The following is a 115343-nucleotide window of genomic DNA, read 5'->3' on the forward strand; positions in this document are numbered from 1 at the left end:
CGCCAAGCCATGACGGCCCGCACGTGTTGGCATCACGCAGTCAAACATATCAATCCCGCGTGCAACCGATTTCAGAATGTCATCCGGCGTACCAACACCCATCAGATAGCGCGGCTTTTCTGAAGGCAGAATCGGGCAAACCACTTCGAGCATATCAAGCATGACGTTCTGCGGTTCACCAACGGCCAGACCACCAACGGAATAGCCCTTGAGATCCATGGCTTTGAGTGCTTCAGCAGAGCGTTCACGCAGGCGCGCATTGTCACCGCCCTGCACAATACCAAACATCGCCTTGCCTGCTTGTGTGCCGAAGGCCACTTTGCAGCGCTCGGCCCAACGCAGCGACAATTCCATCGCCCGTTCGGTGTTCTGTTCGGGCGATGGCAAAGCCACGCATTCATCAAGCTGCATCTGAATATCGCTATCGAGCAGACCCTGAATTTCTATGGAGCGCTCCGGCGTCATTTCATATGGCTTGCCGTCGATGTGCGACCGGAAAGTAACACCATTCTCGTTCAGCTTGCGCAGCTGAGCGAGAGACATCACCTGAAAGCCACCGGAATCTGTCAGGATGGGGCCTTTCCAGCCACCAAACTCATGCAGACCACCAAGACGCGCCACGCGTTCAGCGCCCGGACGCAGCATCAGGTGATAGGTATTGCCGAGGATGATGTCAGCGCCCAACTCCTTCACCTGATCCATATACATGGCTTTAACGGTTCCGGCCGTACCAACCGGCATGAAGGCGGGCGTCCGCACCACGCCGCGTGGCATGGAGATTTCGCCCCGACGGGCTGCGCCATCACGCGCAAGCACTTTGAATTCAAAATTTTCGCTGGTCATGCCGTGTCTCTAATATCTCAAGCTCGTTCAAGCAAGCTTGCATCACCATAGGAATAGAAGCGGTAGTCTGTCTCGATCGCGCGCTTATATGCTTCCTGCATCGTGTCGAAACCACTGAATGCGGAAACCAGCATGAAAAGCGTCGAACGCGGCAGGTGGAAATTAGTCATCAGCAGATCGACAGCCCGGAACTTATAGCCCGGTGTGATGAAAATGTCGGTAGCACCTGACCATGGCTGAACCGTGCCATCTTCGTCCGCCGCACTTTCGATCAAACGCAGTGACGTCGTGCCGACGCATATCACACGCCCGCCACGGGCATGAACTGCATTGAGCGCATTCGCCGTTTCCTGCGAAACATACCCGATTTCGGCATGCATCTTGTGGTCGGTCGTATCGTCAGCTTTTACTGGCAGAAATGTTCCAGCGCCGACATGAAGCGTTACGAAATGCTCTTCAATGCCCCGGTCGCGAATTGTCTTAAGCAGATCAGGTGTAAAATGCAGCCCGGCGGTAGGAGCCGCAACAGCACCCTCCTCACGCGCATAAACGGTCTGATAATCGCTGCGATCACGATCATCTTCAGCACGCTTGGATGCAATATATGGTGGCAGCGGAATATGACCCACCGCAGCAATGGCTTCATCGAGAGCAGCACTTGCGAGGTCAAACACCAGCAGAACTTCGCCGGCATCGCCTTTCTCGGCAACGGTTGCATCGAGTGTGCCGAGAAAACAGCTCGCACCGGAATGACCAAAACGGATGCGATCGCCTTCCTTCACGCGCTTGGCCGGACGCAGGAAAGCCTTCCAGCGATCAGGACCGGTACGCATGTGAAGGGTCGCACTCACCTGCGAAATATTGCCATCGCGCTCGCGCATGCCTTCAAGCTGCGCTGGAATGACTTTTGTATCGTTGAATACCAGCGCGTCGCCTAGCTGAAGCAGATCAGGCAATTCAAATACCTGTCGATCCTCGAATGGCTGGCCGGGACGAACACGCAATAATCTGGCGTGGTCACGCGGCTCTGCCGGGCGTAGCGCAATGCGCTCATCCGGCAAGTCAAAATCGAAAAGATCAACACGCATCATAAACCTCGTGAAAGCATTTCCGCTTCTGGGAATGCATCAAAGAAAGGCGGCCCCGGCAAAACCGGAGCCGCAATATCTCGTGTAAATTACAAGATCAGATATCGGAAGCGATACGTGCGGTTACGATCTTGTCTGGATCAGTAACTGGTTCGCCGCGCTTGATCGTGTCGACATTGTCCATGCCTTCGATAACCTGGCCCCAAGCAGTGTACTGGCGGTCGAGCCAAGGAGCATCGGTGAAGCAGATGAAGAACTGCGAGTTGGCCGAGTTCGGGCTCTGCGAGCGCGCCATCGAAGCCGTACCGCGCTTGTGCTGAGTGTTCGAGAATTCTGCCTTCAGGTCAGGCTTCTCGGAACCGCCCATGCCAGCGCGCGAGCCATTGAAATGTGCCCCACCCGTCTTGCCGAATTTCACGTCGCCGGTCTGGGCCATGAAACCATCAATCACGCGGTGGAATACAACGCCATCATAAGCGCCTTCGCGTGCCAGTTCCTTGATACGCTCTACATGTCCAGGAGCGAGATCAGGGTAGAGTTCGAGAACAACATTGCCCTTGGTGGTTTCGAGAACGAGTGTGTTTTCCGGGTCTTTATAAGCCATCGGGCCTCTCCTATTGAGCACATCCCATAAGTGTTGAATGATTTTTGCGACAGGGATGCGCATTGAATTTAAAACTGGAAGATGTCGATCTGATAAATCGGATCAAACCGCATTCCAAACTTACTTCTTATCGGCCTCAATCGTGGCCTTGATGATTTTGTCAGGGTTTTCGACCGAGCCATTGTCGGATTCATTACCCTTTTTGATCTTATCGACAGCATCCATGCCACTGACAACCTTGCCAACAACTGTGTACTGACCGTTCAGGAATGAACCTTCATTGAACATGATAAAGAACTGAGAATTGGCCGAGTTCGGGTCCTGGCTGCGTGCCATACCAACCGTACCGCGCACGAAAGGTTCCTTGGAGAATTCAGCCGGAATGTTCGAAAGCTCAGAACCACCGGTGCCAACACGCGAAGCATTGAAGCCCTTGTCCATATTGCCAAACTTCACATCGCCCGTCTGCGCCATGAAGCCGGGGATGACACGGTGAAAGGCAACGCCGTTATATGCACCTTCACGCACGAGCTTCTTGATCTGATCAACATGTTTCGGCGCGAGATCGGGACGTAACTCGATGGTTACATCGCCGCCCTTGGTATTCAGAAGCAGAGTGTTTTCAGCGTCAGCTGCCGACGCGAACTGCGCCGTTCCCATTGAGAGCGCCACAAAGGCAGCAGCGGCAAGCGTCGAACGAATAAATGGCATGATCGGAAAACTCCCTGCGATCAGGATTTGAATTTGGCTTCGAGCGCAGCGGCAACGGCTGCGGGAGCGAAAGGACGAATATCACCGCCCATAGAGGCAATCTGACGAACCAATGTGGCGGTAATGGTGCGCACAGCTGGATCAGCAGGCAGAAAAACAGTCTGAAGTTCTGGCGCCATAGTACCGTTCATGCCAGCCATCTGCATCTCATAGTCGAGATCGGTGCCGTCACGTAACCCACGGACCATGAGCTGCGCGCCGTGTTTGCGCGCCGCATCAATCACCAGATTGTCAAAAGAAATCACCGATAGCCGAGCGGCATCCTTGCCTAAAATGGCATGCGCACTGGCATCAATCAGTTCAACGCGTTCTTCAAAACTGAACAACGGTTTTTTGCCCGGATGAACACCAATGGCAACAATAACCGTGTCTGCAAGGCGCAGCGCACCTTTCAGTACATCAATATGGCCATTGGTCACCGGATCGAAGGAGCCAGCATAAATCGCGATTGTCATTTCTTCCAGCTAGCCTTTTCTCGTCAGATTTTCAACAACAACCACAATTGGAAAGAAATCAGAAACCAAGAAAACAGATGAATGCGATATGAACAACGATTTCACGACAAGTTCACAACCGATTTACCAAGATAGGCGCAAGTTTGGTGCAACCTTTTCGCTTCTCAAGCGTATCTATAACGAAAGGATACCGCGATGATGATATTTCTTCTGGCATTATCCATGATGGTAGCGATGGCTGCATCGGCGATTGTATTGCTTCTGGAAGAGAACGAAGCAAAGCGCCAACGCGTGCGTCCGACGGCGTTCAGCCTCAGCACCATGCGTAAATTGAGTTCGCGTTAATCTGTAGACCGAGAGCTTCTGAAGATCGCCAATATCCTCCAGTCTTGGCATCTGAAAGTCTTGGCATCTGAAAAAGGCCGATGGTAATTCCATCGGCCTTTTCATTTTGCTTCCATGATCGCCCGATACTCAAAGCAAGAGTGTCGTATGTCCTTACGGACGCACAAAGGACGCTCTAATTCATTGTATCTACGTATCGGCTCTAAAATCAAAATCGCTTTCAGGGCCGATACGCCAGGCATCTCATTTATTCCTCAGCAGGTGCCGCAGGCGCTTCACCTTCAGGGGCAGAATCACCGGCTTCAACAATGCCGTTCTCTTCATCGCTCTCCGTTTCCGAAATGCGTTCGACCGAGACAACTTTTTCGCCATCAGCCGTATTGAAGATCGTGACACCCTTGGTCGAACGTCCAGCAATACGAATACCGCCAACCGGGACACGGATGAGCTGACCGCCGTCAGAAACAAGAAGAATCTGGTCGCTTGCTTCTACCGGGAACAGCGCAACGAGCTTACCGATCTCATCGGCTTTCGAGGTATCAGTTGCCCGGATACCCTTGCCTCCACGCCCCGAAACACGGAACTCATAAGACGAAGAACGCTTGCCGTAACCATATTCACTGACCGTGAGAACAGTTTCTTCGCGCGCCTTCAGTTCCTGATAAAGCTCCTCGTTGAGTTCAGCTTCAACCGCAACTTCTTCACCGACGACAACGATATCATCCGCATCGTCAGCACCCTGCGCACGACGCTCTGCAATAGAGCGCTTAAGATATGCAGCGCGCTGCGAAGCATCAGCATCCACGTGATGCAGGATCGCCATCGAGATGACCTTGTCCCCATCAGCCAGATTGATACCGCGAACGCCAATCGAATTACGACCAGCAAACACGCGAACATCCGTCACAGGGAAGCGAATGCACTGGCCACCAGCACAAGTCAGCAGAACATCATCGAATTCGGTACATGTATCGACCGAAAGGATTTCATCACCGTCTTCTTCCAGCTTCATCGCGATCTTACCGTTACGGTTGACCTGAACGAAGTCAGAAAGCTTGTTACGACGAACCGTACCGCGCGTCGTCGAGAACATGACGTCGAGGTTTGCCCAGGACTCTTCATCCTCTGGCAACGGCATGATCGTTGTGATGCGTTCACCCTGCTGCAATGGCAGCATATTGATGAGTGCCTTACCGCGCGATTGTGGATTACCAACTGGCAGACGCCAGACTTTTTCCTTGTAGACAATACCGCGCGAGGAGAAGAACAGCACAGGCGTATGCGTATTGGCGACGAACAGACGAGTTACGAAATCCTCGTCCTTCGTTGCCATACCGGACCGGCCCTTGCCGCCACGACGCTGCGCACGATAGGTCGCGAGAGGCACACGCTTGATATAACCAGCATGGCTAACCGTCACGACCATATCTTCACGGGCGATGAGGTCTTCATCATCCATTTCCGCGCCACCGAGACCGAACTCGGTGCGGCGTGGTGTGGCGAACTCGTCACGAACGGCAAGCATCTCTTCCTTGACGATCGTCATAACGCGAATGCGCGAACCGAGAATATCAAGATAATCGCGGATTTCTTCGCCGATCTTGTTCAGCTCGTCCGCAACTTCATCACGTCCAAGAGCTGTCAGGCGCTGCAAACGCAGATCAAGAATAGCACGTGCCTGCTCTTCCGAGAGGTTATAAGTGCTGTCTTCGTTGATCCTATGACGCGGATCATCAATGAGACGGATCAATGGCGCCACATCAGCCGCAGGCCAACGACGCTCCATCAACTGCTCACGTGCCGTCGCCGGATCCGGCGCACGACGAATGAGAGCAATGATCTCATCAATATTGGCGACCGCAATAGCCAGACCAACCAAGACATGCGCACGATCACGCGCCTTATTGAGCAGGAATTTCGTGCGGCGTGTTACCACTTCCTCACGGAATGCAACGAATGCACGCAGCATGTCGAGCAGCGTAAGCTGTTCCGGCTTGCCGCCATTCAGCGCAACCATGTTGCAGCCGAAAGAGGTCTGCAGAGGTGTATACCTATAAAGCTGGTTCAGCACGACATCAGCAACGGCGTCGCGCTTCAATTCGACCACAACGCGATAGCCGTCGCGATCGGATTCATCACGCAGATCGGAAATGCCCTCAATACGCTTATCGCGCACCAATTCGGCCATTTTCTCGATCATCGAAGCCTTGTTCACCTGATAGGGAACTTCGGTAATGATGATGGATTCGCGATCACCGCGCATAGGCTCAATCGCCACAAGACCGCGCATAATGACCGAGCCACGGCCCGTGCTATAGGCTGAATTGATGCCAGCGCGTCCAAGGATGATACCACCGGTCGGGAAATCCGGACCCGGAATAATCTCCATGATTTCTTCCAGCTCAATTGCCGGATTTTCGATAAGCGCTATGCAACCGTCAATGACTTCGCCAAGATTATGCGGAGGAATATTGGTCGCCATACCGACCGCAATACCGCCAGAACCATTGACAAGAAGGTTCGGGAAGCGTGCTGGCAGAACCATAGGTTCCCGCTCGCGGCCATCATAGTTGTCCTGGAAATCAACCGTATCCTTGTCGATGTCCGACAGAAGGGATTCAGTGACCTTTTCCAGACGACATTCGGTGTAACGCATTGCCGCTGGCGGATCGCCATCGATGGAACCGAAATTGCCCTGTCCATCCACAAGTGGATCACGCAGAGAGAAGTCCTGCGCCATACGCACGAGGGCGTCATAAATAGAAGCGTCACCATGCGGATGGTATTTACCCATCACTTCACCGATCACACCTGCCGATTTACGGTAGGGGCGATTGTAAGCGAGGTTCATCTCGTTCATGGCATGGAGAATACGACGGTGCACGGGCTTAAGACCATCGCGCACGTCAGGCAGAGCACGGCTCACGATAACGCTCATCGCGTAATCGAGATAGGAGCGCTGCATCTCCTCAATAATGGAAATCGGTTCGATACCTGTAGGGCCGCTCGGGCCGCCATTCATATCTTCGGAACCGGGTGGAGGTGTTTGATCTGACACTATTCAGATATCTTTCTCAACAGAATCGATAAAGTCACTTTATAAAGTAAAACAGCACAAAACGCCAATTTCACCGCCATTTCAACCGGCTTATTTCCTTTATCGAATCAATAACTTAAAAGATATTCACATAAAGATCGCGCAATGATGTTGCCGCCAGGAGCGCTTTCCGTCGACCAGGCACCTCTCATCAGCTACAATCTGTTTTACAATTGAAGCAAAGAATACCAACAAAAAGGGCGAGTTTAGCATGGGGTTCTACGATACGGTTTTCAGCGCCTTCGTCACCCTTCTCGTCACAATCGATCCACCGGGCCTGGCGCCACTATTTTTGGCACTTACACCGGGGATGGACCGCAGCCATCGCGGTCAGGTTGCTCTGCGCGCATCCATCATCGGTTTCATTGTCATGGCGCTGTTTGCAATAGCTGGCGCACAGATTTTAGGGATGTTCGGCATCAGCATCGGTGCTTTTCGCGTCGCGGGTGGCTTGTTGCTTTTCTGGATCGCTTTCGAAATGATTTTTGAGAAACGGACCGAGCGTAAGGAAAAGAGTGCCGAGGTGGCCATCACCAAGGACCATATCCGCAATATCGCCGCCTTCCCGCTCGCCATTCCATTGATCGCCGGTCCGGGTGCTATTTCAGCAATCGTACTGACATCGGACTCCTTCGATGGCATCGGCCCACGAGCCGCCCTCCTTGGTGTCATAGCTGTTTGCTTGTTGATTACCTATTTCGTGCTGCTGCTCGCAGAACGCGTCGACCGGTTTCTTGGCGAAACCGGTCGTTCTATCCTGACCCGACTGCTCGGTGTTATCCTAGCAGCACTTGCAGTTCAGTTCGTCGCAGACGGCGTGAAGTCTTTAATCAACGGCTAAGCAGATTTCATTGCTTTCTTGCCGATCATCGCATGGCGAAGCTTGGATGAGAACCAATCGATAACGGCAACCGCCACAAGGATCATCAGGATCAGGAATGAAACGTCCTGAAGATTGAGAACCTTGATCTGTTCAGCAAGATGCGCACCAATACCGCCTGCCCCAACAATGCCGATGATCGTCGCGGAACGGGTGTTGGATTCGAAGAAGTAAAGCACCTGACTGCCCATGAGCGGTAAAACCTGCGGTAATATGCCGAAGCGATAGCCATGCAGTCTGTTGCCGCCTGAAGACACAACGCCTTCCACCGGCTTCTTGTCAGCCCCTTCGATAGATTCCGAGAACAATTTGCCGAATGCACCGAAATCCGAACAGGCAATCGCGAGAATGCCGGCAAATGGTCCAAGGCCCACAACCGATACCCAGATCAATGCCCATATCAGGGTATCAACGCCACGAATGGTGTCGAGAAAGCGGCGAATACCAAAGTGCAGAAAGATATTCGGAATGATGTTCTTGGCGGCCAGAAAACCGAATGGAAAGGCGAGGATCGCGGCTAGCAAGGTACCAAGATAGGCGATCGCCAATGTTTCCATCATAGACCACAGATAGAGACTGAACCGCCCACCGGACGACGGCGGCATCATCATCAGTGCGAAATCACCAAGACGACCAAGCCCGTTAAGAATACGCAACAGCGAAAAATCGAGCCAGTAGAAAGCGAACCAGACCGAAGCAATCACAGCGACGGTAAAAATCGCCAGATTGCGCCATGCACGCGCATTTCCAAAAAGTTCGGCATGTTCCGACCTGAGTTCTTTTTCATGCGCGTGCGCTTCGCGGGAGAGACTTTGTGCTACATCTGTCATCGTTTAATCTCCCATTTAACCTATACGGCCAAGAAGCGTGTGGCGAACCCGCTGCGTGATGAGATCGATGACAACAATAGTCACGATAATCAGAAGCAGGATGGCACTCACGTCGCTGTAGTAGAATTGGCGGATCGATGTGAGCAATTCCTGTCCGATACCACCCGCCCCGACAAAGCCCATGACTGACGCGCCGCGGACATTGATCTCGAAGCGCAGCAATCCGTAGGATGCAAAATTCGCAGCCACCTGTGGCAGCACAGCAAATCGAATGACCTGCAGGCCAGACCCGCCGGCAGCACGGATACCCTCGACAGGCCGCATGTCTATATTCTCGACGACTTCCGAGAACAGTTTACCAAGTGCGCCGGTGGTATGAAGCATGAGCGCAAGTACACCGGCCATCGGCCCAAGACCGAAGGCGATGACGAACAAGAGCGCGAAGACGATTTCAGGAACAGTACGCAGCAACTCAAGTCCACGACGAACGATAAATCTCACAGTCGAGTTTGGCGCCATATTCGATGAGGCTGCAAAGGAAGCTGCAAAAGCAACGACAGCCCCGATCAAAGTAGCCAGATAGGCAATCAACAGCGTCTCAAACAGCATTTTGAGCCAGCCGCCGAGATTCCAGTACCAGGCGGCCATATCGCCCCAGAAATTGGCAATGGTGATACTTGGCAGAATGCGCCCGAGATAACTTGTAAAGCGAAAGAGATTTTCGGCCAGTGTGCCCGGCCGAACATCGGCGACGACGGAGGCAGCAATGGCGATAACAACAAGCGCGAGGAGCAGCGCAATACCGTAGAGACGCCGTTTGCCGACTTCCCTGCGATAATCGGCAAGCAGGCCTTTTGCACCATTGCCGTCGAGTGAGGATACCGTCATGCGATCTTTCCTATAAAAATGCCCGGAACCATGAGGTTCCGGGCATTTAAATCGTTCCAGGGATTAAGACTTGCGGGCCTTGTCGTTGAACTTGAGCATCTCGATGATTGGCTCATATTCCTTGGCTTCGGTCGCAACAAAATCCTGATCCTTGCCATCGGAAAGGGCGTCAAAGCCGGCCTTGTCCTTCTTTGGCATATCGAGGAAAGCCTGCTTGATGTCGGTCTTGAGCTGGTCTGGCAGCGTGCTGAGGACAGCAAATGGTCCTTCAGGAAGGAAGTCCGACTTGAAGATGACGCGGAAATCATCCTTGGTCATCAGCTTGCCGTTTGCATCCTTGAGAACGCCACGGCTGATCATGCGGGTCAGGTTGGAATCGTCTTCCGAATTCCAGGAATTGGCAGCAGCATCAGCGGTGCCCTGAGCAAGTGCCAGAACTGCATTTTCATGGCTGCCTGCAAAGAAGTTCTTACCAAAGAACGAATCGACGCTATAGCCGTCACGATTCAGGAAGAAGCGCGGTGCATTGTTGCCCGATGTCGAGTTTGGATCAACCAGAGCGATCGCCTTGCCTTTGAGGTCGTCCATCTTCTGGTACGGGCTGTCAGCGCGGACATAAACGACCGAATAATAGCCGTTGACGCCGGTATCATGACGCTGGTTGACGAGCGGAGTGGTTTCAACGCCAGTCATGACGGCACGCGCATAAGAAGCCGGGCCATAGAAAGCGATCTGGATGTTACCAGCGCGCTGACCTTCGATAACCGCAGCATAGTCGTTTGCAACGCGAAGGGTTACCTTGGTGCCAAGTTCCTTGCCGAGATAAGCAGCCAGAGGCGCATAACGGTCAGAAGTGGTCGAAGCGTTTTCAGCTGGGATCACGCCCAGAACGATTTCCGGATAGTCCTTGCTCCAGTCAGCAGCCTGAGCAGTGGAAGCCATCATCGGCAAAGTCAGCGTAGCGGTAAGCGCAGCAGCCGCCAGAAAGTTTCTACGGTTAAGCATAGGTATCTCCTGTTAATCCCTGATTTTGGAGCGTAATTTTTCCGGCGTTTAGGCGGAAAGTTGGCGCAGAACGGCTTCAGCCGACTGCGGAACTGGCATTGGCATTGGCTCGGTTGCATCATCCGTATCGATGACGTCATCGGCTTCCATGCCATAAAGGTCTCGTGATGCCATATCGGTAAGCATTGATGGTGTTCCTCGGAACACAATCTTGCCGGCAGACATCCCGACGAGACGGTCGCAATAGCTGCGTGCGATATCGAGTGAGTGCAGATTGCAGAGAACAGTAATTCCATATTCGCGATTGATGCGACGCAGTGCATCCATGACGCTGCGCGTATTGCGCGGGTCAAGCGAAGCAATTGGCTCGTCAGCGAGAATAATACGTGGCTGCTGAACAAGTGCGCGGGCAATAGCTACACGCTGTTGTTGGCCACCGGAAAGCTCATCGGCGCGGTGGGCGGCCAGATGGGCAATGTCGAATTGCTGCAAAGCGGAAAGAGCAATAAGTCGCTCCTCATCGCTCCAGATACGCAGAAGCGACTTAGGAGTAGAAACATAATTCAAACGCCCCATCAGGACGTTCGTCAAAACATCAAGCCGATCAACCAGATTGAAGTGCTGGAAAATCATCGCACATTGAGCACGCCATGCGCGCAGCCCAGAGCCTTTAAGCCCCGTGACGTCACGACCATCCCAGTGAATAGTTCCCTCTGAAGGCTCGACAAGGCGATTGATCATACGCAGCAGCGTTGACTTACCCGCACCTGAACGCCCGATAATTCCCACAAACGTGCCAGGCTCGATCTCGAGGTCAACACCCGAAACCGCCACTTTATCATTATAGTGGCGTGTTACGTTTTTTAGTTGAAGCATGAATTCATCTCCATTCATGCTCACTATCGATCCATTCAATGACACTGCAATGAACGGACAATGACGTTTGTGTAAACGTACACACCACTATAGGATTTTAAGTTAAGCGATTGTTTTAACGCTCATTTCCTGCAAGTGCTTTAGGAACGCTTCTGTGGATGCTGCGACTTCGCCCGAATTGTCTATTATGACAACATCATCAGCACCGTCATCAAAGCTCACTTCACGCGCAAGTCGCAGAGCAATTTCTTCTCTACTTTCACGACCGCGCGATGCGAGCCGTTCTGCGAGTACCTCCGGCCGGGCTGAAATGATGACCACCGAACGCTCAGCATAAAGCCTGCGAATATCACCGAGCACACGACGCGAGACGTTGGCAATCACAACAGTTCCGTCTGCGATTTCATTATCGAGCGATTTCGGCAATCCATAGCTCAGCCCATGCGCCTGCCAGTGCAAGGCAAAAGCACCCTCACCTGCAGCCTTCGCAAAAGCCGCTTCATCAAGGCTATCATGATCTTCCGTACCCGGCATTTGCGGACGCGTGATAATGCGGCGCACAAAATGGAACCGCGTGTCGTTCGCGAGAGCCACACGTGCCGCATCCATGATCGTGTCTTTGCCGGCCCCACTGGGGCCGACAACAGCAACGAAACATCCACCCGGCTTATTATCTGCCTGCATCACAACACACGCTCACCTTCACGCCAGACTGTGCGAACGACAGGGATAGCACCCCTGGTGCGGGTGCGAACCAGATCGGCACGCTTGCCGATAGCGATCTCGCCGCGATCATCCATTGCCATAGCGTCGGCTGGATTTTTGGTCACAAGACGAATGGCAGAGGTCAATGCAACCGGACGTTCGCCCGATGCGAGAGCAAATGCCGACTGGATAAGGCTGAACGGGATATAATCTGACGACAAAATATCGAGACTACCATTATCGACCAGATCACGAGCAGCGATATTCCCGGAATGCGAGCCGCCGCGCACGATGTTCGGCGCACCCATCAGGATCGACAATCCTGCACCTTTGGAAGCATTGGCTGCTTCCATCGTGGTGGGAAATTCGGCAATCCGCACGCCATGATCAAGCGATTCATCGACATGATTACTTGTCGCATCGTCATGGCTCGCCAACACAATCCCGCGAAGGGCCGACAAATCGGCTATCGCGCGGCGATGTTTTGCAGAATAGGCGTCTGAATCCGCCATGCGCTTTTCACAATGCACCCGGAACTCCTCATCCGTGAGCTTCATCTTACGCATGTAATAGGTGCGATAAGTCTCAAGATCAACGAATTGCCGTTGTCCCGGCGCATGATCCATCAGCGAAGCAAGCTTGACCCGGTCGTCATTTTCAAAAAGCGCAAAGCTTTCAAGGCAATCCGCCGATGAAACTTCACAACGCAGATGCAGGAAATGATCAGCGCGCAGCCTGTTTTCGCGCACACCGCTTTCAATAGCATCTGCAAGCATACGCATATCCTTGCCGGCAAAATCGCGATCATAGTCAGAGCCAACACGCATGGCGTCGAACACAGTCGTTATACCGGACGCCGCGACCTGCGCGTCATGGGCCTGAACTGCAGCATCCACGTTCCAGCGAACTTTCGGGCGTGGTGCGTAATGGCTTTCGAGCTGGTCAGTGTGCAGTTCGATCAGACCCGGAATGACATAATCGCCATCCATGTCATCACCACCATTGGTGTTGCCCTGATCTATCGCTGCAATTTTGCCGTCGCGGATCAGGATCGAACCGCTGACAATCTCGTCAGCGAGCACAATGCGCGCATTTTTCAGAACGATTTCGTTAGCCATTGGATAGCTCTTTCATAACCGCGTTTGTATTAGCGGCCGTTTCATATTTCGAGAGGAAAGCTTCGATTTCGAGCGCGCGAAAATCGTCGAGCGCGTCACGCAAGCGGTCATGGCTCCAGTCCCACCAGGCCAGCAGGTCCAGACGATTGCCGGTAGCTGCATCGAAACGCTCACGGATAAGACGTGCGGGCACTCCGCCGACAATTGTATAGGGTGCCACGTCCCTGCTCACGACCGCTCCGGCTCCAACAACCGCACCATTGCCAACCGTCACGCCCGGCAGAATGGTCGAACCGTGGCCAAGCCATGTATCGTGACCGATCTGCACGGCATTGCCGCGTCGCCACTCGAAAAACTCGGTTTCATCTTTTTCGCCCGGCCAGTAATCACCAGCACGATAGGTAAAATGATGCAGTGTCGGACGCCAGGTCGGATGGTTGGTCGCATTGATGCGCACATGACTGGCAATATTCGAGAATTTGCCGATTTCCGCGCACCAGATTTCACAGTCGATACCGAGATAGGAATAGTCATCAAGCACAGTTTCCGAAACCCGGCTGCGCGCGCCAACCTCAGTGTATCGGCCAAGTTTACTGCCGTTCACTTCAGCGGTTTCGTGAACCAAAGGTTCGACCGAGAGTTTGGTCATGCCGCAGCCCTCGGAGAAAAAGTGGTGACATCGATGATCCGGTCCGCAACCTGTTCACGCACATCTTCATCATGGAAGATGCCAAGCATTGCGACTCCCTGAGCCTTCTTGGCCTTTATAAGATCAACAACGACTGCACGGTTCTTGGCATCAAGTGAAGCTGTCGGTTCATCAAGCAGCAACACCGGATGGTCTGTGATGAAGCCGCGCGCAATGTTCACACGCTGCTGCTCGCCACCTGAGAATGTGGCAGGAGGCAGCGCCCAGAGCCGTTCTGGCAGGTTGAGCTGAGCCAGCAATTCGCTGGCTCGATTGCGGGCGACCTCGCGGTCCACATTACGAGCCACTAACGGCTCTGCGACAACATCTATCGCCGCCACACGCGGCAGCGTACGCAAAAACTGGCTGACATAGCCAATTGTATCGCGCCGCACCGCGAGAACTTCACGCGGATCGGCTGTCGCCAGATCCACCATGCGATCTTCGTGACGAATGAGGATCGAGCCTGCATTCACCGCGTAATTGCCATAGACCATCTTGAGAATGGAGCTTTTACCGGCACCGGAGGGACCGCCAAGCACAGCACATTCGCCAGATTCGAGCCTGAAATCCACACCGCTCACGACCGGCAATTGAATGCCGGCCTGCAAATGCATCGTGAATGTCTTCGCCAGACCTGAGACGGTCAACGGGGAGGATGTTTTAACTTCGGACATTTCTCACCTCAAACATGAAGCTTCGCTAATTTACGAACAACATGCTGCAAACATCTGTTTTAATTTACTAAACCTGAAGAATGGACGACACCAAAAGCTGCGTGTATGGCGCTTGCGGGTCATCCAGAACGCGGTCAGTAAGGCCCTGCTCAACAATATGGCCGTCTTTCATGACCATGATGCGATGGGAAAGAAGACGCGCCACTGCAAGATCGTGGGTAACGATAACAACCGAAAGGCCGAGATCACTCACCAGACCACGCAGCAGATCGAGCAGACGCGCCTGGACAGACACATCAAGACCGCCGGTTGGTTCATCCATGAAGACAAGACGCGGTGCTGTCACCAGATTGCGTGCAATCTGCAGACGCTGACGCATACCACCAGAGAATGCGCGAGGTTGGTCATCTATACGATCAGAAGCAATTTCAACGCGTCCCAGCCACTCGGTCGCCGTGTTGCGAATATTGCCGTAATGACGCTCGCCGACAGCCATCAGCCGCTCGCCAACATTGGCGCCTGCCGAAACAGTCATACGCAGACCATCGGACGGATTCTGATGCACAAAGCCCCAATCGGTACGCATCAGGAAACGGCGTTCTGCTTCGCCGATCTTGTAAAGATCGCGGAATTCACCATCGCGCATCCGATATTCCACGCTGCCCGTTGTCGGTTCCAGACGTGTAGCCAGACAATTAAGCAGCGTTGTCTTGCCGGAGCCGGATTCACCGACGATGGCCAGCACTTCGCCCGGCCAGAGCGAGAAATCAATATCAGCGCAACCACGACGGCTGCCATAAAACTTGGAAAGATTGCTGACTTTCAGCAGAGGTTCGACGCTCATTTCTTTGTTCATTTCAGGGCTCCCTTGGCTGCGGCCTCATTGTTCGCTGCCAGATGACCAAAATGGCCGTTCGCCTGACGATCTTCGCAAAAATCGGTATCGGAGCAGACAAACATCGAGCCGCCGCGATCATCCAGCACGACTTCGTCGAGATAGACGCCACGTGCACCACACAATGCGCAAGGCTCCTTGAATTTCTGCACTTCGAATGGATGATCCTCAAAATCTAGGCTCACAACATCCGTATAGGGCGGAACGGCATAGATGCGTTTTTCGCGTCCAGCGCCGAAAAGCTGCAATGCTGGCGACATATGCATCTTCGGATTGTCGAACTTTGGCGTCGGAGACGGCGCCATAACATAGCGTCCCTCAATCATCACCGGATAATCATAGGTCTTGGCAATGTGGCCATGACGCGCGATATCCTCATAAAGCTTCACATGCATGAGGCCATATTCGGCAAGCGCGTGCATCTTGCGCGTTTCGGTTTCGCGCGGTTCTAGGAAACGCAGCGGTTCCGGGATCGGCACCTGATAGACAATCACCTGCCCCTCAGTCATCGGATATTCCGGAATGCGGTGACGGGTCTGGATGATCGTCGCCTCACCCGTATGGGTGGTCACAGCAACATCCGCAGTCTTCTGGAAGAATGCACGGATGGAGACGGCATTGGTCGTATCGTCCGCACCCTGATCGATGACCTTCAGCACATCATTCTTGCCAAGGATTGCGGCAGTAACCTGCACACCACCTGTACCCCAGCCATAAGGCATCGGCATTTCACGGCTGGCAAACGGCACCTGATAGCCGGGAATGGCGATAGCTTTCAGGATAGCGCGGCGGATCATACGTTTGGTCTGCTCGTCCAGATAGGCGAAATTGTAATTGGCCAAATCACTCATTCTGCGGCCTCCTTGCCTTCGGCAACATCAGCTGCTGCCTCTTTCGTCTGGGTTTGCGTTTCTTCAAACTCTGCACGCATCCGGCGGATGAGTTCGAGCTCAGCCTGAAAATCCACGTAATGGGGCAGTTTCAAATGCTCTACAAAGCCGGTCGACTGCACGTTATCGGAATGGGAAATGACGAATTCTTCGTCCTGTGCTGGTGCTGTCACGTCTGCATCGAACTCACGGACACGAAGCGCACGATCGCACAGTGACATCGACATCGCTTTGCGTTCGCTCTGGCCGAACACCAATCCGTAGCCACGCGTAAACTGTGGTGCCTGCTTGGATGAGCCTTTGAACTGGCTCACCATCTGGCATTCCGTCAGTTGAACGCGGCCAAGTGAAATAGCGAAACCCAGTTCCGGCACATCAAACTCGACTTCAACCTCACCGATGCGAATTTCACCGACGAACGGATGCGTGTTGCCGTAACCACGCTGGGTGGAATAACCGAGTGCCAGCAGGAAGCCTTCATCGCCGCGTGCCAAAGCCTGCAAGCGAAGATCGCGCGGCATCGGAAAGGTCCACGGCTCACGTGTGAGGTCGCCCGGCTCATGACCTTCAGGCATTGCGCCGTCTTCCTCGATCATGCCGTTAACGCCAAGAATGTCGGTAACGCGTGGCGTTTCCTCTGGTGCTGTTGCACGCATTTCTGGCTCTGGAACGCTGACGTCCCCAGCAAGTGCAGGATCAAGCAAACGGTGCGTATAATCGAAGGTCGGTCCCAAAAGCTGCCCGCCGGGCAGGTCTTTATAGGTTGCCGAAATTCGGCGTTCGATCAGCATATTCGCCGTTTCCAGTGGAAGCGAATAGCCAAAACGCGGCAATGTCGTCCGGTAGGCGCGCACCAGAAAGATCGCTTCAATCAGATCGCCCCGCGACTGACGCACGGCAAGTGCCGCAAGTTCACGATCATAAAGCGAGCCTTCAGCCATCACACGATCAACGGCGAGACCAAGCTGTTCGACAATCTGATCAAGGCGAAGTGCCGGAACAGAACGGTCACCGCGACGACGATCATCAAGCAGACGGTGCGCATTGCGGATAGCGGTTTCGCCACCTTTTACAGCAACATACATGGTTCAGCTCTCCAAACTTGCTACACGGGTTGTGCGGGGAAGTGCTGCAACTGCACCTTCGCAGACGAGCACCAGATCGACGCCCAATGGAAACTGCGCTCCATTTTCGCGCCATTGTGCGATGAAATCCTGCGGCAGCCCATCAACATGCAGCACAGCTTCGCCATTGATGCCCGGGCCTTTGAGGTTGAAGCCCTGCCCGCTCGTCAGCGAAGAAACAGCCAGAACTACCGTCGTCGAACGGTCCGGAAATTCCGCATTGCCCTGTGCAAATGACGAAAGGACCGGCAACGACCGAACATTCGCCACAAGGGCGAATTGCGCTTTCGACTGATGATCAATGATGGGAGCGCCTGTGTGAAAAGTAAGCCAGGCAGTGGCATCCTGGTTGGCAGCGATTTCATTATCAACCCAGACGCTGGTGTCGTGATCGAGCAATGTTGCAGCAATGACACCAAGTTCCGGCGTAAGCGGCTTTGACGGCATAGCAGCATGAGCCAACGCATAAATGCGGCCGGGATTTGTCATAGCGTGCATCACCGCATGAAACGCCGTTTGCGCCTCATTGACCGGATCAGCCATACCGCCTTCAAATGCAGAAGAAGAGTGGAGCATCAGTTATCTCCCCGAACCATAGTGAAGAAATCAACCTTGGTGGCAGCGGCCTCGGCGCGCAGCTTCGTATCCGCATTATCGATACGCCTGCGCAGCACGGTCAGAACCTGACTTTCGACAGCATCGCGCTTATCTTCATCGAGCCACAGTGCATCGAACAGGGCGGCGAGCTTGGCCTTTTCCTGATCGCGGCCGAGTGCATAAGAATGACCGACTGAGCCATCGGACAGACGAACAGTCGCTCTCGTGACAGTCGTTTCACCCACATTGAACGGCGCACCGCCGCCGCCAATGCGACCACGCAGCATAACCAGTCCGGTTTCAGGACCACGCAGAACCTCAAATTCTGGTTTGTCCTGCCAATTCTGCCAGAATGATTTCAACTCTTCGCTGTTGGCGCGCGCCAGAATTGCCAAGCTGGCCTGACGTGCAATCTGCGTCGCATCCGGCGCCATTCTGTTTCCAGTCGTGGAGCCCGCTCCACTTTCACCCGTGCTATGCCGCGTCGTCTGCATGAGCTGATCCGCCCTACCCTAATCTTGTTGACTTCATCGCTTTAATTGTCTATTTATCTAGACAACTATACAATAACATCATTCATATACCCTGCCAATGACAGGACGATGACAAAGCATGGCAAAGACGAAACGAATTGAACGAAACAGCGGCGTAGCCATCTGGCGACAGATCACAGACGAGATACGCGGCGACATCATGGCCGGGAAACTTGCATCAGGTGCACGGATGCCCGCGGAGATGGAACTGGCAGATCGATTTGGTGTCAATCGCCATACAGTGCGCAGCGCAATTGCTGCTCTGACGCAGGAAGGGGTGCTACGCGCTGAACAAGGACGCGGTACTTTTGTGGCCAATGCGAAACGGCTTACCTATCAGATCGGGCGCCGCACACGCATTTCACAAGCGCTTGCCCCCCAAGTCAGCGAGACCAAAGGCATCCTGCTCAGTTCGCATGTGGAAACAGCGACTGCTGACATAACGCAAGCGCTGGAAATAGATATCGGCTCAGAAGCGCTGAGACTTGAAACCATGCACAGTGCGGATGGCCATCCGATTTCAATCGCGACACACTGGGTGGATGCAAAAGCTTTTCCGACTTTCACCGAAGATTATACCGCCAGTGGCTCGATAACGGCTGCATTCAAAGCGGCCGGCGTCAGCGATTATTTCAGAAAATCAACGATAGTATCGGCACGCCATGCCGACCCGGACGACCTTAAACACCTCAAACTCTCTCCCGGTGCCATTGTTCTGACAGCGCGCGCTATCAATATCGACACCGAGGGACATCCAATTCAGTATTCTTTAACGCGATTTTCGGCAGATCGGATGGAGTTTGTGATCGAAAGTGATCCACTTGAATAGTATTTAAAACAATATCTTATCTTACAAACCTAATTATTCAATCCAACTAAAAAAGCGGGCGCTCATGGCGCCCGCTTTTTCATCAAAATGGAATTTCATCGTCCAGATCGCGGGAGAAACCACCGCCACCGCCGCCACCCTGATTGGATGGACCGGACGAACCGAAATCACCGCCCCCACCGGAATAATCCGACACCTGGTTGCGATTATTGCCACCGCCGCCGCCAGCGAATGAACGACCCTGATCGCCACCTTCACCACGGCTATCGAGCATCTGAAGTTCACCACGGAACTTCTGCAACACGATTTCGGTGCTGTAACGGTCATTGCCGTTCTGATCCTGCCACTTACGTGTCTGGAGCGCACCTTCGATATAAACCTTGGAGCCCTTCTTCAGATATTGCTCAGCCACTTTGGCGAGGTTCTCATTGAAGATGACAACGCTGTGCCATTCAGTGCGATCCTTGCGCTCGCCACTCTGACGATCGCGCCAGCTTTCCGAGGTCGCAATGCGCAGATTAGCAATCTGATCACCAGAATTGAGGCGACGAATTTCTGGATCAGCACCAAGATTGCCGACCAGAATGACTTTGTTGACGCTACCAGCCATCGAAAACTTACTCCGGATCTCTCGCATACACACGTTGAGCCGGCTTTTGCCCTGCAAAACGGTGCTTGTTCCTAAAGAAATAGCCAACCACCTACATTATAAGTGTATCGACCTGAAATTCAGGTGCCACCTTACAGCAGCAGCTTCTGCCGCGCTCATATCAGCGCCGCTAATTCAACCAATGTCCACAGAAGTTATGTTCTTGTTTTGTTCAAATTGCAAGCTTCCGCGTTAAATTCGACGCATTTTTCACACACCAGAGGTCCAAATAGCTAATCCCCTAAGAACGCGGCATGGAAAAGCCCTGCCGCTCACTGTTTCTTTGGCGCGCAGGGCTTAGGGGTGAGCAAAGCTCTTATATCGACAGTACTTCGCCGATAAATAAAATCGGAAATCTGAGGTACGAGACCGGATTACCGCGCATTTTTCAAAATTTCTGCAATTACCTGTTTCGATCAAAAACGCGTCATTCCTTGCAAATGAAACAGCTTTGACCGCAAGCAATTGTGCTTTCATCAATGTGAAAGCTATGCAACGTTGTCAGGTGGACTCATGCTCCCTTACCTCCCGGTTACGTTTGCTCAACTGGTGGGACCTCTTGCCGATATCGTTTCATCCCTTTCCGATATCTCTCCGCATCCAGCGAGTAAGGACAGTCTGCTCCTGTCAGGAGTGACAGTCAACGCTCTTGCGTTCACATTTCGTATCGCCTATCAGAAGGCTGGTTGTTCGATCTTTGTTCTGGTGCTAAATGTGCAAATGACGATTGACCAGCCCCCTTCTTCTTGAAGGGGTTCATCCCCATATTGTGGAGCGGCGCGACGTAAATTCTTTCGGCGCCAAAAGACTCCATGACATGACGAAACAGGCAGGACGCGGAATGAGCGATCAGAAATTCATTTCCATACGTGGTGCGCGTGAACACAATCTGAAAAATGTCGATCTTGATCTGCCACGCGACAAGCTGATCGTGATGACGGGCCTTTCGGGCTCAGGTAAATCTTCACTCGCATTTGATACGATTTATGCGGAAGGCCAGCGGCGTTATGTCGAAAGCCTTTCAGCTTATGCACGTCAGTTTCTGGAAATGATGCAGAAGCCGGATGTTGATCAGATCGACGGTCTGTCTCCCGCCATTTCTATCGAGCAAAAGACCACGAGCCGCAATCCGCGCTCCACTGTCGGCACAGTCACAGAAATCTATGACTATATGCGCCTTCTGTTTGCGCGCGTTGGCATTCCTTATTCGCCTGCGACCGGCCTGCCTATTGAGAGCCAGACCGTCAGCCAGATGGTTGATCGTGTCCTGATGCTGGAAGAAGGCACCCGACTTTTCATTCTGGCCCCCATCGTGCGTGGCCGTAAGGGCGAATATAAGAAGGAACTGGCGGAGCTTCAAAAGAAGGGTTTCCAACGCGTCAAGGTCGACGGTACATTTTATGAAATCGCTGACGTTCCAGCGCTCGATAAGAAATACAAGCACGATATTGATGTGGTTGTAGACCGCGTTGTCGTCCGCTCTGACCTTTCGACCCGCCTCGCCGACAGTCTCGAAACCTGTCTCAAACTGGCAGAAGGTCTGGCGATTGCAGAATTTGCGGACAAGCCATTGCTGGCCGAAGATACATCGGCAGGCGGCGGTGCGAATAAATCTGCAAACGAAACGCACGAACGCGTTATGTTTTCGGAAAAATTCGCTTGCCCGGTCTCAGGTTTCACTATTCCTGAAATCGAGCCGCGTCTTTTCTCGTTCAACAATCCCTTTGGGGCCTGCCCGACATGTGATGGACTGGGCACGCAACAGGCGATTGATCCGAATCTGATCATTCCCGATGAATCCGTCCCTCTGAAAGACGGTGCAGTTGCGCCATGGGCACGTTCTTCGTCGCCATATTACAATCAGACACTTGAAGCGCTTGGCAAAGCCTATGGATTCAAGGTCAGTGCTCGTTGGGCAGATCTGCCCGATGAAGCACAGAACGCCATCCTTCACGGTACCAAGGGACGCGAAATTACCTTCAACTACGATGATGGCTTGCGCTCCTATCAGACTACCAAGGCTTTTGAAGGCGTCATTCCCAATCTGGAACGCCGCTGGAAAGAAACTGATTCGGCATGGTCGCGTGAGGAAATCGAACGTTTCATGTCCTCAACGCCCTGCCCGGCATGCCGCGGCTATCGTTTGAAGCCAGAAGCACTGGCCGTAAAGATCGGCATGAAGCACATTGGTGAAATCACCAGCATGTCGATCCGCAACGCAGATCAATGGTTCCGTGATGTTGATGGTACATTCAACGATAAACAGCGTGAAATCGCTGCGCGCATTCTTAAAGAAATCCGCGAACGTCTGGAATTCCTCAACGACGTTGGCCTTGATTATCTGACGCTTGCACGTAACTCGGGCACACTGTCAGGTGGTGAAAGCCAGCGTATCCGCCTGGCTTCACAAATTGGTTCGGGCCTTACCGGCGTATTGTATGTTCTTGATGAGCCGTCCATCGGCTTGCATCAGCGCGACAATGCTCGTCTTCTCGACACGCTGCGACATCTGCGCGACCTCGGCAATACCGTTATCGTGGTCGAGCATGACGAAGACGCCATCCTGACAGCAGACTATGTGGTTGATATCGGTCCGGCAGCCGGCGTTCATGGCGGTAAGATCATCGCTCAGGGTTCGCCCGACGATGTCATGTCCAACGCAGACTCGCTTACTGGCAAATATTTGTCGGGCGCACTCGAGGTTGCAGTTCCCGCAGAACGCCGCGAAATTTCCAAGGCTAAGCGGATCAAGGTCGTCGGTGCACGCGGCAACAACCTGAAAAATGTCTCAGCAGATATTCCGCTTAGAACATTTACGGCGGTCACTGGTGTGTCGGGCGGCGGCAAGTCTACCTTCCTGATCGAAACTTTGTTCAAGGCTGCATCGCGCCGCATTATGGGTTCGCGTGAACATCCTGCCGAACATGATCGTATTGAGGGCCTCGAATTCCTGGATAAGGTCATCGATATCGACCAGTCGCCTATTGGCCGCACGCCGCGCTCCAATCCCGCCACCTATACGGGCGCATTCACGCCGATGCGTGACTGGTTTGCCGGACTGCCAGAGGCAAAGGCACGCGGCTATCAGCCAGGCCGCTTCTCGTTTAACGTGAAGGGCGGACGCTGCGAAGCCTGTCAGGGCGATGGTGTCATCAAAATCGAGATGCACTTCCTGCCCGACGTCTATGTCACTTGTGACGTCTGCCATGGCAAGCGCTACAATCGTGAAACGCTTGAAGTGCACTTCAAGGGGAAATCGATTGCAGACGTGCTCGATATGACGGTTGAAGAAGGTGCTGAGTTCTTCTCCGCTGTTCCTGCGGTTCGGGACAAGCTCGAAACACTCGTCAAGGTTGGCCTCGGCTATATCAAGGTTGGCCAACAGGCAACGACACTTTCCGGCGGTGAGGCACAGCGTGTGAAACTTGCCAAGGAACTGTCACGCCGCGCGACTGGGCGCACGCTCTACATTCTTGATGAACCAACCACCGGCCTGCACTTCCACGACGTCGCAAAGCTTCTGGAAGTGCTGCATGAGCTGGTCGAACAGGGCAATACGGTCGTCGTCATCGAGCACAATCTCGAAGTCATCAAGACTGCTGACTGGGTGATCGATCTTGGTCCGGAGGGTGGCGATGGTGGTGGCGAAATCGTCGCCGTGGGTCGCCCAGAGGACATCGCGAAAGTGAAGCGCTCCTATACCGGGCAGTTCCTCAAAGATCTGCTGGAACGCCGTCCCAGGCGCAAGGCTGAAGCTGCCGAATAAGTATAAAGAGCCGGGTGCCAGAGCGCATCCCGAAAAGTGTGAAACGGTTTTCGGACAAGATGCGCGTTAAGGTAAACATCCAGAGCGATGATCTGATTTAATCAGATCTTTGCTCTGGATTCCGGCTCTTATTAGTCGACAAAGCCTACAATCGGGCCGTATCCACCATGCCATGAGATGTCATTTCTTCCCATGGCAGGGTTGTAGATCCCCGCACCACCGCCGCCATCAAGAAACAACGCATTGGGGCATTTCAATTCGTCTCGAAACAGCGTGGCGAAATCATAGAAGTTCACTGCATCTTCGCTGATGGCAAAGCGGATGGAATCATCGCTGCAAACACCAAGCCCACTTCTGCGAGTCCGGTCGGTCGATCCTTTGATCAGAATCGGATTGAGTTTGTTCTGGATGACCAGCATAGGCCCTGATTGTGTGGCAAAACGCGCCTGCGGCCTGCGCTTCAGGAACCTGTCGGTTGTAACAATACCGGCTTTGTCATCTCCGAAATAGAAAATGCCATTGGGCTTTTTGTAAAAGTTTGGAATTGGGCCAGAGGCGCGCGTGGGCGCTTTGGTGTCGGGGGAAACCAGTTCTTGCCCATGCTCGACATAAAGCCCCATAGGCGTGAAATCGACCTGATACATCCCGGCATTCAAGGCAAACGACAATGTCTTGCCTTCCTGCGCTACCGCATCCGCCGCTTTCGAGAAGTTGCGATATGGCTCGCCATCTGCGCCCTTCCAGAACAGACGCAAGTTTTCCATCTGCTTCACAGTGCAGATAATAAACTTCGTATCCTGAAAGACTTGCGGTTCACATGATTGCGCTTGAGTCGACTGCGTGCCCAAAAACAAGCTTGCTAAAGCGAGAGCTGGAAATGCCATGCTCAATTTATGAAATCTGACCACAAATCCTCCCATCGCTTCTGGCGACAAGCATATTCTATCAATACGCCAGAAATGAAAAAAGCCCGGGTAAACCGGGCCTTCTCGCAAAACTGTTCGCGATCACGTCGCGTCAGTTTATAGGATTAGCCGTTAACGGCGTCCTTCAGGCCCTTGCCAGCCGAAAACTTCGGCACATTGCGGGCCGGAATGGCAACTTCCATGCCAGTCGACGGGTTACGACCAGTCGAGGCTGCGCGATGCGAAACGGAGAAAACGCCGAAGCCTGGCAGGCGAACTTCTTCACCAGCCTTGAGTGCACCGGTGACAGCTGCGAGTACAGCGTCAACAGCAGTTCCTGCGTCGGCCTTTGTCAAACCGCCCTTTTCCGCTACAGCGGCGACCAATTCGTTCTTGTTCATAGGCATTTCCTTTCTTTATCTACCGGAGCGAATAACGCGACCGGATTGCGTGCAGTTTATTCAAATCGGTTGACAAACCAAGCCTGTCAACATGAAAAAACCCCGGAAAACCGGGGTTAAACACAGAAATGCCGGGCTTTAAGCCCGGCACTGTTATCTTATTAGCCTACAACAAGGATCAATGTGCTGTCGAAACGCCTGCTTCATCGTCTGCCGGAGCAGCTGCAACAGGAGTCGCAGGCTCTGTCCATTCGATTGGTTCCGGCTTGCGAAGGAGCGCATGTTCAAGAACTTCACCGACGCGCGACACAGGAACTATCTCAAGATTGTTCTTCACATTATCCGGAATGTCCGCCAGATCCTTGGCGTTTTCTTCAGGAATCAGAACCTTCTTGATGCCGCCACGCAATGCAGCAAGCAGCTTTTCCTTGAGACCCCCGATTGGCAACACACGGCCACGAAGGGTGACTTCACCCGTCATTGCAATGTCCTTGCGAACCGGAATTCCGGTCAGTACAGAGACAATTGCTGTAACCATGGCGATACCAGCCGACGGACCATCCTTTGGCGTCGCACCTTCCGGAACGTGCACGTGGATGTCACGCTTGTCGAACAGCGGAGGCTCGATGCCGAAATCTACCGCACGCGAACGGACATAAGATGCCGCTGCAGAGATCGATTCCTTCATCACGTCACGAAGGTTACCCGTGACTGTCATGCGGCCCTTACCCGGCATCATGACGCCTTCAATGGTCAACAACTCGCCGCCAACCTCGGTCCATGCGAGACCTGTGACAACACCGACCTGATCTTCACCGTCGATCTGACCGAAGCGGAACCGCTCGACACCGAGATAATCGGAGAGGTTCTTGTCAGTGACCTTCACCGACTTCTTCTTCGTCTTCAGAATCTCGGTCACAGCCTTACGGGCCAGAGTCATCATCTCACGTTCAAGGCTACGCACACCGGCTTCACGTGTGTAAAGACGGATAACATTGCGCAGCGCATCGTCCGTGACCGAAAACTCCTTCGGCTGCAAAGCGTGATCCTTGATAGCCTTTGGCAGCAGATGCCGCTTGGCGATCTCGAGCTTTTCATCCTCGGTGTAACCAGCAATACGGATGACTTCCATACGATCCAGAAGAGGACCAGGAATGTTCAGCGTATTAGCCGTTGTCACAAACATCACGTTCGACAGATCATATTCAACCTCAAGATAATGATCCATGAAGGTTGAGTTCTGTTCCGGATCCAGCACCTCGAGCATTGCCGATGACGGATCGCCGCGGAAGTCCTGGCCCATCTTGTCGACTTCATCGAGCAGGAAAAGCGGGTTGGACTTCTTTGCCTTCTTCATCGACTGGATGACCTTACCAGGCATCGAGCCGATATAAGTGCGGCGGTGACCACGAATTTCAGCTTCGTCACGCACGCCGCCGAGCGACATACGGACGTATTCACGACCGGTAGCCTTAGCAATCGAGCGAGCAAGCGAGGTCTTACCAACGCCGGGAGGCCCAACGAGGCAAAGGATCGGACCCTTGATTTTGGTCGAGCGAGCCTGCACTGCAAGATACTCAACAATGCGCTCCTTGACCTTATCAAGGCCGAAATGATCATCGCCAAGCACTGTTTCAGCGAAGTTCAGGTCTTGCTTGATCTTCGACTTTTTACCCCATGGAATGGATAGCAGCCAGTCGAGATAGTTGCGCACAACTGTTGCTTCAGCGGACATCGGGCTCATGCTGCGTAGCTTCTTCAGCTCAGCCTGTGCCTTTTCGCGGGCTTCCTTTGAGAACTTGGTCTTGTTGATGCGTTCTTCGAGCTCAGCCGCTTCATCACGACCATCTTCGCCATCACCAAGCTCCTTCTGGATCGCCTTCATCTGTTCGTTGAGGTAATATTCGCGCTGCGTCTTTTCCATCTGGCGCTTGACGCGGCCACGGATGCGCTTCTCAACCTGAAGAACCGATATCTCGGCCTCCATGAACGAAAGTGCTTTCTCCAGGCGCTCACGCACCGAAAGAATCGACAGCATTTCCTGTTTTTCAGGAATTTTGATCGCAAGATGCGAAGCAACCGTATCGGCAAGCTTGGAATAATCGTCGATCTGGCTGGCAGCGCCAACCACTTCAGGCGAAATCTTCTTGTTCAGCTTGACGTAGTTTTCAAAGTCAGAAACCACTGAACGAGACAATGCCTCAACTTCAACGGCGTCTTCTTCGGGCTCTGGGAGAGCTACGGCATAGGCTTCGTGATAATCTTCACGATCCGTAAATTTGGAAACCTTGGCGCGTGCAGTGCCTTCGACAAGAACCTTGACGGTACCGTCTGGCAGCTTGAGAAGCTGCAGCACATTGGCAATGGTGCCTATTTCATAAATCGCGTCTGGTGCCGGATCGTCGTCAGCCGCATTCTTCTGCGTTGCCAGCAGAATCTGTTTGTCCACGCCCATCACTTCTTCAAGGGCACGGATCGACTTTTCACGTCCAACAAACAGCGGGACGATCATATGGGGGAAGACTACGATATCGCGCAAAGGCAAAACGGCATACAGCCCGTCTTCACCACCTGCGCCAGAACCACCCAAAGGCGTCTTCTGTTCAATACCAGTCATTGTTCAGTCCTTTCTCAGGTCATTCGACCCGATTGCCACAAGCTGTGTCCCCTTTCACTACGAGGCAGTCCACAACCAGTGCGTCGGTCCATAATTGGAGTGTCGAACTCCTAAATTCAAGCTGCTTTCAAGGCAGCATTCATAGAATCGTCATCTATCCTGCGCCGTCACAGAAATTTGTACAATAACAAGCTCCCGTTGTACCCAGCATCAGCCAAGAGATAGACAAGAAAAAGGCCGCTTGCGCGGCCTTTTGCAAAAAATCAGGCAATAAGTCAGGCCGACGCATTGCCCTTTTCTTCCTGTCGCTCAGCGTAGATGTAGAGCGGACGTGCACTGCCATCCACCACATCACCGGAAATGACCACTTCCTGCACGCCTTCCAGCGTCGGCAACTCGAACATTGTGTCGAGCAGAATCTTTTCCATAATCGAGCGAAGACCACGTGCACCCGTCTTGCGTTCCACAGCCTTGTTGGCGATGGCGCGCAGCGCGTCTTCGTGGAAGCTCAGTTCGACATTTTCCATGTCGAACAGGCGCTGATACTGCTTTACCAGTGCGTTCTTTGGCTCAGTCAGGATCTGTACCAGTGCGTCAACATCAAGATCTTCGAGTGTTGCAATCACTGGCAGACGACCAACGAATTCCGGAATAAGACCGAATTTCAGAAGATCTTCTGGTTCCAGTTCCCTGAACACATCACCAATACGACGATCTTCCGCCGACTTGACGTTTGCACTGAAGCCAATCGATGTCTTTTCACCGCGAGCAGAGATGATCTTGTCAAGACCGGCAAAAGCACCACCGCAGATGAACAGAATGTTCGTCGTATCCACCTGCAGGAATTCCTGCTGCGGATGCTTGCGGCCACCCTGCGGAGGCACAGAAGCGACAGTGCCTTCCATGATCTTCAGAAGCGCCTGCTGAACACCTTCACCCGACACGTCACGCGTGATCGAAGGATTGTCCGACTTGCGGCTGATCTTGTCGACTTCGTCGATATAAACGATGCCGCGCTGTGCGCGTTCAACATTGTAATCGGCAGACTGAAGCAGCTTCAGAATGATGTTTTCGACGTCTTCGCCAACATAACCCGCTTCAGTAAGCGTTGTTGCATCGGCCATGGTGAACGGCACATCGATAATGCGAGCGAGTGTCTGGGCAAGATAGGTTTTGCCGCAACCTGTCGGACCGACCAACAGGATGTTGGACTTCGCAAGTTCGATATCGCTGCTCTTCGACTGATGTGCGAGACGCTTGTAGTGATTGTGCACGGCAACCGAGAGAACGCGCTTTGCATCCTTCTGGCCGATGACATAATCGTCAAGAACGTCCATAATTTCCTGCGGCGTAGGCACACCTTCGCGCGACTTCACCATCGAGGTTTTGTTTTCCTCGCGGATGATATCCATGCAAAGTTCGACGCACTCGTCGCAGATAAATACGGTCGGGCCTGCAATCAGCTTACGCACCTCATGCTGGCTTTTGCCACAGAACGAGCAATAAAGCGTATTCTTTGAATCGCCGCCGCTGTTGCTGACTTTGCTCATTGCAGTTTCCTTTCAATAAACCGAAGTGAACAACAACCTCATCGCGTGTTCATTTCGATCGTTTTTTCCGGTTCGGATCCATTTGGGGAAGCCAAACACACTTCCTCAACGGTCCATCAGCAGCTTCAACGCGCTGCTTCTAGTCTCGGGATTCCAGTCACCGCAGGCTTCCCGACCGAAGAAGCCTAGTGGTGACTTTTGCAGAACCTAAAGCGGGTAACAATTGAAAAATCAGGTTCCCCGACGAGATTCCGCATAATCTGAACAATTTTAGCGCCCGGAACCCCAACAGATACTTAACGCGGCGCGTTAACCATCACGTACGACCAAGAAATAAGCCGCTTTTGTGGCAAAGGGCGCTAAAAATCAGGGAAGCCGGGCAAACCGGCTTCTGTTCACTTCGATTCTTCAACCCCAGTTTCGCGTGATTCGACCACTTTATCGATCAAACCAAACTCAAGAGCTTCCTGCGCAGTCATGAAATGATCACGATCAAGTGTGCGCTCAATCGTCTCGTAATCACGGCCGGTGTGCTTGACATAAATTTCGTTGAGACGACGCTTCATCTTGATGATGTCCTGCGCATGGCGTTCAATGTCGGACGCCTGCCCCTGGAAACCACCTGATGGCTGATGCACCATGATACGAGCATTTGGCAGCGCGAAACGCTGGCCAGTAGCACCGGCGGTCAGCAACAGTGAACCCATCGAAGCAGCCTGCCCCATGCAAAGCGTGGAAACGGGCGGCTTGATGAATTGCATCGTGTCATAGATCGCCATGCCGGAGGTAACAACGCCACCGGGCGAATTGATGTACATGCTGATCTCTTTCTTCGGATTTTCCGATTCAAGAAAGAGAAGCTGCGCACAAACCAGCATCGACATACCGTCTTCAACCGGACCATTGACGAAGATAATGCGCTCTTTGAGCAAACGCGAGAAGATATCATAGGCCCGCTCGCCACGGTTGGTCTGCTCAACCACCATCGGCACGAGGTTCATGACGGTTTCAATAGGATCTCTCATTATGGGCCTCTGAGTATGTATGGCGTGTATGATGAATCGTATGGTTTCCCCATACATAGGGCTTTGCAACCCTGTTCTGCAAGATGCCGATCAATCCAGGTCGGAATCATCGATGACAGGCTTAATGCCACGTTTCTCATCCAGCATTTTACGCGAAGTCTCAGTCAGACGAGCACGAATACGAACCGAGCCATCCTCAAGATCTTTACGCTTCACATCACTGCCGTGCTGATAAATCCAGTCGAGAATATGCATCTCAAAAGGCGATAACACGACATCAACCGAACCCAGCGCCCCTGCAATGCGGGTCTCTATAAGCGACAACAACCTGTCAACGCCTTCGCCTGTCCATGCAGACAGCGGAATCGGGCGACCTTCATCACTGCCGGCAGCAGCAAGACGAGATGCGGCCTCGCGGCCCGCCTCATCCAGATTATCGATCTTGTTCCATATCTGGATCACACGTTTGTGGTCATGCGGTTCGACACCAAGACCTGCGAGAATACTCTCGACATCCTCTGCCTGCGCAGCATTATCCGGATCGGAAATATCGCGCACATGCAGAATCAGGTCGGCCTCGACAACCTCTTCAAGGGTCGCACGAAACGCCGCGACCAGATGGTGTGGAAGGTTCGAGATGAAGCCCACAGTATCGGACAGGATGACCGTTTCGCCATGCGGAAGGCGGATACGACGAAGCGTCGGATCAAGCGTCGCAAACAACATATCTTCTGCCAAGACATTGGCACCAGTCATGCGGTTAAACAATGTCGACTTGCCCGCATTGGTGTAACCGACAAGTGCCACAACCGGATGCGGTACCTTACGGCGCTTCTGGCGATGCAGCATACGCGTGCGGACCACAGTCTCAAGCTCACGCTTGATGCGCAGTATCTTGTCCTGCAACATACGCCTGTCGGCTTCGATCTGTGTTTCACCCGGTCCACCGAGGAAGCCGCCACCACCGCGCTGACGCTCAAGGTGGGTCCAGCTTCTGACAAGACGGCCCTTCTGATAGTTCAGGTGCGCAAGTTCAACCTGCAACGCACCTTCCTTGGTGCGTGCTCTTTCGCCAAAAATTTCGAGAATGAGGCCCGTACGGTCAATGACCTTGACGTTCCACTCTTTCTCGAGATTGCGTTGCTGTACAGGGGTCAGAGAATGATCGACAATGACCAGTCCAATGGACTTGTCTTCGAGGATTTCCGCAATAGCCTCTACCTTACCGGTACCCAGAAGAGTTGCGGGACGCGGCGTGTTTACCACTACATTTTCGGCATGCGCAATTTCGAGATTGATCGCACGCGCAAGACCGACGGCTTCCTCCAGCCGCGCTTCGTTAGAGCGCTGGAACTTCGGTCTTTCACCTTCTTCACTTGCAGTGCTTGTATTGTGCCGTTCTGGCAATATAGGAACGATAACCGCTGCTCTGGTGGGCTCTGGTTCAGACAGACCAAATCCCTTATTTTCATCCGCAGACGATACGTTCTTATCTTTAAATTTCGACAAATAAATTTACTCCGGGATACGGAAACGAACTACCTTATGCAGATAGGTCTTCGCACAAGCGGTTTCAAACATCAGAGCGCCGTGCGTCCCGACGGGCACACAAAATTCGCTCTAACAGTTTAAGTTTACTGAATAATTCTATCCTGAATCGATCCCGATTTAAGAAATTATGCAGTCGACGCCCCGGCTAATCAAATCACAATCCGAAAGCCATTTCTGACCGGATTAGAATCGAAAAAACTGAAGCGAAGTGACAGCTTTGCGAAATCACCACGCTCCAGTGAAAAACTGGCCAGTTAGACTGGTAAGCGTCAGACTTCCTCACCCTCGAACATCTGCACAGGCTGACTTGGCATGATGGTCGAAATTGCATGCTTATAAACAAGCTGCGAATGGCCATCGCGACGCAGCAATACGCAGAAATTGTCGAAAGATGTCACGATACCCGTGAGTTTCACACCATTGATAAGGAAGATGGTCAGTGAAATTTTCTGCTTGCGTACAGAATTGAGAAAAAGGTCTTGAAGATTTTGCGATCGTTCAGCCATTGTTTTTATTCCTTTAATCGATCAGCAGTCAGTTCGTCAAATGTCAGACGAACACGCGCACACACATAAATCAAGCTCCCGGATCGTGCAAAGCCGGGCACTGATCGCAATTGCTGTGGAAAGACAACTGCTTCGCTCTTTAGCTTCGGTTAACAGGATGGGAATCTTTGCGCAACCGGCAATTTCAAATGCGCGCAGCCAATTCTTTCAGGTCCCACAAATCTGCCTATATTTTCAATGAGCTGAAAGAAAAAGCACACAGGCAGGTTTATTAAGCTGCAGCAAAAGCATCTTGGAATGACGCATCCAGCAATGGCTTCACGCGGTCGATCGCCCACATATAAAAGCTTCCAGGCTGCAGAGAAACCACTTCCTTGTGCTTCTTGTGGATATGAAAGCCAATAAAGTCGGGATGATTTATTGGTTCCAGACCATAAACCGGATCATAGATGCGGGTCGCTTCCTTCCCGACCCAATAATAGAAGTTTTCCTGCGGCGCTGCATTTTTGAAAATGCCGTACTTGCGAGCCAAACGCGAAATGCCATCATTGCCAAAAATCGTGATGCCGATAGCAGCGGGCGTAATCTCTTTGCCGGTCATTCGATAGTAAAGTGGACGCAGCTTACCGCGTCTTAGCCCAAGCCAGCGCGGCAATGGATAGCTCGCTGCAACATAGGCTTCAAATTCGCGAATAATGGGATGGTCGTGTGGCAGATAAAGCGCCGACACGCCAACGCGAAAGCGATTCTCGCGTGCCAGATACGGCTTTGACGGATCAGGGTGAAATTGTTTAAGCAGATAGACGTCTGTATCGAGCCAGACGCCCTGCTGGTGCTTCATAAGCATTATGCGGAAGATATCGCTGAACTGGACAATGGTCGTCCGATTGCGAAAGTTCGGATATCCCGGATCGAGCCGTTTAAAAGCTAGTTCAGATAATATCTCACTGGCATCATGCAATTCAACTCCCTGCGGTACGTTTTCGATCGGCGCGTAAGAAAACAATTTTACGCGCTGGCCCGTCATGACCATGGAAGCCAGACAGATTTGATCAACTTCACGTAGCCTCGGTCCGTACCAGAAAGTGCAGATATCCATCAATGACACCGGGGAGAAAGAATGTTGGTGTCATATACTTAGAATACTGTAAATTAGATACAAAAAACTGCTAGCTCAAAAGAACTCAAGACTCACACGGAACATTTGTTCCACATGCTTGATCGCATCGGCGGTTGCGAAAATGACCACACGATCTCTCGGTTTGATCCGAACATTACCATTTGGCTGAATGACTTGCCCATCACGATAAATCGCGCCGATTCTTAAGCCTTCCGGCAAATCGAGATCACGCAGAGGCGCTCCAACCAGCGATGATGTTTCAAGAGCTTCCGCCTCAATGATTTCCGCCATGTCGCGATAAACACTATAAACCGCGCGAATACGACCACGTCGCACATGCTGCAATATCTTGGAGACTGTCACGGCTTTGGGATTAATATAAGCGTCGATGCCCACCATATGGGTGAAATCTTGATAAGCCACCGTATTGATCAGCGCCATGTTCGCCTTGCAGCCAAGACGCTTCGCCATGATGCTCGACAGAATGTTGACCTGATCCTGATTGGTCAGCGCCACAAAGAGATCAGCATCTTCGATATCAGCTTCCTGTAGCAGTGCCTGATCGAGCGCACTGCCATGCAGAACCATTGTTCTGTTCAGCTGATCAGCAATCGCAAAAGCACGCTCATGCTCGCTTTCGATCATCTTGATCCGCGTTTGCCATTTGCGCTCTTCGATCGCCTTGGCGACATAAAGGCCGATATTGCCACCACCAGCAATGACAATGCGGTGCGCTTCAGGTTTCTCGTGACCGAACAATGAAAGTGTTCTGCGAACCTGTTCGCGGGCTGTTACCACATAGGCCAGATCACCAGCATGGAGCTGATCGGTCGAGCGTGGAATAAACAGGCTGCCATTGCGTACAACGCCCACGACAGTTGCCGCGAGATCGGGAAACAGGTCTGACAGCTGTTTAAGCGGCGTATTGATGACCGGACATTCTTCAAGACACTCAATCGCCAGGCCGATGATTTTATCGTCTGCAAATCTTAGAACGTCAGTGGCGCCCTGCAAGGCAATGCGCCGCAAAACGACTTCACCAACTTCAAGTTCAGGTGAAATAATCACATCGATGGGCAGGTTTTCACGCAGGAAAAGATCCTGATACTCAGCCTTGAGATAAGACTGCGCTCGAATACGAGCAATCTTGGTCGGCACATTGAAAACCGAGTGTGCTACCTGACAGGCCACCATATTGACCTCATCAGACAGCGTGACCGCAATGATCATATCGGCTTCGTTGGCACCTGCGGCAGCCAGCACATCGGGCTGCGAGCCGTGGCCCACAAATCCGCGCACATCCAGCGTATCGCGAACAATCTCGATATGTCGTGCAGACGTATCGATAACAGATACGTCATTTTCTTCCGCAGCGAGCCGTTCAGCTATTCCATAGCCTACCTGCCCTGCTCCGCATACGATTACCCGCATATCGTCCCGCCTGCTCTAACCTTGTTTGTCAGCTATACGCCGTCACTAAACGCCGAGTGATTTCAGTTTGCGATGCAAAGCCGAACGTTCCATACCGACAAATTCAGCAGTACGCGAGATATTGCCACCAAAACGGTTGATCTGCGCAATCAGATATTCCTTCTCGAAACGCTCACGCGCCTCACGCAAAGGCAATGCCATGATGTGCTGATCAGATTCAGTCGGTGCACGCGGCAGCGTGTCGCCAATTTCTGCTGGCAGAAGATCGGCTGTTACCGGTGCTTCCGGATCATCTCCGCGCGCCAGAATCATCACGCGTTCCACATTGTTGCGCAGCTGACGAATATTGCCGGGCCAACTATGGGACTGCAAAACCGCCATAGCATCAGAACCGATCTTGCGCGGCTTGATACCAGCCTGTTCGGCAATCTGCGTCATGAAGTAGTCGACCAGCGCTGGAATATCTTCACGCCGCGCCGCAAGGGCTGGCACATGGACCGGCACCACCGAAAGACGATGGAATAAATCTTCGCGGAACGTCCCTTCGGCAATCATACCTTCAAGGTTCTGTGCGGTTGAAGAGATGATACGAACGTCCACCTTCACACGCTTTGTTCCACCCACACGCTCAAATTGCTGGTCCACGAGCACGCGCAAAATCTTGTTCTGCGTCTCACGTGGCATATCTGCGACTTCATCGAGATAGAGAATGCCGCCATGCGCTTCTTCAAGCGCTCCAACCTTACGCTCGCCGCCATCCATTTCCGTGCCGAACAGTTCTATTTCCATACGTTCTGGCGTGATAGTGGCAGCATTGACCGTCACAAACGGTCCATTGGAACGGGTTGATTGCGCATGAATGGCGCGCGCGGCCAACTCCTTACCTGCGCCCGAAGGACCAGTGATCATGATACGGCTGTTGGTTGGCGCAACACGCTCGATTGTCTGACGAAGCTGATTGATCGCCAGCGAAGCGCCAATCAAATCCATATTGTCGCCACTGCGTTTACGAAGATTGGAAACTTCGCGCTTGAGCTTGGATGTTTCCAAAGCGCGTTCTGCAACCAGAATAAGCCGGTCGGCTTTGAACGGCTTCTCAATGAAATCATATGCTCCGCGACGAATCGCAGACACAGCCGTTTCGATGTTGCCGTGACCGGAAATCATAACAACTGGCAGTTCCGGATGTTGCTTCTTGATCTCGTCGAGCAATGCAAGCCCATCAAGACGGCTGCCCTGCAACCAGATATCAAGAAAAACCAGACGCGGCACACGATCGTCAATGGCTGCGAGTGCACTGTCAGCATCGAAAGCGGTGCGGGTTTCATAACCTTCGTCGCTCAGAATACCTGCAACGAGTTCACGAATGTCCGCTTCATCGTCGACTACAAGAATATCGGCTGCCATATCAATTCACCTGTCCAATTATCTTGTTTCCTTGATTTTCCTCTTCCTTACCGGCTTCACCGGCAGAAACCTCAGGAAAGATCATACGTATCATTGCACCACGTCCTCCGTGGAAGTCCGCTGGTGCATCATGCAGTTCCAAATGTCCGCCATGCTCTTCGACAATCTTGCGAACGATAGCGAGACCCAGCCCCGTGCCCTTTTCACGTGTCGTCATATAGGGCTCAAGCAGCTTCTGACGATCGTCGCCCGGCAGTCCCTTGCCGTTATCAATAACGTCGACGATGAGCTGCCCATCGAGTTTTTGCGAGCGAACCAGAATGTATCCATCTCCACGCTCTTCCTTGGAAACAGCATCAATCGCCTCGCTGGCATTCTTGATGACATTGCCAAAGGCCTGGCCAAGCAACCGGCTGTCGAACGAGCCTATCAGCTTCTCCGAACCGTATTCATGATTGAAATGAATGTCCTGTCGGCTGACTTCAATCAGGAAGGATGCTTCACGAAGCGCCTCACGCAAGTCCATTGCGCGCATTTCCGGCTTCGGCATACGAGCAAAAGCTGAGAACTCATCAACCATACGACCAATGTCGCCGACCTGCCGGATAATCGTTTCCGTACATTGATCGAAAACTTCACGATCTTCAGTAATCACCTTGCCATAGCGACGGCGAATACGTTCTGCTGAAAGCTGGATCGGGGTCAGCGGGTTCTTGATTTCATGTGCAATGCGTCGTGCAACATCTGCCCATGCAGAAGAACGCTGAGCCTGCACAAGATCGGTAATGTCATCGACAGTCACGACATAGGAATAATCGTCAGACTCGGCATCTTCGACGGTCACCTGCACATTGAAGTTACGGGCGGCACCCCCACGCGTCATGCTGACTTGTTCGCGATGCACTGTGCGTCCTGTCGTGCGTGCGACCTCGAAGGCCTGCCCGACTTCCGGCGCAATACTGCTGAGGCTCTTCCCGATAGCATCCTGCGAACTCACCCCGAACATATGTTCAGCGGAGCGATTGAGGATCGAAATAGAACCATCTGACTCAATACTGATAACGCCAGCAGTAACACCTGAAAGCACAGCTTCCGAGAATCGGCGCCGCTCATCGATCTGATCTTTTGCAGAAAGAAGTTCGTTACGCTGGCTCTTCAGCTCTGCGACCATGTTGTTGAATGTGCCCGAAAGTGCACCAACGTCACCGTCTGATGAACGAACCGGTACCAAAATGTCCAGATTACCCGCAGCCACATCGTCAGCTGCACCAATCAACAAGCGGATTGGACGAACAAGACGGTCAGCAACTGCAATACCAGTCCATATAGCCGATAGAAGAACAATCAGCGTCAAACCAAAATAGAGCAGCGCGAAAGCGATCTGGGTCGGAATTCGGTTGGCGTCCATCTCCTGATAGCGTTGCGTGTTCGCTTCCATCAGGCGCATGGCTTCCAGAATCTGCTGATCGACGGCACGCACCGTGTAGAGATAGAGATCCGGTATCTCTCGCATCTTTATGACAGCGCCAACGAAATTACTGTTGCCGGGCGGAATGATAACCGGCTTGCCATCAACAGCCGTCTTCAACGCATCTTCAGTTGGCGGTGGAAGGCGCGTCTCGACGCCGGTTTCGCTTTTTACGACGACATCGCCGCCTTCGCGCACCAGAAAAGCGCCTAGCAAACCGCGCCCGCCGGCCTGGAGCGTCATATAGCGGATGAAGCCGCCCCGATCGAGGCTATAAAGCGTGCGCTGGGCATCAAGCTCCTGCAACATCGAGAACGACGTGCTCTGCAGATTGAGCGCAGTTTCGCGAATATATGCAGTCGTCAGACTTTGCGACGAACTCACAATGTCGCGTGTGTTGGTATCAAACCAGCGATCAAGCCCGAGATTGAGCGTCACCGATGCAACGATTGCCACCACGATCGCAGGAACAGCAGCGATCAGCGAAAACAAAGCCACGATACGGACGTGAAGGCGTGAAGCCGCCTTCCCGGATCTGCGCGCTGTGACAATGCGGTAAATCTCGCGACAAATCAGCAATATAAGGAAGACGATCAAGGCCACATTGACGATAACCAGAGCCAGCGTCACATTGCGATCAGGTGTAATGGGCGTGATGCCAATAAGAATGGCAAAAGAAATCGACGCCGTTATCAGCGCCGAAACAACGGTGATAATACCGGGCAACGCAAGAAGCCTGCGTCCCTCACCCGCACGTGATGATCGCTCTTCCCCGTCCATATCCGTCGTCAGATTCGCTGTGTTCATGTTAACCATGTTACCCAATAGCGTTGCATCTATGCAACGCATTGTGGCGAAAATGCAACGATTGTTTACAGCTAAAATAAGACTTGTCGAAAGGGGGAGCAGATTTCAGGGCCGTTTCGGCGCGTATTGATGGTTTAGCCTTGTTTAGCGCCGCGATAGATGTTGACGCCAAGTTCTCTGATCTTCTTGCGCAAAGTGTTGCGGTTCAACCCAAGAATCTCAGCCGCTTTGATCTGATTGCCGCGCGTAGCCGTGAGACAAGCAAGGATAAGCGGGTATTCCAGTTCCGCCAGAACACGGTGGTACAAGCCAGGTGGTGGCAAATCAGAGCCAAAAGACGCGAAATAACGCTGCATATTGTGCTCAACCACCTGTGAGATGGTGATGTTTTCAATATCGCCCGACGTATTAGCTGGCACGTCAGGCTTTGAAAGCTCCGACTTCAGTTCAGCTTCGATAATCTCCGGAGAAATTTCTTCCTGCGGATAAAGTGCTGACAATCTACGTACAAGATTTTCAAGCTCACGCACGTTGCCTGGCCATTGGTAGCGACGCATCATGTCGAAACCGGCAGCGGTAATGCGTTTCTCCGGTAGCCCCTCTTCAGCAGCTCTCTTGAAGAAATGACGCACAAGATCAGGCACATCCTCGCTACGCTCACGCAGTGGTGGCAGGCGCAGAGGCACAACATTCAACCGGTAATAGAGATCTTCACGGAAAAGCCCCTGTGCGATGAGCTGGCGCAAATCCTTGTTGGTTGCAGCCACGATGCGCACATCAGTTTTGATGGGCGTGCGACCACCGACGGTCATGTATTCGCCCTGTTGCAGCACGCGTAACAAGCGTGTCTGCGCTTCCATCGGCATGTCACCGATTTCATCGAGAAAGAGGGTGCCGCCATTGGCCTGCTCAAAACGTCCGCTTGAACGATTTTGCGCGCCGGTAAAGGCTCCCTTTTCATGACCGAACAACTCGGACTCGATCAGATCACGCGGGATCGCAGCCATATTGATTGCGACAAACGGCCCTTTGCGACGGCGACCATACTCATGAAGTGCGCGCGCAACCAGCTCCTTACCGGTGCCCGACTCACCCGTGACCATCATGGTCAGATCGGTCTGCATCATACGGGCAAGCACACGGTAGATTTCCTGCATCGCAGGCGAACGGCCGACCAGCGGCATGTTTTCAGCCTGCTCATCAGGCATCGAAGCCGCAGGCTTATGCTTGGGCTCAGATAACGCACGACCGACAATATTGATAAGTTCTGTCAGATCGAAAGGCTTTGGCAAATATTCATAGGCACCCGCTTCCGAAGCACGGATCGCAGTCATGAATGTATTCTGCGCGCTCATCACAACAATAGGCAGATCAGGGCGCATTTTCTTGATGCGCGGCAGCAGATCAAACGCATTTTCATCCGGCATATTGACGTCTGTAATAACCAGATCACCATCGCCAGCAGCAACCCAACGCCAGAGCGATGCTGCATTGGAGGTCACCCGAACATCAAAACCTGCACGGGACAGCGCCTGATTAAGCACCGTACGAATTGCAGCATCGTCATCTGCAACGAGAATCGTACCTGTCGGACGTCCGGCAATCATGCGTTATCTCCTGTCTTTGCAGACACCTTCGGGCTCTTTGAACCCATGTTATCGGCTGAACTTTTCCATGCAGGCATCAGAATGCGGAAGGTCGTGCGGGATGGATGACTGTCGCACTCGATGATACCGCCATGATCACCAATAATCTTGGCAACGAGCGCCAGCCCAAGCCCCGAACCATTGGTCTTTGTGGTCACGAATGGATCAAACAGATGTGGCAACATATCTTCGGGCACGCCCGGGCCATTATCATGCACACAGAATTCAAGCGGCAAAGCCACGCGGTCACTTGCGCCTGGAACCTGCAAGCGAATGCCTGGTCGATAGGCCGTTGAAAGCGTAATTTCAGCACCTTCGCGATTACCGAGAGCTTCTGCCGCGTTCTTCACCAGATTGAGGAACACCTGAACCAGCTGATCCCGATTGGCAAAAACAGGTGGCAACGAAGGATCGTATTCTTCGACAAAACGGATATGTCGAGCGAACCCATTCCGTGCGATTGCCTTCACATGGTCGAGCACCGAGTAAATATTTACTGCACTGCGCTCAATTGGACGTTCATCAGAAAACACTTCCATGCGATCGACGAGTTTAACAATACGGTCGGTTTCATCGGTAATGAGCCGCGCAAGTGCGCGATCTTCATCCGTTACCACCTGTTCAAGCAATTGTGCCGCACCACGAATACCTGAAAGCGGATTTTTGATTTCATGCGCCAACATGGAAGCAAGTCCCGTTACAGAACGTGCAGCGCCACGATGCGTCATCTGGCGATCGATCTTCTCCGCCATGGTCTTTTCCTTAAACAGAATAACCACAGCGCCCGGCGTCTCGATCACAGGTGCCACGTAAAGATCAACAATGCGCTCAGCTCCCAGCTTGGGAGACGAGATATCGACGCGATATTCATTAACAGGCACCTGACTGGTACGAACCTGATCAACCAGAGCCAGCAAGGGGCTTCCAAACGGAAGAAAAGATTCGAGCCGGTTGCGCGCCAGAATGGAAGAACCGGAGCGGAAAAACTGCTCTGCATCCATATTCGCGTAGACAATGTGATTGTCGGTACTCACCATGATGACGGGCTGGTTGATCGCATCCAATATTATGCCCGGGATGCCACCCGTTTCGGCTCTTCCAACCATCATGCGACCTTTCGAATAGCGTCTGAGTGATTTCCATCACGCAGAAAAAGACGACCCAGCGCCGCGACAACCGCTTCAGGTTCGATGAGCGTCATGATTTCAGCCTTATCTGACGGCGAGAATGCTTCACCAGCATGGCGATCCAGATACCACCCGAGATGCTTTCTCGCATGGCGGATGCCAGTTTTGCTGCCATAATGGTCAAGCATATCTTCGTAATGCCTTATAATATAAGAAAGAACGTCTTTTTGAGAACGCGGTGCGAAATCACCGCCTGCGATCAAACCGGCCAGCCAAGGTTGGCCATAAGAAGCGCGACCAACCATCACTGCGTCAGCACCCGAACGGCGCAACAGCTCTTCAGCATCGGCGCGTGAAGACACGTCTCCGTTGGCAACCAATGGGATTTTTATCACGTCGCGTACAGCATGAATGGCATCCCAATCGGCAGTGCCTTCATAGAACTGACACCGTGTGCGACCATGAACCGTCACCATCGCAATGCCCGCATCTTCAGCACGCTTTGCCAATTCAGGCGCGTTGATGCTGTTCTCGTCCCAACCGAGACGCATTTTCAATGTAACGGGCACCTTGACGGCGTTAACTGTCGCCTCGACCAATGTTATAGCATGGTCAAGATCGCGCATCAGCGCGGAACCGGAATAACCGCCAGTCACCTTCTTGGCGGGACAGCCCATATTGATATCGATGATATCCGCGCCCTCACCCTCGGCGATCTTGGCGGCTTCGCCCATCCAGTGACCTTCACGCCCCGCGAGCTGCACAACATGCGTACCAAGCCCTTCACCGGACAGGCGCAGCATACTTTCCTTATGTCGATTGCAGAGTTCAGCGCTCGCAACCATCTCAGACACGACCATTCCAGCGCCAGCCTCAGCAGCACGTTTGCGAAATGGAAGATCGGAAACACCGGACATCGGCGCGAGAAACACGCGGTTTTGAAGTACCACGCCACGTATGTTCAGAGGTTGTGTGAGGAGAGTCACCAATAAATGCCCATTTGATGTGCATGATGCAATTAGCACACACTTTAATCATTCAATGCATTGAACGCAAGGAAAAGCGCATGCTCGTGATGATAAATGCATTGCCGTCTGGCAATTATTTGCGCAAGGCATTATTCGGCTTGCAGACGATTGTTTGAATAGATGAATCTTTTGGCAAAGGCGACCAACATTTCACGGGCAGCAGCAGTCATCGTAGCCGCGGGGCGTGGCGAACGAGCAGGACAAAGCACCGAAGGGCCGAAACAATATCGGCAGATCGGCGGCGAAGCTGTGCTCGCGCGTACACTACGGGCTTTTGCGCAATGCCCTGAGATTGATCAGATTGTCGTGGTTATTCACGCGGACGACACAACACTTTATACCACTGCTATTGCAGATCACGGCTCGAATATTCGCGTCGTAACCGGTGGTCCGACGCGGCAAGAATCCACACGGCTCGGTCTGCTGGCGCTCAACGAAGACGCTCCGCACTATGTGCTCATTCATGATGGCGTGCGCCCATTCATTGAGCAGGATCTTCTTACGCGGATATTCGACAATCTGACGCCAGAAGAAGGTGTGCTGCCTGCGCTTGCGGTATCCGACACATTGAAGCAATCTGCGAGTGATGGAACCGTCAAAACGACCATTCCGCGTGCTGGTCTTTTCGCAGCACAAACGCCGCAGGCATTTCCCTTCGCGCCGATCCTCGACGCGCATGAGAAAGCATTCATCAGCGGCCGCTCAGATTTTACCGACGATGCATCCATCGCGGAATCCTATGGGCTTTCAGTACGTATCATTGAAGGTTCCGCTGATAATACGAAATTAACATGGGCCAAAGACATCGAAATGGCCGACAAACGCTTGAGGCATGGCATGACTTCATTTCCAGATATCCGCACCGGCAATGGCTATGACGTTCACAGCTTTGAACCCGGCGATCATGTCACGCTCTGCGGCGTTGCTATTCCGCACAACAAGAAGCTTAACGGCCACTCTGATGCAGATGTAGCGCTGCATGCCTTAACCGATGCATTGCTGGCGACGCGTGGCGCAGGTGATATCGGCACACATTTCCCGCCTTCCGATCCGCAATGGAAAGGTGCCGCATCCCATATTTTCGTTGAACATGCGGTGAAAATCGTCCGCGAAGCAGGTGGACGCATTGCCAATGCGGATGTGACGATCATTGCCGAAGAACCCAAGATTGGGCCGCACCGTCCTGCCATGACAGAAGCCATGGCAAATATGCTTGGAATTTCACACGACCGTATTTCAGTCAAAGCCACCACCAACGAGAAAATGGGCTTCGTTGGCCGTGGCGAAGGTATCGCTGCTATTGTGACGGCAACAGTGATCTATCCGGGTGAGGTTCCGGCCCATGAGGTTCCGGCCCATGAGGTTCCTGAATGACACTGGTTGCAGAAACTCAGGCCATCGGCGTTCTCAATGCATGCCGCAAGCACGGCATCATGATTGCGACAGCAGAATCCTGCACAGGCGGACTTATTGCGGGCGCACTGACAGACATTGCCGGTTCGTCTGATGTGGTGGATCGGGGTTTCGTCACCTATTCCAATGAAGCCAAGAACGAAATGATCGGCGTTCCCATGGAACTGATCAATCGTGTCGGCGCTGTTTCAGAGGAAGTGGCCATTGCCATGGCTGAAGGCGCCCTCGCCCATTCGCGCGCAGGCATCAGTATCGCTGTCACAGGTATTGCCGGTCCCGGCGGTGGATCAGCTGAAAAGCCTGTCGGCCTTGTGCACATTGCAAGCGCCCGCAAAGGCCATGCAACTCTTCACAGAGAATGCCGCTTTGGTGAGAAATCACGCGAAGATATTCGCCACGAAACCGTGCTTGCTGCACTGGCTCTGGTTCTTGAAGCGCTTAATTCTTAAGCCCATAAATCTGATCAGCACGCTTCTCGAAGGCTTCCGAGAATTTGCGGAAAGCGAGATCAAACATCGATCCCATCAAAAGCCCAAGCGTGCGGCTCTTGAATTCATAATCGATGAAAAACTCGACATCACATTCAGAGCCATCGCCGACCGGCTTGAACGTCCAGCGATTATCGAGATAACGGAATGGGCCATCGACATATTTCACGTCGATGACATTCTCTTCCGGCTTTAAAAACACCTGACTGGTGAAAGTCTCGCGGATCAGCTTATAGCCCACCGTCATATCAGCAATGAGAAACGTTTTACCGTCTTTCACCTTGCGCGATCGGATCGACAAAGCTTCACACATGGGCAAAAACTGCGGATATTTTTCAACATCCGAAACCAGGGCAAACATCTGGTCTGCCCTGTGGTGAACGCGTCTGACATTCGTAAACTGCGGCATGCGATATTAAGCCTGTGCTGCGACCTGCGCTTCACGTGCAGCCTTTAGCTTCGCAAAATCATCGCCAGCATGGTGCGATGAGCGTGTCAGCGGGCTGGACGCAACAAGCAGGAAGCCCTTGGTACGACCAATCGTCTCGAAAGACTTGAATTCGTCCGGCGTCACAAAACGGATAACCGGATGGTGCTTACGGGTTGGCTGGAGATACTGGCCAATCGTCATGAAATCCACGTCAGCTGAGCGAAGATCGTCCATCAGCTGCAGGATTTCGTTCCGCTCTTCGCCAAGGCCAACCATGATGCCGGATTTGGTAAAGATCGTTGGGTCGAGTTCCTTCACACGCTGCAACAGACGGATAGAGTGGAAATAACGTGCACCCGGTCGAACCTTGAGATACCTGGAAGGGACAGTTTCCAGATTATGATTAAATACGTCAGGGCGTGCCTTGACCACGATCTCAAGCGCGCCTTCCTTACGCAGAAAGTCTGGCGTCAGAATTTCGATCGTCGTCTTTGGTGTTGCCTCACGGATCGCGCGAATAACGTCGGCAAAATGCTGCGCGCCACCATCTGCCAGATCGTCACGATCAACCGAAGTGATAACAACGTGAGTCAGACCCATCTGCTTGACGGCACGACCAACATTCTCGGGCTCATTTGGATCGAGAGCCTTTGGAATACCGGTCGACACATTACAGAAAGCACAGGCACGGGTGCAGATTTCACCCATGATCATGAAGGTTGCGTGCTTCTTTTCCCAGCACTCGCCAATGTTCGGGCAACCAGCCTCTTCACAAACCGTGACAAGCTTGTTGGAGCGGACGATTTCACGCGTTTCATTGTAGCCGCGCGAAACAGGAGCCTTGACGCGAATCCAGTCCGGCTTCTTCAGAACTTCATTGTCCGGACGGTGAGCCTTTTCAGGGTGCCGCTGACGTCTCTGGTTCACTGTGTCGAGAACTGTAACCATGCTGTTTCCTGCCTATCTGGAACAAAATGCCTGCCGGCCTGTGCTCCAACAATGGGTAGACCCCTGAATATGGCTTGCCCTAACAATTTGAAGCACTGCTATGCAATGCCCAAAACTGCGGCTTACCGTCTCGCTGCAATCCCAATCGCTCTAAAAACCAGAGCCCATATGAAACCGAATATAAGGCCGCCAAAGCCAAGTGCCAAGGTCAGTGTCCAAACACCGTACCAGCCAGCAATCGCCATTCCATTGATCGATATGGTGTTTCCGCCGATCAGACTGAAGCTTCCTGCGAGAAAACCCAGCGCAAGACCGCCTGCAGTACACCATTTGATCATGGGCCAGGCGGCACGCCGCCAAGGCCCTCCATTATCGATCAGTGGAATGTGCCTACTCCTGTTTAGAGCATTTCCAGTTACATGTTCAGCGCGCGACCATAGGCATCCAGTACACTTTCCTTCATCGTCTCAGAAATTGTTGGATGCGGGAAGACCGAATGCATCAGCTCTTCTTCGGTGGTTTCGAGGTTCATTGCCACAACGAAGCCCTGAATAAGCTCCGTTACTTCTGCACCAACCAGATGTGCACCCAGCAGCTGTCCGGTCTTTTTGTCGAAAATTGTCTTAACCAGACCCTGATCTTCGCCAAGCGCGATTGCCTTGCCGTTGGCGACAAACGGGAAACGACCGACACGAATATCGCGACCCAGCTCTTTCGCCTTGGCTTCAGTGATGCCAACAGAAGCTACCTGCGGATTACAATAGGTGCAGCCCGGGATCATATTGCGGTCTAGCGGATGAACATTCGGCAAACCGGCAATCTTCTCGACGCAGATAACCGCTTCATGCTCAGCCTTGTGAGCCAGCATTGGTGGACCTGCGACGTCGCCGATCGCATAAATGCCGTCAACATTGGTCTTGCAATAAGCATCGATGGCGATGCAACCGCGATCTGTCTTGATGCCGAGCGCTTCAAGGCCGATATTCTCGATGTTGCCCTGAACGCCGACTGCCGAGATCATGCGATCAACGGTAAGCGTCTGAACCTTGCCGTCTTTGGTTTCGATATGGGCGGTCACATTATTTGCGCCCTTCTCCACCTTGGAAACCTTGGCTTCGGTAATGATCTTGAGGCCACGCTTTTCAAGCTGCTTACGCGCGAAAGTCGAGATTTCTGCATCTTCAACCGGCATAATATTCGACATCAGTTCTACAACGGTAACGTCAACGCCCATGTCATTGTAGAACGAGGCGAATTCGATACCGATTGCGCCAGACCCCATGACCAGCATGGTCTTAGGCAGTTCTTGTGGAACCATGGCTTCAAAATATGTCCAGATCAATTTGCCATCTGGCTCGATACCTGGAAGCGCACGTGGGCGTGCACCAGTGGCAACGATGATGTTCTTAGCCTTATAAGTACCCTCACCCAGCGTATTCTTCGGCAACGGTGCCTGTGGCTGCATTGGGGCCTTGGAAGTCTTGGAAACGACGATTTCACCCGGCTTGACGAGCTTAGCTTCGCCCCAGATTACATCGATCTTGTTCTTCTTCATGAGGAAACCAACGCCGCCGTTCATGCGTTCCGCGATACCGCGCGAGCGGGAAACGACGGCCTTAATGTCGGCTGTGATCGAGCCTTCAAGCTTCAGGCCATAGTTTTTGGCATGATCAGCAAGGTGCTTTACTTCAGCCGAGCGCAGCAACGCCTTTGTTGGAATACAACCCCAGTTGGAGCAAATACCAGCCAGATGTTCGCGCTCCACAACAGCCGTCTTGAGCCCAAGCTGTGCTGCACGAATAGCTGCTACATAGCCTCCAGGACCCGATCCGATAACAATAACGTCGTAACTGTTGGACAAGCTCATTCTCCTCGAGTGGTCTTTATGCCGGATCACCGACATATATTTCACTGTTCAAAAAGCCGAAATTATCGGCCCGATAATTTACAGACCAAGCACTGCACGAACAACGGGCTCCAGCCCTTGTCCGATTGCCCGGGTATTTTCTCTATCCAGATGCACACCATCAAGCGAAGTCGTCTTCGCGACAGCAGATGCATCAAAAAATGCGCACTTCATCTCATCAGCGAGTTTGGAAAGTAACTGACCCAACTTTACTGATTCAACGATGCCACCTGAGAACATCGCAGCAAACGCCGGATCAGCGCTCTCGCTGATATGTGGTGGCGCTACAATAAGGATTTCAGGGACTCTAGAACCTTCGCCATAAGGGTGTGAACGAATGATCTGGATCAATCTGCGCATACCGGAATGGCTGGAAAATGCGTCACCCACGACCTGCGGCTTCATATCATTGCTACCAAGCAAAATAATAACCAGATCAAGCGGGGAATGTGTGCCGAGCAAAGTCGGCAGAATACGAGCACCGTTGCGATCTTCCGCTGCCGTATAGTCATCAAAGGCAGTCGTGCGACCGTTCAGCCCTTCGGCAATAACGTTGGCCTGCGAACCGAGTGCGTTCTGCAAAACAGAGGGCCAGCGGTCTTCCAATACAAGACGCGAGCCATTTGGAGCCTGATAACCCCAAGTTAGTGAATCACCAAAACATAAAACAGATTTCATACGTTATGGCTCCGCGGAAAATAGACCTGATCAATAAACTGAAAAACTAAACAAAAAAAAGCAAACCCAAGCCACGCAAGCAACCTGGGCATCAGTATATCGTTCCTGACAGCAGAGAAACCGCCAAGGCTTTTCCCGATAGTAGAGGCAACGAAAAGCCTTGGCGTTAATGTCATATTACACCAGCATACCCATCGGGTTTTCGATGTGACGCTTGAAGGCCTGTGCAAGTTCGGCAGCAAGAGCGCCGTCGACTGCACGATGATCGGTGGAAAGCGTTACGGACATGACAGTCGCAACCTTGATTTCACCGTTCTTGACCACTGCGCGCTGTTCGCCCGCACCGATTGCGAAAATCGTCGCATGCGGTGGGTTGATGATCGCAGCAAAGTCCTTGACGCCAAACATGCCGAGGTTGGACACGGAGGTCGAACCACCCTGATATTCATCAGGCTTAAGCTTGCGATCACGCGCGCGCTTGGCAAGATCCTTCATCTCGTTGGAGATGGCGGACAGCGTCTTCGATTCTGACTGACGCACGATAGGCGTAATCAGACCACCCGGAATGGAGACAGCAACGCCGACATCCGCACGCTTGTGCTTGATCATGCCGCCTTCAGTCCAGGAGACGTTGGCTTCAGGAATATCACGCAGTGCAAGAGCAACAGCTTTGATCACCAGATCGTTGACAGAAAGCTTGTAGGCCGGAACCTCGCCCTTCTCCGTCTTGATCAGCGGTGCAGCTGAATTGATCTGCGAACGCAGAGCCAACAGCGCATCCAGTTCGCAATCGATCGTCAGATAGAAATGCGGAACAGTCTGCTTCGATTCCACCAGACGGCGGGCAATCGTCTTGCGCATGCCGTCGTGTGGAACGATTTCGTATGTGCCTTCTTCAAAGAGCTTGAGGATGGCGTCATCCGACTGTGGCTTCGGAGCTGATGCGGCGGCCTGTGGCGCAGCCGATGCAGCTTTCGCACCGCCCGACTTGATTGCAGCTTCTACGTCACGCTGAACGACACGGCCATGCGGGCCCGTGCCTTCTACAGCAGCAACATCGACGCCTGCGTCCTTAGCGATGCGGCGAGCAAGTGGCGATGCAAAGACGCGTTCGCCCTTGTTTTCGGTACTCTTGTTTGCAGCAGGAGCAGCCGCTGGCTGTTCAGCCTTTGCAGGAGCCGGGGTTGCTGCAGCAGGTGCAGCTTCCTTCTTTTGCTCTTCCTTAGCTGCTTCTGCCTTTGGTGCAGGAGCAGCATCGCCGCCACCTGCTGTAATTTTGGCAGCTTCAGCAACATCCTCGCCGTCTTCGGCGAGGATTGCGATCAACGCGTTGACCTTGACGCCTTCGGTTCCGGCAGGAACCACCAGCTTGGCAACAACGCCTTCATCGACAGCTTCGACTTCCATCGTTGCTTTATCGGTTTCGATCTCGGCAATCACATCGCCGGATGTAACCTTATCGCCTTCCTTGACCAGCCACTTTGAAAGATTGCCTTCTTCCATCGTTGGCGAAAGTGCTGGCATGGTGATCTTAATCGGCATGTCCAGTACCTCCTCAGGCGGTGTAGGTTACGGCTTTCACCGCTTCTACCACTTCTGCAACAGTCGGCAGAGCCAACTTTTCAAGATTTGCCGCATATGGCATCGGCACATCCTTGCCAGCAATCGTCAGGATCGGCGCATCGAGGTAATCGAACGCCTGCTGCATGACGCGGGTAGCAATTTCAGTACCAACGGACGACTGCGGATAGCCTTCTTCCACGGTCACGAGACGGCCGGTCTTCTTGACCGATTCGACAACCGTTGGAATGTCCATTGGACGGATGGTGCGAAGGTCGATGATTTCCACATCGATACCAAGGCCAGCAAGTTCTTCCGCAGCCTTGACCGCATAGGTCATGCCGATACCGAACGAAACGATGGTAGCGTCTTTGCCTTGCTTATGAATGCGGGCCTTACCGATCGGCAGAACGAAATCGTCCAGCTTCGGTACATCAAAATGATGACCGTAAAGGATTTCGTTTTCGAGGAAGATCACCGGATTTGGATCACGGATAGCAGCCTTGAGCAGCCCCTTGGCGTCAGCAGCCGTGTAAGGCATGACAACCTTAAGACCCGGAATCTGGCTGTACCATGCAGCATAGCACTGCGAATGCTGGGCAGCAACGCGGGCAGCGGCACCCGAAGGACCGCGGAACACCATAGGCGCGCCCATCTGACCACCAGACATATAGAGTGTCTTGGCTGCCGAATTGATGATCTGGTCAATCGCCTGCATGGCGAAGTTGAAGGTCATGAATTCAACGATTGGCTTCAGACCAGCCATAGCTGCGCCAACGCCAACACCAGCAAAGCCGTGTTCGGTGATTGGTGTATCAACAACGCGGCGCGGGCCGAACTCGTCGAGAAGCCCCTGCGTGATCTTGTAAGCGCCCTGATACTCGGCAACTTCTTCACCCATGACGAAGACGTTGTCGTCGCGGCGCATTTCTTCGGCCATGGCATCGCGCAGTGCTTCACGCACAGTTGTCGAAACCATTTCCGTACCGGCTGGAATATCAGGATCGGCAGCAACTTCGACCTTAGGAGCAGCTGGAACGCTGGCTGCCTTCTTTTCTTCGGCCTTAGGCTCTTCCCTGGCTTCTTCCTTCGGTGCTTCTGCTTTAGCAGCAGGTGCAGAACCGATGTCCGATGCGCTTTCACCCTCTCCAAGAAGAACTGCGATTGGCGTATTGACCTTCACGCCTTCTGAGCCTTCTTCGATGAGAATTTTGCCGATTGTGCCTTCATCAACGGCTTCAACTTCCATCGTCGCCTTATCGGTTTCGATTTCCGCGATCACGTCACCAGACGTAACCTTGTCGCCTTCTTTTTTAAGCCACTTGGAAAGTTTGCCCTCTTCCATCGTAGGAGAAAGGGCAGGCATGAGAATTTCTACGGGCATGACAACACCTTTCTCGAATTAGAGCAGAATATCCGTGTAGAGCTCGGAAGCTTCCGGCTCTGGATCGTTTTGAGCGAAATCGGCGGAATCAGCGACAATGTCGCGAACTTCCTTGTCGATTTCCTTCAGCTCTTCTTCAGTGGCCCAGCCCTTTTCGATCAGGCGCTGTTTTACCTGTTCGATAGGATCGTGTTCGGAACGCATCTTCTGCACTTCGTCTTTCGAGCGATACTTCGCAGGATCAGACATTGAGTGACCGCGATAGCGATAGGTTTCCATTTCAAGGATCAGTGGACCCTTGCCGGAACGTGCCCAATCGACCGCGAACTCGGCAGCAGCAGCAACAGCACGAACGTCCATGCCGTCAACCTTGATGCCGGGAACGTTGAACGAGACACCGCGCTTGGAGAAATCTGTTTCAGCAGAAGAACGCGAAACCGATGTACCCATTGCGTAACGGTTGTTTTCAATCACGTAGATCACAGGAAGCTTCCACAGCGATGCCATGTTGAAGCTTTCGTAGACCTGGCCCTGATTGGCAGCGCCGTCTCCGAAATAAGTCACGGAAACATTATCATTGCCGCGATACTTGTTCGCGAAAGCAAGACCGGTTCCAATCGGAACCTGAGCGCCAACGATACCGTGGCCGCCGTAAAAGCCCTTCTCTTTCGAGAACATGTGCATGGAGCCGCCCTTGCCCTTGGAGTAGCCTCCACTGCGTCCGGTCAACTCGGCCATGACACCGCGTGCTTCCATACCGGTAGCAAGCATATGACCATGGTCACGGTAGGAAGTGATGATCTGATCGCCTTCCTTCAGCGCTGTCTGCATACCAACCACAACGGCTTCCTGACCGATGTAGAGATGGCAGAAGCCGCCGATGAAGCCCATACCGTAAAGCTGACCGGCCTTTTCTTCGAAACGGCGGATCAACAACATCTCACGATAAGCGTCCAGTTCCTGCTTCTTGTCGAAGTTTGCAGGCGCAGGTGCCTTGGGGGTTGTAACAGAAGACGCCTGCATTTTGCCGGCAGGCGCCCTTTTAGCCCTCGGTGCCATATCTCGCTCCCTTAAGCATCAACCCCAAAAATCGGGATCGATTTTCGGAAGGCATGATGCGTCGATTCAAATTACCAGAGCGACCCCTGCGCACCCGAAGGACGAACGGCGCTCTAAGATTGTTGTTCTATTGTGACGTTATACGGGCAATTTACAAGATACAATATGCACCCAGAGCATAGCTGCTATGCCGCCAAGCCCTTAAAAACATATCACAAAAAGACAATTAACTGGATTTGAGTTAATTCGACTTGTCTTCCCTTGAGACGATTATCGTCATTTCATCGGGATGAGAGAGATTAAGCGCCCTGCGCGCTTGCTCGTCAAGCATATCCTTTTCGATCGACCCGTCGCGCAAAAGCGTGACGCGCTTCTCAAGCGCTGCCCTGTCGGCAGTCACTTTCTCAAGCTGCTGGGTAAGCAGGCTTTTCTGTTCTTCAAGCTGGATACGGGAATAAAGACCAAACTCGCCATGATAGGCGTGAAAACCGAAATAGCTAAGAAACGCAGCCGTCAAAATAGGGAGCACAAAGCGCCCGCGGATAGATTTACGTTTCTGCTTGGTCCACATTTCGGCTTCCTTCCCGGACATTCAGAGCGACTTTGATTCTCGTCAAAAGCCGTCAATCCGATTTCCACCATGAAGCATTATTTTGCTTAACAGAGATTTACCGCAACCCGATGACAAAAGCTTATCGGGCATATTTTTTTGAAATTGAGCCTCATTTCAGCGATCAATCACACAGAATCACAAATGGCGGCTAGTGGTCTGATTCCGACATTTGCATCCCTCAGTGACCAGCACCGAACAAATGTCGGAATCAAAGGGACCATTAGCAACTTTATGAATCTGGTAGATTTTTCGAATTTGACGCTTGAAACGGCATTGATGTCATCCGGAATTCAAACGTCAAATTCAATCCATTAACGCCGCCATTTCGTCGCTAATATTTGTGGAAATCACACATCCAGAATGGTCGAGAAGCCGCCCATGATCATACGCTTGCCGTCAAAAGGCATCGTATCGCCCATTTCCTGCATGCGAGGATCACTCATCATTTTCTCGTTCGCAGCATCCCGTGTGGCCTTGTCTGGATATTCGAACCACGAGAAAACTACTTCTTCATCGGCTGTAGCCTGCACTGCACGGCGAAAATCAGTGACTTTGCCATCGGGAACATCGTCACCCCAGGCCTCAACCATTCGCGTTACGCCAAACTCCTTGAACAGCACAGCTGCCTTGGCGGCATGCTTTTGATATGTGTCTTTGTTCGCCTTTGGAACCGCAACCACAAATCCTTCAATATAAGCCATTTCTCTCTCCCTTTTTGTCCGCCCGTTTTTATTGGATGCGTTTGCCCTCGTTTCGCTTCCCGCTGAAATAGGTCAGTAAACTTAACTGGCAACCACATTTATATTGATATCAATGTAATTGGATTTGTCAAATAAGGCATGACTTGCCGCTGAAGGTAGAAGTAAGAGGCCTTGAGCCGCGTCCTGCAGGGCGGATGATTTTCTCTGGAAAAAAGAGCAGCTTACAAGAATCGTCGGGCATTCACCGCTGTGCTGTTACCGAATGCCATAAGGTCGGTGCAAGATCGTAACCACTTCCCTGCCAGCTTTCCGACGAAACTGCGTTCCAGGATGCATTGCTTTTCCAGAGGCTGAGGATCTCATCTGCTCGCATATAATTATAGTATCGGCCGAGTGCGTCATGGGCTTCATCAGCTCCATCTTTAAAACTCGCCCATAGCCAGCCACCCGGCTTTAGCGCACGGTGCATACGCTGCACGATGTCGGGTAAGTCCGCGCGATTTGCATGAAGAAGCGACGCAGATGCATAGATGGCGTCATAGCGCTCGACCGCCTCAAGCTCATGGAACAACATTTGTCTGACGGGACGATTCAAAAGCCGTGAAGCTTCTGCAGCCAGTTCGCCAGAACCATCGGTCGGATCGACGTCAAAGCCTTGCTCGAGCATAGCTTTGGCATCCTGTCCACTCCCTGTGCCAAGCTCAAGAACAAGCCCTGTGGGTCGCACGAGATTGAGAAAACTCTCCAGTCTTGGATTAACGTTGGAGCGGGCCGCATAAGCGGCTGCATTATTCGCATAAAAACCCAGCGTATCGCTCGACATAACTCTGCTCCCCATTTGCGCCCAGCGCGTCTCTCTTAAAAACCAACCAAATATGTCTGCACAAAGACGCAAAGAAAAAGGCGAGCCAAAGCCCGCCTTTACAACTCATAAAGTCACTAAAGCTTAGATGAACTTCAGCGCGCCGCGACCTGCATAACGGGCCTGCTTGCCAAGCTCTTCTTCGATACGGATAAGCTGGTTGTACTTCGCCGTACGGTCGGAACGAGCCAGCGAACCAGTTTTGATCTGGCCGCAGTTGGTTGCAACAGCGAGATCGGCAATGGTCGAATCTTCTGTTTCGCCCGAGCGATGCGACATAACTGCAGTGTAACCAGCCTTGTGAGCGGTTTCGACGGCATCCAGCGTTTCGCTGAGCGAACCAATCTGGTTGACCTTGACGAGGATCGAGTTGGCAACGCCCATCTTGATACCATCGCGCAGACGAGCCGAGTTGGTAACGAACAGATCGTCGCCAACGAGCTGGCACTTGTCGCCGATCAGATCGGTCAGATATTTCCAACCTTCCCAATCGTCTTCTGCCATACCGTCTTCAATCGAAACAATTGGGTAATCGGCAGCAAGCTTGGCAAGATACTTGGCCTGAGCCTTTGGATCGCGGGTCTTGCGCTCACCTTCATAGACGTAGTTGCCGTCCTTGAAGAATTCGGTCGCAGCACAATCGAGACCGATTGCAATGTCTTCGCCCGGCTTGAAGCCAGCCTGTTCAATCGATTCCAGTACGAAGTCGAGAGCAGCCTGTGCGCTCTTGAGGTTTGGAGCAAAGCCACCTTCGTCACCAACATTGGTGTTGTGGCCGGCATCCTTGAGACGCTTCTTGAGTGTATGGAACACTTCCGAACCATAACGGACAGCTTCGCGGATCGACGAAGCGCCAACTGGCAGGATCATGAATTCCTGGAAATCGATTGGATTGTCAGCATGTGCGCCGCCATTGATGATGTTCATCATAGGAACGGGCAGAACATGTGCATTGACGCCACCAACATAGCGGTAAAGCGGCAGGCCGGTTGCCTGTGCAGCAGCCTTGGCAACAGCAAGCGAAACACCAAGAATGGCGTTTGCACCCAGATTGCCCTTGTTTGGCGAACCGTCGAGATCAATCAACGTCTGGTCGATCAGAAGCTGGCTTTCAGCATCGATACCGGCGATTGCATCAAAAATCTTGCCGTTAACTGCTTCAACAGCCTTTTCAACGCCTTTGCCGAGATAGCGGCTACCACCGTCACGCAGTTCAACAGCTTCGTGTGCGCCAGTCGAAGCGCCCGATGGAACGGCCGCACGGCCAAAAGAGCCGTCTTCAAGCACTACGTCCACTTCGACGGTCGGGTTTCCGCGGCTATCGAGAATCTCGCGGCCAACGATGTCGATGATTGCAGTCATAGGAGCAGGTCCTTCCCAGTAGATTGCCTCGTTCTTTGTCGAGACACATTGAAGAAATCCGATTTCACATCTTCATTATAGAATTAAGAGGCAGAGGAAAATCCCCCGCCTGTGAATTCCTGATGAAATTTTAAATCGATTTAGCAATCCGGTCGAAGGCCATCAGCTTTTCGAGAAGTGCGGCCATTTTATCGATTGGCACCATGTTCGGACCATCGGACGGTGCATTGTCCGGATCCTGATGCGTTTCAATGAAAACACCGGCAACACCAACAGCAACCGCCGCACTTGCAAGCGTCTGGACAAATTCGCGCTGACCACCGGAAGAACCACCCTGCCCACCGGGCTGCTGTACCGAATGGGTCGCATCAAAAATCACAGGCGAACCAAAGCTGGCCATGATCGGCAGCGAACGCATATCGGAAACAAGTGTATTGTAACCAAACGACGCACCACGTTCCGTTGCCATTACGTTTGGATTGCCATTTTCAGTAATCTTGGCAAGCACATTCTTCATGTCCCACGGCGCAAGAAACTGGCCCTTCTTCACATTGACCGCACGACCGGTCTTTGCGGCAGCGATCAGCAGGTCCGTTTGGCGGCAAAGAAATGCCGGAATCTGCAAGACATCGACCACATCAGCAACAGCCGCGCATTGCGCTTCTGTATGAATGTCAGTCAGAACAGGAAAGCCGAATTCTTTCTTGAGGTCGGCAAAAACTTCGAGCGCCTTTTCAAGGCCAATGCCGCGCTGCGCGCTGAGCGAGGTGCGGTTCGCCTTGTCAAAGCTCGACTTATAAACGAGGCCCATGCCAAGCTTATTGGTGATCTCAACCAGACGGCCAGCCATATCGAACGCGTGTTCACGGCTTTCCATCTGGCAAGGTCCAGCGATCAGCGCCAGTGGAGCACTATTGGAGAACGTAACATTGCCGATTTGAACGGCAGATTTTGCGGTCGTCATGACTTGGAACCTTCAAATACAAACAACGCCCCCTGGCCCGGAGCCGGAGTGACGAAAATACGGCTCTCGCTCTTTGTGAAAGCGATTCCGTTACGAACAAGAAGTTGCTCAACCGCATAAAGCGAAGCAACCGGGAAGACCAGACCTGCAAGTCGCAATCCACGACCATGAAGGACCGGCGACCATCCAAAACAGCAATCAAACTGTGTCGGCGTCATAACTGCTATATCGGAATTGCTGGCGGAAATTGCCAGAGAACCGTCTTCCTCTTGGCGAGCGGGTGAATGAAAGACACCTTGAAGCAGACTTGAGAAGTCTTCAGGACTCTCTTCACACAGTAATATCTGGCGCAAACCCGTCACACCATTTTCATGGGCGATCAGATGCGAGCGGTCGGTTTTTGGGTAAGCCAGACGCTGACAGGTGAAGAAAAATGCATCTGGCGCACGCAGATCAGCAGCAAAGGCCAGTCGAAAACTGCCTTTCTCGCGCTTGCCGTCAGATGACGTAAATGCTCGCGAAAACTCGACCATGCGACCGCCGGAAATGCCGCGGCGTTTGAATTCCGTATGATCGCCGCGCGAATCATCGGTCTTGAAGGCTATTCCAGAAAAACCATCGTCGCCGTTACGAAAACGGTAAGATAAATCGCGCTGGATAAAGCTATTGTTTCGCTGTGCGGCGGCGTCGTAAAGCGGCGCACGATCCACAGCCAGCATTTCAAGATAGGTATCGTCTGCGAAAAAACTGCAGACATTGGCTGTACCGAATGGATGTTGCGCATCCGGTGCCACTGTAAATCCTAAGAGAGAAAGTCTCTTGCGCGCCTCGTCAAGTTGGGCCACCGGCAAAACCAGATGGTCAATCGAACGAGCATTGCGCGCAAGAGGATTATTCATGCATCAAACCAGTCTACCCTGATCCATCGCAGCTGCGATGAAGGACGCGAACAGCGGATGCGGTTCAAACGGACGCGACTTCAGTTCCGGATGGTACTGTACGCCGATGAACCAAGGATGATCAGCATATTCGACCGTTTCTGGCAGAACGCCGTCAGGTGACATGCCGGAGAATACCAGACCGCATTCTTCCAGACGATCCTTATAGTCAACGTTCACTTCGTAGCGGTGACGATGACGTTCAGAAATCTCGGTTGAACCGTAAATCTCAGCAATACGCGTTCCAGCCTTAAGCGTGGATTCGTAAGCGCCAAGACGCATCGTGCCACCCAGATCGCCTGACCTCGTACGCTTCTCGAGCATATTGCCCTTGAGCCACTCGGTCATCAGACCGACAACAGGTTCCTTCGTCGGGCCGAACTCGGTCGAAGAGGCATTCTCGATACCGGCGAGATTACGCGCGGCTTCAAGACATGCCATCTGCATACCGAAGCAGATGCCAAAGTAAGGCACCTTGCGCTCGCGTGCGAATTTTGCGGCAAGGATTTTGCCTTCTGCACCACGTTCACCAAAGCCACCCGGCACCAGAATGCCGTGAACCTTTTCCAGATGCGGAGCCGGGTCTTCACTTTCAAAGACTTCTGCTTCGATCCAGTCGAGATTGACCTTAACCTTATTGGCGATGCCACCATGCTGAAGTGCTTCGATCAGCGATTTATAAGCATCCTTGAGCTCGGTATATTTGCCAACAACGGCAATCGTCACTTCGCCTTCAGGATTATGGATAAGATGGGAAATTCCTTCCCAACGTTCCATACGCGGCTTCGGAGCAGGTTCGATACCAAAAGCTGCGAGGACTTCGTTGTCGAGACCTTCCTTATGATATGCAATAGGCACATCATAAATGGTTGAAACGTCGAGCGCCTGAATGACTGCGCTTTCACGCACATTACAGAACAGCGACAGCTTACGACGTTCAGAAGCCGGAATCTCGCGATCCGCACGCACCAGAAGAATATCGGGAGCAATACCGATCGAACGCAGTTCTTTGACAGAATGCTGCGTTGGTTTGGTCTTCAGTTCGCCTGCCGCAGGAATATACGGCATCAGTGTCAGGTGAATATAAACCGCGCTGTTGCGTGGCAGCTCATTGCCGAGCTGACGAATGGCTTCAAGGAACGGCATGGCTTCGATATCGCCAACCGTACCGCCAATTTCGCACAGGACGAAATCATACTCGTCATTACCTTCAAGGATGAAATTTTTGATTTCATCCGTGACGTGTGGAATGACCTGAACTGTTGCACCGAGATAATCGCCGCGACGTTCTTTTTCGATGATATTGCGGTAAATGCGACCGGTTGTGATGTTGTCCCGCTGATTTGCAGGACGACCGGTGAACCGCTCGTAATGGCCCAGATCAAGGTCTGTTTCAGCACCATCGTCAGTGACGAACACCTCACCATGCTGGTAAGGCGACATCGTGCCAGGGTCGACATTGAGATAAGGGTCGAGTTTACGGATACGCACGCGGTAACCACGTGCCTGAAGGAGTGCAGCCAGAGCTGCTGCGGCAATGCCTTTTCCGAGGGAAGAAACCACGCCGCCTGTGATGAATACATATCGCGCCATGGGCTTATGTCGTTAGACCCTTCTGATTGATTCCGCCACTAAAAAAAGTGCGGTTGGCGTTTTTTCCAGCAACTTCACACCTGATTACGCGCATAAAGCGAAAAGCCAGATGTAAATATCGAATTGCGTGTGCGCAAATTTTCAAACTTCAGTTCTTTGCGCGCACGAAAAAAGGCCGGGGAAATCCCGGCCTTTCGGGTAATCTTTATAAAAGATCAGAGAACGACGACTTTTGCGCCCATACCAACACGGTCATAGAGATCCATGACATCTTCATTGGTCATACGGAAGCAGCCGTTTGAAGCCGGGCTGCCAATCGTCCATGGCTGTGTCGTGCCGTGAATACGAATATACGTATCCTTGTTGCCCTGGAACAGATACATGGCGCGCGAGCCAAGCGGATTGCCCGGGCCGCCATCCATGCCGTTCTTGTAACGGCTATACTGTCCTGGATTGCGTTCGATCATTTCCTTGGTTGGAATCCAGCGTGGCCATTCGCGCTTGGCGTTGACGTTCGCTGTTCCCTTGAATTCAAGACCAACTTTACCCACTGCAATGCCGTAGCGGCGGGCTGTCGTTGAGCTTTCTACGAGATAAAGGAAATACTTTGCTGGGTCGATCACGATCGTTCCTGGCTCATAGCCCGTGAAAGAAACGGTCTGTGACTGATAACGCGGATCAATGTTATAGCGATTCAGAGCAACCTTCTTCGCAGCACCTGCGTTTGAAGCGCTCTTCTTTTTCTTCTTGGCAGGCTTTTCCTTGGCGTCACTGGCCATGGCGACCTGCTGAACATTTGTTGCCGCAGCATCAAGCTCGGCTTCAGCGCCAGCCGCACCTGCGGCAAAACTTGGGCCCGTAAGTCCAATGCAAAGGCTTGCAATGCCAGCCATCAAAATAAAACGTGAAGACATGATCTGTTCCCGAAAACCCAAGCAATGCGGAAAACACCTGCCGCAGTATCGCGTTCAGGCTTTCGCTTTCCATACTGTAAACAGACGCACTACTCAATTATCCACATAGGCTATCCCTCACGATTCGAGAGGGCCTATTGCCTGCGTGCAACACTTTGCGAGCATTTAACTAACAAAAAGAAAACCGGCCCTTTCGAGCCGGTTTTCAAATTTCAGCAGTTACGAAGCCCTTACTGGGAGCTTGGAACCTGTGGAGCCTGCGGCTGCGTGCTATCAGGCTGAGCTGGCGTGGTGATCGGCGCAGAGCCCGAAGCAGGTGCTTCAGTCTCATTGGTGCGCGAAGATTCGCCGCCAAGCTGATTGAGAATACCACCGCCAGTACCAGTCCCACCCGCAGGAGGATTCTGTGTGCTGCCGGCCGCCGGGATACGGTTCAGAATGTCCGTCGGCTTTTCACCATAACGGGCCATGATGCCGAGAACGAGCGACGTGGCGAAAAAGATGATCGCAAGAATAGCTGTCGTACGGGTCAGCGCATTGGCTGCGCCGCGCGCCGTCATGAAGCCCGAACCACCGCCGATACCAAGGCCACCGCCCTCGGAACGCTGGATGAGCACAACGCCAACAAGCGCCAGAACGATCAACAAATGAATGACAATGACTACGGTCTGCATAGGTTAAGGTCTTTATATCTCTGGACTAATGCGTAACCGGGAAAAACCATGAGATTTCCACCCCGGACAGCGATGATACAAATAGATAGAGCGGCTCTTTACACGCTATTGTGTGATAATCCAAGCCCTGCGCCCCAGATAGATTACGGGACGCAGTTACTGCTCACAGATTGCGATAGGTTTCGCATATGGCAAGGAAGTCAGTTGCTTTCAAGCTGGCTCCGCCCACCAGTGCGCCATCGACATCTGGCACGCTCAGCAATTCAATCGCGTTGGTCGGCTTAACCGAACCACCATAAAGAAGACGCAAATGCGCGCCACTCGCACCAAAGCGCTCAGTCAGCTTCTCACGCATGAAAGCATGAGCTGCGCGAACGTCCTGAACAGTGGGTGTCAAACCTGTGCCAATCGCCCATACAGGTTCATAAGCAACAATAGTGTTTTCGGCCTTCACACCTTCTGGCAGTGAAGCAGCGAGCTGATCGCCAATCACATCAAGTGTGCGATCAGCCTTGCGTTCATCAGCTGTTTCGCCAACGCAGACAATTGCGATCAGGCCAGCAGCCCAGGCAGATTCGGTTTTGCTGCGAACCAGTTCATTGGCTTCATGATGATCCGAGCGGCGCTCCGAGTGACCAAGAATGACGTGGCTTGCACCGGCTTCTTTAAGCATTTGGGCTGAAACATCGCCCGTATGAGCACCCGATACTTTCGGATGGCAATCCTGACCGCCCAGTGCAACTGTTTCACTTTCTAGTGTTTCAGCAGCTCGTGACAGCAATGTCGCCGGAACGCAGATGACAGCATCAAGCTTACGACCCAAATCGGAACTCAGACCCGCAGCAATCGCGCGCAGTTCCGTTAGGGATTCTCCCGTACCATTCATTTTCCAGTTGCCAGCAACCAGCGGACGGATTCCCGGAGTCATGTCATTCTCCTCGCCTTGAACGACGCCAACCTTCTATTAAAGTGTATGCGGCGCCAAATTTTGCCACTGACTAAGCGTATTCGTCACGCAATGCAACGTTCTTGGTGGTCGATACTCAATGAGAACTTGCATCGGGGCCTAGCTTAAGGTTATCCCCTCACACGGCTTATCTTTATCGATAGCCGGGCTTTGTTTTGTTCTTAAAGGGTTTCCAATGCTCGACAGTATGCGTGATGCCGCCAGATCCTGGGTTGCTAAGCTTCTTCTCGGCCTCCTTGTTCTGAGTTTTGCAGTCTGGGGTATCGCAGATGCATTCCGAGGCGACGCGTCCGGAAGTGCAGCGTTAAGTGCTGGCAAGTCGGAAGTGAGCCCGACAGATTATCGCTTTGCCTATGAGCAGCAGCTGATGCGTTTGTCACAGCAGTTCCGCCAGCGACTAACCCGTGAGCAAGCGCAACAGCTCGGCGTTGAAAATCAGGTTCTTGCGCAGCTCGCAGCAGGTGTTGTCCTGGATGAACAGGCCCGCAACATGCAACTTGGTCTTTCCAAGGATGGAATCGCGCGCCTTACCGGCGAAGATCCGTCATTCCATGATGCGAGTGGCAATTTCAGCCGTGCGCAGTTTGATGCAGTTCTGCGCCAGTCCAACATCAGGCCGCAGGATTACCTCGACAATCGTGCGAAGGTTGCCCGTCGCCAGCAGATTGTTGAAGCCGCGACCGATGGCTTGAAAATGCCAAATACGATGCTGAAAGCGCTTGCTCTTTATCAGGGTGAAAGCCGCAGCGCCGATTACATCACTATTCCAGCCGAAAAAGCTGATGCTGTTCCTGCCCCTTCTGATGATGCTCTCAAGACCTATTTCGATGAGCACAAGGAAGATTACAAGGCACCAGAATATCGCAAAATCACCTATGTGAAGCTTGAGCCTTCGGATATTTCCGATCCAGCCGCAGTCACGCAGGATGAAATCACCGAATATTATGAGAAAAACAAAGGTCGCTTCAGCACCACTGAAACGCGCACCATTGAACAGCTGAACTTTGCTGACGAAGCTGCCGCTCAGGCCGCGCAGCAGAAAATCGCATCCGGTACGAGCTTTGTCGATATCGGCAAGGAACAAGGCAAGAGCGAAGCTGATCTGGTTCTTGGAACTTTTGAAAAGTCTGTTCTTCCAGATGCAACTATCGCGGAAGCAGCATTTGCGCTCAATGAAGGCGGCGTGAGCGACGTGGTCAAGGGTGCTTTCGGTCCGGTTATTCTCCGCGTTACGAAAGTAAACGCAGCTAACGTAAAAGCGCAGTCAGACGTTGAAGCCGAAATTCGCGATACGGTCGCAACCAACATTGCAATCAGCGGCATCAACGGTCTCCACGACTCATACGAACAGCAGCGTTCAGACGGTGCAAGCATGGCTGATGTTGCCAAGGGTCTGAGCCTCAAGGCTGTAACAGTTGAAGCTGTTGACGCCGAAGGCAATGACCCTGCTGGCAATGCGGTCGAACTTCCAAATTCAGAAGCACTGCTTTCAGCGGCATTCCAGGCTGAACAAGGCTTTGACAATGATGCGCTGACCATGGGTAACACCGGCTACCTTTGGTACCAGATTGATGGCACCACCCCTGCCCGCGACCGCACACTTGATGAAGTCAAGGACAAGGTTGTTGCAGCATGGAAGGGTGAAGAGGCCGTCAAGCGTCTCAATCAACGCATGGAAGACCTGAAGAAGCGCCTCGATGCCGGCGAAGCATTTGACGCAATTGCTGCAGAAGCTGGCGTTGAAAAGCAGACCAAGCGCGGCATCACCCGTAATACAAATGATGCTGATTTCAGCTCGGCTGCGACCGCACAGGTTTTCCGTGGACCAAATAACCATACGGGCACAGCTGCCGCCGCCTCTGATGACGCGCAGATTCTGTTCAAGGTTGTCGAAGTCACAGAACCAACGGCTGCCGGCCCTGAAGCAATTCCGGAACAGCAGCAGACCTATCTGTCCACGACGCTGACCGATGACGTTCTGGAACAGCTGGTTGGCGAGTTGCAGAAGCAGTATCCGGTACGGATCAATCAGGCGGCCATCAGTAACGCATTGGCATTCTAACCAGCGACAGGCCCGATACAGGTATATGATAATGGCTGACTTAAAACCCTATATCGCCAAGGCTGCCTCCGGCAATCCATTGTCGCTGGAGGATTCCAAAGCAGCCTTTGATATTATGATGTCCGGACAGGCAACGCCTTCACAAATTGGCGGCTTCCTTATGGCGTTGCGTGTGCGCGGTGAAACAGTGCCTGAAATTGCTGGGGCTGTCGCATCCATGCGTTCACGTATGCTGCCCGTTTCAGCGCCTGCAGATGCAGTCGATATCGTGGGCACCGGCGGCGATCAGTCAGGTTCCTACAACGTATCGAGCTGCTCGGCTTTCGTTGTCGCAGGTGCAGGTGTGCCTGTTGCCAAGCACGGCAATCGCGCCCTTTCCTCGCGTTCGGGTGCTGCGGATGCGCTCGCAGCCCTTGGCGTCAACATTGAAGCTGATGCAGACACGATTGGCCGCAGCATCAATGAAGCCGGTCTCGGATTCATGTTTGCACCGACCCACCACTCGGCAATGCGTCATGTCGGTCCATCGCGTGTTGAACTTGGTACCCGTACCATTTTCAACCTGCTTGGACCGCTCTCCAACCCGGCAAGTGTCAAGCGTCAGCTGGTTGGCGTATTCTCGGCAGAATGGGTAGAGCCTCTTGCTCAGGTTCTGAAAGAACTCGGTTCTGAAACCGCGTGGGTTGTCTATGGTGATGGTCTCGATGAGATGACGACAGCGGGCACCACGAAGATTGCAGCACTGGAAAACGGCACGATTCGCACGTTCGAGATTGAGCCTGAAGATGTGGGCTTGAGCCGCGTCGACATGTCGGAACTCAAAGGCGGCGAAGCTGACGTAAACGCCAGGGCTTTGCTCGGCGTTCTCAAAGGTGATCAAAACGCCTATCGCGATATCGTGTTGTTAAATTCTGCGGCAGCACTCGTCATTTCGGGTAAGGCAAAAGACCTGAAAGACGGCATCGCCCTCGCCGCGAAATCAATCGATAGCGGTTCAGCGCTAGCAGTTCTGCAAAAAGTTATCGCCATATCCAATGATAAGCCGCTCTGACGGAGAGGATCAAACCATGTCCACCGACATTCTGCGGAAAATCGAAGCCTATAAGCGCGAAGAGATCGCTGCTGCCAAGGCCCGCCTGCCACTTGAAGAAGTGAAGGCGCACGCCAAGGATCAGCCTTCGACACGCGGCTTCCTAAAGGCACTTGAAGCAAAGCGCGCGGCAAACAAGTTTGCGCTTATCGCCGAGATCAAAAAAGCAAGCCCTTCCAAGGGACTCATTCGCCCAGATTTTGATCCACCGGCATTGGCAAAAGCCTATGAAGAAGGCGGCGCTGCCTGCCTTTCCGTACTGACTGACACGCCGTCCTTTCAGGGTGCGCCGGAGTTTCTGACAGCTGCACGTGATGCCTGCGGTTTACCGGCGCTGCGCAAGGATTTCCTTTTCGATACCTATCAGGTCTATGAAGCGCGTAGCTGGGGTGCAGACTGCATCCTGATCATTCTCTCAAGCGTCGATGACGATCTCGCAAAAGCGCTTGAAGACACTGCTTTTGAACTTGGTATGGATGCACTCATTGAAGTTCATGACGAAGAGGAAATGGAACGAGCGCTCAAGCTCTCTTCGCGTCTCGTCGGCGTCAACAATCGCAATCTGCGCACATTCGAAGTCGATCTTGCCGTTTCCGAGCGTCTTGCAAGGATGGCGACGCCAGACCGTCTGCTGGTAGGTGAAAGCGGTATTTTCACCCATGATGACTGCCTGCGTCTTGAGAAGTCAAGAATCGGCACCTTCCTCATCGGAGAAAGCCTGATGCGCCAGGAAGATGTTGCTACCGCAACCCGTGAACTTCTGACCGGCAAGGCCTAAGTTATGGCGGCCAAGCTCACCCATATCGACCAGACAGGCGCGGCCAATATGGTTGACGTCGGCGATAAGGCTGAGACAGAGCGCCAGGCGACTGCTGAAGGCTCCGTTAGAATGAAGCCCGAAACGCTGGCGCTCATTCTGGAAGGCAATGCTGCCAAGGGTGACGTTATCGGCACCGCACGTCTCGCGGGCATCATGGCCGCAAAGAAGACCGCCGACCTAATTCCCCTTTGCCATCCCCTTATGTTGACCAAAGTGTCGGTTGATATCGAACCGGATCAGACGCTTCCCGGTCTGCGTGTGCGTGCGACGGCAAAGCTTAAAGGCCGCACGGGCGTTGAAATGGAAGCGCTGACTGCCGTTTCAATCACCTGCCTGACCATTTACGACATGGCAAAAGCAGTCGATCGCCATATGGAAATCATCGACATTCGCGTTTTGGCAAAAAGCGGCGGCAAGTCGGGCGACTGGAAAGCCTGAATATCTGGCGCATCGGCACTCAAATCGGAATCGATTTCAGGAAAGCACGATGCGTAGATTCAATAGTTGAGAGTGTGCTTTGTGTGTCCGAAAGGACGCACGGCGCTCTGGACGAGAGGAAATCCTATGTCCCTTCTCCCTGTCGATGAAGCACTTGCACGCATCTTAAGCACCGCTGAGCCACAGGGGTTTGAGCAGGTTTCGCTTGCTTCCGCCGGAGGCCGCGTCGTTGCGGAACGGGTCACAGCAAAACTGCTGCAACCGCCATTCGATTGTTCCGCCATGGATGGCTATGCACTCATCGCACCTCAGAATATCGAATATCCTATTGAGCTTAGGGTTATCGGAGAATCAGCAGCTGGTAAGCGATTTGAAGGTAAGCTCAATGAAGGCGCAGCCGTGCGCATCTTCACCGGAGCACCTATGCCCGAGGGCGCCGACTGCATTGTCATTCAGGAAGACACAGAACGCTCTGGTGACAAACTGACGATCCAACAGGGGCTTGATAAGGGACGTCATATCCGCCGCGCAGGCCTTGATTTTGCACCCGGCGATACGGTCCTGCCAATTGGGCGGGAACTGGACGCCCCGGCATTGTCCCTTGCTGCAGCAAGCGGCAATGCAACTGTTTCCGTTTTTAAACAGCCCCGGATTGCCATTCTCGCCACAGGGGATGAACTCGTGCCCCCCGGAGTGATCCCCGGCCCCGATCAGATCGTGGCTTCAAACAGTTTGGGGATAGCTGAGATCGTGCGCCGCGCCGGTGGCAAACCCGAAGATATGGGCATCATCATTGATGATCCCGCAAAGATCGAATCAGCAATCGACAGTGTGCTCGACGATGGTATTGATATCCTTGTCACTATTGGGGGAGCATCGGTTGGTGATCGCGATTTCGTCCATAGCGCGTTGAAAAACTGCGGTGTCGATCTCGATTTCTGGAAAATTGCCATGCGTCCCGGCAAACCACTCATGTACGGTCGCAAAACGGTTGCCGGAAAGACCGTGCACGTCATCGGGCTTCCCGGAAACCCGGTTTCGAGCCTTGTTTGCAGCCTCGTATTCCTACGTCCACTTGTAGCGCAACTATCCGGCTCTGCTCTGACAGCAGATATTCGGCCCGCACGTCTTGGTCAGCCGATGAATGCAAATGATCACCGCCGCGACTTTGTTCGTTCTACGGTCGAACAGGCTGTTGATGGAACCTTGATCGTAACGCCCCTTCCTATCCAGGATTCGTCAATGCTTTCAGCTTTAGTCCGCTCCAATGCGTTACTGATCAGAGATGAAAATGCACCCGCTGCGACGGCTGGTGAGGCATGCACAATATTGATGCTGTAACAAGCACCACCAATTCCGGCCTTACGTTAACAATTTTAAAACCATTGCAGAACAAGACTGGAACATATAGGGTTCGTTCTGGTTTTGTTTTTATTTGATTCTGGTCCGGAGGGTGTAGCGCATGTTAACCCGTAAACAGCACGAACTTCTGCTGTTCATTCATGAACGTCTAAAAGAGACGGGCATTCCTCCGTCTTTCGACGAGATGAAAGAGGCTCTCGATTTAGCCTCTAAATCGGGCATTCATCGGCTCATCACAGCGTTGGAAGAACGCGGTTTCATTCGCAGACTCCCAAATCGCGCGCGTGCACTTGAAGTTCTGCGTTTGCCAGATTCCATCGCACCAGGCCTAAATTCGCAAAAGAAATTTGCGCCAAGTGTTATTGAAGGCAGCCTCGGCAAGACACCGCCAGCCTCAATATCGGTGCGGGCCACGCCGACAACCGCTAACGACGATGTATCGACAATGGTGTCTATCCCTGTGATGGGCCGCATTGCAGCTGGTGTACCCATCTCAGCGATCCAAAATCAGACTCATTCGCTCAGCCTTCCGCCAGAAATGATTGGCGCAGGCGAACATTACGCGCTTGAGGTCAAGGGTGACTCGATGATCGAAGCGGGCATTTTCGATGGTGACACCGTCATCATCAAACGCGGCGACACAGCCAATCCGGGCGAAATCATCGTTGCCCTCGTGGATGACGAAGAAGCAACGCTGAAGCGTTTTCGTCGCAAGGGTGCTTCCATTGCGCTCGAAGCTGCAAATCCAGCGTATGAAACACGGATATTCGGTCCTGATCGTGTTCGGGTTCAGGGCAAGCTGATTGGCTTGATCCGACGCTACTAAAATTATTGGGGGAAATCAGAGCCAGAAGAATTTTCAGATGTAGAATTCTTCTGGCTTTCTTACGGTATTCACGATCAGGCAGACCGCGTGCTGCCCGTGAATAAAGGCGATACAGATGCCAAGGCCGTGCGGGTGCGTCGACGGAAAAGCTGAGTTGGTCTGCATAGTCACCGGTATTGCGAGGCTTTGCAGGAGCGAAGCGATAAGTCTCGCTCTCGCCGATTTGCTCTTTAGCCGAAAGACTTGCTTGAACGATCTTGTCTGCCGGAAGTTTTTGACCCAACCTTATTTCAAGTGTCCCCTTCAGGGCCAGTTCCTGCCTATCGACCACAAGCGATTTTGAGCGCTTGCAGTTCAGTGTTTTACCGGGAATGGCCAGGATGACGATGTCTCCGACATTACATGCAATGTCGCGCATGTCTTCCTGCGCTGTATAGGCTAACATTCGACCGTCCCGAAGCGGAATGCTGCAGAGCCCGTCCTCGCAGATAAATGCATTGCCATTGGCTGCTAGCGTTTGTTTCCTGATTATTTGTGGTGGAACGAAAGTTTCAACCAGATAGGCCGTCTGCCAGTTCTGGGCTGTGAATTGCGGTGGCCTGCTGCGGTTAACTGCAAAATTCCCATCCGATAGTCGCACTGCGACAAACTTCGCATCCTCGCTGATAAGGATATCAGGCATCGGTGTGCGGATGAATGCAATCAATCCCGCCAGAACGAAGGGCAGCGCCAGCAATCGCAGGCGAGTAGTAAATGTGACCGCAACCACAAGTGCCACTGTCCAGAGGATGAGCGTCATGACCGGCATGACGCCTGGATTGCCATCCGGCGAAAGACTGGCGACGAATTCTGCAATATGACGGACCAGCAGAACGCCAAAACCCATGACCTGCAATGGTAGCCAATCAAGTTGCAGTGGCATCAGTACAAGGCTTAGAACTGCAAACGGCATCACCAGTATCGAAATTACAGGCAAGGCCAGCACATTTCCAACGAGCCCCAGCGGTGCGGTGTTGTTAAAATGATAGGCTGCAAAAATTCCGCTGGCCACACCCGCCACAATAGATGTTGCGGCCGTCGCGACCGTTGGTTGGAATATTTTCAACAAAATTCCGGGCGGCGATTCCTGGCGGCTCTCCACACCCGATTGTTTCCGGCCTTTTCTCTCACTCCACCAGGCGAATGCCGCAATCAACCCCGCCGTTGCTGAGAACGACATCTGGAAGCTCGGGCCCAATATTTCGTGCGGCGAGATCGCGATCATCGCAATTGCTGAGATCGCCAGATTACGCATACTGATCGCAGCGCGGTCTGCCAGCAGTGCACAGAGCATCACCGCAATCATCACATAGCTTCGTTGTGCAGCTACGTCCGCTCCAGACATGGCGAGATAAAAGGTGCAACTGAGCAACGACAGAAGGGCTGAATATTTCTTGACGGGATATCGGGCGCTGAAGGCCGGAAACAAAGCAAACAACGACCGCAGTGACATCATGACGACACCTGCCGCCAGCACCATATGCAAGCCGGATATCGACAGAATGTGCGCAAGCCCAGCTTTGCGCAAATGCTCATTTGTCTCCTCACTGATCCCTGCCCGCTCGCCAGCAATCAGTGCAGCCGCAACGCTGCCATCCTCACCGGAGAGGACTTCTGCAATGCGCTCTGACACATGCACACGCAACTGGGCGATAGCGCCAGCAATTTTCGCAGTCATACCGCTCGCATCAGGCACATCGGCTATCTTCGGTGTACCCAGAAAGAAACCATTTGCACCAATGCCGCCGAAAAAAGCATGAAAACCAAAATCGTAGTTTCCCGGCCGTACCGGGCCTGACGCCACACGCAGACGTGCAAAGCCGTTCAGCCCGCTCCCGATAGTTGTTTGGGCCGGAATATCCCGTGCGGTAATTCGAATACGTTGCGGTACATAACGAAGCTTGGGTCTCTGCGTTTCAAGAAGATCGAGCGTTACGCGCCAGCTACCATTATCCCGGTATTCGAGTGCAACGACCCTCCCGGTAACGCGCGTCGCCACTTCAGAGCCGAGCATCTGCGTGGCGCGGCGTTCCGTTTCGGTCTTTCCTGCAATCATTCCGAGCTGAAGCGCTAATAAGAGCGTTAATAGCTGTGATGGCATGAAGTGCCTACGACACAAAAAACGAACGAGGCCAAACACCACCAGAACAGAAATGACGGATAACCACCCAGGCTCAAACGATAGTTTGAAATAGGCGATCGCCCCAATACCCATAAAAATCGGAAACAACAGGAAAAACATTCCTCTGCCGATTTCCCGACCTATAGCCAAAGCGAAATTCTGTCGCGCAAGGAAAACCAGCTCAGCCAGCCGCTCTGACGATGTTTGTTGTTTGAACGGCAGAACTGGCGGTGGTTGTTCCGTTGGATTATAAGGCTGCCAGGGCTCAGGCAATAGGGAACGAGCAAGACCATCGGGCATGTCTTTGACAAATGCCCGTTCATTGGTCTCTTGTGCGTGTCTTGTGCTCGTCATGCCCCCGCCTGACTGCAAAAGTGTTCCCTACGAATCTAAAGAAGAATAGCAGATTGGCGCGAAAGAAACTTGAAGCCCTTGCGCGCTGTGCTGCCTATGGTACATGAACCCCAGCCAAAATCGAGAGGGTTCCCACGTTGAGAATCCTTGCCGCCCGTAGATTGTAAACAAACGGGCACTACATATTCAAAATTCCGCCTCGCACTGCGCATCCGCTGCAGCCTAACGAGGCCTGTTATAGTGGAGCTGTCATGTCGAAACCGGTCGTAACCCGTTTTGCCCCTTCGCCCACGGGTTTCCTTCATATTGGCGGAGCCCGGACCGCCCTATTCAATTGGCTTTATGCCAAGCATAGTGGTGGCAAGATGCTGCTGCGCATTGAAGATACAGACCGCGAGCGCTCCACGGATGCGGCAACGGCAGCGATCCTTGATGGTCTTACATGGCTTGGCCTTGATTGGGATGGCGATGCTATTTCGCAGTTTGAACGTGCCCCACGCCATCGCGAAGTAGCAGAAGAACTGGTTGCCAAAGGCAAAGCTTATTATTGCTACGCAACGCCCGCCGAACTCGAAGACATGCGTGAAAAGGCTCGTGCCGAAGGCCGCCCACCGCGTTATGATGGTCGCTGGCGTGATCGCGATCCATCCGAAGCCCCGGAAGGTGTAAAGCCTGTTGTTCGAATCAAAGCACCGCGGGAAGGCGAAACCCTTGTTCGCGATGCTGTTCAGGGTGATGTGCGCTTCCCGAACAAGGACCTTGATGATTTCATCATCCTTCGTTCCGACGGAACGCCAACCTATATGCACGCTGTTGTCGTCGATGATAATGATATGGGCGTCACCCACATTATCCGTGGCGATGATCATCTGACCAATGCTGCGCGCCAGACCGTGATTTATGATGCGATGGGCTGGGAAATTCCCCAGATGTCGCATATTCCGCTCATTCACGGTGCGGATGGCGCAAAGCTTTCCAAGCGCCACGGCGCGCTTGGCGTCGATGCCTATCGCGCCATGGGTTACTTGCCGGAGGCTCTGCGCAACTATCTGGTTCGTCTTGGCTGGAGCCATGGCGACGATGAAATCATGTCGACCGAACAGATGATCGAATGGTTTGACGTCAAGGATATCAACAAAGGTGCCGCACGCTTTGATTTCCAGAAGCTCGAAGCAATCAACGGCCTCTATATGCGCAGCAGCGATGACAAAGCACTGTTCGATGCTCTGATCGCTGTTTTGCCGGAGATCGAAGGCGGAAAAGAACTGGAAGCCTCTCTGGACGACAAAGGTCGTGCGCAGCTCCTCACCGCAATGCCCGGTCTGAAAGATCGTGCAAAGACGCTCGTTGAACTCGCAGACGGTGCCAAGTTCATCTTCGCTAAGCGCCCGCTTGCATTTGATGAAAAAGCCGCATCCCTGCTTAACGACGAAGGTCGTGCAGTGCTGAAGGCTACCCTTCCACATCTGGAATCAGTCAATGAATGGACCGTGGAAGCGCTTGATGCGGCGGTTCGCGCCCATGCAGAAGCCACAGGCTTGAAGCTTGGGAAAGTGGCACAACCTTTGCGCGCTGCTCTCACAGGTCGTGCTACATCTCCGGGTGTATTCGATGTACTGTTTGTGCTCGGCCGTGAAGAGTCACTTGCACGCGTAAAAGATCAAATCGTTTGAACTGTTAGCATTCACGCTGACGTGACAAAACGGGCTTAATTAGTCCAAATTACGCATTGCATCGCGAAATCATTGGGATAGTTTGGCGGTCGAAATCGTTTGGATAATGCGTTCAAAACTAGTGGTCTGATTCCGACATTTGCATCCCTTAGTTACAGGTGTTGAACAAATGTGGAATCAAAAAGACCACTAGCAAGTTTATGTATCGAGTGGATTTTTCAAATTTGACGTTTGAAACAGCGTTTCAGTTGTTCGGGACGCAAACGTCAATTCAATCCACTCGTTTCGCGCTTATGCGGGAAACATTCGGAATTTGCGAAAGACAAGTTATAACGACGATTAAAATTCAGCCGTCGCACAGGCGGCAATGTGGACACGAAAGGAAACACGATGTCAGATAAGACAGCTAGCTTTACCCTCGACGGCAAAACGTTCGACCTGCCTGTACGACAAGGCACTGCCGGGCCGGACGTCGTTGACATCGGTCCACTTTACAAGAATGCGAATGCCTTCACTTACGATCCTGGTTTCACGTCGACTGCTTCATGCGAATCCAAGATCACCTACATCGATGGCGATGAAGGCATTCTTCTCTATCGTGGCTATCCGATTGATCAGCTTGCTGAACACGGCGACTTCCTCGAAACCTGCTATCTGCTGCTTTACGGCGAACTGCCAACAGCAACTCAGAAAGCCGACTTCGATTATCGCGTGACCCGTCACACGATGATCCATGAACAGATGACGAAGTTCTTCACCGGCTTCCGTCGCGATGCGCATCCAATGGCTGTTATCGTGGGCTGCGTCGGCGCAATGTCTGCCTTCTACCACGACTCGACCGATATCACCGATCCGCATCAGCGCATGGTCGCCTCGATCCGCCTGATCGCCAAGGTGCCAACGCTCGCTGCAATGGCATATAAGTATCACATCGGCCAGCCGTTCATGTATCCGAAGAACGACCTCGATTTCGCGTCGAACTTCCTGCACATGTGCTTCGGTGTTCCTTGCGAAGAGTACAAGGTCAACCCGGTTCTGGCACGTGCTATGGATCGTATCTTCATTCTGCATGCAGACCACGAACAGAACGCATCGACTTCAACCGTTCGTCTGGCCGGTTCGTCGGGTGCTAACCCATTCGCTTGTATCGCAGCCGGCGTAGCCTGCCTCTGGGGCCCAGCCCATGGTGGCGCGAATGAAGCAGCGCTCAACATGCTCGCTGAAATCGGCTCAGTCGATCGCATTCCGGAATTCATTGCCCGCGCCAAGGACAAGAACGACCCGTTCCGTCTGATGGGCTTCGGTCACCGCGTTTATAAGAACTACGATCCACGCGCCAAGATCATGCAGAAGACCTGCCATGAGGTTCTCGGCGAACTGGGCATCAAGGACGATCCGCTTCTGGACGTCGCTCTGGAACTCGAAAAGATCGCTTTGACAGATGAATACTTCATCGAAAAGAAGCTCTATCCAAACATCGACTTCTATTCCGGCATTACACTGAAGGCACTGGGCTTCCCGACCGAAATGTTCACGGTTCTGTTCGCCCTCGCCCGTACAGTTGGCTGGGTCGCACAGTGGAAAGAAATGATCGAAGATCCACAGCAGAAGATCGGTCGTCCGCGTCAGCTCTACACCGGCGCTGCAGAACGCGATTATGTACCGGTCGCAAAGCGTAAGTAATTTAAAGCAAAATAAAAAACCCCGGCAAATCGCCGGGGTTTTTGTTTGTAAGATTTCAAAAATCAGCGCTTTCGTCCGTTCTCCGCCAGATCAAGCAGAACGCGTGCACCGATTTCACCTGATGGACGCTCGGTAGCCATAATCGACGTCACCTTGTCGAAGCCATCAAGCTGAGCCTGCCGAAAAGCACCTTTCTGCATTAATTGCTCAATATAACGCGCTAGGTTGCCGGGTCTCACGGATTCATTGAAAAACTCAGGTACGATAGGTGCGTCCGCAATAATATTGGGCAGCGCTGCACTCCAGATCGTAATTCTGGAGATCAGAAACTGACGTGCAAACCAGTCAGCCTTATAAGAAAGAACAGTTGGAATATGCGAGAGAGCCAATTCCAGTGAGACGGTGCCCGACGCAGCCAATGCAGCATCTGCACGCGCAAAAGCCTGCCATTTTGCCTCGTCACCGGTCACGATCAGCGGCTTTACTGCCCAGTCCTTGGACATTTCACGCACCGTTTCCTCTATACGAGGCAATGTCGGCAAGATAACTTCCAACTTTTCGACACGTGCCGCCAGTTCCGCAACCGCCTTGCCGAACGGCTCCATAAGCATCTGGAGTTCCCCACGACGCGAGCCAGGAAGCAACAACAGGCAACGCGTGTCATCAGGTCGGCGTTTCTGTTCAGCAGCCTTTTGCGCAGCCTGCACCTGCAAGATGGGTGCATAGCTGCTGAGACGATGCCCGACATAAGTTGATTGCGGCCCGTTTAGCCGCCTCATCACCTCAACCTCAAACGGTAATACAGTCAGAACGTGATCAACATAGCCCCGCATCTCTTTCGCGCGTTGTGGACGCCAGGCCCATACGCTTGGTGCGATGTATTTCACGATTGGGATCGAAGGGGCCGCCGCCCGTATTTTCTTTGCAACCCGATGCGTAAATTCAGGGCTATCAATCAGCAAAACGCAATCCGGCTTTTCAGCGACGATCCGCTTCGCCGTCTGACCAATACGCAGGATAAGACCGGGAAGGTTCTTGAGGATGGCGCCAAGGCCCATCAGAGCAATTTCATTTGGATCGAAAAAGCTCTTCAAGCCGCGCTGGGTCAAATGCTCGCCGCCAACGCCAACGATATCAACAAGCCTGTCAGTCTGGCCGCGAAGAGCATCAATCAGATCGGCACCGAGCAGATCACCGGATTCCTCCCCGGCCACAATTGCGATTTTCAATGGCCGGCTGGTTTTGCTCACCCTGTCGTGTCCTTTGTGCTTCGACTTATCGTCTCGATAAACAGGCCTTTTTCATTTGCCGCGGCCAGGGTTTCACCGAGCCCCAGAATGAAAGTGCGTCCTGCCTCGATCGCTATGCCGGAAAGACCGGCACGCGCAGCGTTCTCCACCGTCGATACACCAATTGCTGGCAGATCGGCTCGCTCATCCTGTCTCGGCTTGGCCATTTTTACAAGTACGCCGCCACGCCGAGAAATTCGACCTTCCTGTCGCAAGGCGAAAACCCGTTCTATCATCAGGTCGGTGCCTTCAGCACCTTCCAGAGCAACAACCCGACCGCCAGCCGCGATAGCACCCTGCCCGACATCGAGTTCACCCAGCCGGAGGGCCGCTTCCATAGCGAGCGCGATATTTCGACGCTCACGCGAATCCGGGGTCAATCGTGTGAGACAGCGCGCAGGCTCTGGCGACAAAAGGTCTGGCACAACTTCATGGGCTCCGACCATTTTAAAACCGTAGCGTTCAAGAAGTCGCATAAACGCACGCAACAGCGCATCATCGCCCTGACTGAGGGCAACGAGAACATAACGCATTGCCCTGATAGTAGGCAAATTAAGCTTCAGATCACTTAAATGCGGACGATTACGAAGCCCACCAGCCAGAACAACCTGCGAAACGTCAGCGGAACGCATTGCACGCATCAACATGCCAAAATCGACAGCCGAAATTTCCTGATGATCATATTCGTAAAGCGAAGCATCGGCTTCCCCCCGCAACGGAAGCACAAAAGGCGGATTTCCATCCGCCTTTAAAGCCTCAGCCACCTTTATGGGTAAAAGACCATTACCGGCAATGATAGCCGTCCGGGGGCGCTTAATCACGCTCTGCCCGCTATCAAGCGTCGTCACCGTCATCCATCGCTCCGCCTACAGACGAACCAAGCGGCGGCGTACAATAGGCGCGCTTATTATCGACCAGAATGAAGGAGATAAGATCTGCCACACCGTCCGAGTCAGGAAATGCCTTCAGAACATCCTGCGCGCGCTCACGCACAGGCTTTGAACGATCAAACAGCATATGCACAGCATGGCGCAGATTATGAATATCTTTGCGCTGCATGCCCGAACGCTTCATGCCGATAATGTTCAAGCCACCGAGATATGCGTGGTTGCCGATCGCACTGCCGTAAGGAATGAGATCATGCGCAAGTGCTGCCATACCGCCAACAAAAGCATGATGACCGACCCGCGTGAACTGGTGAACAGCAGAACCACCACCAAGAATGGCGTGATGGCCGATTTCAACGTGACCACCAATCATAACATTATTGGCAAATGTAACGTGATCGCCAACATCGCAGTCATGAGCGACATGGGCATAAGCGAGAAACTGACAATTATCGCCAACGCTTGTATATCCACGGCTGCTGTCGGAACCGCGATGCATGGTAACACCTTCGCGGATCAGGCAGTTCTTGCCAACGATAAGTTTGGTTGGGCCGCCTTTATGCTTTCCGTTCTGCGGATCGCAGCCAAGAACGGCATGCGGATAAACCTTCGCGCCAGCGCCAAGCGTTACCGCTTCAGTGACGACAACATGGCTCATCAATTCCGAACCATCACCAACGACGGCACCAGACTGGATATGGCAAAATGGACCGACGGATACGCCCTGTCCCAGCTCCACACCCTGCTCTACGAGAGCGGTAGGGTGGATAAAAGTTTCCTTCATTGAGGTACTCACGCCTTTTCTTCGGCTACGCCAACCATCGCAGCGACTTCAGCTTCGGCAACCTTTACGCCATCAACTTCTGCAACGCACTCAAATTTAGAGATATTTCCGCGTTGTTTAATCTTCTTCACGTGAAGGTGAAGCTGATCGCCTGGAACGACCGGACGTCGGAACTTGGCTTTGTCAATCGTCATAAAATAAACAAGGCTCGGAGCATCTGTTCCCTTCTTGAGAACTGTGATTGCACCGGCTGTCTGTGCCATGGCTTCGATAATAAGAACGCCTGGCATGATCGGTTTGTCAGGAAAATGGCCGGTAAAATGCGGCTCATTCATCGTGACGTTCTTGATGCCAGTTGCAGACTGATCACCATCAATATTGATGATACGGTCGATTAGCAAAAATGGATAGCGATGCGGAAGCGCACGCATAATAGCCTGAATATCTGCGGTTTCCAGCTTCTTCTGATTAGCATCACTCATCAGAGGATTGGTCCTTTCTTGGTTTCCCGATGCTCCGGATATTCGCGATATCTCTGAACCATTGTTTTATTGGTCGCGCAGGGACGCCACCCCAACGCTCGCCATCGGGTATATCATTCATTACGCCGCTTCCCGCGGCAATCTGTACACGCGAACCGATAACCACATGATCAGCAAGGCCTACACTGCCGCCTATCATGGTCTGGTCACCGATAACAACACTTCCCGAAACACCGCAAAGTGCGGCCACAACGCAAAATCGGCCAAATCGCACATTGTGCCCGATCTGCACCAAATTATCGATCTTGGTGCCCTCACCGATCACGGTATCGTTCAAAGCGCCACGATCAATCGTGGTATTCGCACCGATTTCAACATCATCCTGTAGGATAACGCGTCCAAGCTGCGGGACTTTTTCAAGCCCTCTTGGTCCCGGAATATAACCAAAGCCATCCTGCCCGATACGAACGCCTGGGTGCAGAGACACGCGATTGCCGATCATGGCAAACTGAATTGCAACCCCTGGCGCAATATAGCTATCGCGACCGATCTGGCAGCCCTCACCAACAACAGCAGTTGCAGCAATCAGCGTTCCGGCACCAATGCTGACATTCCTGCCTATCATCGCGCCCGCTTCAATCGTCGCGCCGTCTTCAATCTTTGCAGAAGGATGAATAAATGCAGCCGGAGAAATACCAGTTTCACCTAGCCAGCTTTCCGGTCTTACAGATATAGGAAAAAGCATCCGTCCGACGGAAGAAAAATCGCGCTGCGGATTTCGGGTGACAAGCGTGGCAATGTCCGAAGGAACACTATCAGCCACGTCTTCTGAACAAAGAACACCTGCAGCCTTCATGCCAGCAAGCGCGGCAGCATTCTTTTTGCCATCAACAAAAACGAGTGCATTTTCACTCGCATCGCTCAATGACGCCAAACGCGCAACAGCACGCGGTGCAAACTTCGGGTTACGAAGCTTTGCACCGGTAAAATCTGCTATATCGCCTATCGTGAGTTCACGAGAAGACTTGAAGAAAATGGGATCTGCCATCAAAGCACTTTCTTGCCCGGGGCATGTCTGCCCCGGGAAAAGGCAAATCTATTAGAACTTGGTCGAAACACCAAAGTTGAAATTCTGAACCTTATCGGTGTCAGCCTTTGCAATCGGGAATGCGTAGTCAAAGCGCAACGGACCGAATGGTGAAGCCCACATCAAGCTCACACCAGCCGAAGCACGAAGCTTCTTTTCATCACCGAGGATTGGTGCGCCGCCAGCCGACGATTCATTGCCGTAAAGCATAGCCGCATCAGCGAACACTGCACCACGGATACCAAGGCTTTCCGGAACGATCGGCATTGGGAACTGAACTTCAGCCGTACCGTTGAAATAAGTCGTTCCACCCATCCAGTAACGGTTGCCGTTTGCAGCATCCTGATAAGGACCGATACCGTTGAACTTGAAGCCACGAATAATATCGGAGTTGTTCTTGAACAGATCGAAGATACGAACGCCGTCATTGCCGAATTCATGGATATAACCACCACCGACGCCCAGCATACCGACGATGTCGGCTTCCTGAGCAAGGGTCTGGTAATAATTACCCTTGAAAGTGGTCTTCACATACTTGGCATCGCCACCAAGACCCGCGAATTCCTGCGTGAACTTCGCATAAATACCATCATGCGGGTTCTTCATGTCATCAATGGAGTTGTAGGTCAGTGAATAGCTAACCGACGAACGAATCCATGGGCTGAAGTTCGCAGCATCGATAAGTGCCGGAGCGTAATAAGTAGGATCAGGCTGACCGGTTACTGGATCAGTTACGTACAGGTCGTACTTTTCCTGAACGAGGTTGTAGGCCAGACCAGCAGAGAAGTTATCAGTAATCGGGAGACCAAAACGGATCGTACCGCCTGTCTGCTGAACATCATAACGACCGCCACTGTCTACACGATACGAGCGACGGAATACGTCGAACCCGGCAGACATACGATAACCGAGGAAGTACGGTTCAGTGAACGAGAGCGCATAGTTACGCATTTCGTCCTGACCTGCGCCGGCACTGATTCGGATGAACTGACCACGACCAAGGAAGTTGCGCTCGGTAATAGCAGCTTCAACCTGTGCACCTGGCGATTCACCACCGGTCGTGTAACCACCACCGATCGAGAATTCACCGGTCGACTTTTCGACCACATCAACAACCAGAATCACCTGATCAGGCTCGGCGCCCGGAGCGGTCGAGATGTTGACTGTCTGGAAGAAATCAAGCGCTTCAAGACGACGCTTCGCACGCTGAACCATAACCTGATTGAAGGCATCGCCTTCATTCATGTCGAATTCGCGACGAATAACGTAATCGCGGGTCTTATCGTTGCCGCGGATTTCGATGCGCTCAACATAAGCGCGCGGACCCTGGTCAACACTGTAGACGAGCGAGATCGTGTGATTATCAAAGTCACGATCGCCGCGTGGCTCCACCTTGGCAAATGCGTAACCGCTGCCGGCAACATTCTCAGTAATAGCCGTAACGGAGTCTTCGATTTCTTTGGCGCTGTAAGGCTTGCCTTCGCGCGTCTTAAGAAGACCACCGAGAGCCTGCGTATCCACACCTTCAACGGTGCTTTCGACGCCTACATTACCAAAGGTATAGCGCTGACCTTCGTCAACGGTAACTGTGATCGTGTATTCATTGGTCGAAGGGTCAAGTGTGGCATTCGACGAAAGCACGCGGAAATCCGCATAGCCGCGGTTGTAGTAGAAACGACGCAGCGTTTCTTCATCAGCCTGCAGGCGACCTTCATCATAAACGTCATTACGGGTCAGCCACGAAAGCGGGTTCGAGCGCTTTGTGGAGATCACATCGCGCAGACGACGCGAGCCATATGCACTATTACCAACGAAGTTGATGTTGGCGATCTTGGTACGCGAACCTTCAGTGATTTCATAAACCACATTCACGCGTCCCTGACCGAGATCAACGGTACGAGCGTTAACGATTGCATCGCTGCGACCGATATGCGCGTAAGCAGCCTTAATGGCTTCCTTATCGGATTCCATCGTTGCAGCATCATATGGCGAACGGGCCTTGAGCTGAACGGCGCGAGCCAGATCAGGATCCTTGACCTTTTTATTACCCTGGAAAAGGACATTGTTCACAACGGAGCGCTCGCTCACCTGAACGACCAGCGATCCACCAGACTGGTTGATGCGAACGTCAGAGAACAAACCCATTGCGAAAAGGCGCTTAACAGCAGCATCAATATCGTTGCTGTTGAAAGCCTTACCCGGGCGAATGTCGATATTGTCGCGGATTGTCTGCGCATCGACGCGCGTATTACCGCGCACTTCAATGCGATTGACGACCGCGGCCTCAGCAGCATTTACCGATGCCAGAGAGAGAGCAGCAGTACCCGAAGCTACAAGAGCCACCGACATGGCGAGCGCTGAAGCGGCGCCAAAGAATTTAGAACTTGCCGTCATGGGCTTTCCGAACCTTCGTTTCTTTCTGTCCCCGGGGCGAATTTCCCAGAAATGCACGTATAGATACAACCGTAATAGCCGGTTTTTCTATACAAGCAAGCGTCACGGTTAAAATCTGTTTACTTAGGCAACCAGCGTGGCATCCGCGCCACGCGATTTAATGATTATGGTAAACAGATCACTACGCTTTTCCGGTCCTCACTCCCAATGTTCATTTCTGATTAACGCCTCTGCACAGTTTTCACTGTGAGCAGCGCCTCGTGCGGTAGAGAGTCTCGCCAGATTGGCAGCGCGACCCAGTTCCCCGTCAACCAGCCGGACAGTGATCTAGCAGGCAAACAGGTCGTTGAAAAGTACGAACCCCATGAATCCCATCACAACGAGGAATCCAACACGATAAAAAATTTCCTGCGCCCAAACTGACACAGGGCTGCCCTTGATCGCTTCCACGGCATAAAAAACCAGATGTCCGCCATCCAGTGGTGGCAAAGGAAACAGGTTCAAAAGCCCAATACCGATGGAGAGCATCGCCGTCAGCTGGATAAGCCAGTCAAATCCCTGACTTGCAGCCTTGCCCGCCATGTTGGCAATCTTTACAGGACCGCCGAGCTGACATTTATCTTCACGACCAACTGCAAAGCGCTGAAAAAACTCACCCGTACGGCTGATGATGTGCCCGGTTTCAACAACCGCCTGCCCGACTGATTCGAGCGGGCCGTATTCAATGCGCCGGAAATTTCCCACGGCCTGCGTGGTTTCCACGCCGATTGCACCCATCTTGACCTTGTTGCCCAGAGGATCAGTACGTTCCACAAGCGCAGGTGTGGCCTTCAGGTCCACCATCTTGCCGTCGCGCTCAACCGTAAAGTCCAGCACATCGCCCGAACGACCGGAAACAATCCGCTGAACATCGGAGAAAGTTGTGATCTTCTGCCCCTCAACACTAATAAAGCGATCACCCGGCTCGAAACCGGCTGCAGCAGCCGGACTGTCCGGCTGAACGCCAGCGACAAGCGGGTCAGCAATCTGCCGACCGTACAGCCCAAAGAACACGCTGAAGATGACAACTGTAAGAATGATGTTGAAAGCTGGACCAGCAAAAACCGTTGCCGCGCGTTTCCAGACCGGCTGCGTATGAAACGCCCTGCTCTGTTCTTCTGCGCTGAGACTGGAGTTATCCACACCCACAGGCGAACTCGTAGCACTTTCATCGCCCAGAAACTTCACATAGCCGCCAAGCGGAATCGCGGAAAGCTTCCAGCGTGTGCCGTGCCTATCGGTAAAGCCGATCAGTTCAGGACCAAAACCGATAGAAAATGCACTCGCACCAATGCCGCACCAGCGGCCGACAAGGTAATGCCCCATCTCGTGAACGAAAACGACAACCGTCAACACAAACAAAAATGGAATTATGGTTCCGACGAGCAGACTTTCACTGCCGATAAAAAAGGCCAGAGCCTCCTGCAAATCACCACTCCTACGAATTCATACGCGCTCAGAAACTAAAAAATATTGCAGATGGTACATCTGGCTCGGCGATAATAGCACCAAAGAGGTATAGAAGTGCTGCCGCCGCCACAAGCCCGTCCACCCGATCCAATACACCGCCATGTCCGGGTAAAAGACGGCCCGAATCCTTTGCGCCAAACTGCCGCTTCACCCATGATTCTGCCAGGTCGCCAATCTGCGAGACAATGGACAGCAAAAGAGCGAGCAGCGGTACGATCCAGCTGCCGGGAGCCGCGACAAGCGACGCGACGAGAATACCTCCAGCAACAGCTGCCGCAGCGCCACCCAAAGCCCCTGACCAGGTCTTGTTTGGAGAAAAGCGCGGTGCAAGCTTAGGACCACCCAGAGCACGCCCATTGAAATATGCTGCAATGTCGGTCGACCATACGACGGCAAAAAGGAAACAGATGGCAGTGAAGCCAAACGGCTCATCACCACGCAACAGCGAAAGAGATACGGCTGAAAAGCCGGCATAGAACAGACCGGCGGCTGGCCATCCGCGCCCAGTCTTCCACTGCGTTGCCAGAAGAATGATACAACCGGCAAGCAGCACGCCAATCGTCAGCAATGCGCCTCGGTCGAGAATCAGAAGAATGAAAGTTGCAGACAGCCAGACCCAACCGAAGATGCGTGAAAATGAGGTCTGCTTTGTCGCACTGAGTTCGGTCCACTCGTAAAACATCGCCAAACCAATGGCGATAGAGAACAGAGTGAAACCCAACCCGCCTACCCAGGTCAGCCAGAGGGCCGCAGCGCCGAGAACAATGGCGGTCAGAATACGAGTTTGCAGATTTGACATTGATACCTTTCGGCTAACTTAAACTGTTAGAGCGACCTTTGTGCGCCCCACCGGGCCCAAGACGCTCCAGGCGGACAGGCAGCATCAAACCGCTGCGCCTTTTGCTGCAGTGCATTCGATTGCGGGTGAACACTCTTCATGCTCGTCGCGCACTTCTACACCACCGAAACGTCTGTCTCGCTGGCGGAACACTTCATAAGCAGCATCGAGGTCAGCAGGTTTGAAGTCCGGCCAGTGTCCCGGCACAAACAGAAATTCGGAATAAGCGGCCTGCCACAGCAGAAAATTGGAAAGCCGCATCTCACCGCTCGTGCGAATGATCAGATCGGGATCGGGAATACCTGCGGTATCGAGATTTGCAGAGATCAACTCAGCGGAGATTGATGAAGGGGCAAGAAGACCAGCTGCGACATCGCGCGCCAGACTTTTAACTGCACGCGCAATTTCATCACGCGAACCGTAATTGAAAGCGATAATCAGATTAAGGCCGGTGTTATGTCGGGTCAGTGTCTCGGCTTCACCGAGCAATGCACATATATCGGATGCCAACCCTTCCCGTTCGCCAATAATCCGCACCCGGACATTGTTGCGATGAAGTTCGGCAAGATCACGCCGGATGAAAAGCTTCAGCAATCCCATAAGATCGCCAACTTCCCCGCTTGGGCGTGACCAGTTTTCAGAAGAAAATGCAAAAAGGGTGAGATAGCCAAGGCCACGGTCACCCGCACCCCTCACCGTCTCGCGCAAAGCCTCAACACCTGCTCTATGACCGGCGCTGCGCGGTAAACCGCGTGCCTTCGCCCAACGGCCATTGCCATCCATAATAATGGCTATGTGGCGCGGATCGGACATGGCGAAGCTCTCCCTCATTGATAAATCAAGCAAGACCACCATCTGCTCCGGAAACCTATATCGCGCTTATAGAGCGCGACTTGGTTCCCATAAACGGCCAGACACTGGCAACATACTGTTTCTGGTATCGTTTGCTTCAAAACTCACTCAGGATAAGGATATCGAAATCCAGTGGGCTTTGAAATCACGATACGAGTGGAATGGATTTGACGTTTGAATCCCGACCGACGCAAATGTCGAAATCAGACCACTAGACCTGCATGATCTCGCCTTCCTTGACCGAAACAATCTTGTCCATTTCAGCGATGGTGTCATCCGTCAGCTTCTGAACTTTTTCAGAAAGGCCCCGGCCGTCATCCTGACTGATATCGCCGTCCTTCTCCAGCTTTTTCAACTGGTCCATACCATCGCGACGAACGTGACGCGCAGCAATACGGCCCTGTTCTGCATACTGATGCGCGATCTTGACCAGCTCTTTGCGGCGCTGCTCATTGAGTTCCGGCAAAGGAATACGAAGCGTCATGCCATCGGTGATTGGATTGAGGCCAAGACCGGATTCACGAATCGCACGCTCAACCGCGCCAACCATGCTCTTGTCCCATACAGAAACCGAAAGCATGCGTGATTCAGGCACAGTGATATTGGCGACCTGATTGATCGGCATTTCAGCGCCGTAGGCTGTAATCACGATTGGTTCGAGCAAGCTCGCAGAAGCGCGGCCCGTGCGCAGACCACCCAGGTCATGCTTCAGGGCGCTGACTGCGCCTTCCATGCGTCGCTTCAGGTCGTTGATGTCAAAAACATCGCTCATACATGTTCTCCTTCAGTGCACGGCAAGATAAACGATCGATATTCCCAATCAATCATCGGAAACGACTGTACAGCGTCCCTTGCCTTGCAGAATTTCGGCCAAGCCGCCGTTTTCATGGATGGAATAGACTATTATCGGAATGTTGTTCTCGCGCGCAAGGGCGACAGCAGCCGTATCCATCACCGCAAGCCCACGATCAAGAACTTCCTTGTGCGTGAGCTTGTCAAAACGTGTTGCATTCGGTTCCTTCTTCGGGTCGGCTGAATAAATGCCATCAACCTGCGTACCCTTCAGAAGCGCGTCGGCACCAATTTCGGCTGCGCGCAGTGCTGCGGCCGAATCTGTTGTGAAGAATGGATTGCCGGTACCACCTGCGAAAATCACAACCTTTCCCTCGTCCATATAGGCAGTCGCCTTTCTCTGGGAGAAACTCTCGCAAATTTCAGGCATTGCTATGGCAGAAAGAACAACGGCGTCCACGCCAATCTTGTGAAGCGATGTGCGCAGAGCCAGTGAATTGATCACTGTTGCGAGCATTCCCATATGGTCGCCCGTTACGCGGTCGCCACCCTTAGATGCGACTGCAACGCCACGGAAAATATTACCGCCGCCAATTACCACACCAACTTCAACGCCCAGTTCCCGGGCCTGAGCGATGTCGCTGGCAATGCGATCAGCAACTGAGACATCAATGCCAAAGCCCTGACTGCCCATCAATGCTTCACCGGAGGCTTTGAGGACAATGCGTTTATAGGCGGACTTAACGGACATGGAGTGTTCTCCGCAGATCATGATCACTGTTACTATTGGGGTTCCGATACACGAAGGGCACCGCGTTGTCACGCGATGCCCTTCATAATCAAAAGCCTTTTAAGCATTTCCAGCAAAAGTGCCTGAGCCTTTTGCGCAGAAGAATGCGTCAAGACACATCTAAAGCGTATTCCGAAACAGAATGCGCTTCAAAACAGAAGTGCTTAGCCCTTGGCAGCAGCAGCAACTTCAGCAGCGAAGTCGCTTTCTTCCTTCTCGATGCCTTCACCGAGAGCGATACGTGCAAAGCCAATGATCTTCGCAGGAGCGCCGATCGACTTTTCAGCTTCCTTGAGTGCTGCTTCAACAGTCAGGTCCGGATTGATAACGAAAGCCTGCGAAAGAAGAACAACTTCTTCGTAGAACTTGCGCATACGGCCTTCGATCATCTTTTCGATGATGTTGTCTGGCTTGCCGGATTCACGAGCCTGCTCGATGAAAATAGCCTTTTCACGCTCAGCAGCAGCCGGATCAACGTCAGCAGCAGTCAGTGCAAGCGGGTTGATAGCGGCAACGTGCATTGCGACCTGACGGCCAAATGCGTTTGCAGCTTCTGCGTCGCCAGCAGTTTCGATTGCAACGAGAACGCCGAGCTTGCCGAGGCCATCTGCAACGCCGTTGTGAATGTAGGTAGCAACTGCGCCCTGTGAAACTTCAAGAGCTGCCGAACGACGGAAGCTGATGTTTTCACCAATGGTTGCCACTGCGTCTTTTGCAGCCTGTGTTACCGACTTGCCGTCGATGTCTGCTGCAGCAACAGCTTCCGACGAACCATTGGTCGACAGAGCCGCCTGAGCGATCTTGCGTACGAGATCCTGGAAAGCATCGTTACGAGCAACGAAGTCGGTCTCGGAGTTGACTTCAACAACAACAGCCTTGTTGCCGGAAGCTGCAACACCAACCAGACCTTCGGCAGCCGTACGGCCAGCCTTTTTGTCAGCCTTAGCCATGCCCTTGGCGCGCAAGTAATCAACAGCGGCTTCGATATCGCCATTGGTTTCAGCAAGCGCTGCCTTGCAGTCCATCATGCCTGCGCCGGTCAGTTCGCGGAGTTCTTTAACCTGTGATGCGGAAATGCTCATTTTGTCGCCTTTCACGAAAGCGAAGGCACACCGAATGGGTGTGCCAACTTTTAACCAACGCTCACTGCGTCGGAACGAATGAAGTTATCCACCCGTCATGTGACGGATGGATGAAATTCATAAGCGCTGATTATGCGCCTGCAGCCGGAGCTGGAGCTTCGAGAGCTGGCTCAACAGGAGCTTCAGCCTGTGCGCCAACGTCGATGCCGAGAGCGCCCTGCTGACGTGCAATACCGTCGAGAGCAGCGCGTGCAACCAGATCGCAATAAAGAGCGATAGCGCGTGCAGCGTCGTCGTTACCTGGGATTGGGTAGTCGATCTGGTCTGGATCGCAGTTCGAATCGATCACAGCAACAACTGGAATGCCAAGACGCTTGGCTTCCTGGATAGCAATTGCTTCCTTGTTGGTGTCAACGATGAACATCAGGTCAGGAACAGAACCCATGTCCTTGATGCCGCCGAGTGCACGGTCGAGTTTTTCACGTTCGCGCTCAAGGTTCAGGCGTTCCTTCTTGGTGAAGCCGTGTGCTTCGCCAGAAAGGATTTCGTCGAGCTTGCGCAGACGCTGGATCGAGTTCGAGATCGTCTTCCAGTTGGTCATCATGCCGCCGAGCCAGCGTGCATTGACGTAATACTGAGCCGAACGGCCAGCAGCATCAGCAATGATGTCCGAAGCCTGGCGCTTGGTGCCAACGAAAAGAACGCGGCCGCCACGAGCAACAGTGTCCGAAACGATCTTCAGCGCGTTGTGCAGCAGAGGAACGGTCTGGGACAGATCGAGAATGTGGATGTTGTTACGGTCGCCATAGATGTATGGGGCCATCTTCGGGTTCCAGCGGTGGGTCTGGTGGCCGAAGTGGACGCCAGCTTCCAGAAGCTGACGCATGCTGAATTCAGGCAATGCCATCTGTATTTTCCTTTTCCGGTTGAACCTCCACGGGCTGAGGCGATTACTCGCCACCGGAGGCTGAAGCAGGATTTCTCCCTGCAAAAGCCCAATCCCGTGTGTGGAATAGGCGCGCTGTTAACTTATCGCGCCGATAAATGCAAGCCTTATGGTTTACATATGTGGTCAGGAGATGTTCCCTTCCCGGCAACCACCTTCACTTTCGCCACGCACTCCAGCAACCGTTATCCGACTTTTTCCGGCATTGCGGAGGAATGATGTGAAGAGATCAGCCACTGCTTTCCATTCCACATATACGTAAATGTATAACGGGCGAGTACTTTATGGCCATCGGCAAAGCGGAAAGAATAAACGCCATTATCGATTGCGTCATTGCAGCCAACCCGTATTGTGCGGCTCTCGATGTGCCCCACGGGACGCTTCTCCAAAAAATGTTCGAAATAATCGATGCGTTCATTGTCTGTCTTACGCACTCGGTTCGACATTGTTGGGAGAAGTACAGCATCATGTGCATAATTTGCGGCCACCTTGACCGCATCACCCGAACGCAAGGAATTGTTCCAACGTTCAAAAAGAGCCGCAATTTTCGGCTTGTCGACAGAAGTTCAATTCAACAATGAGCCAGACTTTCCATCGTTGTTGATGACGGGAGCAGCATACACTGTAGATGAAAGACAAAAAAGAAAAGCGACGGACAATAGTCTTTTCATAAAAACCTCTGAAATATAAATAATAATGCAATGTCTAAATTTTAAGGCGCCAGGATTAGACAATCAAGGCGCCTTAAATAGAATTCAATCATATATAAACAGGCGTTATTGAGGGCAATTACTCGGGACTTTCTTGTCATCATATACATCAAGCTTGACCAGTTTCCCGCGCATGGAAAAATCACCATAATCCATGGTCAGGTCGCGCGTGATCCCGTTTCGGTAAAGCTTGAAGTTGATGCGATAGATGGGCAGACCGTCCTGCTTTTCCTTGTCGTCGAAATAGGAAATCGTCACCGGCCAGACATTGTCCTTCGTGAACTTGCCCATGGCTTTGACTTCGTCGCTCTTGGCTTCCTGCGCTTTGCCGACAACAACTGTTGTTGCAACAACGCGATCCGCATCTTCCGACGCATCATATAATGACGTCTGGTAGAATCTCTCGCCGGCTTCCGCCTTGCCGATCAATTCTTCCATATGAGTCGTCGGAAACTGCGTTGCCTTTAGATCGAGGTTGTCTTCCTTGGGCTTTGAGAGGGCAACGACGGTCTTACCGTCTTCGACCTTGGCATCGCCGCGCACTTCCTTGACCAGTTCCTTGTCGACAAAGGTCTTGTTGACGAAACGGAAGTCCTTACCGTTGCCGCTTTCAAAGGTTGTCGTCTGCTGATCAGTCACGCGCTGCGGCTGCTCATCCATGTCGATGCGCGTTACGAAACGAAAATTCGTCGTATAGCCTTCGCAGGCTGAGCCATTGAACTCATAGACCATGCGGCCAGTCAGCCCACTGATCCCGGATTTCTCATCGGCACGATCCAATGTGAGATCATACACTGCGCGATGCGGAACCAACGTTACCGTCGAAGCTGCGGCGGCAATACCGACCGAACTACCCCAAACGCAAACCGCTGCTCCGCTTGCTGCAAATGCCATACTCAAAAAACGCATACATGAATCTCCCGATCTGTTGAGGAGCATGATAAAAAAACTCATGGCGGAAGCGAGGCAAAAAACGCACCCTCCCCAAAAGCTTCACCGATTCTATCTACTATATCGGGTGCGAAAGGCATTAAGTTAGTAAGGATTAATGGAATGACCGACACAATCGACAGCCGCCTTAAAAATCTGGGTATATCTCTTCCAGAAGCCGCAGCACCGGCTGCAAACTATGTGCCTTTCGCACAAACGGGCTCTCTGCTGCTCACATCGGGCCAGCTTCCACTGGAAAATGGCAAGCTCATTCATACCGGCCAGGTCGGCGATGCACTTACAGTTGCACACGGTCAGGCCGCAGCGCGCGCATGTGCCGTCAATATATTGGCTCAGGCAAAGGCAGCACTTGGCGACCTGAACAACATCAAACGGATTGTGAAAATCACCGTGTTCGTTTCATCGACCGCCGATTTCGTTGAGCAGCACCTGGTTGCCAATGGCGCATCTGACCTGCTCGTTGCGGTCCTTGGCGACGTGGGCAAGCATGCGCGCTCAGCGGTCGGCGTTGCAAGCCTGCCGCTCAATGCACCAGTTGAAATCGAAGCAATCATAGAGGTTGCATAAATGTCCTCTCCAGAATGGCTCAAGAAGCAACCAATTGCGCATCGTGGATTGCACGATCTGAACAAGCAGCGCTGGGAAAACACCCTTTCCGCCTTTGATGCTGCTGCAAAAGAAGGCTTTGCAATCGAATGCGATGTACACCTGACCAAAGATGGCGGTGTTATCGTTTTCCATGATGACGATCTCAAACGCCTTACGGGACGCGAAGGCCGCATCAGCGACCTGACACTCGCAGAGGCCACGGAGCTGCGTATTGGCGGCACCAGCGATCATGCACCAACACTGCGCCAGATGCTTGATCTGGTTGCCGGTCGTGTACCGCTGGTAATCGAGCTTAAGGGCATTGAAGGTCGTGACGATGGTCTGGTTGCCGCTGTGGCAAAAGAGCTGGCTTCATATAAGGGTGATGCTGCAATCATGTCCTTCGACCATCATCTTGTGCGTTTGTTTGCAAGCGACGCGCCTGGAGTTCCCGGCGGACTGACTGCGGAAGGCACACGCACCAAGGATTTTGAAGCACACTTCTCGATGCTCGCACATCAGATTTCATTCGTATCTTATAATGTGCATCATCTGCCAAACCCGTTTGTCAGCTTCGTTCGCGAAAAGCTCAGCCTTCCGGTCATCAGCTGGACGGTTCGCGATGCTGAGATGAGAAAGCACAGCGATCTCAATGTGGATCAGATTACCTTTGAAGGTTTCGATCCCCGAACTTTGGTTGCCTGATAGGAAAATTCGGCGATGAGCAAAGACGACAGGCAGACAGAGCAAAGCTTCGTTCTCCGAGTCGTCGAAGGCATCGGCGATTTTTCAGACGACGAATGGAACCACCTTGCCGGAACCTCCCGGCAAGGTGGAAATTACAATCCCTTTATTTCCCGCGCATTTTTAAATGCGCTCGAACAATCCGGTTCCGTTTCACAACATGCTGGCTGGTTGCCACGCCACTTGCGCCTTGAAGATGACAAAGGTTACCTCATCGGCGCTGTGCCGAACTACCTTAAAGGGCATAGTCAGGGCGAGTATGTCTTCGACCATGGCTGGGCCGATGCTTTCGAGCGCGCTGGTGGACGCTACTACCCCAAGTTTCAGGCCTCGGTTCCGTTCACACCCGCAACAGGCCCCCGATTACTCCATCATGCAGAGTTTGAACCGGAGGCAATTCGGGTTGCCCTCGCAACCGGGCTCCGACAACTGACAGATCAGACCGGCGCTTCCTCCGCGCATGTAACATTTGCGCCCGAAAGCGAGATGTCGGCGCTTGAATCAGCCGGATTTCTCCACAGAACAGATCAGCAGTTTCACTTTGTAAACAATGGCTTTTCTGAATATGATGATTTTCTAAATGAGCTTGTATCGCGAAAACGCAAAGCGCTCAAGAAGGAACGCCGAGACGCTCTATCGGAAGGTATCGAAATCGATTGGCTGACAGGCAACGAGCTCACAGAATCTATTTGGGACGCCTTTTATGAGTTCTATGTCGATACAGGCAGCCGCAAATGGGGCCGCCCTTACCTCAACCGTAAGTTTTTCTCGCTGATTGGCGAAACAATGGCCAACGACATATTGCTGGTCATGGCCAAGCGCGACGGACGCTATATTGCTGGGGCCATCAACTTCATCGGCAGCGACACGCTTTATGGGCGTCACTGGGGCTGCATCGAGGATCACCCCTTCCTGCATTTCGAGGTCTGTTACCATCAAGCCATCGACTTTGCGATTGACCGAAAATTGCGTGTTGTCGAAGCGGGGGCGCAAGGAGAACATAAACTCGCGCGAGGCTATGTGCCGGTTACAACCCATTCAGCACATTACATTGCGCATGAGGGTTTCCGCAGAGCAGTCAGCGATTATCTGGAACATGAGCGCCGCGAAGTCGAACAGATACATGTAGCACTGGAAGAGCATTCGCCTTTCAGGCACACATGAATGCACTCACATTGATAAAAGATTTAACTGGAGAGAAACGCATGTCTGCCACCTATGATGACAACAACATCTTCGCAAAAATTCTGCGCGGTGAAATTCCGTCGACGCGCGTTTACGAAACAGATCATGTTGTAGCGTTCATGGATGTCATGCCACAGGGAACGGGTCACACACTGGTTGTTCCCAAAGAACCATCACGTAATCTGCTCGATGCGAAGCCTGAAACGCTGGCTGAAACCATTCAGGCCGTGCAGACGATCGCCAACGCGGTCAAGAAGGCGTTCAACGCCGATGGTGTGACAGTCATTCAGTTTAATGAACCAGCAGCAGGCCAGACCGTTTATCATCTGCATTTTCATGTCATCCCGCGTTTTGAAGGCGTGGAGCTCAAGCCACATACCGGGAAAATGGAAGATGCCGCGACACTTTCAGCAAATGCTGAGAAAATTCGCGCAGTCCTTTGATAAGAATCGCCTTTATAAGCTTAGCAAACCGGCTACCAACAGTGCTTCGGCAACCAGAATGCCCACGAGCAGGCGCTTTCCAGCAATGAGATAGGCGACAAACCCGGCCGCTGCTGATCCAACACGCAGCCACATCGGGGAGTTAGCAAGCTCCCCGTTCGGATAGAGAATAAGTTGCGCTATGACGCCCGCGACGAGTGCCGTCGCCACACAGCGAACAAACACCAGAACTTCCGAATCTTCGCGTACACGACCGCCGACGATCACGCCCATCACGCGGAAAAGATATGTCGGAAGCGCGCCTGCAAGCAGGATAAAGATAAACGGCCACCACCAGTCGGAAAAACTATCCCAGTTCATTTGGCCACATCCTTGTTGGAGCTGCGTGACCGATGGAAAGCAAACGCAATCAATCCACCCACCACACCCGTCATCAAAAGATCATAGCCAGGTGCGAACTGATGGAAGATTGGGAACAAGACGATCCCTGAAACCATAGCGATCTGCCCTGCCCGTTCGCGCGCGGATCGCCAGAGTGACGTCAGAAAATACATCGGTGTGAGCATGAAAAGTGCGGCAAAGACCACCGGCGGAAATGACGCGGAAAGCAAATAAACCACGGCGACGACCAGCGCATTCGTGCCAACCAGCACCGTGCCAATTCCGGCGAAATAGCTTGTACGCATGTCGCGCGGAATATTGCGCAACTCCTCCATCGCCATAACCCAAGCCGTAACTGCAACAAAATGGCTGAGGGCTGCAAGCGTCAGTTTTCGCGTCTTTGGTCCTTTCAGTTCTGGTAAAAGTGCAACAACCATCGGCATCAAACGAACCGAAGACAAACCAACGGCCAGTGCCGCCGCTGGGATTGAAGCACCGGCACTGATTGCACCAATCAAAACCACCTTGGCAGGCAGCGCCCAGATGGTCAGCGTCATGAAGACGGCCTGCCCAACCGTTATACCGCTCTCAATCGCCAAGCCTGAAAAACCAATGAAGGAACTCATCAGCAAAATTGCAGGAACGCTGATTATGCGGCGCATACCACGAAAAAACCAACCCAAAGGGCCGGTCTGCTCCATTTGCTGAAGCTCAGAACTGGGAGGGCGACTCGAAGACATAAATGTAAATTAGAGCATTTGAGCCAGAACGTGCACCCATATTCAAAGCATCTGAACCAAAAGTGCGTGGCAGCTTTCCCATGGAAGGGCGCTTTAAACCTCAGCGTTATATTGGTTGTGATAGCCTCGCATAGCGGCCCGCATCACATGGTCTTTCAAAAGGGATGCACCAAGAAAAAGGCCCTTCCGAAGAAGGGCCTTTCTGTAGTGCTTATTTCTTGCGTGGCACTTTGGGTACCGACGACTTTGCCGTGGTGGATTTGGTTGCAGGCTTAGCCGAGACTTCTTCGTCCTTGCCAGCCAGCACCTTTTCCTTCTCAGCTTTTTTTGGTGCAGCTTTCTTGCGCTGTGGAAGCTTCTTCTCCGGAGGAATATCCTTCTTAGGCTTCACAGGCTTGTCGGCCATACTTTCAAGCACGAGATCGGTTTTGCCGTCGTCCTTCGTCGTCACATCAACACGAACGGTACCGCCATGCTTGAGCTTGCCAAACAGCACTTCATTGGCCAGAGGCTTCTTGATGTGCTCCTGAATGACGCGAGCCAGCGGACGTGCGCCCATGCGCTCGTCGTAACCCTTGTCAGCAAGCCATGCGATAGCAGATTCAGTCAGTTCAAAGGTCACACCACGTTCTGCAAGCTGGGCTTCAAGCTGGAGCACAAACTTCTGCACAACCTGATGAATAACCGGCACAGGCAGCGGACCGAATGGCACGATTGCATCGAGACGGTTGCGGAACTCCGGCGTAAACAGCCGGTTGATCGCTTCCATGTCGTCGCCTTCGCGTCGTGTCGAACCAAAACCGATCGCAGCCTTTGCCATATCGGCAGCGCCGGCATTGGTCGTCATGATCAGAATCACGTTGCGGAAGTCGATCTTCTTGCCGTTGTGATCGGTCAGCGAGCCATGATCCATGACCTGCAACAGAATGTTGTAAAGGTCTGGATGTGCCTTCTCGATTTCATCGAGCAGCAACACGCAATGCGGATGCTGATCAACACCATCGGTCAGAAGACCGCCCTGATCGAAGCCGACATAGCCGGGAGGTGCACCGATCAGACGCGATACAGTGTGACGCTCCATATATTCCGACATATCGAAACGAAGCAGTTCGACGCCCAGAGAGGATGCAAGCTGCTTGGCAACTTCTGTCTTACCGACACCTGTCGGGCCGGAGAACAGATAGGAACCAATTGGCTTATCCGGTTCACGCAAGCCTGCACGAGCAAGCTTGATCGCCGCCGACAGCGCCTCGATTGCCAGATCCTGACCATAGACAACCCGCTTGAGCTCCGCATCAAGATGCGCAAGCACAACCTCATCATCCTTGGAAACCGACTTGGGCGGAATCCGGGCCATAGTGGCAATGGTTGCTTCGATTTCCTTGACGCCAATTGTCTTCTTGCGCTTGTTTTCCGGCAGAAGCATCTGGCTTGCACCAGTTTCATCGATCACGTCGATGGCTTTGTCCGGCAACTTGCGGTCAGAGATATAGCGCGCGGAAAGCTCCACCGCCGATTTGATGGCATCAACCGTGTATTTGACTTTGTGGAAGTCTTCAAAATACGGCTTCAGGCCCTTCATGATCTCAATGGCATCAGGGATCGATGGCTCATTGACGTCAATCTTCTGGAAACGGCGGACCAGTGCACGGTCCTTCTCAAAGAACTGACGATATTCTTTATAGGTTGTCGAACCGATACAACGAATTGCACCCGAAGACAGAGCCGGCTTAAGCAGGTTCGATGCATCCATTGCACCGCCCGACGTGGCACCTGCACCAATCACCGTATGAATCTCGTCAATGAACAGAACCGCACCCGGATAATCTTCGAGCTCTTTCACAACCTGTTTCAGACGCTCTTCAAAATCACCGCGGTACCGTGTGCCGGCAAGCAGCGTACCCATATCGAGTGAAAAAATCGTGGCATCGGCGAGCGCTTCAGGTACTTCACCTTCAACGATACGCTTGGCCAGACCTTCTGCAATCGCGGTCTTGCCGACACCAGGATCACCCACATAAAGCGGATTGTTCTTGGAACGGCGGCAAAGAACCTGAATGGTACGACTGATTTCGCTATCGCGGCCGATCAATGGATCGATACGGCCCGATTTGGCTTTTTCGTTCAGATTGACACAATAGGCCGAAAGAGCATCCTGCTTTTTCTTTGTGCCTTCTTCCGGTTCTACGCTTGTACGCTCTTCGCTGGCGCTTTCCGCACCGCGCGGAGTGCGTGTTTCGCTGCTCTGCGTACGCTTTGAAATACCGTGTGAAATATAATTGACGGCATCATAACGCGTCATCTGCTGTTCCTGCAGGAAGTAAGCAGCATGGCTTTCACGTTCCGCAAAAATGGCAACGAGCACGTTTGCGCCGGTCACTTCCTCACGGTTTGAAGATTGAACGTGGATAACTGCGCGTTGAATCACGCGCTGGAAAGCTGCCGTGGGTTTGGAATCCTCATCATAGCCGGTGACGAGGTTATCCAGTTCACGGTCGATGTAATCTGTAACGATCCGTTTGAGATGCTCCAGATCGACGTTACAGGCGCGCATCACTGCACCTGCATCCTGATCGTCGATCAGGGCAAGCAAAAGGTGTTCGAGCGTTGCATACTCGTGATGCCGCTCGTTCGCGATGGTAAGCGCTTGATGCAGCGCCCTTTCAAGGCTGGGAGAAAACGATGGCATATGACCTCACTTTTTCTCCATTACACATTGTAATGGATGCTGGTTTTGGCGGGCAAAATCCATGACCTGACTAACCTTTGTCTCCGCGACTTCGTATGTAAACACACCGCATTCGCCGACACCGTGGTTATGGACATGCAACATTATACGCGTTGCATCGTCCATGTCTTTCTGGAAAAACCGTTGCAGGACATGAATGACAAACTCCATGGGAGTATAGTCATCATTGAGAAGCAGGACGCGATAGAGGCTTGGCTTCTTTGTTTTCGGCTGCGTACGCGTGACCACCACGGTACCGTTGTCCGGTCCGTTCCCGCCGTTGGTCTTGCTCTGCATGACTGGATTATACTGCCGCATGAAAACTATCACCCAATGCCCAGATGCCTGGGCCCAACTGTCTGCCTGCTTGCCCATATATGTAGGGCGTCATGCGCTGATTTTAAGCCCTTCGGCGGCACTTGCAACCGAGACTTATGACAAGCCCCAGCATTGGCACAATTATCTCGATAAGTTTATCGGGAAATTCCCGTTCTTTAAAAGGCAAACCACGCCGCATCACGACAACCAGGCGCTCGACTGAAAAAACTGACAGGCAATTTTTTTCAAAATTTATGAATAAGTCAGTTACCATAAACGGATTGGTAACGCTGATGACAGTAAGGTCTCGGAATTAGATTGCTGTGTGCCCTTTGCGCCGCAGTTCAAAAAAACCGGGATACAGGCAGGTCATCATCGTGCGTACCGCATTCAGTAAAGTCGCATACGCCTTGAAAAGAGCGGCGCAAGCCACCCTTCTTCTCGCTGTCGTAACAGGCTGTTCCACAGCCTCGACAACAGTGCCAGCCGTTGCAGCCAGCGAGCGGTATGCCGCGATCGTGATTGATGCAAACACGGGTAAAACGCTGTTTGCATCCAATGCAGACGCCAAGCGTTATCCTGCTTCGCTGACCAAGATGATGACGATGTACATGCTTTTCGAAGCGATGAAATCCGGTCGCATCAATAAAGATACCCGCATTCCGATCTCTGCCTATGCTGCCGCCCGTCCGCCGACAAAGATTGGCTTCAAGCCGGGTCAGAGCATTCGCGTTGAAGACGCTATCCTTGCCATGGTGACGAAGTCTGCCAATGACGTCGCCACGGCATCTGGCGAATTCCTCGGTGGTTCTGAGGAACGCTTTGCCCAGATGATGACGACCAAAGCCCGTCGTCTTGGCATGAGCAACACCACATTCCGGAATGCATCGGGCCTGCCGAACATGTCCCAGCAGACCACAGCTCGCGACATGGCGATCCTCAGCATTGCGCTTCGCCAGCACTTCCCCCAGGAATTCTCGTATTTCTCACGCCGCAATTTCGTGTTCCGTGGACAGACGATCAACGGTCACAACCGTTTGCTCGGTCGCGTTGAAGGCGTTGACGGCATCAAGACCGGTTACACCAATGCATCCGGCTACAACCTTGCCTCTTCCGTTAATCTCGATGGCCGCCGTCTGGTAGCAGTCGTCATGGGTGGCAATACCGGCGCAAGTCGCGACGCTCACATGACCCAGCTGATCCGTAAATACCTGCCTGCAGCCACACGCGGCCGCGCGTCCGAACCTCTCGTTGCAATGCGTGGAGAAGTTCCACAGGTCGTAGCATCTGTCGATCTTCCAAAGGCACGCAATGCGCCTGTTCCGGTTGCACGTCAGGTCACTGAAGTCGCCGACGTTATCAATGATGAAGCTGGTGAAGGTGATATCGATCAGCCACAGGTTCTGGCACTCGCTGCCCCTACACAGCGTCCGGCAGCGATGGCTGCGCAGGCAGCGGTTCGCCCGACGCCAAAGGCAGCAGTTCCTTCCGCACCTGCTCACGACATTGATCCCGTTACGACTGCTTCGGCCCCTGCAAACGGTGGCTGGGCAATCCAGGTCGGCTCGCTACCAAGTGAAGGCCAGGCACGTGACATGCTCGCCAAAGCTTCGGCTTCGGTTGGTGGCTCTCTGCGCTCTGCATCGCCTTACACAGAAACCTTCACCAAAGGCAGCTCCACTTTCTACCGTGCACGCTTTGTCGGCTTCTCCTCGAAGCAGGCTGCATGGGATGCATGTGCTTCGCTGAAGAAGAAGAACTTTGGCTGCTACGCAGTCGCGAATTAATTGCATTCCCGCAAAAGTGCGAAGCGTTTTTGCGGGGGACAATGCGACCAGAGAACAATCCGAACGCAAGAGGGATACCCCTTTTGCACCGCTTTAAACCCGAGATTTGTATTGCGTAGAGGGTTTCGAGATGTCGAATATGAATGAACCGATCGGACAATATGCCCTGAAGTCCAGCACTTGGGCCGAACAGGCACCTCGCCCTTCAGGACTGGGTTCCCTGTTTTCTGTTCAGGCTTTGAAGCAGGCAGCGATTCGCATTGCGGACGTGCGTAACGGCAAAGGTTTCCATACGCGCGATCTGGTGGGATTGCTGGTAAGCCACGCCGCTCGCAACCGCCGCATGGTACAGCCGCGCACGATGATGCGTATGACCTTGCCGGTCACATCAGACAAAGTTTCAGTACGTCTCACCATCGAAAGCTGAGAACGTCACAAGCGAAAACAAAAGGCCTGCCAGTTATGGCGGGCCTTTTTCGTTTCAAACGTATTCTTACAAATTGCTCTGAAGACAGACTGTCAGAGTAGCCCCAGAGCAGCGAGCTCCTGCCGCAGGTCGGATGGCAAAGCTGCCCTGCCCGATTTTCCTGCAGCTTCATCCAGTGGAACCTCATTTTCAGCGAGATAGCGCCAGCCCTGAAAGGCGCGCCGCGGCTGCCATTGGGTCGGGTGAATCTTGGGCTCGAGTATCAGATGGCAGCGGTTGATACCCTGTTCATCGGTAAAGGGGCGAATATCCAACAACCGCTGACGGCACTGCACATTGCCCTTGATCACCCAATAGAGCGAACCACCTTCAAGCAGCTCATCAACACGCTTGGGTACCATCCGCGTTGTATGAAACTGTTCAGGGACAAGCCCGCCAGCACGCTGCTCTGCAAGCCTGAAATCGATCCAGGCTGCGAGATCTTCGATGCTATCGCAGCCAACGCATAGTTTGACGAGATTAAGTGCCATGAGGTTGATTTAGCCAAGCTGAATGCAGGCTTCAAGTGATAAGAATGTTATTCTCAGCAGGCAACAACATTCACAGCAAGGCCACCCTGACTTGTTTCCTTGTAGCGCTCGCTCATATCATGACCAGTCTGACGCATAGTTTCGATACATGCATCAAGCGGCACAAAATGCTGACCGTCGCCTTTAACTGCCAGTGATGCAGCAGTCACGGCTTTCACTGCACCCAGAGCATTGCGCTCGATACAAGGCACCTGAACAAGCCCGCCCACAGGGTCACACGTCATACCAAGATGATGCTCGAGAGCAATTTCGGCAGCATTCTCGATTTGCTCCGGTGAGCCACCAAGCACAGCAGCAAGACCAGCTGCTGCCATGGCAGAAGCCGAACCGACCTCCCCCTGACAACCAACTTCGGCACCCGAAATTGAAGCATTGTGCTTGATCACACCACCGATTGCAGCGGAGGTCAGCAGAAAATCGCGAATACCCTTCTCATCGGCATCGTCGTGAAAATGCAAATAATAACGCAGAACCGCAGGCACAACGCCCGCCGCGCCATTGGTCGGAGCAGTCACAACACGACCGCCTGACGCATTCTCTTCATTGACTGCCATCGCATAAACAGACAGCCAGTCATTGGCGAGCAACGGATTGACCTTGTTATTGCGCCAATCGTCTTCCAACCGGTCAAAAAGCTGGCGCGCACGGCGGCGCACTTTCAAGCCACCCGGCATAATGCCATCACGGCTCAGACCGCGCTCAATGCAGCCGCGCATCGCGCCCCAGATGCGATCAAGACCTTCGTCCAGATCGAGACAGGACATATGGCATTCTTCGTTGGCGCGCTTCATATCAGCGATCGAAAGGCCGCTTGCGCGCGCCATCTCCAGCATTTCAGCGGCATTATTGAATGGATAAGGCACATCTGCCTTTTCCTCTTGCTTTCCGCCACTGGTCTGCACACGGCTGAGTTCTTCCGCGGTAACAACGAAGCCACCGCCAATCGAAAAGTATACGCGGCGAAGCAACAGGCGGTCGCTGCGATCATAAGCCTCGAAAGCCATACCATTTGCGTGGCCAGGCAAAGGCGTTTTGCGATCAAGAACCAGATCTGTCTTGGGATCAAACTGATAGACTGGATGGCCGGCAGGCTGAACGGTCTGCGCGCGCGAAACCTTTTCGACTTCGCTGTCCATGATGTCGGGATCGATCGAATCAGGTGTAAAACCGCAAAGACCGAGAACCACAGCGCGATCAGTCGCATGTCCAATGCCGGTATAGGCGAGCGAGCCATGAAGGCTGGCCTTCAGTCTATAAACCTTGGCATTGGCTGGTTTCGGCCAATTACCACTCAGCAGCTCATCGAGAAACATATGAGCAGCCGTCATCGGGCCCATAGTATGTGAACTCGAAGGCCCAATGCCAATCTTGTAAAGATCGAATACTGACAGAAACATTCTACACCTATTCCGACCCAAAGATGGGTAGAGCAATCTGATATGCATGTGCTCATCAGGCACGCGCAATAATATTACACCATTATCAGATAGCGTAGGAGACGAGCAACGGCAACAGAATGCCGAAATGCGGCATTAAATTTCTGGTTTACGCAATACCACAGCACGTCGCATTCTTGTTTGAATGCAAACGTCTGTTCTGTCGATGTTCAATGGGAAGCTCGATCCGAAAAGCCATTCAACTTTTCAGGAACTATCACGCCCGCATCAAGCAGAGAAAAGGTAAGCCATGAGAATGATTGTGGCGAGGCCAACGACTGCCCAGAGCGTAACGCCCCAGCAAGATTTTTGAACGGTTTCGTCCATGGAGATTTTTACAACCTTGTTGTGCAACTCTTATAAGCAGCGTCCTTCACAACGCTGTTACCGGAGATATAATCCTGAAGTCTATGAAACGCAACTGTGAAAGATGGCGGAAATGCGACGCACTTAACCACCTCATCACATGGCCTTTCAAAAACTGGTTTAGTATCAGAACCTTAACAACAGGTATGTTTAACAAAAGCTTTAAAGTCACGGCAGAAATGCGGCATCAGGTTTGAGGCAGCAACATATCTGTCTTACCGGTTAGCCAGTATGCAGTCAGCCCTACCCACTCGCGCATAGCCACACTGAAGCGCGACAAGGCCTCATTGGGCGATTCCAGATATAGTGAGAGGCTCTGTTTCGCAGGTGTTTTGTAGTCAACCGGCCACGCAACGACGTCAAAATCTGCTTTGCGGAAACAACCGATTGAACGCGGCATATGATATGCCGACGTCACCAGAAGCCATGTTTCGCCGGGCTTTGGCTCTGCCAGTGCCTTTGAAAACTCTGCATTTTCAACCGTATTGCGTGATTTGTTCTCAAAAATGAAACGGTCGCCCGAAAAACCAAGGTCGGCCAGCATCGTGCGCGTGCTGTCGGCTTCAGGCGCCCCCTCTTCAAAAAAAGCGCCATCTCCACCCGAAACGATGACCTTTGCATCAGGATAAAGCCGGGCAAGCCGCATTGTTTCGAATATGCGGTCAGCCGCACTATTCAGCTCAAATCCCGGTCTGCCAGCATTGATATCGCCATTCATATAGCCGCCCAGAACCACAATACCATCCACACGCTGGGGCAGCTCGGTCTGCTTCGGGAAGCGATCTTCCAGCGGAGCAAGAAGTAAGGAACCAAGTGTCGTGTAGGCGCTGATAAACAAGACAACAGCGCCAACGACCAGCGTTGTGAGGCCCAACCGTCTGAATCCCGCCCAAATCAGCACAAGTGCGAGAAGCAGAAACACGAAGATGATCGTCAACGGTTGGAAAAACAGCCAGAAAAGTTTGGAAACACTGAAAAACAATGCGATCTCCGACGATAAGCTACACATTTCAACCGAGCCTGAACGAATCCGGTTATTTGACATACTATAGCCATGCAATCGCATGTGATAGAAATCTGCTCGACTCTTATTGCCAAAGCTCAGGAAGCCATATGCAGAGCAATGCTGAAACGAATTTAAGGCCTTCAAGCCGTCCGCGACTGGAGCGCATAGACATCGCGCGCGGCATAGCGCTCATTGCGATGGCGATCTATCATTTCGGCTGGGATCTCGAATTTTTTGGCTATATGGAGCCGGCAACCACCGCGCATGGCGGATGGAAGCTGTTTGCGCGCTGCATCGCATCAAGCTTCCTGTTTCTTGTGGGGTTCAGCCTCGTTCTCGCACATGGTCGTACCATTCGCTGGAATGCAATGGGAAAACGTCTGTTGCAGATCGCAGCGGCCGCCGCGGCCATTTCGGCAGTGACATATTACATGTCGCCCGACAACTTCATCTTCTTTGGCATTCTGCATCAGATCGCACTTGCCAGTGTGCTTGGTCTGCTGTTTCTGCGCCTGCCACCCATCGTGACATTCGTGGTTGCAGCTTTCGTCATCACGGCGCCGTTTTATGCTCAATCTGACATTTTCAACCAGATGTGGCTTGCCTGGATCGGGCTTTCAACAGTTCCGCCCCGCTCCAACGACTATGTGCCGTTATTCCCATGGTTTGGCGCTGTGTTGCTTGGTATTGCGACTGCCCGGCTTTTCGAGCGTTTCAATTGGCTTCCAGTGCTTTCGGGAGGTATTCAACCGCAATTTCTGCAAAAGCCGCTGATCTTTATCGGTCGCCATAGCCTTGCATTCTATCTGATCCATCAGCCGGTATTGATCGGGCTGGTCTATGTCTTTTCACAGATCATGCCGCCTGCACAACCAGCGCCACGTGAGGCATTTACCCAATCCTGCGTATCATCCTGTATGCAGAATGGCAGCGAAACACTCTGCTTGCAGTTTTGTGGATGCGTTGTTCAAGAGTTGGACAAGGCAAAGCTGTTTGACGATGTCTTCAGTGGAAAAGTTGACCAGAACAACAATAGTACGGTCCAGCAAATCGCCCAGATGTGCTCACCCGTGCCGGATAGCCAGCCTTAGAGCAGTTCCTTTTGATACTGAAGCAACCGCTCTGACCATTTGTTGCGCATTTTCATACGCAAAACCAGTTCCCACGGTTGGAGAAAATGCTTTAAATCAGGTGGAAACACCGAGCTCAGCCAGACGTTCAATGCAGGCTTCTTCAACCTGATCAAGCTCGGAAAGAGTCTCATCAATATCTCGACGCTTCTGCCGAAGATCGGCACGCTTTTCTTCGACGCGCTTCATGAGTAACTTGAGTTGACCGGTTTCACCCGGCGGCTCACGATACATCTGGACGATTTCATGGATTTCGGCAATCGAGAATCCAAGGCGTTTTCCGCGCATGATTTGCTTGAGAAGGTGCCGATCAGAAGGCCTGAACAAGCGTGTGCGGCCACGCCGCACAGGCGCGATCAACCCCTCATCCTCATAAAAACGCAGTGTCCGGGTCGATATTCCGAATTCCCGCGTCAGCTCTGTGATCGTATAATATTCGCGCACTACAATATCCAGTCTCGCAATATGCAGGCGATTGTTGTGCAACCGCATTTACGTAAAAGTCAATATTAAACCGTCACAATCACTAATATTGCTTATAAGTGGCTGCCACATTTAGCTCATGGCCTTGCCATCATAGTGCCGCTCATGCGTTATGAAGTGATAACAGGATTGGTAACTGACAGCGATTCATGCGGCGCTCTATTAAATTCACCCTCATTGGACTGGTTATTGTTGCGCTCGCGGGTGCAGCACCTTTTGCAGTTGAACCTGTGGTCCAGAAGATCGGAGAAGGTTCGATCCGACAACTTGCAAGAGACGGTAAGTTCTGCACAACGGATAATTGTGAAGAAGGCATCAATTATGCGATTGGCTTCCTCGAAACCAATTACGGCCTCTCCCCCGAAAATGTTAAATGGTGTATGGGCGTCGATGTTATCGCGCATTATGAATTGCCGTTTGGCAATGGACTGAAAAAGACGGTCACTGATCGAATGTATCAGCGTTGCGGCGATCCTGATCAGGACGAGCCTGTCGGAAACTACACGGCAGAATAGAAGGCCCTTTATTGAATGACGCGACTTTTGCGCCTTGCCGCCTGGCTGGCTCTGGCACTGATCCTTATCGTAACGATCAGCCCGATCCAGTTTAGGCCGATCACTGGTGAGCCAGCTGATGTGGAACGTTTCGCGGCCTTCTTTCTTGTTGGATTCCTGTTTGCACTCGCCTATCCACGCCACTGGCTGGCAGTGTTGATACTGACTGTGGGTTGCGCAGGCATGTTTGAATTGCTTCAGCGTTTAGCGCCCGGCCGCCACGGCGAATTAGCAGACTTTGTCTTTAAGGCTGTCGGAGCAATAGGCGGCGTTTGCATTGGACGCGGCCTTAGCCTACTGCCGTTCTTTTCAAAGAGAACAGGAACCTGACACCCGACCTTATGCCTTCTTCGTTGGAACCAAACTGATGCATGTGCGTTTTATCAGCATCAATTCCAACGGAGGTTTGAAATGGCCGATAACAAAACAGCTAACGACGTTCAGCAGGCTCTGGAACAACAGGTTTCTGAATTGCGCGGTGAGCTGAAACGCCTGTCAAAGTCTTTGGCATCCCGCACAAGTGACTTGAGAGATACCGCTGAAGACGCTTTGGATGATGCATCCGGTCGTTTCCGCCATGCAGCTCAGGCTGTACGCGAGCGTGGTCAAGCCGTGGCAGAAACAGTTAAGGAAAACCCTGGCACTGCAACAACATTGTTCGGTACCGCAGGCATCCTGGGCATCCTGATCGGCGTCGCAATTGGTTGCGCGCTCTCTGATCGCCGCTAACAGCTGCTGGAGCGCCGTGCATCCTGGTGGGCGCACAAACGGCTTTCTGACAGTTTAAATTGGAAGTAAGACTCCTCCTGACTAACCCGCGCCTCCACAGCGCGGGTTTTCTTATGGGCTTTACCCACAGCATCAACACTGCTACTCGAAAGCCATTGGCAATCTGCCACCGGTCGCAGCCTACCCGGTTAAAACAAGGACAAGCGCTTGATACACAGGCGCTATAAGACTGCACCGTGGCTTTTATAAAGGCACGCAAATGTCTGAAAAGACAATATATTCCGATCTCCAGCAACTTGGATCAAACACGACCGTCCCGCAATCACCTGAAGAGGCTGTGCTGGAACGAGTGGCAAATCCCCAGGCCGGAACCCCCTATTGCATTCGCTTCACTGCGCCTGAGTTTACCTCGCTCTGCCCCATGACGGGACAACCAGACTTCGCACATCTGATGATCGATTATGTTCCGGGAGAATGGCTCGTTGAAAGCAAATCGCTCAAGCTTTTCCTGTTTTCATTCCGCAATCACGGTGCGTTTCATGAAGACTGCACCGTGACAATCGGCAAGCGTCTTGTTGAACTGCTGCAACCCGAATGGCTTCGCATTGGTGGCTACTGGTATCCGCGCGGTGGCATCCCGATTGACGTGTTCTATCAAACAGGTGCAGCACCTCAGAATGTCTGGATTCCTGAACAGTCTGTGCCCAATTATCGCGGTCGCGGCTGATCACAAATAACTGTATCTGGTGGTCCGTATTAATGGGAACCGCTCTATTGCCGCTATGCACCACGATGCCTATTATCGGTATCAACGTTAAAACCGGAAACACTTCAGATGACTAAAGTTGTCCTACTGATCTCGCTTGCTGTTCTTTCCGGCTGCGGTGCTGGAAAAGCGGCAATGGACGCAGGCAAAGGATTCGACCGATTCGCTTGCGCTTCGCGCAATTTCAAAGGCGAACCACCTTGCCCGCAACCAGACAATCCAAACCAGACCCCATAACTCAAAAAGAGGCAGCCATGGCCATTCAACCCCAAGACGTCCTCGATTTCTGGTTCTCCGCAAAGATGCAGGAAAACTGGTTCACCAAAAGCGATGAAATCGATGCCGAAATTCGTGAGAAATTTCTGGCTGCCTACGAAGACGCTCGTGCCGATAAGTTCGAAGACTGGAAGCAACAGCCGGAAAGCGCACTGGCACTAACCATTCTGTTCGATCAGTTTCCACGCAATATGTTCCGTGGCTCTCCGCGCTCATTTGAAAGCGATGGCCTTGCTCGCGACGTGGCAGCACAGGCACTTGACCATGATTTCGACCGCAAACTATCCGCTGAACAGCGGCAGTTTTTCTATCTGCCCTTCATGCACAGCGAACATCTTAATGATCAGAAGCGCTGTGTCGATCTGTATGAAAAGCTTGGTGACGAGTTTTCACTCGGCTTTGCCCGCCAGCATCACGACATAGTCGAACGCTTCGGCCGCTTTCCGCATCGCAATGAGGTGCTGGGTCGCGATACCACGCATGAGGAAGCCGAATTTCTCAAGGAACATGCCGGCTTTTAATTTCTATAAAAGCTTGTAAGGCAATATTCCCCGGCGGTCGTGATCCACCGATATGCGACTTTTGAGCGGCGGTACGGCGCGCTGAACACATTCAGCGCGCTCACAGATGCGACAAGAAACGCCGATTGGGTCAAAAGCTGACCGCATGGCGATATCAAGCCCATCAGCATAGACAAAGTCCTGCGCATGCGTGACTTCACAGCCAAGTGCTATGGCATAGCGGCGCTGCGGCGCATTAAAGCCACCTTCGCTTTTGGTCAGTTCGGTCGCAACACAAAGATAGCGTGCACCATCCGGCGTTTCTGCAAGCTGACGAATAATACGTCCCGGCGTTTCAAAAGCCTGATGCACATTCCACAGCGGACAAGCGGCGCCATAACGCGCAAATTGCAGCTTAGCCGCACTATGACGCTTGGTGATGTTTCCTGCCCTGTCAATACGCGCAAAAAACACAGGCACACCGCGTTGGCCTGAGCGCTGCAAGGTGCTCAGCCGATGTGCTACCTGCTCAAGGCTGGCGCCAAAACGTGAGGCCAGCAACTCCAGATCATGCCGCAGCTCTTTCGCAGCGGATAAAAATGTCTGGTAAGGCAACATCAGTGCGCCAGCGAAATAATTGCGCAGCCCGATTTTGCAAATTTCGACAGCTTCCATTGAGCGAAAATCTGCCCGCTTCGCAATTGCAGTGACGATCTCTTCCATTTCGAGTTCCGCAATCTGAAAAGCGATCTGGAAGTTTCTTGTTGAGGCAGGCGAATAAGGATTGAGATAGAGAATACGGGTTTCCGGGTTAAAGCGGCGCAAAATTGCCTCATCCGGATCAGCGCGTGCGACGCGCACCCGATGATGATTTTCCATATATTGCGGCAGCGCGACACCGATATCACGCCCCGGAATATCTAATGTCGCAGCGAGTTTTTCCGCTGCAATATCAATCTCATGTACGTAATTGTCGATAAAATGGAAAAAGTCGCGTACTTCTTCGTATGGTGCCGGCTCTGCAGCCGACGGCGCGCGTCCAAGCTGATGATCAAGGCTCGCGAGCTGTTCACTGTTGCGCCGATAAGCTTGATGGCAAGCAATCAGTGCATGAGCCAACCCGGGAGCATTCTGCGTGATCAGTTTCAGTTCCTGCAAATTCGGCTTGTAATTATCAAAGACAGGGTCAGCCAAAGCTTCCGAAACCGCGGATAACAAACGGTCATCATCACCCAGCGAAATCGCGCCAATATCGATTTGATAATTTTCGGCCAGTGCCAACAAAACCGCTGCCGAAACTGGGCGCTGATTATTCTCAATCTGGTTAAGATAACTCGTTGAAATACCTAGACGTTCAGCAAACCCGGACTGGGTTGTCCGATGCTGTTCGCGTATCTCGCGTATCTTTCTGCCAACGTATAGTTTTCTTGGTGCCATGTTTGCAAATTCGCATTTCGCTATTTGCAAATTTATAAATTACACAGCCACACCTTTTCAAGCTTTCAGAATGCGGCATACTGGCTCTAGGTTCAGACAGCAATTTCATAGCTTTCCAAAGGCATAGCGAATGCAAGAACTTCTCGAACAACTTGAGTCCCGCCGCGCGGAGGCACGCCTTGGCGGCGGGCAAAAGCGTATCGACGCGCAGCATGGCAAAGGCAAGCTCACAGCTCGCGAAAGGCTGGACGTGCTGCTCGACGAAGGATCGTTTGAAGAGTTCGATATGTATGTCACCCATCGCTGCACCGACTTCGGCATGGAAAAGCAAAAAATTGCGGGTGATGGCGTTGTTACCGGGTGGGGAACCATCAATGGCCGGCAGGTCTATGTGTTCAGTCAGGATTTCACCGTTCTTGGCGGTTCGCTGTCCGAAACCCATGCCCAGAAGATCTGCAAGATCATGGATATGGCCATGCAGAACGGTGCGCCGGTGATCGGCCTCAATGATTCGGGCGGCGCACGCATTCAGGAAGGCGTGGCTTCGCTCGCAGGCTATGCCGATGTGTTCAAACGCAATGCTGATGCTTCCGGCGTTATTCCGCAGATTTCCGTCATCATGGGTCCGTGTGCCGGCGGCGCGGTTTATTCTCCAGCCATGACCGACTTCATCTTCATGGTACGCGATAGTTCCTACATGTTCGTGACAGGCCCGGATGTGGTCAAAACCGTCACCAATGAGATTGTTACAGCGGAAGAACTGGGTGGTGCACGCACGCATACACAGAAGTCGTCCGTAGCCGACGGCGCTTATGAAAATGACATCGAAACACTTGAACAGGTGCGCCTTCTGTTCGATTTCCTGCCGCTCAACAATCGTGAAAAATCACCGACCCGCCCTTTCCATGATGATCCTGCACGTCTTGAAATGCGGCTCGATACACTGATCCCCGATAGCGCCAATAAGCCCTACGACATGAAAGAGCTTATCCTCGCGCTTGCGGATGAAGGCGATTTCTTTGAGATTCAGGAAGCTTTTGCCAAAAACATCATCACAGGCTTTATCCGTATGGAAGGTCAGACCATTGGCGTCGTCGCCAATCAACCGATGGTGCTGGCTGGCTGCCTTGATATCGATTCGTCACGTAAAGCAGCGCGTTTCGTACGATTCTGCGATGCTTTCAATATCCCGATCCTGACGCTTGTCGATGTCCCGGGTTTCCTGCCTGGTACAGCGCAGGAATATGGCGGCGTCATCAAGCATGGCGCGAAACTTCTGTTTGCTTACAGCCAGGCCACCGTACCGATGGTCACACTCATCACCCGCAAGGCCTATGGCGGCGCCTATGATGTGATGGCGTCCAAGCATATCGGCGCCGACATGAATTACGCATGGCCGACAGCCGAGATCGCCGTGATGGGTGCCAAGGGTGCGACTGAAATTCTCTATCGCTCGGAACTGGGCGACACTGAGAAAATCGCCGCCCGCACAAAGGAATATGAAGAGCGCTTCGCCAATCCATTTGTCGCTGCCGAACGCGGCTTCATCGATGAAGTGATCATGCCGCATTCATCCCGCCGCCGCATCGCCCGCGCGTTCTCTGCTCTGCGTAACAAGAGCCAGAACACGCCCTGGAAAAAACACGACACAATTCCGCTTTGATAGCGATGGGTGGGAACAAAATGATCAAGAAAATACTCATTGCCAACCGCGGTGAAATCGCCTGCCGGGTTATCAAGACAGCAAAGAAAATGGGTATCGCTACTGTAGCGGTCTACTCCGATGCTGATCGGAATGCGCTGCATGTCAAAATGGCCGACGAGGCCATACATATTGGACCAGCGCCCTCAAATCAGTCCTATATCGTTATCGATAAAATTCTGGCAGCAATTAAAGAAACAGGCGCAGACGCCGTGCATCCAGGCTACGGCTTTCTGTCTGAGAACCCACGCTTCGCTGAAGCGCTGAAGGCCGCGAACGTCACCTTCATTGGCCCGCCAGTGAACGCCATTGAGGCAATGGGCGACAAGATCACCTCTAAAAAACTGGCCGCTGAAGCCGGTGTTTCAACCGTTCCCGGCCATATGGGATTGATCGAGAATGCCGACGAGGCAGTGAAAATAGCGACCTCTGTCGGCTATCCGGTTATGATCAAGGCTTCTGCTGGCGGTGGCGGCAAGGGCATGCGTATCGCATGGAACGACGATGAGGCTCGCGAAGGCTTCCAGCTCTCGCGCAATGAAGCCAAGGCTTCCTTCGGCGATGATCGCATCTTCATTGAAAAATTCGTCACCCAGCCGCGCCATATCGAAATTCAGGTTCTCGGTGATCAACACGGTAACGTCATCTATCTTGGCGAGCGTGAATGCTCCATCCAGCGCCGCAATCAAAAGGTGATAGAGGAAGCGCCATCACCGTTCCTTGACGAAGCCACGCGCCAAGCAATGGGCGAACAGGCTGTCGCGCTTTCCAAGGCGGTTGGCTATTACTCCGCCGGTACTGTGGAATTCATCGTCGATGGCGACCGCAACTTCTATTTCCTCGAGATGAACACGCGCCTGCAGGTCGAGCATCCGGTAACAGAACTCATTACCGGCATTGATCTGGTTGAAGAAATGATCCGCGTCGCATCGGGCGAAAAGCTTCGCCTCACGCAAGCCGATGTGAAGCTCAACGGCTGGGCGATCGAAAGCCGCCTTTATGCCGAAGATCCATATCGCAGCTTTCTGCCCTCCATTGGCAGACTGACGCGCTATCGTCCTCCGATTGAGGGTCACAACAAAAATGGCTGCGTTATTCGCAATGACACGGGCGTCTTCGAGGGTGGCGAAATCTCGATGTATTATGACCCCATGATCGCAAAGCTCTGTACATGGGCACCAGATCGATTGAGCGCAATCGACGCCATGGGCGAAGCACTCGATGCGTTTGAAGTGGAAGGCATCGGCCACAACCTGCCATTCCTGTCAGCTGTCATGGATCATCCACGTTTTCGCGCTGGTGCACTAACCACAGCTTTTATTGCAGAAGAGTATCCTGAAGGGTTTTCTGGCGTCCCCGTGTCAGAGGAAGATGCGCATGTACTGGCTGCAGTCGCAGCCCAGATCAACATGGTGGTCGAGCAGCGCAACGCGCAGATATCCGGTCGCATTTCATCACAGGCCCAGTCCGTCGCAACCGAATGGGTCGTGACACTCAGCGACTTCAGCCTGCCGATCCGGATTGCGGAGGGCGAAGGCGGCACGACTATCAACTTCGCCGATGGTCACAGCCTGCCAGTCGCCAGCGACTGGCATCCAGGCAATCAACTCGGTTCTTTCACTATTGCCGGTCGGTCCGTCAGCGTTAAAGTATCACGTGCGCGCACAGGATGGCGGCTGCGCTGGCGCGGCATTGATATCATCGTTCATGTCCGCAAACCGCGCGTGGCTGAACTGGCGAGGCTCATGCCGGTCAAGCTGCCACCCGATACGTCGAAAATGCTGCTTTGCCCAATGCCGGGTGTCATCACCTCCGTGCTGGTCAAAGATGGCGAGACGGTCGAAGCTGGCCAGCCGCTCGCAACAGTAGAAGCTATGAAGATGGAAAACGTGCTGCGCGCTGAACGGCGTGCTACCGTAAAACGTATCGCTGCAGAGGAAGGCTCAAACCTGGCAGTTGATGAACTCATCATGGAATTCGAGTGACCCTTCGACACGGTGCTTCGCACCAGCTCAGGATGAGCAGCTCGTCCTCTCTTCCTTATCCTGAAGAGCCATCGAAGATGGCATCCCGAGGGAATGAGGAGAGAACAAAGCATACGGGATGGAGAATAAGCCAATGACGCAGAAGACCCGCGCGGATTGGGAGACTTTGGCCGAGAAGGAGCTGAAACGCCCCGCAGACAGCCTCGTCTGGCACACGCCGGAAGGCATTGACGTCAAGCCGCTCTACACTGCAGATGATCTCGATCAGGTCGGTCATCTGGGCACCCTGCCCGGTTTCGAGCCATTTCTGCGTGGTCCCCGCGCCACCATGTATGCAGGCCGTCCGTGGACCATCCGCCAATATGCTGGCTTCTCAACGGCGGAGGCGTCTAACGCTTTTTATCGCAAAGCACTTGCCGCCGGTCAGCAAGGCGTATCAGTGGCATTCGATCTTGCTACTCATCGCGGTTATGACAGCGATCATCCACGCGTTGAAGGCGATGTCGGCAAGGCAGGCGTAGCGATTGACTCCGTTGAAGATATGAAAATCCTCTTCGATGGTATCCCACTTGAAAAAATTTCCGTCTCCATGACCATGAATGGCGCTGTAATCCCCATCCTCGCCAATTTCATTGTGGCAGGCGAAGAACAAGGCGTATCGCGTGATCTGCTTTCCGGCACGATCCAGAACGATATTCTGAAGGAGTTTATGGTCCGCAACACCTATATTTATCCGCCGGAGCCATCCATGCGGATCATTGCGGATATCATCGCTTATACAGCGACAGAAATGCCCAAATTCAATTCGATTTCCATCTCCGGCTATCACATGCAGGAAGCCGGTGCGACGCTGGTACAGGAACTGGCTTTCACGCTTGCCGATGGCCGCGAATATGTACGTGCAGCGCTCAACAAGGGCCTGAACGTCGATGAATTTGCAGGGCGTCTGTCGTTCTTCTTTGCGATCGGCATGAATTTCTTCATGGAAATCGCCAAGCTGCGCGCTGCGCGCCTGCTGTGGTCGCGCATCATGAAAGAGTTCGATCCGAAGAAGCCGGGATCGCTGATGCTGCGCACCCACTGCCAGACATCCGGCGTCTCGCTGCAGGAGCAGGATCCCTACAACAACATAGTTCGCACAGCATTTGAGGCGATGTCGGCAGCTCTTGGCGGTACGCAATCACTGCATACCAATTCTTTCGACGAAGCCATTGCTTTGCCAACAGAATTCTCGGCTCGTATTGCGCGCAACACGCAGCTGATTTTGCAAAATGAAACCGGCGTTACCAAAGTCGTCGATCCGCTCGCAGGCTCTTATTACATTGAAAGCCTGACCAACGAGCTTGCTGAAAAAGCATGGGCGCTGATTGAAGATGTTGAAGGCCTCGGCGGCATGACAAAGGCTGTCGAAAGCGGTTTGCCCAAGCGTTTGATTGAAGAAGCCGCCACCCGCCGGCAGGCAGCGGTCGATAAAGGCGAGGAAGTCATCGTCGGAGTCAACAAATTCCGTCTGGAGCAGGAAGACCCGATCGACATCCTCGACATCGACAATACAGCTGTTCGCCAGTCCCAGATCGTCCGCCTCAATCGGATCAAGGAAACGCGCAACACTGCAACGGTCGCAGCCGCACTCGCAGCTCTGGAAAAGGTCGCGAAAACTGGTGAAGGCAATATTCTGGCGGCGGCCGTAGAAGCATCACGCGCCCGAGCAACCGTCGGCGAAATCTCCGATGCAATGCGTAGCGCATTTGGTGATCATGCAGCAGTGCCAAAGGTTGTCAGTAAGGTCTATGGCGCGGCCTACGAAAATGAACCGGAATATCTGACCCTCGTGGAACGTCTCGAAGAGTTTTCCAGGCATACCGGCGACAAGCCACGCATCATGGTGGCCAAGCTCGGACAGGATGGCCATGATCGCGGCGCAAAGGTCATTGCGTCTGCCTTCGGGGATATTGGTTTCGACGTCCTGGCTGGTCCACTGTTTCAGACCCCCCAAGAAGCAGCAGACATGGCCATCAAGGCCAAAGTACATGTGCTGGGGGTTTCATCTCTGGCCGCCGGTCATAAAACGCTTCTGCCGCAGCTTGTAGACACGCTGCGCAAAAAAGGCGCAGAAAATATCATCGTTGTTTGTGGCGGCGTCGTTCCGCGACAGGATTATCAGTTTCTGTTTGACCACGGCGTATCTGCGGTATTCGGCCCCGGTTCCAATGTGCTGGATTGCGCGCGTGCAGTTCTCGATCTCATGGAAGGCAAACGCCGAAATCTTTAAGTATATTCAAATGGTTAAACAAGAAAAGAGACTCATTTTCTGAACCTCCTGAGAAGCCGGGTGAAGATCCCGGCCTCATCAGAAACACATCACGAGAAGCTCAGAACGCGCACTAAAACCGGGTCAATTCTTCGGTCCTGCAAAGCCAGCAATCGTTGAGCTGGTAACCGATACTGGATCGCTTGCTGGAAATGTGTCTTCCAGACCTTCATCCAGCTGGCGCTCCAGCTCTGTTTTGTCACCCGCCCGGCGTGCACTTGGAACAGTCAGCAAAGTTGCCGGTTCAATACCGCATTCGATGCAGGCAACACTTAAAGCCTCACCGAGCTTGAGCGCCGCTTTGCGTATCACAACATCTCGCGAGAGCTCGTCTCCGGTATCATTCTCCACCTTAACAGTAATCCGATCTTCGCTCTCGGTTATGAATTCGACCATGTAAGTCGCAAAGCCACCAAGCGAGCTGACACGTGTTTCAACAATTTCCATAGTTTAACCTCCGCGTTTCTCCTCCATAAACAACGGTAATCCACGCCGATAGTTCCCCGAAATCGCATCCAGAAAAGTGTGAATCGGTTTTTGGATAACAGCCGCGTTTAAATAAAAATCTGGATGCGCCCCAAAGGAACCTGTCTGTTGCTCAAACGTTTTTGAAGAAATTGTGGGAGGACACGATGTCCCAGTTTTTTACGCAACTAAGCGAGAAAGCCGCAGA

General features: G+C 52.7%; 110 protein-coding genes and 2 pseudogenes (2 of these 112 running past the window's edge). 33 read left to right on the top strand and 79 right to left on the bottom strand.

The genetic code is table 11. The features are described 5' to 3' along the window. The 5 genes from tgt to coaD all read right to left on the bottom strand — a co-directional run. Nucleotides 1–843: the 5' portion of a tRNA guanosine(34) transglycosylase Tgt gene (gene tgt, locus CEV32_RS11855; protein WP_094577313.1), read on the bottom strand. Its footprint begins 291 nt before the window's first position; the window shows 843 of its 1134 coding nt (coding positions 1–843); the start codon lies at nt 841–843; its stop codon lies beyond the left edge, outside the window. 17 nt (nt 844–860) lie between these two features. Further along, a complete protein-coding gene (gene queA, locus CEV32_RS11860; protein WP_094577486.1) occupies nt 861–1931 on the bottom strand; it encodes a tRNA preQ1(34) S-adenosylmethionine ribosyltransferase-isomerase QueA in 1071 nt (356 codons plus the stop codon). Nucleotides 1932–2028: 97 nt separating this feature from the next. Beyond that, a complete protein-coding gene (locus CEV32_RS11865) occupies nt 2029–2535 on the bottom strand; it encodes a peptidylprolyl isomerase (RefSeq protein ID WP_094577314.1) in 507 nt (168 codons plus the stop codon). A gap of 120 nt (nt 2536–2655) precedes the next feature. After that, on the bottom strand, nt 2656–3246 hold the full coding sequence (locus CEV32_RS11870) for a peptidylprolyl isomerase (RefSeq protein ID WP_094577315.1): 591 nt from the start codon (nt 3244–3246) through the stop codon (nt 2656–2658). Nucleotides 3247–3266: 20 nt separating this feature from the next. Beyond that, nucleotides 3267–3761 carry a pantetheine-phosphate adenylyltransferase gene (gene coaD, locus CEV32_RS11875; protein WP_094577316.1) on the bottom strand — a complete coding sequence of 165 codons (495 nt, stop codon included), beginning with the start codon at nt 3759–3761 and terminating at the stop codon, nt 3267–3269. 195 nt (nt 3762–3956) lie between these two features. On the opposite strand from coaD, the gene CEV32_RS23705 reads away from it, so the two are divergent. Beyond that, entirely contained in the window at nt 3957–4106 is a 150-nt protein-coding gene (locus CEV32_RS23705; protein WP_167382793.1) for a hypothetical protein, read from the top strand. A 247-nt stretch (nt 4107–4353) separates the two neighbouring features. On the opposite strand, the gene gyrA is transcribed toward CEV32_RS23705, so the two are convergent. Continuing rightward, nucleotides 4354–7128 (bottom strand): DNA gyrase subunit A, encoded by a 2775-nt coding sequence (gene gyrA, locus CEV32_RS11880; protein ID WP_094577487.1) that lies wholly within the window; start codon nt 7126–7128, stop codon nt 4354–4356. A gap of 286 nt (nt 7129–7414) precedes the next feature. Here gyrA and CEV32_RS11885 point away from each other — a divergent pair, with 286 nt between their 5' ends. Continuing rightward, the gene (locus CEV32_RS11885) at nt 7415–8044 is read left to right on the top strand and encodes a MarC family protein (protein ID WP_094577317.1); all 630 of its coding nucleotides are present in this window, start codon (nt 7415–7417) and stop codon (nt 8042–8044) included. Here the strand turns inward: CEV32_RS11885 and phnE (CEV32_RS11890) are convergent. The 13 genes from phnE (CEV32_RS11890) to phnG form a co-directional block, all read right to left on the bottom strand. Beyond that, complete coding sequence (gene phnE, locus CEV32_RS11890; RefSeq protein ID WP_094577318.1) at nt 8041–8913, bottom strand: phosphonate ABC transporter, permease protein PhnE; 873 nt, start codon at nt 8911–8913, stop codon at nt 8041–8043. The two genes, CEV32_RS11885 and phnE (CEV32_RS11890), sit on opposite strands and share 4 nt — an antisense overlap. Before the next feature lie 15 nt (nt 8914–8928). Further along, nucleotides 8929–9801: a phosphonate ABC transporter, permease protein PhnE gene (gene phnE / locus CEV32_RS11895; RefSeq protein ID WP_094577319.1), complete on the bottom strand. Its 873-nt coding sequence runs from the start codon at nt 9799–9801 to the stop codon at nt 8929–8931. 63 nt (nt 9802–9864) lie between these two features. Then, nucleotides 9865–10806, bottom strand: coding sequence for a phosphonate ABC transporter substrate-binding protein (phnD, locus tag CEV32_RS11900; protein ID WP_094577320.1), 942 nt, complete (start codon nt 10804–10806; stop codon nt 9865–9867). Between the two features lie 48 nt (nt 10807–10854). Beyond that, nucleotides 10855–11682 carry a phosphonate ABC transporter ATP-binding protein gene (gene phnC, locus CEV32_RS11905; protein ID WP_094577321.1) on the bottom strand — a complete coding sequence of 276 codons (828 nt, stop codon included), beginning with the start codon at nt 11680–11682 and terminating at the stop codon, nt 10855–10857. A 102-nt stretch (nt 11683–11784) separates the two neighbouring features. Continuing rightward, on the bottom strand, nt 11785–12366 hold the full coding sequence (gene phnN / locus CEV32_RS11910) for a phosphonate metabolism protein/1,5-bisphosphokinase (PRPP-forming) PhnN (RefSeq protein ID WP_094577322.1): 582 nt from the start codon (nt 12364–12366) through the stop codon (nt 11785–11787). Beyond that, entirely contained in the window at nt 12366–13505 is a 1140-nt protein-coding gene (locus tag CEV32_RS11915; protein WP_094577323.1) for an alpha-D-ribose 1-methylphosphonate 5-triphosphate diphosphatase, read from the bottom strand. Before CEV32_RS11915 ends, phnN begins: the two co-directional genes overlap by 1 nt. Then, nucleotides 13498–14154: a DapH/DapD/GlmU-related protein gene (locus tag CEV32_RS11920; RefSeq protein ID WP_094577324.1), complete on the bottom strand. Its 657-nt coding sequence runs from the start codon at nt 14152–14154 to the stop codon at nt 13498–13500. The genes CEV32_RS11915 and CEV32_RS11920 overlap by 8 nt, the downstream gene beginning before the upstream one ends. Beyond that, nucleotides 14151–14870, bottom strand: coding sequence for a phosphonate C-P lyase system protein PhnL (gene phnL / locus CEV32_RS11925; RefSeq protein ID WP_094577325.1), 720 nt, complete (start codon nt 14868–14870; stop codon nt 14151–14153). The genes CEV32_RS11920 and phnL overlap by 4 nt, the downstream gene beginning before the upstream one ends. Nucleotides 14871–14937: 67 nt before the next feature. Further along, nucleotides 14938–15714: a phosphonate C-P lyase system protein PhnK gene (phnK, locus tag CEV32_RS11930; RefSeq protein ID WP_094577488.1), complete on the bottom strand. Its 777-nt coding sequence runs from the start codon at nt 15712–15714 to the stop codon at nt 14938–14940. Between the two features lie 8 nt (nt 15715–15722). Then, nucleotides 15723–16616 (bottom strand): alpha-D-ribose 1-methylphosphonate 5-phosphate C-P-lyase PhnJ, encoded by an 894-nt coding sequence (locus CEV32_RS11935; protein ID WP_094577326.1) that lies wholly within the window; start codon nt 16614–16616, stop codon nt 15723–15725. Then, nucleotides 16613–17740, bottom strand: coding sequence for a carbon-phosphorus lyase complex subunit PhnI (locus CEV32_RS11940; RefSeq protein ID WP_094577327.1), 1128 nt, complete (start codon nt 17738–17740; stop codon nt 16613–16615). Before CEV32_RS11940 ends, CEV32_RS11935 begins: the two co-directional genes overlap by 4 nt. Nucleotides 17741–17743: 3 nt before the next feature. After that, nucleotides 17744–18355 (bottom strand): phosphonate C-P lyase system protein PhnH, encoded by a 612-nt coding sequence (gene phnH, locus CEV32_RS11945; protein WP_094577328.1) that lies wholly within the window; start codon nt 18353–18355, stop codon nt 17744–17746. Then, nucleotides 18355–18810, bottom strand: coding sequence for a phosphonate C-P lyase system protein PhnG (phnG, locus tag CEV32_RS11950; protein ID WP_094577329.1), 456 nt, complete (start codon nt 18808–18810; stop codon nt 18355–18357). The genes phnH and phnG overlap by 1 nt, the downstream gene beginning before the upstream one ends. 178 nt (nt 18811–18988) lie before the next feature. Here phnG and phnF point away from each other — a divergent pair, with 178 nt between their 5' ends. Continuing rightward, nucleotides 18989–19738 carry a phosphonate metabolism transcriptional regulator PhnF gene (phnF, locus tag CEV32_RS11955; RefSeq protein WP_094577330.1) on the top strand — a complete coding sequence of 250 codons (750 nt, stop codon included), beginning with the start codon at nt 18989–18991 and terminating at the stop codon, nt 19736–19738. Nucleotides 19739–19820: 82 nt separating this feature from the next. Here phnF and ssb read toward each other — a convergent pair whose 3' ends face one another. Next, nucleotides 19821–20348 carry a single-stranded DNA-binding protein gene (ssb, locus tag CEV32_RS11960; RefSeq protein WP_094577331.1) on the bottom strand — a complete coding sequence of 176 codons (528 nt, stop codon included), beginning with the start codon at nt 20346–20348 and terminating at the stop codon, nt 19821–19823. 552 nt (nt 20349–20900) lie between these two features. Here ssb and CEV32_RS11965 point away from each other — a divergent pair. Together CEV32_RS11965 and uvrA are read left to right on the top strand one after the other, a co-directional pair. Beyond that, a complete protein-coding gene (locus CEV32_RS11965; RefSeq protein ID WP_094577332.1) occupies nt 20901–21137 on the top strand; it encodes a hypothetical protein in 237 nt (78 codons plus the stop codon). Between the two features lie 91 nt (nt 21138–21228). After that, nucleotides 21229–24153: an excinuclease ABC subunit UvrA gene (gene uvrA, locus CEV32_RS11970; RefSeq protein WP_094577333.1), complete on the top strand. Its 2925-nt coding sequence runs from the start codon at nt 21229–21231 to the stop codon at nt 24151–24153. A 131-nt stretch (nt 24154–24284) separates the two neighbouring features. On the opposite strand, the gene CEV32_RS11975 is transcribed toward uvrA, so the two are convergent. The 15 genes and pseudogenes from CEV32_RS11975 to dusB form a co-directional block, all read right to left on the bottom strand. Then, a complete protein-coding gene (locus tag CEV32_RS11975) occupies nt 24285–25073 on the bottom strand; it encodes a phosphodiester glycosidase family protein (RefSeq protein ID WP_374882388.1) in 789 nt (262 codons plus the stop codon). A 110-nt stretch (nt 25074–25183) separates the two neighbouring features. Next, nucleotides 25184–25459 (bottom strand): HU family DNA-binding protein, encoded by a 276-nt coding sequence (locus CEV32_RS11980; RefSeq protein ID WP_007875106.1) that lies wholly within the window; start codon nt 25457–25459, stop codon nt 25184–25186. Nucleotides 25460–25637: 178 nt separating this feature from the next. Further along, nucleotides 25638–28076, bottom strand: coding sequence for an endopeptidase La (lon, locus tag CEV32_RS11985; protein ID WP_094577335.1), 2439 nt, complete (start codon nt 28074–28076; stop codon nt 25638–25640). A 275-nt stretch (nt 28077–28351) separates the two neighbouring features. Next, the gene (gene clpX, locus CEV32_RS11990) at nt 28352–29626 is read right to left on the bottom strand and encodes an ATP-dependent Clp protease ATP-binding subunit ClpX (protein WP_094577336.1); all 1275 of its coding nucleotides are present in this window, start codon (nt 29624–29626) and stop codon (nt 28352–28354) included. Nucleotides 29627–30021: 395 nt separating this feature from the next. Then, complete coding sequence (locus CEV32_RS11995) at nt 30022–30651, bottom strand: ATP-dependent Clp protease proteolytic subunit (protein ID WP_094577337.1); 630 nt, start codon at nt 30649–30651, stop codon at nt 30022–30024. Nucleotides 30652–30741: 90 nt separating this feature from the next. After that, nucleotides 30742–32160: a GTPase HflX gene (hflX, locus tag CEV32_RS12000; protein ID WP_094577338.1), complete on the bottom strand. Its 1419-nt coding sequence runs from the start codon at nt 32158–32160 to the stop codon at nt 30742–30744. 311 nt (nt 32161–32471) lie between these two features. Continuing rightward, nucleotides 32472–32708, bottom strand: a complete 237-nt coding sequence (gene hfq / locus CEV32_RS12005; protein ID WP_007875113.1) for an RNA chaperone Hfq — start codon at nt 32706–32708, stop codon at nt 32472–32474. A gap of 5 nt (nt 32709–32713) precedes the next feature. Continuing rightward, nucleotides 32714–32906 (bottom strand): annotated as a pseudogene (locus tag CEV32_RS23935) (hypothetical protein). 73 nt (nt 32907–32979) lie between these two features. Continuing rightward, nucleotides 32980–33807, bottom strand: a complete 828-nt coding sequence (locus CEV32_RS12015) for a glycosyltransferase family 32 protein (protein WP_094577339.1) — start codon at nt 33805–33807, stop codon at nt 32980–32982. Between the two features lie 75 nt (nt 33808–33882). Beyond that, a complete protein-coding gene (trkA, locus tag CEV32_RS12020) occupies nt 33883–35259 on the bottom strand; it encodes a Trk system potassium transporter TrkA (protein ID WP_094577340.1) in 1377 nt (458 codons plus the stop codon). A 45-nt stretch (nt 35260–35304) separates the two neighbouring features. After that, nucleotides 35305–36666 (bottom strand): nitrogen assimilation response regulator NtrX, encoded by a 1362-nt coding sequence (gene ntrX, locus CEV32_RS12025; RefSeq protein ID WP_094577341.1) that lies wholly within the window; start codon nt 36664–36666, stop codon nt 35305–35307. A gap of 1 nt (nt 36667) precedes the next feature. Then, the gene (locus CEV32_RS12030; RefSeq protein WP_094577342.1) at nt 36668–38983 is read right to left on the bottom strand and encodes a sensor histidine kinase NtrY-like; all 2316 of its coding nucleotides are present in this window, start codon (nt 38981–38983) and stop codon (nt 36668–36670) included. A gap of 92 nt (nt 38984–39075) precedes the next feature. Then, nucleotides 39076–40548, bottom strand: a complete 1473-nt coding sequence (ntrC, locus tag CEV32_RS12035; RefSeq protein ID WP_094577343.1) for a nitrogen regulation protein NR(I) — start codon at nt 40546–40548, stop codon at nt 39076–39078. Further along, entirely contained in the window at nt 40545–41693 is a 1149-nt protein-coding gene (locus CEV32_RS12040; protein WP_094577489.1) for a two-component system sensor histidine kinase NtrB, read from the bottom strand. Before CEV32_RS12040 ends, ntrC begins: the two co-directional genes overlap by 4 nt. Further along, nucleotides 41693–42700, bottom strand: coding sequence for a tRNA dihydrouridine synthase DusB (dusB, locus tag CEV32_RS12045; RefSeq protein WP_208620844.1), 1008 nt, complete (start codon nt 42698–42700; stop codon nt 41693–41695). The genes CEV32_RS12040 and dusB overlap by 1 nt, the downstream gene beginning before the upstream one ends. A 162-nt stretch (nt 42701–42862) precedes the next feature. Here dusB and CEV32_RS12050 point away from each other — a divergent pair, with 162 nt between their 5' ends. Together CEV32_RS12050 and CEV32_RS12055 are read left to right on the top strand one after the other, a co-directional pair. Next, nucleotides 42863–44116: a bifunctional 2-C-methyl-D-erythritol 4-phosphate cytidylyltransferase/2-C-methyl-D-erythritol 2,4-cyclodiphosphate synthase gene (locus CEV32_RS12050; RefSeq protein ID WP_094577345.1), complete on the top strand. Its 1254-nt coding sequence runs from the start codon at nt 42863–42865 to the stop codon at nt 44114–44116. Further along, nucleotides 44113–44604 (top strand): CinA family protein, encoded by a 492-nt coding sequence (locus CEV32_RS12055; RefSeq protein WP_094577346.1) that lies wholly within the window; start codon nt 44113–44115, stop codon nt 44602–44604. The genes CEV32_RS12050 and CEV32_RS12055 overlap by 4 nt, the downstream gene beginning before the upstream one ends. Here the strand turns inward: CEV32_RS12055 and CEV32_RS12060 are convergent. From CEV32_RS12060 to tpiA, 18 genes are all read right to left on the bottom strand, one after another. Then, on the bottom strand, nt 44594–45052 hold the full coding sequence (locus CEV32_RS12060) for a type II toxin-antitoxin system RatA family toxin (RefSeq protein WP_094577347.1): 459 nt from the start codon (nt 45050–45052) through the stop codon (nt 44594–44596). The two genes, CEV32_RS12055 and CEV32_RS12060, sit on opposite strands and share 11 nt — an antisense overlap. 6 nt (nt 45053–45058) lie before the next feature. Beyond that, nucleotides 45059–46021 (bottom strand): lipoyl synthase, encoded by a 963-nt coding sequence (gene lipA / locus CEV32_RS12065; protein WP_094577348.1) that lies wholly within the window; start codon nt 46019–46021, stop codon nt 45059–45061. 122 nt (nt 46022–46143) lie between these two features. Next, on the bottom strand, nt 46144–46359 hold the full coding sequence (locus CEV32_RS12070; protein WP_094577349.1) for a hypothetical protein: 216 nt from the start codon (nt 46357–46359) through the stop codon (nt 46144–46146). A gap of 77 nt (nt 46360–46436) precedes the next feature. Then, complete coding sequence (gene lpdA, locus CEV32_RS12075) at nt 46437–47882, bottom strand: dihydrolipoyl dehydrogenase (protein ID WP_094577350.1); 1446 nt, start codon at nt 47880–47882, stop codon at nt 46437–46439. 84 nt (nt 47883–47966) lie between these two features. Next, a complete protein-coding gene (locus CEV32_RS12080; protein WP_094577351.1) occupies nt 47967–48605 on the bottom strand; it encodes an SGNH/GDSL hydrolase family protein in 639 nt (212 codons plus the stop codon). Between the two features lie 177 nt (nt 48606–48782). Further along, complete coding sequence (locus CEV32_RS12085; RefSeq protein WP_094577352.1) at nt 48783–50147, bottom strand: pyruvate dehydrogenase complex dihydrolipoamide acetyltransferase; 1365 nt, start codon at nt 50145–50147, stop codon at nt 48783–48785. 13 nt (nt 50148–50160) lie between these two features. Beyond that, nucleotides 50161–51549, bottom strand: coding sequence for a pyruvate dehydrogenase complex E1 component subunit beta (locus CEV32_RS12090; RefSeq protein ID WP_094577353.1), 1389 nt, complete (start codon nt 51547–51549; stop codon nt 50161–50163). Between the two features lie 18 nt (nt 51550–51567). Then, nucleotides 51568–52608: a pyruvate dehydrogenase (acetyl-transferring) E1 component subunit alpha gene (gene pdhA, locus CEV32_RS12095; protein WP_094577354.1), complete on the bottom strand. Its 1041-nt coding sequence runs from the start codon at nt 52606–52608 to the stop codon at nt 51568–51570. Nucleotides 52609–52849: 241 nt separating this feature from the next. Beyond that, the gene (locus tag CEV32_RS12100; RefSeq protein ID WP_094577490.1) at nt 52850–53179 is read right to left on the bottom strand and encodes an FtsB family cell division protein; all 330 of its coding nucleotides are present in this window, start codon (nt 53177–53179) and stop codon (nt 52850–52852) included. A gap of 389 nt (nt 53180–53568) precedes the next feature. Beyond that, on the bottom strand, nt 53569–53922 hold the full coding sequence (locus CEV32_RS12105; protein WP_094577355.1) for a DUF1428 domain-containing protein: 354 nt from the start codon (nt 53920–53922) through the stop codon (nt 53569–53571). A gap of 241 nt (nt 53923–54163) precedes the next feature. Next, complete coding sequence (locus CEV32_RS12110) at nt 54164–54745, bottom strand: class I SAM-dependent methyltransferase (protein WP_094577356.1); 582 nt, start codon at nt 54743–54745, stop codon at nt 54164–54166. Nucleotides 54746–54868: 123 nt separating this feature from the next. Next, nucleotides 54869–56146 carry a phosphopyruvate hydratase gene (gene eno / locus CEV32_RS12115; RefSeq protein WP_094577357.1) on the bottom strand — a complete coding sequence of 426 codons (1278 nt, stop codon included), beginning with the start codon at nt 56144–56146 and terminating at the stop codon, nt 54869–54871. 130 nt (nt 56147–56276) lie between these two features. Beyond that, nucleotides 56277–57110 carry a 3-deoxy-8-phosphooctulonate synthase gene (gene kdsA, locus CEV32_RS12120; protein ID WP_094577358.1) on the bottom strand — a complete coding sequence of 278 codons (834 nt, stop codon included), beginning with the start codon at nt 57108–57110 and terminating at the stop codon, nt 56277–56279. Then, nucleotides 57107–58009: a VOC family protein gene (locus CEV32_RS12125; RefSeq protein WP_094577359.1), complete on the bottom strand. Its 903-nt coding sequence runs from the start codon at nt 58007–58009 to the stop codon at nt 57107–57109. The genes kdsA and CEV32_RS12125 overlap by 4 nt, the downstream gene beginning before the upstream one ends. Before the next feature lie 3 nt (nt 58010–58012). Then, complete coding sequence (locus CEV32_RS12130; protein ID WP_094577360.1) at nt 58013–59641, bottom strand: CTP synthase; 1629 nt, start codon at nt 59639–59641, stop codon at nt 58013–58015. A 215-nt stretch (nt 59642–59856) separates the two neighbouring features. Continuing rightward, complete coding sequence (locus CEV32_RS12135) at nt 59857–60555, bottom strand: L,D-transpeptidase (protein ID WP_094577361.1); 699 nt, start codon at nt 60553–60555, stop codon at nt 59857–59859. Nucleotides 60556–60785: 230 nt separating this feature from the next. After that, a complete protein-coding gene (gene secG / locus CEV32_RS12140) occupies nt 60786–61229 on the bottom strand; it encodes a preprotein translocase subunit SecG (RefSeq protein ID WP_094577362.1) in 444 nt (147 codons plus the stop codon). A gap of 163 nt (nt 61230–61392) precedes the next feature. After that, complete coding sequence (gene tpiA / locus CEV32_RS12145; protein ID WP_094577363.1) at nt 61393–62157, bottom strand: triose-phosphate isomerase; 765 nt, start codon at nt 62155–62157, stop codon at nt 61393–61395. Between the two features lie 214 nt (nt 62158–62371). Here tpiA and CEV32_RS12150 point away from each other — a divergent pair, with 214 nt between their 5' ends. From CEV32_RS12150 to lexA, 6 genes are all read left to right on the top strand, one after another. Then, entirely contained in the window at nt 62372–64258 is a 1887-nt protein-coding gene (locus CEV32_RS12150) for a peptidyl-prolyl cis-trans isomerase (RefSeq protein WP_094577364.1), read from the top strand. Between the two features lie 31 nt (nt 64259–64289). Continuing rightward, complete coding sequence (gene trpD / locus CEV32_RS12155) at nt 64290–65309, top strand: anthranilate phosphoribosyltransferase (RefSeq protein ID WP_094577365.1); 1020 nt, start codon at nt 64290–64292, stop codon at nt 65307–65309. A 16-nt stretch (nt 65310–65325) separates the two neighbouring features. Then, the gene (gene trpC, locus CEV32_RS12160; RefSeq protein WP_094577366.1) at nt 65326–66126 is read left to right on the top strand and encodes an indole-3-glycerol phosphate synthase TrpC; all 801 of its coding nucleotides are present in this window, start codon (nt 65326–65328) and stop codon (nt 66124–66126) included. Nucleotides 66127–66129: 3 nt separating this feature from the next. After that, the gene (gene moaC / locus CEV32_RS12165; RefSeq protein ID WP_094577367.1) at nt 66130–66606 is read left to right on the top strand and encodes a cyclic pyranopterin monophosphate synthase MoaC; all 477 of its coding nucleotides are present in this window, start codon (nt 66130–66132) and stop codon (nt 66604–66606) included. Between the two features lie 126 nt (nt 66607–66732). Further along, entirely contained in the window at nt 66733–67947 is a 1215-nt protein-coding gene (locus CEV32_RS12170; RefSeq protein ID WP_094577368.1) for a molybdopterin molybdotransferase MoeA, read from the top strand. Nucleotides 67948–68068: 121 nt separating this feature from the next. Further along, nucleotides 68069–68794, top strand: coding sequence for a transcriptional repressor LexA (lexA, locus tag CEV32_RS12175; RefSeq protein WP_094577369.1), 726 nt, complete (start codon nt 68069–68071; stop codon nt 68792–68794). A 55-nt stretch (nt 68795–68849) separates the two neighbouring features. On the opposite strand, the pseudogene CEV32_RS12180 reads toward lexA, so the two are convergent. After that, nucleotides 68850–71309, bottom strand: a pseudogene (locus tag CEV32_RS12180) (ComEC/Rec2 family competence protein); the annotation flags it as partial. Nucleotides 71310–71560: 251 nt separating this feature from the next. Between CEV32_RS12180 and gltX the strand changes: the two are divergent. Together gltX and gltA are read left to right on the top strand one after the other, a co-directional pair. Then, a complete protein-coding gene (gltX, locus tag CEV32_RS12185; protein ID WP_094577370.1) occupies nt 71561–72982 on the top strand; it encodes a glutamate--tRNA ligase in 1422 nt (473 codons plus the stop codon). 390 nt (nt 72983–73372) lie between these two features. Beyond that, complete coding sequence (gene gltA / locus CEV32_RS12190) at nt 73373–74665, top strand: citrate synthase (protein WP_094577371.1); 1293 nt, start codon at nt 73373–73375, stop codon at nt 74663–74665. 62 nt (nt 74666–74727) lie between these two features. Here gltA and lpxB read toward each other — a convergent pair whose 3' ends face one another. The 15 genes from lpxB to eipB all read right to left on the bottom strand — a co-directional run bounded on the left by lpxB (nt 74728) and on the right by eipB (nt 90016). Next, entirely contained in the window at nt 74728–75915 is a 1188-nt protein-coding gene (lpxB, locus tag CEV32_RS12195) for a lipid-A-disaccharide synthase (RefSeq protein ID WP_094577372.1), read from the bottom strand. Further along, nucleotides 75912–76808, bottom strand: coding sequence for an LpxI family protein (locus CEV32_RS12200; protein WP_094577373.1), 897 nt, complete (start codon nt 76806–76808; stop codon nt 75912–75914). The genes lpxB and CEV32_RS12200 overlap by 4 nt, the downstream gene beginning before the upstream one ends. After that, the gene (lpxA, locus tag CEV32_RS12205; protein ID WP_094577374.1) at nt 76789–77625 is read right to left on the bottom strand and encodes an acyl-ACP--UDP-N-acetylglucosamine O-acyltransferase; all 837 of its coding nucleotides are present in this window, start codon (nt 77623–77625) and stop codon (nt 76789–76791) included. The genes CEV32_RS12200 and lpxA overlap by 20 nt, the downstream gene beginning before the upstream one ends. An 8-nt stretch (nt 77626–77633) precedes the next feature. Continuing rightward, complete coding sequence (gene fabZ, locus CEV32_RS12210; RefSeq protein WP_094577375.1) at nt 77634–78107, bottom strand: 3-hydroxyacyl-ACP dehydratase FabZ; 474 nt, start codon at nt 78105–78107, stop codon at nt 77634–77636. After that, nucleotides 78100–79155, bottom strand: coding sequence for a UDP-3-O-(3-hydroxymyristoyl)glucosamine N-acyltransferase (lpxD, locus tag CEV32_RS12215; RefSeq protein WP_094577376.1), 1056 nt, complete (start codon nt 79153–79155; stop codon nt 78100–78102). Before lpxD ends, fabZ begins: the two co-directional genes overlap by 8 nt. A gap of 51 nt (nt 79156–79206) precedes the next feature. Continuing rightward, on the bottom strand, nt 79207–81588 hold the full coding sequence (gene bamA, locus CEV32_RS12220) for an outer membrane protein assembly factor BamA (RefSeq protein WP_094577377.1): 2382 nt from the start codon (nt 81586–81588) through the stop codon (nt 79207–79209). Between the two features lie 327 nt (nt 81589–81915). Continuing rightward, a complete protein-coding gene (gene rseP, locus CEV32_RS12225) occupies nt 81916–83055 on the bottom strand; it encodes an RIP metalloprotease RseP (protein ID WP_094577378.1) in 1140 nt (379 codons plus the stop codon). A 28-nt stretch (nt 83056–83083) separates the two neighbouring features. Next, the gene (locus CEV32_RS12230; RefSeq protein WP_094577379.1) at nt 83084–83896 is read right to left on the bottom strand and encodes a phosphatidate cytidylyltransferase; all 813 of its coding nucleotides are present in this window, start codon (nt 83894–83896) and stop codon (nt 83084–83086) included. 84 nt (nt 83897–83980) lie between these two features. Beyond that, nucleotides 83981–84766 (bottom strand): isoprenyl transferase, encoded by a 786-nt coding sequence (locus CEV32_RS12235; RefSeq protein WP_268876692.1) that lies wholly within the window; start codon nt 84764–84766, stop codon nt 83981–83983. A gap of 232 nt (nt 84767–84998) precedes the next feature. After that, a complete protein-coding gene (frr, locus tag CEV32_RS12245; RefSeq protein ID WP_094577382.1) occupies nt 84999–85559 on the bottom strand; it encodes a ribosome recycling factor in 561 nt (186 codons plus the stop codon). A 48-nt stretch (nt 85560–85607) separates the two neighbouring features. After that, nucleotides 85608–86330: a UMP kinase gene (gene pyrH, locus CEV32_RS12250; RefSeq protein WP_094577383.1), complete on the bottom strand. Its 723-nt coding sequence runs from the start codon at nt 86328–86330 to the stop codon at nt 85608–85610. A 203-nt stretch (nt 86331–86533) separates the two neighbouring features. Further along, nucleotides 86534–87451, bottom strand: coding sequence for a translation elongation factor Ts (gene tsf / locus CEV32_RS12255; RefSeq protein WP_094577384.1), 918 nt, complete (start codon nt 87449–87451; stop codon nt 86534–86536). Between the two features lie 130 nt (nt 87452–87581). Next, the gene (gene rpsB / locus CEV32_RS12260; protein ID WP_094577385.1) at nt 87582–88358 is read right to left on the bottom strand and encodes a 30S ribosomal protein S2; all 777 of its coding nucleotides are present in this window, start codon (nt 88356–88358) and stop codon (nt 87582–87584) included. A 224-nt stretch (nt 88359–88582) separates the two neighbouring features. After that, nucleotides 88583–88942 (bottom strand): SgcJ/EcaC family oxidoreductase, encoded by a 360-nt coding sequence (locus CEV32_RS12265; RefSeq protein WP_094577386.1) that lies wholly within the window; start codon nt 88940–88942, stop codon nt 88583–88585. A 231-nt stretch (nt 88943–89173) separates the two neighbouring features. Continuing rightward, nucleotides 89174–90016, bottom strand: coding sequence for a cell envelope integrity protein EipB (eipB, locus tag CEV32_RS12270; protein WP_094577387.1), 843 nt, complete (start codon nt 90014–90016; stop codon nt 89174–89176). A 144-nt stretch (nt 90017–90160) separates the two neighbouring features. Here eipB and CEV32_RS12275 point away from each other — a divergent pair, with 144 nt between their 5' ends. From CEV32_RS12275 to CEV32_RS12290, 4 genes are read left to right on the top strand one after another with little or no spacing between them, the layout of a single operon-like run. After that, on the top strand, nt 90161–90625 hold the full coding sequence (locus tag CEV32_RS12275) for a RidA family protein (RefSeq protein WP_094577388.1): 465 nt from the start codon (nt 90161–90163) through the stop codon (nt 90623–90625). Further along, entirely contained in the window at nt 90626–91351 is a 726-nt protein-coding gene (locus tag CEV32_RS12280) for a glycerophosphodiester phosphodiesterase (RefSeq protein ID WP_094577389.1), read from the top strand. It abuts the gene before it with no gap. Between the two features lie 15 nt (nt 91352–91366). After that, on the top strand, nt 91367–92554 hold the full coding sequence (locus CEV32_RS12285; protein ID WP_094577390.1) for a GNAT family N-acetyltransferase: 1188 nt from the start codon (nt 91367–91369) through the stop codon (nt 92552–92554). Nucleotides 92555–92595: 41 nt separating this feature from the next. After that, nucleotides 92596–93018, top strand: a complete 423-nt coding sequence (locus tag CEV32_RS12290; RefSeq protein WP_094577391.1) for an HIT family protein — start codon at nt 92596–92598, stop codon at nt 93016–93018. A 12-nt stretch (nt 93019–93030) separates the two neighbouring features. Here the strand turns inward: CEV32_RS12290 and CEV32_RS12295 are convergent, their stop codons facing one another. From CEV32_RS12295 to clpS, 4 genes are all read right to left on the bottom strand, one after another. Next, the gene (locus tag CEV32_RS12295; RefSeq protein ID WP_094577392.1) at nt 93031–93378 is read right to left on the bottom strand and encodes an AzlD domain-containing protein; all 348 of its coding nucleotides are present in this window, start codon (nt 93376–93378) and stop codon (nt 93031–93033) included. Beyond that, nucleotides 93375–94100, bottom strand: coding sequence for an AzlC family ABC transporter permease (locus CEV32_RS12300; RefSeq protein WP_235818806.1), 726 nt, complete (start codon nt 94098–94100; stop codon nt 93375–93377). Before CEV32_RS12300 ends, CEV32_RS12295 begins: the two co-directional genes overlap by 4 nt. Nucleotides 94101–94350: 250 nt before the next feature. Further along, nucleotides 94351–96828: an ATP-dependent Clp protease ATP-binding subunit ClpA gene (clpA, locus tag CEV32_RS12305; RefSeq protein ID WP_094577394.1), complete on the bottom strand. Its 2478-nt coding sequence runs from the start codon at nt 96826–96828 to the stop codon at nt 94351–94353. A 6-nt stretch (nt 96829–96834) separates the two neighbouring features. Continuing rightward, the gene (gene clpS, locus CEV32_RS12310; RefSeq protein ID WP_208620846.1) at nt 96835–97185 is read right to left on the bottom strand and encodes an ATP-dependent Clp protease adapter ClpS; all 351 of its coding nucleotides are present in this window, start codon (nt 97183–97185) and stop codon (nt 96835–96837) included. Here clpS and CEV32_RS23430 point away from each other — a divergent pair. The 3 genes from CEV32_RS23430 (at nt 97184) to CEV32_RS12320 (ending at nt 99399) form a co-directional block, all read left to right on the top strand. Beyond that, nucleotides 97184–97408, top strand: coding sequence for a hypothetical protein (locus tag CEV32_RS23430; RefSeq protein ID WP_143128823.1), 225 nt, complete (start codon nt 97184–97186; stop codon nt 97406–97408). The genes clpS and CEV32_RS23430 overlap by 2 nt on opposite strands. 154 nt (nt 97409–97562) lie before the next feature. Beyond that, on the top strand, nt 97563–98972 hold the full coding sequence (locus CEV32_RS12315; protein WP_094577395.1) for a D-alanyl-D-alanine carboxypeptidase: 1410 nt from the start codon (nt 97563–97565) through the stop codon (nt 98970–98972). A 130-nt stretch (nt 98973–99102) separates the two neighbouring features. Next, on the top strand, nt 99103–99399 hold the full coding sequence (locus CEV32_RS12320; protein WP_094577396.1) for a hypothetical protein: 297 nt from the start codon (nt 99103–99105) through the stop codon (nt 99397–99399). 92 nt (nt 99400–99491) lie between these two features. On the opposite strand, the gene CEV32_RS12325 is transcribed toward CEV32_RS12320, so the two are convergent. From CEV32_RS12325 to CEV32_RS12335, 3 genes are all read right to left on the bottom strand, one after another. Continuing rightward, complete coding sequence (locus CEV32_RS12325; RefSeq protein WP_094577397.1) at nt 99492–99929, bottom strand: DUF1489 family protein; 438 nt, start codon at nt 99927–99929, stop codon at nt 99492–99494. A 53-nt stretch (nt 99930–99982) separates the two neighbouring features. Continuing rightward, a complete protein-coding gene (locus CEV32_RS12330) occupies nt 99983–101386 on the bottom strand; it encodes an L-serine ammonia-lyase (protein ID WP_094577398.1) in 1404 nt (467 codons plus the stop codon). A gap of 592 nt (nt 101387–101978) precedes the next feature. Beyond that, a complete protein-coding gene (locus tag CEV32_RS12335) occupies nt 101979–102773 on the bottom strand; it encodes a YdcF family protein (RefSeq protein WP_094577399.1) in 795 nt (264 codons plus the stop codon). A gap of 131 nt (nt 102774–102904) precedes the next feature. Between CEV32_RS12335 and CEV32_RS12340 the strand changes: the two genes are divergently transcribed. Continuing rightward, nucleotides 102905–103888: a heparan-alpha-glucosaminide N-acetyltransferase gene (locus tag CEV32_RS12340; protein WP_094577400.1), complete on the top strand. Its 984-nt coding sequence runs from the start codon at nt 102905–102907 to the stop codon at nt 103886–103888. 96 nt (nt 103889–103984) lie between these two features. On the opposite strand, the gene CEV32_RS12345 is transcribed toward CEV32_RS12340, so the two are convergent. Then, nucleotides 103985–104371, bottom strand: coding sequence for a MerR family transcriptional regulator (locus tag CEV32_RS12345; RefSeq protein WP_094577492.1), 387 nt, complete (start codon nt 104369–104371; stop codon nt 103985–103987). 188 nt (nt 104372–104559) lie between these two features. Here CEV32_RS12345 and CEV32_RS12350 point away from each other — a divergent pair, with 188 nt between their 5' ends. The 6 genes from CEV32_RS12350 (at nt 104560) to CEV32_RS12370 (ending at nt 107256) form a co-directional block, all read left to right on the top strand. After that, the gene (locus tag CEV32_RS12350) at nt 104560–104925 is read left to right on the top strand and encodes a hypothetical protein (protein WP_094577401.1); all 366 of its coding nucleotides are present in this window, start codon (nt 104560–104562) and stop codon (nt 104923–104925) included. 15 nt (nt 104926–104940) lie between these two features. Then, nucleotides 104941–105294 (top strand): VanZ family protein, encoded by a 354-nt coding sequence (locus CEV32_RS12355; protein ID WP_094577402.1) that lies wholly within the window; start codon nt 104941–104943, stop codon nt 105292–105294. An 81-nt stretch (nt 105295–105375) separates the two neighbouring features. Then, on the top strand, nt 105376–105693 hold the full coding sequence (locus CEV32_RS12360; protein ID WP_094577403.1) for a DUF883 family protein: 318 nt from the start codon (nt 105376–105378) through the stop codon (nt 105691–105693). Between the two features lie 259 nt (nt 105694–105952). Further along, complete coding sequence (queF, locus tag CEV32_RS12365; protein ID WP_094577404.1) at nt 105953–106420, top strand: preQ(1) synthase; 468 nt, start codon at nt 105953–105955, stop codon at nt 106418–106420. Nucleotides 106421–106528: 108 nt separating this feature from the next. Then, nucleotides 106529–106696 (top strand): hypothetical protein, encoded by a 168-nt coding sequence (locus CEV32_RS23710; RefSeq protein ID WP_167382795.1) that lies wholly within the window; start codon nt 106529–106531, stop codon nt 106694–106696. Nucleotides 106697–106713: 17 nt separating this feature from the next. Further along, complete coding sequence (locus tag CEV32_RS12370) at nt 106714–107256, top strand: DUF924 family protein (RefSeq protein WP_094577405.1); 543 nt, start codon at nt 106714–106716, stop codon at nt 107254–107256. Between the two features lie 3 nt (nt 107257–107259). Here CEV32_RS12370 and CEV32_RS12375 read toward each other — a convergent pair whose 3' ends face one another. Continuing rightward, nucleotides 107260–108672 carry a helix-turn-helix domain-containing protein gene (locus tag CEV32_RS12375; protein WP_094577406.1) on the bottom strand — a complete coding sequence of 471 codons (1413 nt, stop codon included), beginning with the start codon at nt 108670–108672 and terminating at the stop codon, nt 107260–107262. Between the two features lie 130 nt (nt 108673–108802). On the opposite strand from CEV32_RS12375, the gene CEV32_RS12380 reads away from it, so the two are divergent. From CEV32_RS12380 to scpA, 3 genes are all read left to right on the top strand, one after another. Continuing rightward, nucleotides 108803–110335: an acyl-CoA carboxylase subunit beta gene (locus CEV32_RS12380; protein WP_094577407.1), complete on the top strand. Its 1533-nt coding sequence runs from the start codon at nt 108803–108805 to the stop codon at nt 110333–110335. A 20-nt stretch (nt 110336–110355) separates the two neighbouring features. Beyond that, nucleotides 110356–112359 (top strand): acetyl-CoA carboxylase biotin carboxylase subunit, encoded by a 2004-nt coding sequence (locus CEV32_RS12385; RefSeq protein WP_094577493.1) that lies wholly within the window; start codon nt 110356–110358, stop codon nt 112357–112359. A 133-nt stretch (nt 112360–112492) separates the two neighbouring features. Continuing rightward, complete coding sequence (gene scpA / locus CEV32_RS12390) at nt 112493–114631, top strand: methylmalonyl-CoA mutase (protein ID WP_094577408.1); 2139 nt, start codon at nt 112493–112495, stop codon at nt 114629–114631. 123 nt (nt 114632–114754) lie between these two features. On the opposite strand, the gene CEV32_RS12395 is transcribed toward scpA, so the two are convergent. Further along, nucleotides 114755–115117 (bottom strand): hypothetical protein, encoded by a 363-nt coding sequence (locus tag CEV32_RS12395; protein ID WP_094577409.1) that lies wholly within the window; start codon nt 115115–115117, stop codon nt 114755–114757. Nucleotides 115118–115302: 185 nt separating this feature from the next. Between CEV32_RS12395 and CEV32_RS12400 the strand changes: the two genes are divergently transcribed. Beyond that, nucleotides 115303–115343, top strand: the 5' portion of a protein-coding gene (locus tag CEV32_RS12400) for a low affinity iron permease family protein (RefSeq protein ID WP_094577410.1). The gene runs 346 nt beyond the window's last position; the window shows 41 of its 387 coding nt (coding positions 1–41); its start codon is at nt 115303–115305; its stop codon lies off the right edge, out of view.

The organism is Brucella rhizosphaerae, from assembly GCF_002252475.1.
Lineage (GTDB): Bacteria > Pseudomonadota > Alphaproteobacteria > Rhizobiales > Rhizobiaceae > Brucella > Brucella rhizosphaerae.

Coding starts and splice junctions, on each gene's coding strand:
- CEV32_RS23430 (WP_143128823.1), top strand. CDS start 97,184: ATGAAAACTATCACCCAATGCCCAGATGCCTGGGCCCAACTGTCTGCC.
- CEV32_RS12325 (WP_094577397.1), bottom strand. CDS start 99,929: ATGGCACTTAATCTCGTCAAACTATGCGTTGGCTGCGATAGCATCGAA.
- clpA (WP_094577394.1), bottom strand. CDS start 96,828: ATGCCATCGTTTTCTCCCAGCCTTGAAAGGGCGCTGCATCAAGCGCTT.
- gyrA (WP_094577487.1), bottom strand. CDS start 7,128: ATGAATGGCGGCCCGAGCGGCCCTACAGGTATCGAACCGATTTCCATT.
- CEV32_RS12295 (WP_094577392.1), bottom strand. CDS start 93,378: ATGAACTGGGATAGTTTTTCCGACTGGTGGTGGCCGTTTATCTTTATC.
- CEV32_RS11865 (WP_094577314.1), bottom strand. CDS start 2,535: ATGGCTTATAAAGACCCGGAAAACACACTCGTTCTCGAAACCACCAAG.
- rpsB (WP_094577385.1), bottom strand. CDS start 88,358: ATGGCATTGCCTGAATTCAGCATGCGTCAGCTTCTGGAAGCTGGCGTC.
- lon (WP_094577335.1), bottom strand. CDS start 28,076: ATGACTGGTATTGAACAGAAGACGCCTTTGGGTGGTTCTGGCGCAGGT.
- clpS (WP_208620846.1), bottom strand. CDS start 97,185: ATGCGGCAGTATAATCCAGTCATGCAGAGCAAGACCAACGGCGGGAAC.
- trkA (WP_094577340.1), bottom strand. CDS start 35,259: ATGCGGGTAATCGTATGCGGAGCAGGGCAGGTAGGCTATGGAATAGCT.
- lexA (WP_094577369.1), top strand. CDS start 68,069: ATGTTAACCCGTAAACAGCACGAACTTCTGCTGTTCATTCATGAACGT.
- CEV32_RS11995 (WP_094577337.1), bottom strand. CDS start 30,651: ATGAGAGATCCTATTGAAACCGTCATGAACCTCGTGCCGATGGTGGTT.
- CEV32_RS12375 (WP_094577406.1), bottom strand. CDS start 108,672: ATGGCACCAAGAAAACTATACGTTGGCAGAAAGATACGCGAGATACGC.
- tpiA (WP_094577363.1), bottom strand. CDS start 62,157: ATGACTCCGGGAATCCGTCCGCTGGTTGCTGGCAACTGGAAAATGAAT.
- CEV32_RS12280 (WP_094577389.1), top strand. CDS start 90,626: ATGTCCTCTCCAGAATGGCTCAAGAAGCAACCAATTGCGCATCGTGGA.
- pyrH (WP_094577383.1), bottom strand. CDS start 86,330: ATGTCCGTTAAGTCCGCCTATAAACGCATTGTCCTCAAAGCCTCCGGT.
- CEV32_RS11885 (WP_094577317.1), top strand. CDS start 7,415: ATGGGGTTCTACGATACGGTTTTCAGCGCCTTCGTCACCCTTCTCGTC.
- gltX (WP_094577370.1), top strand. CDS start 71,561: ATGTCGAAACCGGTCGTAACCCGTTTTGCCCCTTCGCCCACGGGTTTC.
- gltA (WP_094577371.1), top strand. CDS start 73,373: ATGTCAGATAAGACAGCTAGCTTTACCCTCGACGGCAAAACGTTCGAC.
- CEV32_RS11940 (WP_094577327.1), bottom strand. CDS start 17,740: ATGTATGTTGCTGTAAAAGGTGGCGAAACCGCTATCCGCAATGCGCAC.
- CEV32_RS12080 (WP_094577351.1), bottom strand. CDS start 48,605: ATGAAATCTGTTTTATGTTTTGGTGATTCACTAACTTGGGGTTATCAG.
- queF (WP_094577404.1), top strand. CDS start 105,953: ATGTCTGAAAAGACAATATATTCCGATCTCCAGCAACTTGGATCAAAC.
- CEV32_RS12360 (WP_094577403.1), top strand. CDS start 105,376: ATGGCCGATAACAAAACAGCTAACGACGTTCAGCAGGCTCTGGAACAA.
- CEV32_RS12395 (WP_094577409.1), bottom strand. CDS start 115,117: ATGGAAATTGTTGAAACACGTGTCAGCTCGCTTGGTGGCTTTGCGACT.
- lipA (WP_094577348.1), bottom strand. CDS start 46,021: ATGGTTACAGTTCTCGACACAGTGAACCAGAGACGTCAGCGGCACCCT.
- frr (WP_094577382.1), bottom strand. CDS start 85,559: ATGAGCGATGTTTTTGACATCAACGACCTGAAGCGACGCATGGAAGGC.
- trpC (WP_094577366.1), top strand. CDS start 65,326: ATGTCCACCGACATTCTGCGGAAAATCGAAGCCTATAAGCGCGAAGAG.
- CEV32_RS12290 (WP_094577391.1), top strand. CDS start 92,596: ATGTCTGCCACCTATGATGACAACAACATCTTCGCAAAAATTCTGCGC.
- CEV32_RS11935 (WP_094577326.1), bottom strand. CDS start 16,616: ATGAGTGATTTGGCCAATTACAATTTCGCCTATCTGGACGAGCAGACC.
- phnF (WP_094577330.1), top strand. CDS start 18,989: ATGGCAAAGACGAAACGAATTGAACGAAACAGCGGCGTAGCCATCTGG.
- CEV32_RS12340 (WP_094577400.1), top strand. CDS start 102,905: ATGCAGAGCAATGCTGAAACGAATTTAAGGCCTTCAAGCCGTCCGCGA.
- phnL (WP_094577325.1), bottom strand. CDS start 14,870: ATGTCCGAAGTTAAAACATCCTCCCCGTTGACCGTCTCAGGTCTGGCG.
- CEV32_RS12050 (WP_094577345.1), top strand. CDS start 42,863: ATGAATCTTTTGGCAAAGGCGACCAACATTTCACGGGCAGCAGCAGTC.
- CEV32_RS11975 (WP_374882388.1), bottom strand. CDS start 25,073: ATGGGAGGATTTGTGGTCAGATTTCATAAATTGAGCATGGCATTTCCA.
- phnH (WP_094577328.1), bottom strand. CDS start 18,355: ATGCTCCACTCTTCTTCTGCATTTGAAGGCGGTATGGCTGATCCGGTC.
- phnE (WP_094577318.1), bottom strand. CDS start 8,913: ATGACAGATGTAGCACAAAGTCTCTCCCGCGAAGCGCACGCGCATGAA.
- CEV32_RS12150 (WP_094577364.1), top strand. CDS start 62,372: ATGCTCGACAGTATGCGTGATGCCGCCAGATCCTGGGTTGCTAAGCTT.
- CEV32_RS11980 (WP_007875106.1), bottom strand. CDS start 25,459: ATGAACAAGAACGAATTGGTCGCCGCTGTAGCGGAAAAGGGCGGTTTG.
- CEV32_RS12385 (WP_094577493.1), top strand. CDS start 110,356: ATGATCAAGAAAATACTCATTGCCAACCGCGGTGAAATCGCCTGCCGG.
- CEV32_RS12055 (WP_094577346.1), top strand. CDS start 44,113: ATGACACTGGTTGCAGAAACTCAGGCCATCGGCGTTCTCAATGCATGC.
- pdhA (WP_094577354.1), bottom strand. CDS start 52,608: ATGGCACCGAGGGCTAAAAGGGCGCCTGCCGGCAAAATGCAGGCGTCT.
- phnD (WP_094577320.1), bottom strand. CDS start 10,806: ATGCTTAACCGTAGAAACTTTCTGGCGGCTGCTGCGCTTACCGCTACG.
- queA (WP_094577486.1), bottom strand. CDS start 1,931: ATGCGTGTTGATCTTTTCGATTTTGACTTGCCGGATGAGCGCATTGCG.
- phnN (WP_094577322.1), bottom strand. CDS start 12,366: ATGCAGGCAGATAATAAGCCGGGTGGATGTTTCGTTGCTGTTGTCGGC.
- trpD (WP_094577365.1), top strand. CDS start 64,290: ATGGCTGACTTAAAACCCTATATCGCCAAGGCTGCCTCCGGCAATCCA.
- CEV32_RS12355 (WP_094577402.1), top strand. CDS start 104,941: ATGACGCGACTTTTGCGCCTTGCCGCCTGGCTGGCTCTGGCACTGATC.
- clpX (WP_094577336.1), bottom strand. CDS start 29,626: ATGAGCAAAGTCAGCAACAGCGGCGGCGATTCAAAGAATACGCTTTAT.
- CEV32_RS12100 (WP_094577490.1), bottom strand. CDS start 53,179: ATGTGGACCAAGCAGAAACGTAAATCTATCCGCGGGCGCTTTGTGCTC.
- phnK (WP_094577488.1), bottom strand. CDS start 15,714: ATGAGCGTCGAACCTCTGCTGAAAGTCAGCAATCTTTCCAAGTTTTAT.
- ntrX (WP_094577341.1), bottom strand. CDS start 36,666: ATGGCAGCCGATATTCTTGTAGTCGACGATGAAGCGGACATTCGTGAA.
- CEV32_RS12285 (WP_094577390.1), top strand. CDS start 91,367: ATGAGCAAAGACGACAGGCAGACAGAGCAAAGCTTCGTTCTCCGAGTC.
- CEV32_RS12030 (WP_094577342.1), bottom strand. CDS start 38,983: ATGCGTTGCATAGATGCAACGCTATTGGGTAACATGGTTAACATGAAC.
- CEV32_RS12125 (WP_094577359.1), bottom strand. CDS start 58,009: ATGAATAATCCTCTTGCGCGCAATGCTCGTTCGATTGACCATCTGGTT.
- CEV32_RS12170 (WP_094577368.1), top strand. CDS start 66,733: ATGTCCCTTCTCCCTGTCGATGAAGCACTTGCACGCATCTTAAGCACC.
- CEV32_RS23710 (WP_167382795.1), top strand. CDS start 106,529: ATGACTAAAGTTGTCCTACTGATCTCGCTTGCTGTTCTTTCCGGCTGC.
- CEV32_RS12135 (WP_094577361.1), bottom strand. CDS start 60,555: ATGTCTTCACGTTTTATTTTGATGGCTGGCATTGCAAGCCTTTGCATT.
- fabZ (WP_094577375.1), bottom strand. CDS start 78,107: ATGAGTGATGCTAATCAGAAGAAGCTGGAAACCGCAGATATTCAGGCT.
- hfq (WP_007875113.1), bottom strand. CDS start 32,708: ATGGCTGAACGATCGCAAAATCTTCAAGACCTTTTTCTCAATTCTGTA.
- CEV32_RS12130 (WP_094577360.1), bottom strand. CDS start 59,641: ATGGCGCGATATGTATTCATCACAGGCGGCGTGGTTTCTTCCCTCGGA.
- CEV32_RS12350 (WP_094577401.1), top strand. CDS start 104,560: ATGCGGCGCTCTATTAAATTCACCCTCATTGGACTGGTTATTGTTGCG.
- eipB (WP_094577387.1), bottom strand. CDS start 90,016: ATGCGTTTTTTGAGTATGGCATTTGCAGCAAGCGGAGCAGCGGTTTGC.
- tsf (WP_094577384.1), bottom strand. CDS start 87,451: ATGAGCATTTCCGCATCACAGGTTAAAGAACTCCGCGAACTGACCGGC.
- phnG (WP_094577329.1), bottom strand. CDS start 18,810: ATGGCGCCGGATGCGACGCAGATTGCACGTCAGGCCAGCTTGGCAATT.
- secG (WP_094577362.1), bottom strand. CDS start 61,229: ATGCAGACCGTAGTCATTGTCATTCATTTGTTGATCGTTCTGGCGCTT.
- CEV32_RS12320 (WP_094577396.1), top strand. CDS start 99,103: ATGTCGAATATGAATGAACCGATCGGACAATATGCCCTGAAGTCCAGC.
- CEV32_RS12370 (WP_094577405.1), top strand. CDS start 106,714: ATGGCCATTCAACCCCAAGACGTCCTCGATTTCTGGTTCTCCGCAAAG.
- CEV32_RS12275 (WP_094577388.1), top strand. CDS start 90,161: ATGACCGACACAATCGACAGCCGCCTTAAAAATCTGGGTATATCTCTT.
- lpxA (WP_094577374.1), bottom strand. CDS start 77,625: ATGAAGGAAACTTTTATCCACCCTACCGCTCTCGTAGAGCAGGGTGTG.
- CEV32_RS12040 (WP_094577489.1), bottom strand. CDS start 41,693: ATGGTTGGAAGAGCCGAAACGGGTGGCATCCCGGGCATAATATTGGAT.
- CEV32_RS12230 (WP_094577379.1), bottom strand. CDS start 83,896: ATGTCAAATCTGCAAACTCGTATTCTGACCGCCATTGTTCTCGGCGCT.
- CEV32_RS12110 (WP_094577356.1), bottom strand. CDS start 54,745: ATGTCGAGCGATACGCTGGGTTTTTATGCGAATAATGCAGCCGCTTAT.
- CEV32_RS12015 (WP_094577339.1), bottom strand. CDS start 33,807: ATGGATATCTGCACTTTCTGGTACGGACCGAGGCTACGTGAAGTTGAT.
- CEV32_RS12085 (WP_094577352.1), bottom strand. CDS start 50,147: ATGCCGATTAAGATCACCATGCCAGCACTTTCGCCAACGATGGAAGAA.
- CEV32_RS23705 (WP_167382793.1), top strand. CDS start 3,957: ATGATGATATTTCTTCTGGCATTATCCATGATGGTAGCGATGGCTGCA.
- CEV32_RS12090 (WP_094577353.1), bottom strand. CDS start 51,549: ATGCCCGTAGAAATTCTCATGCCTGCCCTTTCTCCTACGATGGAAGAG.
- scpA (WP_094577408.1), top strand. CDS start 112,493: ATGACGCAGAAGACCCGCGCGGATTGGGAGACTTTGGCCGAGAAGGAG.
- uvrA (WP_094577333.1), top strand. CDS start 21,229: ATGAGCGATCAGAAATTCATTTCCATACGTGGTGCGCGTGAACACAAT.
- CEV32_RS12380 (WP_094577407.1), top strand. CDS start 108,803: ATGCAAGAACTTCTCGAACAACTTGAGTCCCGCCGCGCGGAGGCACGC.
- CEV32_RS11965 (WP_094577332.1), top strand. CDS start 20,901: ATGCTCCCTTACCTCCCGGTTACGTTTGCTCAACTGGTGGGACCTCTT.
- CEV32_RS12235 (WP_268876692.1), bottom strand. CDS start 84,766: ATGAGGGAGAGCTTCGCCATGTCCGATCCGCGCCACATAGCCATTATT.
- coaD (WP_094577316.1), bottom strand. CDS start 3,761: ATGACAATCGCGATTTATGCTGGCTCCTTCGATCCGGTGACCAATGGC.
- CEV32_RS12330 (WP_094577398.1), bottom strand. CDS start 101,386: ATGTTTCTGTCAGTATTCGATCTTTACAAGATTGGCATTGGGCCTTCG.
- ntrC (WP_094577343.1), bottom strand. CDS start 40,548: ATGATTGCCGGACGTCCGACAGGTACGATTCTCGTTGCAGATGACGAT.
- bamA (WP_094577377.1), bottom strand. CDS start 81,588: ATGACGGCAAGTTCTAAATTCTTTGGCGCCGCTTCAGCGCTCGCCATG.
- lpxD (WP_094577376.1), bottom strand. CDS start 79,155: ATGGCAGATCCCATTTTCTTCAAGTCTTCTCGTGAACTCACGATAGGC.
- phnC (WP_094577321.1), bottom strand. CDS start 11,682: ATGCTTCAACTAAAAAACGTAACACGCCACTATAATGATAAAGTGGCG.
- CEV32_RS12070 (WP_094577349.1), bottom strand. CDS start 46,359: ATGATCAAATGGTGTACTGCAGGCGGTCTTGCGCTGGGTTTTCTCGCA.
- phnE (WP_094577319.1), bottom strand. CDS start 9,801: ATGACGGTATCCTCACTCGACGGCAATGGTGCAAAAGGCCTGCTTGCC.
- CEV32_RS11920 (WP_094577324.1), bottom strand. CDS start 14,154: ATGACCAAACTCTCGGTCGAACCTTTGGTTCACGAAACCGCTGAAGTG.
- CEV32_RS12060 (WP_094577347.1), bottom strand. CDS start 45,052: ATGCCGCAGTTTACGAATGTCAGACGCGTTCACCACAGGGCAGACCAG.
- CEV32_RS11870 (WP_094577315.1), bottom strand. CDS start 3,246: ATGCCATTTATTCGTTCGACGCTTGCCGCTGCTGCCTTTGTGGCGCTC.
- moaC (WP_094577367.1), top strand. CDS start 66,130: ATGGCGGCCAAGCTCACCCATATCGACCAGACAGGCGCGGCCAATATG.
- ssb (WP_094577331.1), bottom strand. CDS start 20,348: ATGGCTGGTAGCGTCAACAAAGTCATTCTGGTCGGCAATCTTGGTGCT.
- CEV32_RS12105 (WP_094577355.1), bottom strand. CDS start 53,922: ATGGCTTATATTGAAGGATTTGTGGTTGCGGTTCCAAAGGCGAACAAA.
- CEV32_RS12200 (WP_094577373.1), bottom strand. CDS start 76,808: ATGACGGTGACGACGCTTGATAGCGGGCAGAGCGTGATTAAGCGCCCC.
- CEV32_RS12300 (WP_235818806.1), bottom strand. CDS start 94,100: ATGGAGCAGACCGGCCCTTTGGGTTGGTTTTTTCGTGGTATGCGCCGC.
- kdsA (WP_094577358.1), bottom strand. CDS start 57,110: ATGACGACCGCAAAATCTGCCGTTCAAATCGGCAATGTTACGTTCTCC.
- CEV32_RS11915 (WP_094577323.1), bottom strand. CDS start 13,505: ATGGCTAACGAAATCGTTCTGAAAAATGCGCGCATTGTGCTCGCTGAC.
- eno (WP_094577357.1), bottom strand. CDS start 56,146: ATGACTGCAATCATCGACATCGTTGGCCGCGAGATTCTCGATAGCCGC.